The sequence below is a fragment of the Desulfonatronum sp. SC1 genome, assembly GCF_003046795.1.
GTDB lineage: Bacteria > Desulfobacterota > Desulfovibrionia > Desulfovibrionales > Desulfonatronaceae > Desulfonatronum.
In genome coordinates, this window is the sequence record NZ_PZKN01000007.1 from 1 (window position 1) to 115343 (window position 115343).

Below are 115343 nucleotides of genomic sequence, written 5' to 3' on the forward strand. Positions count from 1 at the left end.
TTTTAAGCGTGAACATCTTTGAACGAAATCCATTATTACAGATAGTTGGAAATTACAGCTACGAAAACGAAGTTCGGTCAAACACTAACCAGTTGAGTTTCTTTGATTAAACGTTGGGACACTAGTGAAAAGTTGTAGGAAAAAATAATCTGTCTTTCTGAGGGTAATGCGCTAAATTGTGAGGCCAAGTATGCGTATTGTAAAAGTTTTATGCACCGGCAATCTCATCCATCATTTATCGGCAAGGCCGGTGGTTTGCAATATGTTAACCGCTCAAAACGGTTGAAAAGATGGAACCGCCTATAGACGGCGTTAACAATGTAGAGATCGTAATGTGCCCAATTGTGTGATTGATCTACAGAAGGTGTGTTCACAAAAGAATCCGGGATAGGTCGAATACGATGAAAATCCCTGTACTGAAAAACGAGCAAATCCGTACCCCCTCAACCAATCCCGACTGAATCACTCAACTTCCCCCCCAAAAAACATCCATCATCCCTCTCCAACCCCGCACCCTTCTCAAACCGCTCCAATCTCTCCCGCAGCGAATCAAGTATGGCTTTTATCTCCGGAGAGGCCTGGGGCAGGGTTTGGGCCTGGGTGATGGTTTGGCGGCAGTGGTGCAGCAGGGAAGTAAGTTCGGTGTTGGAGTCGCGGATGATGTCCTCGCGCAGCTTGGGCACGGTGACGTCGTGGATGAAACCTTCGTAGCCCTGGACCTGTCCGTCTTCCGAGCGGAGAAAGGTGGTCATTTCCTCCACCCAGACCATCCTGCCGGACTTGGTTCGGACCCGATAGGGCGACAATTTTGTTGATCTTAAGTTTGGATCAAGGCTGTACACGTCCACTTCGTTTTTCACGAAGCTCTTGTCTTTCGGATGGATCAATTCGGCATAGGTCAGGTTGCCGGACAGGAAGTCAACCTTATTCCACCCGAGCAGGGTTTCGACGTTCTCTGAGACGTATTCCACGCTCCATTGGGCGTCGTTCCTCCAGACAAAGGCCACCACCGGGCTATGGGCCACGACTTCCTGGAGGCAGCTCATTTCGCGTTCTCTCGATTTGTCGGCCGTGATGTCCGTGATGGTGGCCAGGGAACCGAAGTATTCGTCTTGATTATACAGGGGGCAGGCGGAAACCCGGACCCAGATCGTCCGCCCTGTGCGGTGGGTCTGGCGGATCTCGTAGCGGCTGCACAACCCTTGCCGACGTTGCTCCAGGTGTTCCAGCACGGCGGGAATGTCCTCGGGATGGATGAAGTCGATCAGGGGGCGGCCTTCCAGGTCTTCTTTCTTGTAGCCGAGCATGGCTGCGGCCTTGGGGTTGACGTAGGTGATCACACCTTGGTCGTCCACGATGCGGATGCCTTCGTTGGCCAGCTCGACAATAGTTCGGTACTGGGCTTCGGTGAACTCCAGGCGGCTTTTGAGGAAGTGCTGTTCCGTGACGTCGTGCAAGGTGATGATCAGGCCGGAAATGCCTGATTCGTCCCGGTATGGGATGCAGTTTGCCAGGAGCTGCCGCTGGCCTGCTCCGGGGACATCCTTCCAGCACAGCGTGCTGACGTATTCCCCGGCCAAGGCTCTTTCCATGCACGGATGAACGTCGCGAGCAAAGATGTCCTGCGCATGAATGTCCACGGTGGAGCGGCCCAGGAGCTGGTCTTCTCGGGTGCCGTGCAGCTTCAGGTAGGCCTCGTTGGCGATGCGGTAGACGTAGTCGTTGTCCACAAAAGCCTGGGCGTCGCTGGAGGCGGATATGGTCCGCTGGAAGCGGTGCAACTCGCGCTCCAGCCTGATCCTGTTCGAGCTTTCAACCTGGGCCTGCTGCCTGGTTCGCGCCAGCTCATCTGATTTTTGGCTGAGACGGAGTTCCAGTTCTTCGTGCATTCGGATCAGGCATTGTTCCAGGAGCAGCATGTCCGTGACATCCAGCATGGTCAGCTCGAGCTGTTCCTGGCCATCCGCGAAAGCGGCCAGAGGCTCCGCGTGAAGCAGCGCCCAGCGGATATCCACGGCTTGTGACCAGGCCGCGTCCAGTGGCATGTTTCGCCTAGTGCTGCGCATGAATGGAAAAAGGATATCCCTGGGAGGTGGGCCACGAAGGGCCGAATTCAAAAACCGCAGCAGCTCCGGACGCTGGTCCGGCTGAACATGGCTGAGCAGGCGCTTGGTGGTGGGAGCAACGGGGGTGGTATACCCGAGTAGGCGAAAGATGGACGTGGACCAGCGATGGGCCTGGGTGAGGCTTGTGATCTTCAGGTTGCCGATGAACTGGAGCGTGATCGGAAGGGTTTGGAGGCGAGCTTCGTCTTGCGGTGGCTGAAATGACGGTTTTGCGGCTGGGGCTGCCAGAGACCGGGGAAAGAAGAACAGGTGAAAGGGCTCCGTGTGCAGGGCATGGGAAATTTTTTCGATGCTTTGAAATGAGGGAGAGACCTGACCCAGCTCAATGCGGCTGAGGTACTGCTCGCAGATTTCCGCGGCCTGAGCCAGCTCCCTTTGTTTGAGCAGGTTGATCCTGCGCAGATATTTGATCCGCTCTCCGAAGAGCTGGGCGAGCATCCGGCACTCCTTATGTATCTGATGAGCCATACATACAGGATTGCCGGAATAAGGGAACAACCTCAGAGGTTGAATTTATGACGTTTTCGTTTAACCTGCTGGCATGTTGTGTAATACTTCGTTCGGTGTGCCGATTGTGGATCAGAATATGCCTTGGAGCGCATAAAATACCACTACGGCGGACCGGCCCGTGGTTGCCTGGGCTATCACGCAAGAACGATCTGGCGATCAGCAGGAGAAGATCAGCGTCCGATCGGAGGTGTCCTGAATGCGGAAGTCGGCGGCTTCGATTTCTTGGCGCAGGGCGTCGGCTGTGGCGAAGTCCTTGTCGCGTCGGGCGGTTTCGCGTCGGGCGCAGAGGTCTCGGACGTGGTCCGGTAGGTCGGATGGGCGGAGGGGAACTTCGGTCCAATCCACTAGGCCCAGGACTGCGTCCAGGTACCGGAAGAGATCGACGCAGGCCGCGGCTTCCTGGGTGGAGAGGCGGTTCTGGTTGATCGTGGCGTTGATTTCCCTGGTGCATTGGAACAGGGCAGGCCAAAAGGCGGGCAGGTTGAGGTCGTTTTCCAGGCAGTCCGTGAGAGCCTGTTTGACGTTGAACAGGGACTGACCAATGTTTTGGCCGATATTCTGGCCGATGTTCGTCGCGGGCTTCTTCGGTTCGGTATCCGGGGCGAGAGTGTGCAGCCTTGCCAGGGTCTGCTGAATGCGTCTCCAGTTTTTGAGCCACATTTCCAGGCTTTCGGCGGAGCATTGCAACGCGCCATGGTAGGAGCCGGAGAGCAGCCAGAAGCGCAGGGCGAGCGGGGGGATGTCCGTGACCGGCAGGGACGACAGGGAACAAGAGGTCTCCGCATCGGCGCATGTGGCGGACTGGGCCGTGATCCAGGCCTGGGGCTGGGTGTTGCCCACAGCGCGCCAGATGGAGCAAAGGTTTTCCAGGTGTGGAAAGCGATGGTCGTCGTCTCCGAGGACCAGGGTCAGTTCCTGGGACTGGCCCTGGGACTGGCCGTGCATCACCACACCGGCCATTTGCAGGTACCAACTGGGACGGACGTTGCCCCACTCGGTCTGGAGGAAGAAGCCGTCCTTGAGATCCGCCAGGGAGGTGCGCTTGAGCAGGGTGAAGTCCCGGGGATTGTCCTTGACGTAGCCGTCCAGGTCCACGGTGGAGCCGGAGCGCAGTTTTTCCGGGTCTACCCCGAGTAGATCCCCGTAGTGCTTGTCCCGGCGCACGTCGAAGTACACCGAGCGCAGCTTCTCGTACCCGAGACCCTTGCTGAGCAGCTTGCGGCAGGCCTGGAGCAGTTCCGGGGCGCACTGGCCCGCGGAGACGAAACGGACCTGGGAGGACACGCCCAGCCGTGCGGCAAGCTCCCGAATCGTGGAAAGGGCTTGCTTTCCGGACACTTCCAGGCTCATGCCTCCGGCACGGGCCGCGGCCACGGCCCGGTCGTCCAGATCGGCCACGCCCACCAGCACTTCGGCCCGGGTACGGTTCCGGGGGTCTTTCTGATTGAGAAACCTGGCCGCCACGTCCAAGAGAACGATGCGACGCCATGCTCCGAATCCGGTGATGTCGTCCAGGCTGGGGCCGGGGGTGAACAGGCGCATGGCGGACTTGCCGGGCCGTAACGCCGTCAACTTGCGTCGGCGCAAATCCCGGACCTGAACGCCCTGCTCCTGGGGCGGGGCGAAAAGCGGGGTGCTCAGGTAGCGGATGCCGCCGTCCGGAAAGATGACCACCACCAGGGGGGGCGGGTCCGACGGATGCTTCACGATCTGCTGGTCCAGTTCGCGGGCCAGTTGGAGCGCTCCGCTGAGCGCGGCCCCGGAACTCATGCCCGCGAAAATTCCTTCCTGATTGGCCAGCTTGCGGCACAGGTCAAAGGCGGTCTCGTCTTCCACGTTCAGAATCCGGTCCGGAGCGTGCTTGTCGTAGATGCCCGGCGGATAGGATTCCTGCATGTTTTTCAGGCCCTGGATCTTGTGTCCGGCAAAGGGCTCCACGGCAACGACCGTGATATCCGGGTTGAGTTCCTTCAGCCGTTTCGTCAATCCCATCACGGTCCCAGACGTTCCCAGGGTGGCCACCACGTGGGTCGCCCGACCTTCTGTCTGGTCCCAGATTTCCTGGGCCGTGGTCCGGTAGTGGGCCGCGATGCTTGCCGGATTGTTGAACTGGTCCATGAGCACGTAGCGTTCCGGCTCCTCGCGGTGCAGCCGATAGGCTTCCTCGATGGCCCCGTCCGTGCTCAGATGGCCCGGTGTGAGGTGGATGGTCGCCCCGTAGGCCAGCATGATCCGTCTGCGCTCCTCCGAGGCGGACTCGGGCATGAGCAGCATCAGCTTGTATCCCTTGACCGCGCAGACCATGGCCAGGCCAATGCCGGTATTCCCGGAGGTGGCTTCGATGATCACCTTGTCCGGGGTCAGAAGCCCGGATGCTTCGGCCTGTTCGATCATGGCCAGGGCCACCCGGTCCTTGATGGAACCGCCGGGATTGAACTCTTCGATCTTGGCGGCGATCCGGACTCCGGGAAAGGGGTTCAGCTTGCGCAAGGCCACCAGCGGGGTCTTGCCGATGAGCGAGAGAACATGGTCGTGAATCATGGTGATCCGATGAGGCGATGGAGAGCGGTTCGGCGAATAGTGCGATTATCAGAGGTAGTCCTGGTCAATGGCGGCTTTGCCGTCCGCGTTGACCAGTTTCAGAAAGCGGGTCATCCGCTCGTCCACGGGAACGATGGGAAATTGATTCTTGCATACGTCGCATTGCGCCAGGGAGGCCTGGGTGGGGGAGGACAGGGGTAGTTCGCGTCCGCAAAACGGGCACGGATAGAGATAAATGATTTCCATGCGCGCTGGCTTGACCGGCAACAGGGCTTTTTGTCTGGCATTCATGGCTTGTCCGAGGGCGGTTCGGGGTTCGGGTCGTCGAGCAGGGAACGGGCCCGGGACCAGAGGCCGTCCAGGTTGTAGAATTCCCGACTTTCTTCCTGGAAGATATGCACCAGAACGTCGTTGCCGTCCACGAGAATCCATCGTCCTTCGGTGTAGCCTTCCATGCCCAGATAGCCGATGCCTTGCTCGGCATAGCGTTCCAGGAGCCAGTCAGCCAGGGCTTGGGCGTGTCGGGCGCTTTGCGCTGAACAGATGACCATCACGTCGGCCACGGCGGAAAACGGGGTGACGTCCAGGACGGAGATGTCCCGGGCCTTTTTTTCTTCCAGCCACCCGGCCACGGCCAGGGCTTGGCCTTGGGTTGCTTCGGTCAGGTCGCCGGGTATTTCGCGGGGTGTCGCGGCCAGGGTTTGTTCTTTTGTCGCGGGACGTGTTTTCATGGGTGCGGCTTTGGGGAATTTTTCGGTTTCGCGTGGTGTTGGGGAGGCGAGTCGGTTATCGAGGATTCGCGAAAAAAAACGGGCAATCCCCCGACTTCTGAGGAGGATTGCCCGGGAGTTTTGATTTCAGGGTGATCGGTCGGAGTCAATGGTAACTCTTGGGAGGAATTCTTAGGATTCTTTCGCGGTTTCCTTGGATTCCGTCGTCTCCTTTTGCTTCGCCGAGACCTCGATTTCCTCTGGCTCGGTGGTCGCCTTCTTGAAATTCTTGATGGCCCGGCCCATGCCGGAGCCGATTTCCGGGAGCTTATTGGCTCCAAAGATGATCAAGATGATCACCAGCACCACAATGAGTTCTGTCATGCCTATTCCAAACATGCGATTTCCTCCTTGAGAAACATGGATGATCCCTACTCCGCCTTGGCCGCGAGGTCAATGATTCCGACCGGGAAAATCATGCTTGGCCATCCGAGCGCGTTGTGGTAATTTGAACTCTTTCCTTGCAAAAATGCCAGCTCGCGCCCGACATGAGTCTGGCTTGGGCTTGGGCTTGGCTTGGCCTTTTGGCTTGTATTTGGTCCGTCATGTTGCCCGCATCCCCCAAGATTCTTCACTTTCCGGCTCGGTCGTGCCGCTTCTCCGTCCGGGACCGCTGCCTCAAGGCCTGGGCATGGCATCCCCTGGGTTCCGACCGTATGCAATGCCGGGTGGTTTCCATCTGGGAAGACGCCCATGACCGGGTCGTGGAGCAGGCCGACCATTTGGCCTTGTCCATGGCGGACGCTGACGGGTTGCTCGCGGAAGTCGTCGCCTGTCGGCTCCAACCGGGCCTGCTTTGTCACACGCACCGGCCGGCGGGGACGAACGCGGATTTGGATTGCATCTTTTTGCATGGACATTTATGTATGCGGGAGATGCCGCTTTGCACCGGTTCGTGTCCGAGTTACGCAACGCGTCCCGCCAGATCGTCCGAACAACCGGAGTCCGTTTGAACATGCCCCACATCCAAGAGGGTTCGCCCGAGCCTCTTGATCACGCCCCCGGCGTCGCCGCGCCGTCGACTCAATCCGATCAGCCTCACGAAACCAGTCAGCCGTTGATGCTCGCCGTTCCGTGGCTCCACCCTGAGATGGAGCCGGCTACGCTCCCGGCCGAGGCGCGTTTTTTCGACCCCGGCGTCGGCCCAGCGAGTCTCCCGGTGGGTACTCCGGGCGGCTGGCGCCCGGCCGGCGCACCGCTTTCCGAGGCCATGGCTTCGGCGTTTCTGCGCGAGTCCGCCGCGTTTGCCCGGGAGCATGGTGGAAGCCGGGGCGCACTGAACGTCAATGCCCTGGCCAGCAATGATTTTTATTCCGGATCGGCCCTTTCCATTCAATCCGAATTGACCGGAGGGGCGCGACGTCGAGACGACCCGGCGGTGCGGTGTCAGCAGCTTTTGCTGCTGGCTTGGCAGGTGGAAGAACAGACACTGGAGCTTCGGAGTTTGGGTCGGCATATTCAGGCCGGGTTACGGGATTTGGACGCGGTGTTGGGTGTGGACGACACGGACGAGATCAAGGTTCTTTCCGGAGAGCGCTTCTCGTTGGTTCCCGAGGACCGGGAGTCGATCCTGCCCTGGCGGTTGGTGCTGGAGGCCATGCTCTTTTTTGTTCCGCAAGGGACGCTGCTGACGACGTCGCACCAGGAGATCATCGAAACTCTGGCCAACGAGCCGGATTGCTCCCTCGCCGATTTTCCCGGAAACGAGTCGGGCGATCTCGAAGGTTTGCTCTCCAGCGTTCAGGCCGAGGTGGCCAGGACCGTTCACGCACCCGGCTGGAGGCTGGTCGGTGCGACGCGCTGTCCGACGGATAAACCATGGCTGGAGCGGGAACACTTTTTGATCTGTCTTGGCCCTGATGTTTCCGGAACCCAAGAACGTTCAGGGGCAAGCCCAAGAGTAAACCCAGGAGCAAATCCGAAATGAGGATCGGTCCAAGCCAAGTTGTCGACCCTCGGCTCAAGGGCATCGTCCTGGATTGCGACGGCGTGATCCTGGATTCCTTCCAGGCCAATACGGTGTTCTACAACTCGTTGCGGCGCGGGGTGGGGCTTCCGGCCATGAATCTCGAGGAAGCGACGTTCGTGCATAGCCATTCGGTTCACGAGTCCCTGCGTCGGATCATTCCCGCCGACCGCTGGAACGAACTGGAAGCCGTCAAAAAGAAGATCCGGTACACGGACCTGATGCCCTATCTCCAGTTGGAGCCGGGTCTGGAGCGGTTCCTGCGGACGGCCCGCTCCAAGGGGTTGCGCTTGGCCATCTGCACCAACCGGACCGACACCATGGGGGCGATTTTGGATCATTATCACCTGGCCGGCTTCTTTCATCCCGTGGAGACGGCGGCAACGGTGACGTTCCCCAAGCCGCACCCGGAGGGATTGAACAAGATTCTCGGCAAGTGGGGGCTGCGTCGCTCGGAAATCGCCTTCATCGGCGACTCCGCGGTGGACGAACAGACCGCGGCTTCGGCCAGTGTCCGCTTTTGGGCCTACAAGAACGAACGGTTGCGTGGCGACATCCTGATTCCGAACTTCGACATGCTCAGCCGGTGGCTCCACAAACGCGGCTGAGCCAACCGAAACAAGCCAGAACCTCAAGGAGGTCGAATGGGTCTCACGGCCAACTTTATTTTCGCGGTGGCGTTCGTCCTGAACTCGGTCCTGACCGTCTATTTCTGGATCGTGATCATTTCCGCCCTGATGTCCTGGATCAACCCCGATCCATACAATCCAATCGTCCGCGCTCTGCGCTCGCTCACCGAGCCGGTCTTTCAAAAGATCAGGAGCGTGATACCGTTCGTCATGGTCGGCGGTCTGGACCTCTCACCCATCGCTGTGCTGTTGGGGATCAAGTTCTTGCAAATTTTCCTGGTACAGTCCCTGTATCAGTTCGCCGCTGGATTCTAGCCGTCGTGACCAAGGCCGTGGAAAGGATTCTTCGCGGCGACGGACAGGGGTGGTTACTGCCCGTATGGGTTCAGCCCGGAGCCAAACGGGATCAGGTGTCCGGGATCGTCGACGGGCGGCTGAAGCTGCGGATCGCCGCTCCGGCGGTGGACAACAAGGCTAATACGGCCCTGACCGCGTATGTTGCCGGACAGTTGGGGCTGCGTCGGAATCAGGTGGCGTTGGTCGCCGGGACCATCGGCAGGAAAAAAACGTTGCGCATTGTCGCGGAACAGGAACCCGACTGGGAGCGCTTGGCTCCCGCGGGCATGTAGCAACATGTACGAACAACCAAGGAGTAATGCCCATGGAACAGCATGAAATGGAACTCATTACCCGACTGGTGCCGGAAAACCCGGAGCTCGCCGAACTGTGGAACGATCACCAAGAATATGAGAAGCAGCTGGCCAGGTTTGAGGGCAAGCCCTACCTTTCACCGTCGGAGGATGCCGAACTGAAGCTTTTAAAGAAGACGAAATTGGCCGGCAAGACAAAAATCCAGGTCATCCTGGACAAGCATCGAAAATCGGAGGCGTAATCATGGAACGGACGGGGGCGCAAATCCTTCTGGAGTGTCTGCTCCAGGAGGGTGTGGAGTCGATCTTCGGGTTTCCAGGTGGCGCGGTCATCGATATCTACCACCACCTACCGGACTACCCAGCGTTGCGGCATTTTTTGGTCCGCCACGAACAGGGGGCCATTCATGCCGCGGACGGGTACGCCAGGGCCACGGGTCGGGTCGGGGTCTGCCTGGTCACCAGTGGTCCGGGCGCGACCAACACGGTCACCGGCATCGCCACCGCCTACATGGACTCCATCCCCGTCGTGATCATCACCGGCCAGGTCCCCACGCCCTTGATCGGCAACGACGCCTTTCAGGAGGTGGACATCGTCGGCATCTCAAGACCGTGCGTGAAGCACAACTATCTGGTCAAGGATGTGAAGGACCTGGCCTGGATCATCAAGCAGGCTTTCTATTTGGCCCGCACCGGGAGGCCCGGACCGGTGCTGGTGGATCTGCCCAAGGACGTGCTCCAGGCCAAGACCGTTTTCGAATATCCTGAATCCATATCCATGCGCAGCTATAATCCCAACCTCGCGCCCAACCGCCGTCAGGTGCGCAAGGTCACGGAACTGCTGCGGCGAAGCAGACGGCCTCTGGTTTATTCCGGGGGGGGGGTGATTTCCTCGGACGCCGCTGAGGAATTGACGTGGCTGTGCCGGACCCTGCGCATCCCGGTGACCTCCACGTTGATGGGCTTGGGCGCGTTTCCCGGTGACGATCCGCTCTGGCTGGGCATGCTGGGTATGCACGGGACCTACGCCGCGAACATGGCCGTGGGGCACACGGACTTGCTTCTGGCCGTGGGGGCGCGCTTCGACGACCGGGTGACCGGAAAAATCAGTTCCTTCGCCCCGTCGGCCCAAGTGGTGCATATCGACGTGGACCCTACCTCGATTCGTAAGAACGTCAACGTGGACGTGCCCATCGTGGCCGACTGTCGTCAAGCCCTGCGTGGGATTCGCGAGGAACTGGAAATCTGCTCGGATCTGCCCGACTGGAGCGAGGCGCACCAGTCCTGGCTGGAGCAGGTCAGCGAATGGCAACGTGACCACCCCCTACGGTATACGTTCAGCGAAGAACCGATCAAGCCGCAATTCGTGGTGGAAAAGATATACGAACTGACCAAGGGCGAGGCGATCATCACCACGGAAGTGGGACAGAACCAGATGTGGGCGGCCCAATTTTCCAAGTTCCACCGTCCTCGAACCTTTCTGACCTCCGGCGGATTGGGGACCATGGGCTACGGCTTTCCCGCGGCCATCGGTGCTCAGGTGGCCTTTCCGGACAAGCTGGTGATCGACATCGCTGGCGACGGGTCCATTCAGATGAACATCCAGGAAATGGCCACCGCGGTGAGCTACAACATCCCGGTGAAGATCGTGATTTTGAACAACGGCTACCTGGGGATGGTCCGGCAGTGGCAGGAGCTGTTCTACGCCAAGAACTACTGCGCCACCTGCATGCATCTCAATCCGGACTTCGTGAAACTGGCCGAGGCCTACGGCGCGGCCGGGTTCCGAGTGACCAAGGCCGCGGATGTGGAACGGGTGCTCAAAGAAGCCTTCGCGGTCCCCGGACCGGCCATCGTGGACGTGGTCGTGGAACCCGAGGAAAACGTTTATCCCATGGTTCCGGCCGGCGCCGCGCTGACCGACATGCTGCTGGTGTAAAGGAGGTCCTCCATGCGTCATGTGCTGTCCGTACTTGTGGAAAATGAACCCGGAGTGCTGTCACGGGTGGTCGGTCTGTTCAGCGGCCGCGGCTTCAATATCGAAACGCTGAATGTCGGTCCGACGTTGGAGGACGGTCTTTCCCTGATGACCATCACCACCTCCGGCGAAGAACAGATCATTGAGCAGATCACCAAGCAGCTGCGCAAGCTGGTGACCGTGGTCAAGGTCGTGGATTTGACCCACTTGCAGTCCGTGGAACGGGAAATGGTGCTGATTAAGGTCAACGCCGAGGACGAACGCCGGGCCGAGGTGTTGCGGATCGCGGACATCTTCCGCTGCAAGGTTGTTGACGTCAGCGGCAATGACCTGACCCTGGAAATCACCGGTGATCAGGGCAAAATCAGAGCCATCGTCAGTCTGTTGCAGCGATTCGGCATCAAGGAGTTTGCCCGCACCGGCACCGTGGCCATGCGCCGCAGCATGCAGGTGGACTGATTTTCTTTAATAATTGTTTCTACTCAGTAGAATCGGATAAGAAGACCTGAATATCGGCTTTCGTCGGCATGACTGACTTTGAAACAGCATGGCACGGTTAGTCATTCCGGCGAAAGTCGGAATCCAGTGCATTTGTATGACCACACGCCGTATGTGCTGAGTTGCTATAAATATTTTTCGGCAAGATACCATTGAGAATCGGCTCAGATCATTCGCGAATTCGAGACCGTCGCTTCGGGGATCGTCTTGTTGTCGCGGGACACAGGTACGAATTATGAACAGGAAAGGAGAAGGAATGCGCGTATATTACGAACAGGACGCCCCATTGGAACCGTTGGTCGACAAAACCGTGGCCATTATCGGATATGGCAGCCAGGGCCATGCCCATGCCCAGAATTTGCGGGATTCCGGCTGCAAAGTGGTCATTGGGCAGCGGTCCGGCGGAGAGAACTGGAGCTTGGCCAAGGAGCACGGCTTCGAGCCCATGAGCGCCGCGGACGCGGCCAAGACCGCCGACGTGATTCAGATTCTGGTCCAGGACCAGTATCAGCCCAAGGTCTACCAGGAGGAAGTTCTGCCGAACCTCACGGCCGGCAAGACCCTGGTTTTCGCCCACGGGTTCAATATCCACTTCAACCAGATCCTGCCTCCTAAGGATGTGGACGTGGTCATGGTCGCTCCCAAGGGGCCGGGACACTTGGTGCGCCGGGAGTATGAGCGTGGCGGCGGCGTGCCGGCCCTGGTGGCCGTGCATCAGGACGCCACCGGCCAGGCCCTGGCCACGGCTTTGGCTTACGCCCGGGGCATCGGATCGACTCGTTCCGGGGTCTTGCAGACCACCTTCCAGGAAGAAACCGAGACCGACCTTTTCGGGGAACAGGCCGTGCTTTGTGGCGGGGTGAGCGCCCTGATCCGGGCTGGCTACGAAACATTGACTGAGGCTGGGTATCAGCCCGAAGTGGCCTATTTTGAATGCATGCACGAGCTGAAGCTGATCGTGGACTTGTTGTACGAGGGCGGATTCAAGAAGATGCACCATTCCATCAGCGACACCGCTGAATACGGCGACCTGACCCGCGGTCCGCGTTTGGTGGACGGACGGGTCAAGCAGGAAATGAAGCGGGTTTTGGAGGAGATTCAGCAAGGCCAATTCGCCAGGGAATGGATACTGGAAAACCAAGCCGGTCGTCCCGCCTTCTACGCGCTGCGTCGCCAGGTGGAGGAGCATCCCATCGAGGAAGTCGGCGAGCGATTGCGGGGCATGATGGCCTGGCTGCAAAAATAGCCCGTTGCGCACAGCGTAAACGGCTTCCGCCGTTATCCATCCATCCGTCCCGCCTTCGCCCTGGTTCGAAGGCGGGACTTTTTTTTCACGCCCTGCCGGTATCAGCCCATGCCCCACGCCTCTCTCTATTCCCAAACGTTCCCCTCCAAGCCTGTTGTCCTGGTCATCGACGATGAACCCGGCCACCGACTGATGATCCGCGCTGTACTGGAGGACGTTGGCTGGATCGTGCTGGAGGCCGCCGACGGCCAGGAAGGCCTGGAGGCCTGTCGCGGGAAGGCACTCTTGGACGCGGTTCTTCTGGACATCCGCCTGCCGGACCGGGACGGCATCACGATCCTTCAGGAGATCAAGTCCCTCCATCCGCGATTGCCCGTGATCATGCTTACGGCCTTCGGCAGCGTCGGTTCCGCAGTGGAGGCCATGAAGCTGGGAGCCTTCGACTACCTGACCAAGCCCGCGGACAACGAAGAACTGAAGGCCGTTCTGCTGAAAGCCCGTGATTATTTGGGGCTGGTCCGGGAGAATCAGGACTTGCGCCGGGCTTTGGGGGAGGAGGATGGGAGCCCCAGGCTGGTGGGCCAGAGCCCGGGCATTCGGCGGGTCGTGGAGCTGATCCATCAGGTCGGGCCCACCGAGGCCACGGTCCTGGTTCTGGGTGAATCCGGCACCGGCAAGGAGCTGGTGGTCAAGGCGATCCATTCGTCCAGCCTGCGCCATGCCGGCCCCTTGGTGGAAATCAATTGCGCGGCCTTGCCCGGCGAACTCCTGGAGAGCGAACTGTTCGGCTACGTCAAGGGCGCTTTCACCGGGGCGGTGAGCAACAAACCGGGTCGGTTTCAACTGGCCGAAAAGGGGACGCTGTTCCTGGACGAAGTGGGAGACATGCCCCTGCTCCTTCAGGCAAAATTGCTGCGAGCGCTCCAAGAGCGCACCGTGGAGCCGTTGGGCGGGACCCAGACCGTCCAGGTTGACGTGCGCATCATTGCCGCGACGCACCAGGATCTGCCCAAACTGGTGTCCTCCGGTGCGTTCCGCGAGGATTTATACTTCCGGTTGAACGTCCTGGAGATCAAGCTGCCCCCGCTTCGAGAACGGCTTGATGACCTGCCTCTGCTGACGCGCCATCTGTTGCATAAATTGTCTCTGAAAAACCACAAACCATTTCGGGGTGTTGGCTCCGGATTTCTGGAGACCCTCACGGCCTACCGCTGGCCCGGAAACGTCCGCGAACTGGAAAACGTTCTGGAACGGGCCCTGATCCTGGCCCGCTCCGACATGTTGACGCCGGATTTGCTGCCGGATCATTTCCGGGAGATTGGCTCTGAGCAGAATCGGTCGGAGAAAGTCGCCGACGAGCCCTCCTTCGACACCGCTGAGCGTCAGGTTTTGGTGGGCGCCCTGGAAGCGCACGGCGGCCACCGGGGCAAGACGGCCCAAGCTCTGGGCGTCAGCCGCAGAACGTTGCAATACAAGCTGCACAAACATGGACTGACGTCACGGTGACCGAAATGGACAGCCCCTCCTCCCCCGCGACCTCGCGACCGACTCCGGCCTGCGATGCTCAGGCATTGTTCAACTCGGTTGTGGAACGGATCTACTTGGCGGACCGCTTTCATGATCTACTGCCGGACATCGAAGGCTCTCTGCTCCAACTCCTGCGTGCTGAACGTTTGACTGTCTATCAGCGTCTGCGCGCCGAGCAGGTGATCGTCTCCAAGTTCAAGAGCGGAGATGAGATCAAGGAGATTCGCGTCCCGCTCTCCCCAACTTCCATTGCCGGATACGTGGCGTTGAACCAAGTTCCTTTGCTGATACGGGACGTTTATGATGCCGATGAGCTGCAACGGATTCATCCCGCCTTGCGCTTCAACATGGCCTTTGATCAGCGGACCGGTTTCCGGAGCCGGACCATGGTGGTGGTTCCCATCACCCATAAATGCGTCGGACTGGGTGTGGTGCAGCTGTTGAATTGCACGGCCGGAACGTCGTTCAGCGAAGTCGATCTGCGTAACGCCTCGAAGCTGGCGACAATTTTGGGGCAAAAATTTTCCTCGGAGTTTCAGGGGACCAACGGCCCCTTCGAGTATCTTGTCCTGAATGGCCGTATATCCAAGGAACGGCTTGACCAGTTGCTACTCCGCGCCGAAGAAGAAGGCGCAGACCTCTGCGCTATGCTGGTCGGCGAGGCCGGACTGCGGCCTGACGAAGTGGGGCACTCCCTGGAACGGTTTTACCAGGTCCCCTTCCATGCCCATGATCCGAACCTGACCCCGGCCCTGGATCTGGTGCGACACGTTCCCGTGGACTATCTGCGCAATCAGAACTGGATCCCCCTGTCCGGGGACGCGGACGAGGTCTTGATTCTGATCGACAACCCGTCGGACATGCAACGGATTACGGAAATCCAAAAGATTGTCCGGTCCGAGAGGTATGTCTTCCGGATTGGGCTGCCCGGAGACATTCACCGCTATCTTGGACATGAGCTCCAGGATAAGGACGAGGCGGACATTTCGGATCTCGTCGTTCGACTGGAGGAGGAGGGGGGAGCCTGTGAACTGGCCGAACTGGCAGACGACGGCCTGAGCGAAAATACGGCCACGGTGATTCAGTTGGTCAACAAACTGATTCTGGAGGCCTATCGCCAGAACGCCTCGGACATCCATGTCGAGCCGGAAAAGGACGCCGCTCCGGCCATGGTCCGTTTTCGGGTGGACGGTTTGTGCCGCCCCGCTCTCCGGATACCGGCCAGCCATATCCGGGCGGTCATCGCCCGGATCAAGGTCATGTCCGGGCTGGACATCTCCGAACGTCGCAAGCCTCAGGACGGAAAATGTATGGTCCGCCTGGCCCGGACACCACTGGAGCTGCGTGTGGTGACCATGCCTACGGTGAACGGGGAAAGCGCCGTATTGCGGCTCTTGGCCGCGAGCCAGGCCTTGCCCCTGGGGAGACTGGCCTTGTCTCCATGGAACATGGATCGGACCTTCGAGCTGATTTCACGGCCTCACGGCATCTTTCTGGTTGTTGGCCCGACCGGCTCGGGGAAGACTACGACCCTGCACGCGGTTCTTGGGCATATCAACAAACCCGACCGGAAGATTTGGACCGCCGAAGATCCGGTGGAGATCACCCAGCCAGGGCTGCAACAACTTCAGGTCCAGCCCAAGATCGGCGTGACCTTTGCTTCGGCGCTGCGCTCATTTCTGCGAGCCGACCCAGACGTCATCATGATCGGCGAAATGCGGGACGCGGAAACGGCCCAGGCCGGCGTGGAGGCGTCGCTCACTGGCCACTTGGTCTTCTCGACCCTGCACACCAATTCGGCCCCCGAAACCCTGGTCCGACTGCTGGATTTGGACATCGATCCCATCAGTTTTTCCGACGCTCTGTTGGGGGTTCTCGCTCAACGATTGCTGCGCACGCTCTGCGAAAAATGCAAGATCCCCTACACACCGTCTTCCGAGGAGGTGGAGGCGATGGTGCATCACTACGGCGAGGAGTATGCCGAAGAGTTGGGCTTTACCGACGACCCGCCAACCTTGCACCAGGCGGCGGGCTGCTCCGTGTGCGGAAATTCCGGTTACAAAGGACGCATAGGAATCCATGAGCTTCTAGTGGGCACTCCGGAAATCCGCGCTTTGCTGGCAGGCAAAGCCGGAGCGGCGGAGCTGCGCCGACTGGCCATGGCTCAGGGCATGCGCTCCCTGATGCAGGACGGGATTCAAAAGGTTTTGCGGGGCTGGAGCGACTTTGATCAGGTTAGGCGGATCGCGGTGTAATCAAAGCTCGCCAGGTTCGAGGCCAGCGATGGAAGACGTCGAAAAAAACGAAAGCGGATCAAATGATCCGCTTTCGTCGTTTCCGGCTTGCGCCGGGTTGGTTCGTATTGACTGAACAGGCTATGCAGCCAAATTGCGAGTTTTCATTCGGGCCAGAGCGCGTTGGAGGGCGGCCTGGGTTCTGGCGAAGTCGATCTGCGCTTTTTGTTCAAGAAGCCGCTTTTCGGACCGCTCCCTTGCCTTTCTGGCCCGCTCCAGGTCGATCTCTTCGGCCCGTTCGGCCACTTCCGCCAGGACGCTCATCTTGTTTGAGGAAACCTCGGCAAAGCCGCCGGAGAGAAAAATCCAGTGCTTTCGCCCGTCTTTGTTGTAGTGCAGACTGCCGACGCCCAGGGCCGCCAGAAAGGGAGCGTGGTCCGGCAGGACGCCGAACTCGCCGTTGTACCCCGGAGCACCGACAAACTCGACATCTTCACTAAGGAGCTTCCGGTCGGGAGTGACAATTTCCAAGTGTATGGTCTTGGCCATAATCTGCCACCTTCCAGCTTAGAGATTCTTCGCGTTTTCCAACGCTTCCTCAATGGTACCGACCATGTAGAAGGCCTGTTCAGAAATATCATCGTGCTTGCCTTCGATGATTTCCTTGAAACCACGAATGGTGTCCTCAAGCTTCACATAGCGTCCTTCCTTGCCGGTGAACTGTGCGGCGACGAAGAAGGGCTGGGACAGAAAGCGCTGGATTTTCCGGGCGCGGGAGACGGTGACCTTGTCTTCGTCAGACAGTTCGTCCATACCCAGAATGGCAATGATGTCCTGCAGATCCTTGTACTTCTGGAGGATCATCTGCAACTGCCGAGCGGTGTCGTAGTGCTCGTTGCCCAGAACCAGCGGGTCCAGAATGCTGGACGTGGAGTCCAGCGGGTCCACCGCCGGATAAATGCCCAACTCCGCGATCTGTCGAGAAAGCACGATGGTTCCGTTCAAGTGGGCGAAGGTGGTGGCCGGCGCAGGGTCGGTCAAGTCATCGGCGGGGACGTATACGGCCTGTACCGATGTAATGGAACCCTTAGTGGTTGAGGTGATCCGTTCCTGGAGTTCTCCAAGGTCAGTGCCCAGAGTCGGTTGATATCCCACAGCGGAGGGCATCCGGCCCAGAAGCGCGGAGACCTCGGAACCGGCCTGGGTGAATCGGAAGATGTTGTCCACGAAAAGCAACACGTCCTGACCTTCCTCGTCACGGAAGTATTCCGCGGAAGCCAGAGCGGTCAGCGCGACGCGGGCCCGGGCTCCTGGAGGCTCGTTCATCTGGCCGTAGATCAACACGGCTTTCTCGATAACCCCGGCGTCCTTCATTTCGTGGTACAGGTCGTTCCCTTCACGAGTCCGTTCGCCAACACCGGCGAACACGGAAATGCCGCCGTGTTGCTTGGCGATGTTGTTGATCATCTCCATCAAGATAACGGTTTTGCCCACGCCGGCGCCGCCGAACATGCCGATCTTGCCGCCCTTGGGAAAGGGGATCAGCAAGTCGATGACCTTTACACCGGTTTCCAGCAGTTCAACCTTGGTGCTTTGCTCGGTGAAGCTAGGCGCTGCACGGTGGATGGGCATCATCTTCGTGGAGTCGATGGGACCGAGTTCATCCACGGGACGTCCAACCACGTTCATGATCCGACCAAGAGCAGGCTTACCGACGGGAATCATGATCGGCTTGCCGGTGGCCTTGGCCACGTTGCCCCGAACCAGACCGTCCGTCGCGTCCATGGCGATGCAGCGGACCAGGTTGTTTCCAAGGTGCTGCGCCACCTCGACCACCAGGTCGGGAGCGTCTTCATTGTTGGTGTTGTTGATTTCCAACGCACTTAAAATGTTGGGCAACTTTCCTTCCGGAAAGGCCACGTCCACGACTGGCCCAATGACTTGCGCCACCTTTCCTTCCATAAGTTCACTCATCTACTACGCCCCCTCTTTAGGCTGATTTCAGAGCTTCAGCGCCGCCGACGATATCCATCAGCTCCGTGGTAATGGCGCTTTGCCTGGCCTTGTTATAGACCAACGTCAAAGATTTCGACAATTCGTCACAATTTTTCGTCGCGTTGTCCATGGCCCGCATCCGAGCGGCATGTTCGCTGGCGTTCGTATCCAGAAGCCCCCTGTATATCTGCACGTTCACGAACCGAGGCAGCAATTCGGCGAGTATGCCTTCCACCGAGGGTTCGTAAATGTACTCGCTGGCGGGGCCCTGGACTTCTTCCACTTCGGCTGCTTCCGAAGCGATGGGCAAAACACGCAGGGAGACGACCTCCTGCTTGGCGAAACTGATGAATTTTCCGAAGACGATGATTACTTCATCGAACTCGTGGTTCAGATACCCGTTCATCAGGTTTGTGCCCAGTTCCACGCCCAGGGTGAAGTCGAATGTGTTCATCACGTTGACGTGATCGGCACGAATGGGCCACGACTGCTTGCGCATGACGTCCCGTCCCTTTTTGCCGACGCAGACGATCTCCACTTCCTTGCCGGCGGCTTCTTTCTCCGCCGCAAGCTTGCGGGTCTTGGAAGTCAGGTTGACGTTAAAGCTGCCGCACAATCCGCGGTCCGCAGTGACCAGTACGATCACGACCTTTTTGATTTCCTCGCGCACCTCAAGCAATGGGTGCGCCGAGGCGTCCGTGCGGCCACTCAAATCCGTGAGCATCTCGTAGAACTTGTCCGCATATGGCCTGAATTGCTCAATGCGTTGCTGAGCTTTGCGCAATTTCGCCGAGGCCACCATATTCATGGCCTTGGTGATCTGCTTGGTTTTCTTGACCCCGCCGATCTTGCGCTGAATGTCCTTCAAAGAAGCCATTGTACTCTCCTCAACGGTTTATTCAGCCTGAAAGGTCTTCTTCATCGTCTCGATGGCTTCACGCAGCTTGGCTTCAAGATCCGCGTCCAGGGCCTGCTTGGTCTTGATGTCGTCCAGAATATCGGGGCGCTGGTTGCGCATATACTCATGCAGTTCCGTCTCGAACTTGGCCACGGCGGACACCGGAAGGTCGTCCATCAGTCCGCGGGTTCCAGCGTACAGGGAAATGACCTGCTCAGCCACGGACATGGGATGATACTGAGGCTGCTTCAGAAGTTCCACGAGCCGCATGCCCCGATTGAGGCGTTGCTGTGTGGACTTGTCCAGGTCGGAACCGAACTGGGCGAAGGCGGCCAGTTCGCGGTACTGGGCCAAATCCAGGCGCAAGGTTCCGGCGACCTGTTTCATGGCCTTGATCTGCGCGGCGCCGCCTACGCGAGAGACGGACAACCCGACGTTGATGGCCGGACGAACGCCCGCGTAGAATAGGCTGGGCTCCAGGTAGACCTGACCATCGGTGATGGAGATGACGTTGGTCGGGATGTAGGCGGAAACGTCGCCGGCCTGGGTTTCAATGATCGGCAGGGCGGTGAGGGATCCAGCGCCCATGGCGTCGTTGACCTTGGCGGAGCGCTCCAGCAGGCGGGAGTGGTTGTAAAAGATGTCGCCGGGGAAGGCTTCACGTCCCGGAGGGCGACGCAGCAGCAGGGACATCTGGCGGTAGGCCACGGCCTGTTTGGAAAGGTCGTCATAAATAATCAGGGAGTGCTTGCCGCTGTCCCGGTAGTATTCGGCCATGGTGCAGCCGGAGTATGCCGCGATGTACTGCAGAGATGCCGGTTCGGAAGCCGTGGCGGAGATGACCGTGGTGTATTCCATGGCACCGTATTTGCGCAGTGTGTCCACGACCAGGGCGACGGTAGACTTCTTCTGGCCGATGGCCACGTAAAAGCAGTGGATGTCGCTTTCCTTCTGGGCCAGAATGGCATCCAGGCAGAGGGCCGTTTTCCCGATCTGGCGGTCACCGATGACCAATTCGCGCTGTCCGCGGCCGATGGGGGTCATGGCGTCGACAGCCTTCAGCCCGGTATACATGGGCTCGTGAACGGACTTCCGGGCCACGATGCCGGGAGCCTTGATTTCAACTTTCCGGATTTCTTTGGCTTCGATGGGTCCCAGACCGTCCAGGGGATTTCCCAAGGGGTCGATGACCCGGCCGACCACCGCGTCGCCCACGGGCACGGAAAATATCCGCCCGGTACGTTTGACCGTGTCGCCTTCCTTGATGTGCATGACATCGCCCAACAGCGCGACGCCGACGTTGTCCTCTTCCAGGTTCAACACCATGCCGTATACGCCGCCGGTGAATTCCAACAGCTCCATGGCCATGGCGTTTTCCACGCCGTAGACACGAGCGATGCCGTCACCTACGGAGAGGACGACGCCGGTTTCGCTCATTTCCACGCGTTGTTCGTAGTTTTGAATCTGGCTCTCAATAATTTTGCTGATTTCATCTGCTTTGATCTGCATGGCCGTTACTCACCCCTCTTGATGGTTTCTTTCATCGCGACCAGTTGGGCCCGAAGGCTGGCATCCAGTACCCTGTCCCCAATCTTCAACACGAGTCCCCCCAAAATTTGCGGGTCCACGGTATAATCGAGAATCAACTGGCGGCTGGTCTTTTCCTCCAGCGATTTCTTGAGCTTTTTCTGAATTTCCGGCTCCAGGTTGATGGCCGTGGTCATCCGGCCTCGGGCCACACCCTGGTGCTCATCCAGCAACTCGGCGTAGTAGGCCTGGATGTCCGCCAGAAACCCTAGTCTGTTGTTATCCGCCAGCAGGTAACAGAAGTTGACGATCATCTGCTTGGCCTTGATCTTTGAAAGAATCGCGTTGACCACAGCCTTCTTTTCTTCCACCTTGAAGACGGGATTGCGAAATATGCGGTCCAACTGCGGCGACTCGTTCAATGCCTTCGCCAACCCGGAGAGGTCCTTGCCGTAAGCGACAAGTTCAGCGTCCCCTTGGGCCACGCCCAAGGAGAAGAGAGCCCGGGCGTATCTGCGCGCCACGATGTTTCCAATCAATGCAGCACCACCCTTGTTAAGGATTGTTGGATCAATTTTTCATGGCCTTCCTTGGTCAACTGGCTCTGGATCATTTTCGCGGCGGTTTCCACGACCATGTCGGCCAGTTCCTCGCGGAGTCGTTCCGTTGCCAGTTTGTATTCCTGGGTTGCGGCCGTTTCAGCCTGGGCCTTGATCTGCGCCGCTTTTTCATGCGCTTGGGCGATGATGGTCCGCTTTAGCGCCTCTCCCTGGCTCTGGAAGTCGGCAAGTACCCGTTCGCGCTCGGCGTCCAGGTCCTTGATCTGGACTTCGACTTCTTTTAATTTTTTATCGGCATCGGTGCGGCGTTGATCCAGGTCGATGAGGTCGTCCCGAATTTTTTCCCGCCGGGAGGTGAGCATCTGGCCGATGCGCTTTCCGGCGGCCCAATAAAGGATTCCGACGAAGATGATGAAGTTGATCACCCGCCACATGAAATCCTTCCACTTGGCCATGTCGCCCGCTTCGCCGGCCGCCCAGGCCGCTCCGACGCTCACGAGCACCATTGCAAACGTGATCCAACAGATCATAATGCGTTTCAAGTCCAAGCCCTCCTTACGATTGATTGCGGTTACACGGCCCAGCCGACGACTTTTTCCGTGACCTGCCGGGCGTACCCGTCGACTCGAGAGGTCAGGGTCTTTTTGCCGGTACGTACTTGCGACGCGGCGTCCTCACGAGCCGCCTTCAATTCTTGAGCCGCCGTCGTGTTGGCCCCTTCCAGCAACGTGACCTCTTCCAGGTATCCTTCGGCCTTGAACTTGGAGCGGATTTCTACGCCCTGTTGCTGGGCAACGGTCAGTGCACCGGTATAGGCCGCCATTTTTTCCTGAGCTTGAGCCGTGAAGTTCTCCACGTCACTCAGCTGCGCCGACATGCGTTGGGCGCGCTTCTTGATGACCGCCCGGATCGGTCGATAGAGGATCGCGTTGAGCACAGCCAGAACAATGAAGAAGTTGATCAGCTGAATGAGCATGGAAATGTTGACATCAATCATAGTCTGCCCTCCGGGTGGTGAGTATGTGAATTTTAGTGCAAGCCAAACGGCCTCTAACGAATTTTACGTTCTCTGTCAAAAGGTTTTCATTATTTTCACGTACTATGAGGAGCTCAAAAAGATGATTCGGAATCTTCCCGAGGCTTTGGGAGTTCGGCGACGTTCTCGGTCGCGGTTGCGGACATCACAACGTCGCCGTCCAGAACCGCTCCTTCCTCGATGATCAAGGACGGAGCGCGCACCGAACCCTGCAGGCGGGCCGTCTTGTGCAGGACGATTTTGTCCTCCGCCGTGACGCGCCCCTTCAGCAGGCCGCTGAGGACCAGGCTGCCCACGGCGACTTCGCCGTCGATCTTGGCGTCCTGTCCGACAATCAGGGTGCCTTGGGAATCGATTCTTCCGAGAAAGGCGCCGTCAATGCGTACCGCCCCTTGAAAGTGAAGTTTTCCTTCGTACGACGTTCCAGAGCCCAGGAAGGCGTTGATCTCGTCTTTGGCCATGGCTGGAATTCCTTTATTGGAGTTTTTTGAAAAGAGCGCACACATAGTTTGATGCTCTCCGGGTTGATTATTTTTTGAAAAAAAAGCGGCGCATGGAAATGTTGAGCACGAGACCGATCAAACAGAAGCTGGTCATGGTCGACGTGCCTCCGTAGCTGATCAGCGGAAGGGGGATGCCCACCACGGGCATCAATCCCAGCACCATGCCTATGTTGATGAGTATTTGCCAGAAAAAGTAGAAGAAAATACCCACGGCCAGATAGCAGCCGAAACCGTCCTTGGCTTCGGCCGCGGTTCGGATGATGCTCAATAGGAATAGGGAAATCAGAATCAAGAGGACCAGACAGCCGATAAAACCCCATTCCTCCCCAAACACGGCTAATGCGAAGTCAGTATGCTTTTCCGGCAAAAATCGCAATTGACTCTGGGTTCCCTCCAGAAAGCCCCGGCCCCAGAGCTGCCCGGAGCCCACCGCGATCTGCGATTGGATAATATGGTATCCGGCGCCCAGTGGATCATTGCCTGGGTCGAGAAAGCCGAGAATGCGCTGGCGCTGGTAGTCGTGCAGGAAGTGCCAGCCCAGGGGAAGGGCCGCCGGAACGAGTAGGACCACCATTTTGAGTACCGAGCCGCGGATCCCGCGGAACATGGCCATGCCGCCCAGGATCAGCAGCAGGGTAACGGACGAGCCGAGGTCCGGTTGTTTGACCACCAGGAGCGCCGGAACAAGGCCGATGGCGCCGAGAATCAGAAGCTGGCTCCAGCCAAGCTTGCCCTGGTCACGGGAAAGCAGCTTGGCGGCGAGGATCAGGAGAGAAATTTTGGCGAATTCACTGGATTGGAAGTTGAACAGGCCCAGATCCAGCCAGCGCCGAGCCCCCATGATGGTTTTGCCCCAGAGCAGGGTAGCGACCAGGGCGAGTACGGTGGCCACGAACAACGGCCAGGCCAGCATCCGCAAGTGGCGATAATCAAAGACCAGGAAGGCGATCATTCCGCCCAGGCCGATCATGCCCCAGTAGAGTTGCTTTCGATAAAAGGAGGTCAAGGTGAGGCCCTCCTCCATCCGGAACCCACTGGCGGAGTAGAGGTTGACGACTCCCATGGCGAACAGGGCTATGGCGAAGCCAGCCAAGGCCCAGTCGAAGTGGGTGATCAAGCGGCGATCAATCAGAGTCACGGGCTTCGTCCGTTTCTTGGGGGGCTGGGGGGTCAGGGAACAGGTAGTCGTAAATGGACTTGATGATCGGTCCGGCGGTGGAACCGCCGCCTCCGCCGTGTTCGACCATGGCCGCGATGACGTAACTGCGTCCGTCCCTTTGGCCGAAGGAATTCATCCAGGCGTGGTCGCGAAAGTGGTACGGAATGTCCTTGAGATCGGCTCGTTCGAATTCGCTCATCAACCGAACCACCTGGGCCGTTCCGGTCTTGGCCCCGAGGCGCACGCCGGGCTTGGCGATCCGTCGCGCCGTGCCTCGCGACCCCTCGACGGTGTTGACCATGGTCTGCACAAGGAATTCCCGATGCCCGGCCTGCAAGGGCAGCTCTCCCAGGATTTCCGGAGGCACGTCGGCAAGGAGCTGAGGCTTGAGCAGTCTGCCGCCGTTGATCAGGGCCGCGGTGTATCTGGCCACCTGCAGCGGCGTGGTCAACATGTAGCCTTGCCCGATGGACATATTCAGGTTTTCTCCCCCGTGCCAAGGTTCGTTGAAACGGCGGCGCTTCCAATCGCGGCTGGGAACCAAGCCCATGGACTCGTGGGGCAGGTCGATGCCGGTGCGCACGCCGAATCCGCTTTCCACGGCATGGGGGTGCATCCGGTCCACGCCGAGTTTGTCCCCGAGGGTGTAGAAGTAAACGTCGCAGGATTGGACCAAGCCCTGAGTCATGTCCATCCAGCCGTGTCCGCGTCGTTCCCAGCAGCGGAACAAGCGGTTGCCCAGCCGGAGCCCGCCAGAGCAGAAGACGCGGTCCGTGGTCGCGGCGATGCGGTGTGTCAGCGCGGCCCCGGCGATAACCAGCTTGAAGACCGAACCCGGGGGGTACGCGCTCTGGATGGCCCGGTTCTGCAAAGGATGGGCGGGGTTGTCCCGGAGCAGTGCCCAGTCCGCGTGGCTCAGGCCGGAGACGAACAGGTTGTTGTCAAAGGCCGGTTTGCTGACCAGGGCCAGTACCTGGCCGGTATCGGCTTCCATGACGATCACGGAGCCGACATGCTCGGCCAAGGCTTGGTCGACGAATTCCTGCAATTCCAGGTCGATGCTCAGCCGAACATCGCCTCCGGCTTCAGGAGGGACCAGCATCGTGGTCCCCAACTGACGTCCGGCGGCGTCCACGTCCACTTGGCGAGCCCCCTTGCGTCCGCGCATGGCCGATTCCATGGTGAATTCGATCCCCTTCTTACCGACGCTGTCGCCCAGGGTCAGGCCTGGATCGGCGTTCATTTCCTGCTCGTTGGCCTCGGCTACGTATCCGATGACGTGGGCCAGCAATGGGCCCTGGGGATAAAACCGTCTCGGCTTGGTGACGATCTTCAGTTCCGGCCAGGTCATGGTGTTGGCTTCGATGATGGCCAGTTGCTCGAAGGTCAGAGAATGTACGAGGATTTGCGGCTCAAACCGTCGGATTCTCGGGCGTCCCTTTTCGAAGGTTTCCTGGAGAAGGTCGTGGTCCATATTCAGCCAGTCGCTGATCCGTTGGAGGGCGGCGGGGATGTCCCGGGAGTCTTCGCGAACGATGGCCAGGGCGTAAGCCGGTTCGTTAACGGCCAACAACACACCGTTGCGATCCCTGATCAGGCCCCGGGGAGCGTAAACCTGCTGCTGACGGATGCGGTTGTTTTCGGCCCGGTCCGAGAACTCCTGGCCTCGATGCAGTTGCAGATACCAGAAACGCAGGGTGAAGACGATGAATATTCCCAGCACCAGCAGCTGGAGAAACAGCAGGCCGTTCTTCGGAGACTGCTGAGATTCGGCGTCACGATTGAGATGCATGGCGGGAGATGAAGCGGTAAACGGCGTCTAGAAGCCACCAACCAAGTATGATCGTCGCGAACATGGTCAAACTTTCCAAGAACAGGCGCTGTCCTTGGATGTTCAGGGACTGAAGGCCAGCCATGGTATGCAGGATAATCACTTGCGCGAGGGCGAAGGTGGCGGCCAACAGCAGGATGAAGACCGGACTGCGGGCTTCGAACAGACCGCGTCCGACCAGGAACATCCCGACGAGGCCTCCGTAGCGCAAGACCCCTGCTCCGAACACCAGGGCCCCGGAGCCTTCCTGGATTAGAAGCGCCGGAAGGATCAGCGCGAGGACATGGCCGAATCGTTCACGCTGCAGGCAGAGAATGATGCCGGGCACGAAGAAGTCCGTTCCGGGGAAAAATAGTTGGAGCCAAACCGCCAAAACGAAGAAGACGACCCAAAAAACGCGTATCGGGGTCACGCCGATGACGGAAAGCACGTCTATTCTTCGATGACCGGGGTAAGGTTCAGCACCAGGAATACTTCCTCCAGGTTGCGCAAGTCGACGAGGGGCGCGGCCTCCACTACTTGGAACAGCGAGGTGCTGGGCCGTTCGATGCGCTGGACCCGGGCCACGGGCAGTCCTTTGGGAAAAATGCCGTCCATGCCGGAGGTGACGAGGATTTCGCCCTCCCGCAGCAGGTCGTTCAACGGGACGTATTGCATTTGCAGTTCTCGTTGCGGCCCATTGCCCACCAGGATGCCTTGCGTGCGGTGGTCACGGCCCATGATCGCCACCTTGCTGTTGGGATCGGTGATCAAGAGCACGTTGGAAAAGGTAGGGGAGCCGCGCAGCACCCGCCCCACGACTCCCAGGGGGGTGATCACGGGAGTGTTTTCGGCGACACCGACCCGGGTTCCCTTGTCCACCAGCAAGGATTCCACCACTGCGTGCGGTCCGAATCGTGCGGCCACTACCCGTCCGCCTTCCAGAGTCCAGTCCTCGGGCGGCTGGAAATCGTGCAGGTTTCGCAGGCGGTTGACCTCGGCGGCCTCCTCATGCAACCGGGACAATTGCAGATAAAGATCGGTGACCTTGGCCCACAGCCGTTCATTCTCCTGGCGCACCTCTCCCAGGTTGACGTAGGAATCCCAAGTGGAACGAACCTGTTCCCTGGTCCATCGCAGAGGAAACGAAACCCAGGCCACGATTTCCAGGCCGGTATTTCCCGTGATCCCGTCCAGGACGCCGGTACGCCAGTTCCAGGTGTAAATGCTCAGAAGCAGAAAGGTGAGCAGGAGCAAAAAAGCTATGAATCGCTTGGAGCGGACGGGGAAAAGGCTAATCGATGGTTACCTCTCGTAAAATGTCCAGGCTGTCCAGTGCCTTGCCGGAGCCCAGAACCACTGCGGAAAGCGGATCGTCGACGACGGTGATGGGCAGAGAAGTCTCCTCGCGCAGCAGGTTGTCCAACCCGCGGAGCAGGGCGCCGCCTCCAGTCAAAACAATGCCGCGGTCGACGATGTCCGCGGCAAGCTCGGGAGGGGTCTGCTCCAGGGCGATGCGCACCGCCTGGACGATGACGTCCACCTGGTCGGCCAAGGCCTTGCGGACCTCCTCGGACGTGATCAGAATATTCTGGGGAATGCCCGTGACCAGATCCCGTCCCTTGACCTCCATCTCTTCTTCCTTTTCAAGTGGAAAGGCCGAACCGAGCTGCATCTTGATCTTCTCCGCGGAACTCTCTCCGATGAGCATGTTATATTTGCGTTTCAGGTGCTGCATGATGGACTCGTCCATCTTGTCCCCGCCCATACGCACGGACTTGCTGTAAACAACGCCGGAGAGAGAAATGACGGCCACTTCGGTGGTGCCGCCGCCGATGTCCACGACCATATTGGAAGTCGGCTCGGTGACGGGCAGGTTGGCGCCGATGGCCGCCGCCATTGGCTCCTCGATCAGGTAGACTTCCCGCGCCCCGGCGCTTTGCGCGGACTCGCGCACGGCTCGCTTCTCCACCTGGGTGATGCCCGTGGGCACGCAGATAATGATCCGCGGCCGCACCAAATGACGACGGTTGTGGACCTTGGAAATGAAGTGTCGGAGCATGGCCTCCGTGATCTCGAAGTCCGCGATGACACCGTCCTTCATGGGCCGGATGGCTTCGATGTTGCCGGGAGTTCTGCCAAGCATCCGCTTGGCCTCGGCGCCCACGGCCAAGACCTTGTTCTGGCCGCGGTTGTCCTTCTTCACGGCGACCACGGAAGGTTCACGCAGCACGATGCCCTTGCCCTTGACGTAGACGCAGGTATTGGCGGTGCCCAAATCAATCGCCAAATCGCTGGAAAACGGGCCCAGCAGGATATCCAGAATTCTCGACATAGACCCTCGCTTGGGGATAAGATAGGATGATATAGCGACGAGCGCGCAAAGTCCGAGAATCTAGCAAATATGGTGGGTGCAAGCAAGGCGGCGAGTCGCCTTCGCGCTTTCCCCGCGAAGTCTTCCCAAATCGATCCTAACGTGTCGCCCTTCCGTTTTAACTCCCTTTCCGTTTATTTACGGTCAAAATACGGCGTCCGAGTGCGGAAAATTCCCCTGGACGCCGGTTCCACCTGCCCGAATCGAGATGGGCTTCTTTCCCGAAGCGGCTGTGTGTTCTGCAACCCGTCTGGGTCGGGCACCGGCCTGTTTGATAGCGGACTGTCCCTGAGCGAGCAATGGATTTTCTTGACCCGGCGCTTAGGGCGAAAATATAAGACGGACGCTTTTTGGGCTTATCTGCAATCCTTTTCCAACACCTACGGTCCATTGAGCCGGGTCCGGCGGTTGATGGGCGAGTTGGCCGGCCTGCCCGGAGTTCGTCTGATCGGCCTGGGAACTCGTCCGGATTGTCTGGACGAGGAAAAACTGCGGTGCATCGCGGACTGTGGCTTTGCCGAAGTCTGGCTGGATATCGGGCTGCAATCCGCCAATGATCGAACCTTGCAGCGCATCAATCGTGGTCACGACTTCGCCTGTTTCGCCCGGTGCGTGGACCGGGCCCATGCCCGGGGGCTTTTTGTCTGCGCCCACATCATGCATGGGCTGCCCGGCGAAAGCGACGCCGACTTTCTGGAAACCATCAACCAGGTGAATCGACTGCCCGTCACGGGGATCAAGTTCCACAATCTCTTCGTGGCCAAAGGCAGTCCCCTGGAACCGATCTGGCGAAGCGGCGGCTACGTCCCGCCGACCAAGGATGCTTATGTCCGAGCCGTGATCGCGGGGCTGGAGCTGCTCAGATCGGACATTATCGTGCATCGCCTGAACGCGGACCCTTTGCCCGACGAACTGCTGGCGCCGCGGTGGGCCCGGGACAAGCGGGACGTGCTGGATACGCTGCGGCGACGCATGGAAGCTGAGGACGCGCGGCAAGGTCGGAACTTCCCGTATTCATGACGGGCGAGACTTTTTACGGCAAGGAGAAGCCATCATGCCAACATGCGACCTCATCCGGGTCGATCCGCTTTTTCTCAGTCTGACGTGGCGGGGAGACCGCCTGGCATCCATATCCCTGGAATGGTCGGAAAGGTCGGCGGCCGGGCGGCAATCCGCCTTGATCACCCCCTGGGCCGAGCCGTTCCGAGACAGTCTGGCGCGCTACCTGTCCAAGGAGGAGCCGGCTTGGCCGGAGGTTGCACTGGCCGGAGACGGTTTGAGCGATTTCGCCTGGAAGATTTTGCGGCGCTTGCGCGCCGTGCCGACCGGAGCCTGGCTCAGTTACGGACGATTGGCGGCGGAGTGCGGACATCCCAAGGCCGCCAGGGCCGTAGGGCGGGTCATGGCCCGCAACCCGTGGCCCTTGGTGTTTCCCTGCCACAGGGTGCTGGGGCGCTCCGGTCAATTGACTGGCTTTGGTCCCGGCCTGGATATGAAACGATACCTGCTGGCCCACGAAGGCATTCCCCATGTCCCGGCGAAGCCGGACGTCGCGTAATCAGAAATCAACAGATACTGGAGGATTCATGCGCTTTTTTATTCTGGGCGGGACCGGTTTCGTCGGCAAGCATTTGATTGACTGGTTGGTGCAACAAGGCCATGACGTGGAAGTCCTGGGACGAAGTGCGAAAAGTTTGGAGCGAATTCCTTCCGGATGCCGGACCGTCATCGGCGATCCCATGCGCCCTGGAGAGTGGCAGGACCGGGCGGGCCGGGCCGACGTGGTGATCAACCTGGTCGGCCGGTCGATTATGACCCGCTGGAACGAGGTGACCAAAAAGGAGATCCTGGAATCCAGGGTTCAGTCCACGCGCATGGCCGTGCAGACCCTGGCCGGAGATCAGGGCAAGGGCAAGGTCCTGATCAACGCCAACGCCGTGGGATACTACCCGCTGGATCGCAATGCCGTATTTGCCGAGGACGGCCCTCGGGGCGCGGGCTTTCTGGCCGAAGTGACCCAGGCATGGCAAGAGGAAGCGGAAAAGGCCCGCGGGTTTGGGGTCCGGGTGGTCATTGCCCGATTCGGGACCGTGCTGGGACCGGACGGCGGGGCCATGGCCCAGCTGCTTCCGATCTTTCGCAAGGGCCTGGGCGGACGCCTGGGCAGCGGAGAGCAGTGGTTTCCGTGGATTCACGTGCTTGATCTGTGCCGGGCCTTGGAGTTCATGTCCCTGCACGCGGAGCTGGACGGCCCGGTGAACTGCTGCGCGCCTCAGGCCGCCACGAATACGTATTTCACCCGGGCCCTGGGAGGGCTGCTGCGTCGGCCGACGATTTTTCCGGTCCCGACGTTTGCCGTCAAATTGGCCCTGGGAGAGGTCGCCCAGGTCGTGCTGCAAGGGTCGAAAATCGTGCCCAAGGCCCTGACTGACGCCGGATTTACTTTTCGATTCGGGATGCTGGAAGGAGCTTTGCAGGACATTCTCGCCCAGAAGCAAACTCAGGCAGAGGCCAAATGAGCCGGTCGGTTTGGACGGAATCCTTCAGGGTACGGACCAGCGAGGCGGACATGTTCGGCCTGGCCCGCCTGGATGCCCTGTTCGGTTGTTTTCAGGAGGCCGCCGGGCATCACGCCCGGGATCTCGGCGTGGGCCGGGAACATTTGGACGCGCAAGGATGTTTCTGGGTGCTTTCTCGCTGCTGGATGCGCGTCCGGCGGTATCCGGCCTGGGGCCGGGAGTTCGTGGTCCGCACCTGGCCCCAGGGGGTGCGTCGGCTTTTCGCGCTGCGCCATTTTCGCCTGCTGGACCCGGGCGGCGAGGAATTCGGTTCCGGCATCTCGGCCTGGGTGATCCTGGACGCGGCGAAGCATCGACCGGTCCGTCCCGGTCCGTTTCTGGAGCACATGGTCTTGCCCGACGAGCTGGACGTGGAGGGCGACATTCTCGAAAAGCAAGATGTCGCCCAAGAAACGCGGAAACTGCGTCCCGTCACCGTGCCGTACAGCGACCTGGACGTGAACCGGCACGTCAACAACGCGGCCTACGTGCGCTGGATACTGGACAGTTTTGGTCAAGAGCACCACGAACGCCGCCAAGTCCGCTCCATCCGCATCGACTATCTGGCCGAGACCCTGCTTGGCGACGCCGTTTCCATCCATGGACGCACGGAAAAATCGAATGCGGATCGAATGGTCGTCCTCGGACGGCGCGGGGCGGAAGAGCAACAGGTCTTTCAGGCCGAGCTGACCTGGGGGGAGCGGGATGAGGCGGATTGACGCTTTGTCGTGGATCGTTCGTGAGGAAAGGTCGGGAGGGGGCTATCGACTAAAGAGCCCGGCGGCCAGACCGACGAAAAAGTGCTTGGCGTTGGTTCCCAGGGAGCGGATGCGGTAGCCGCCCTCCTGGACCACCAGGGTCGGCAGGCGCAGTTCGCCGATCATCCGTCCGTTGCGCTCGAAGTCCCTGGCGGTCAGCCCCCAGGTGCCGGTGGGATCGCCCTTGGCCGGGTCCAGTCCCAAAGCCACCACCAGGGTCCGGGGCGCGAACTTGGTGATCCGGCGAAGAGCCTTGGTCAACGCCTGCCGGTACCCCTCGCCGTCGAGGGTTTCCGGCAGGGCGATGTTCAGGTTGAACCCCTCGCCTGGCCCCTCTCCTTTTTCTTCCTCATATCCGCTGAAATACGGATACGCGAAGCGGGGATGGCCGTGCAGGGAGAGGGTGAGCACGTCCGGGCGACGAGCGAAGATGTCCTGGGTGCCGTTGCCGTGATGAAAGTCGATGTCCAGTACCGCCACCCGGCCGTGTCGGCTCAGGCTCTGAGCGGCCGCGGCGGCGGAATTGAAATAGCAGAACCCTCCGAAAACACGACGCTCCGCGTGATGTCCCGGAGGTCGCACCAGGGCATAGGCGGCGCGGTAGCCTTCGCGCAGGGCCTGGGCCGCCGTGAGGGCGCAGTCCACGGCCCGCTTGGCTGCCAGAAAAGCGTTGTGGTTGATAGGCGTGAAGGTGTCGATGCAGAAGTATCCGGCCCGGACCGGCAATTCCTTGGGCGGCTTGGTGCTGTTGCGGATCGGGAAAACATAGGGATAGACCGATTCGCCGGGCTTCAACAGCGCGGAGGCCCGCCTGATGTACTCCACAAGCTGCCGGTCATGCACGGCCAGGATATGCTCCTCGCCGAAATGGCGCACCTTGATGCGCTGAAACAGGCCCAGCGGCTCGATGGCCTTGAGAATGGAGCGGATCCGCACCGGTGCCTCCACATATCCCCGTTCATGGACGTGATGGATGTCATGCCGGTCATTGACCACCAGGGCGATGCTTTTGTCCTGGTGCAGTACGGTCCCTCCCGGCCACGTCGGTGCGGCCGACCGGTCCGCGTCCGGCGCCACGTATCGCGGATCGCGAATGCGCACCGGATCGTCCTCAAAAGAGGCCACGACCATCTCCACATAGCCCGGAGGACAGCTTCCGGCGTATTTACGTTCCAGGACGGCCCTGGCGACCTTTTGGGCGTCCCGGCGGCGCAACGGTTTATTCCGGCCCAATAGGTCGGCCACAAGATACGGCGGACAAGTGTCCTCCGGCTTGAGCGGCGTTTCATAGGCCGTGCCGACGATGGGTCTGGCCCCGAAGCGCTCGTAAAAACGCAGTCGGGCCTTGTTTTGGCGCAAGGTGGAGGGGGCGGCGCACAAGTCCGGATCATCGGGCAGGCACTCGAAGAACACTCCCGTCAGCTCCAAGGCCTTGGCCTCTTCCCGGACCCTGGCGTACAGCGCCCCGCCCACGCCCCCTCCGGTTTGCATGGTGGCCGCGGACATGAAGTCCAGGTATCCAAAGCGCAGATCCGGGGCGTGCATGAACAAGGCAAAGCCCTTCAGCCGATTGCCCGAACCCTCGGCGGCGAAGAGGATGGTTCGGAAGCGATACTTTAGCGGATTGAGCAATTGCTCCGGCAACTTGGCCACGTCCTCGGGCGCAAGCAACGGAAACTGCTCGCGCAGAATTTCCTGGACCTGAACGATGACCCGGGCGTCACCGGGCCATGTGGCATCCTGAACACGACGAATGCGGAACATGTGCTCAGCTTCCGTCGTCGAAAACGTAGCTGGAATAAAGGCGGGGGTAGACGTAGGGCTGGTCCGGGGCTGGGATGATTTCCAGGCGGTCGGCCAGGATCAACGGAATGTCCTCTTCCATGAACCGCATCGCGGAAATCCGTCCTTGGATCCGCACCCAGGAGTCGTTGGGCGGAAGCGGCGGGTCGGTCCGGACCAGCAGGCCGTAGACCGTGGCGTCGGCCAGGCAGCAGGTGACGGCGATTCGAGCTACGGCCAGTTCGTTTTCGGCCATGGTGCCATCATGGAAAGCGAACCCGGAAAACTCCACTCGACGCCCCTGGAATCGATCTAGGTACGCGGAAATGATCAGCATGGAGTCGAGAAAGACCTCCCCGGTGATGCGCAGCGCGTCCCTGCCCAGCAGCTCTTCGGACAGATCCTGGTATATCTCGCGGTCGTACCAGATGCCCAGTTCCTCCCGCAGTTTGGCCTGTTCTTCTTCCAGATCCGAGCCCGTCGAATCGAAATCCATGGCCTGTCCGCTGTCCCAGGGTGTTTCCTCCTGGAAGAACAGGTGGTTTTCCGGAGGCAGGCCGGGAATCCGCTCCGGACCAAAGACACTCGGAGCCGGTGAACGGCTTAGCGCAATACCTTTCTTTTCCGCCACCCGGCTGTCCAGAGCCTGATGCGGCAGAAAAAAGCCGGTGATCAAAACCAGCCCGAACAAGGCCGCCATGGCGACCTTGCCGGCCTGAGACGGTTCGTGTTCGTGGCTGCACCCGCACCGGGCCGCAGCCTCAGCAGTCGGGATCAGCAACGTCCACAAGCCGTGCAGGGCCATCACCAGAAACGCCGCAGTGGAAAAAATCACGAACGGCTGCATTTTGGGGGCCTGGTAAAGATGGATGGCCTCGCTCAGGAGCAGGACGGTTTGCAGGGCGGCCAATCCCAGCAGCAGCACGACCTGAACGGCCCCAAAGAAAAGCCAAGGGCGTCCAGGCTTCTCCATGGAAGGGCAGGGTTCGGGCGCGGTGTCGCGGGATCGGTGCTTCTCGCTGGTCATGCGGGGCAATATCTCACTGGACGCCCAGGAAATGCAAGCCCATGACCAGCAGGAAAACGGTCAGGGTTCCGCTGAGGATGAACACGGCCACGAACCGGGCCGGAAAATAGCCCACGAGCATGGCCGTGTTCTTCAGGTCCAGCATGGGGCCGAAGACCAGAAAGGCCAGCAGCGAGGGCAGGGTGAAAGCCGCGCCGAAGGAAGCCGCCACGAAGGCGTCCGCCGCTGAGCACAAGGACAAGAGATAGGCCAGGATCATCATCACCACGGTGGAGGACCAGGGCGCGGAACCGATGTCCAGAAGCACTGCCTGATGCAGGAAAGTCTGGAACAGGGAGGCGATCAGCGCGCCGAGGATGAAGTAGCAGCCCACGGTGAAGAATTCGGACGTGGTGTGCCGGGCGATCTCGTGCCATGTTGCGGCCCGCCGGAGACTTTTGGGCGCATGGCCGTGGTCCATGGGCAGTTCCCGGGGGAAATCCCCTTCCAGCCGTTTGCGCAGCAGGCAGACCACGGAACCGACGATTAAAGCCGCTACGGCCGACAGGGCCAGGCGCAGAATAAGCACGTCCGGATTCAGTCCAAAAGCGAACAGAGTGGACGCCGCGACCACCGGATTGAGGACCGGCGCGGCCACCAGAAAAACCGCCCCGGCGGCCAAAGGCATGCCCTTGCGCACCAGACTGCGGATAACCGGAATGATGGCGCACTCGCAGATGGGGAACAGGGCGCTGAGCAGCACCGCCGGGAGCAGGGATAACCAGGGATTCTCCGGCAGCCAACGGCGGAAAAAATGTTCCGGAATGAGCACCAGCACCAGGGAGGAAAACAACGCCCCAAGGAGAATGAAGGGAAAGGATTCAAAGACGATGCTTAAAAAGATCATCTTGGCGTGCAACAGGGCGTCGACCATAATTGGAGGTGGGGTGGAGATGGAGAGGTTGAATGTTGAGTTTGAAAAAAGCCTGGAAATTTTAAAACTTGAGTTTCAAAATTTCCAGGCTTGGTGACTCACGACAAGCTGTGGCGGTTGTATCCGTTCAGTCTCACACGTTGATCTTCGGACACGAAGCTAAAGCTTTTTCCAGATCGCACTCGGGGAACTCGTCGTCCTTGAGCTTGCCCTGGTTGAAGGCGTCGTAAGCTCCGAGGTCAAGCAGACCGTGGCCGGAGTAGAGGAAGACGATCACTGTGCCTGGGTCGCTTTCCTTGGCCACGTCCATTGCCGCCTTGATGGCGTGGGAGGTTTCGGGAGCGGGGAGGAATCCTTCGGTCTGCAGGAACAGCTTTGCCGCCTCGAAGACGTCGTTCTGGTAGTAGGCGCGAGGCTCCACCATGCCCTGGTCCACCAAGTGAGAGACGATGGGCGCGTCGCCGTGGTAGCGTAGGCCTCCGGCATGGATGGGCGGCGGAAAGTAGCCCGATCCCAGAGTGTGCATCTTGAGTAGCGGGGTCATCTTGGCCATGTCGCCGTAGTCGTAGCGGAACTCGCCCTTGGTCAGGGTCGGGCAGGCCTTGGGCTCCACGGCCACGAAGCGCGGGCCCTTGCCATGCATCTTCTCCGGCACGAAGGGCAGAACCAACCCTCCGAAATTGCTGCCTCCTCCCACGCAGCCCACGAGCACGTCGGGCTTTTCTCCGGCCAAGGCCAGTTGCTTCTGGACCTCTAAGCCGGTGATGGTCTGGTGTAGCAGGACGTGGTTGAGCACGCTGCCCAGGGAGTACTTGGCGTCGTCATGGGTGGCCGCATCCTCCACGGCCTCGGAAATGGCCAGCCCCAGGCTGCCGCCGGAGTCAGGGTTTTCGGCCAAAACGGCCCGACCGGCATTGGTCTTGTCCGAAGGCGAGGGAAAGACTTCGGCCCCATAGGAGCGGATCAGTACGCCCCGGTACGGCTTTTGTTCGTAGCTGCAGCGGACCATGTACACGGTGCATTCCAGGCCGAACATCTTGCAGGCAAAGGACAACGCCGTGCCCCACTGACCGGCCCCGGTTTCGGTGGTCAGACGGCGCACGCCTTCCAGTTTGTTGTAGTAGGCCTGGGCAATGGCCGTGTTCGGCTTGTGAGAGCCGGCCGGGGAAAGGGACTCGTTTTTGTAGTAGATTTTAGCCTTGGTTCCCAAGGCCTTTTCCAGGCGATGCGCTCGGACCAGGGGCGTGGGCCGGAACAGACGGTAGATGTCCCAGACCGGTTCCGGGATGTCGATCCAGCGCTGAGAGGACATCTCCTGCTCGATGACGGACATGGGGAAAATTGCGGCCAATTTCTCCGGCCCCAGGGGTTTTTGGGTAGCGGGGTCAAGCGGTGGAGCCAGGGGCGGGGAAAGGTCGGGCAGGACATTGTACCACTGGCGGGGCATGTCCTTTTCAGGCAGGTTGATGCGATAATCCATGGAAGGGTCTCCTGATGGGTCGACGTTTATAAATCGGCGATGCGCCGTGCGACAGCGTAAGACGAAGAGGTCTTTTTTGGCCGGAAGGTGGGAAACTGTCAACACGCGTTGTTGCCAACCGGGGGAGAACGTCCCAGGTTGATCAGTCGAGCGCGGCGAGGCGGAGAATACGTTCCACGATGGCCGTGGTGGAAAAGCCCGGCAACAGGTCAAGGCTGAAAACCTCGCCGCCCCAGGAAGCGACCTCGGCCGCACCGACAATGCGATCCTTGGTCCAATCGCCGCCCTTGATGAGCACGTCGGGTTGAATGGCCTTGATCAACTCCAGCGGAGTGTCCTCCTCAAAAGCGATCACGGCGTCCACGCACTCCAGTCCGGCCAGGACGTAGGCGCGCTGCTCAAGCGGTGTGACGGGTCGCGAAGAACCTTTCAGTCTGGTGATGGACGCGTCGCTGTTCAGGCCGATGACCAACATGTCGCCGTGGGCGCGGGCACGGCGTAGCAGGTGGACATGGCCGGCGTGCAGGATGTCGAAACAGCCGTTGGTGAAGACGAGGGGGCGTGGATGGACGCGGGCGCGTTTACAAAACGCTTCCAGGGACTGAATTTTGGGGTGAATGAGTTCCAGTGGTTTCATCAAGTTTTGGAAAAAGCCTCGAACCGTTGGACGGCGCTGGTGTTCAGCTTGAAGGTCAGGGCGTAGAGGTGGTGGAAAAAGTCGACGTATTCCACGAAGACATGGTCCGGCACATGAATGCGGGCCGCTGAAAAGTTTAGAATACAGTGGATGTTCGATTCCACGAGGTAGTTGGCGGCGCGCTGGGCGCGATCCGTGGGAGTGGTGATGATGCCAATCTCGATGCGCATGTCCTTGACATTTTCTTTCATGCGTCGCGGACACATCACTTCCAAATCGGCGATGGTTTCCCCTATCTTGAACGGATCGCAGTCAAAGGCGGCTACTATTTGGAATCCACGCTTCGGAAAGCCTTTGTAGCGAAGTAGGGAACGCCCAAGGTTGCCGACGCCGATCAGGGCGGTACGCCATATACGGTCAGTGCCCAGAGAGACCTTGATGGACTGGATCAGCTTGGCGACATAATAGCCAACTCCGCGAACGCCGAATTCTCCGAAGTAGGCCAGGTCTTTGCGGATTTGAGACGGGTTGACGTCGCAGGCGCGAGCAAGCGCCTCGGAGGAGACGACTTCGATCTCCTCGTCGTTCAGCGCTTCGAGTACCTGGAGATACACGGCCAGGCGCTGGATCGTGGCCCTGGGGATGTGTTTGCTTTTCACAGGTGTGTGTGACGAGTTGTGAAAATATGAACATGTTTGCGGCCAAAAAAGACCGCTCTCTTGCCGAGAGCGGTCTTTTTTGATCTTCGAATGAAGAAATGTGCCGTGTTAGCCGATGAAGGGGTTGGCGAACAGCAGGATCAGGTTCACGACCAGGGCGTAAATTGCCAGGGACTCGATGAAGGCCATGCCCAAGAGCAGGGTCACGGTGATCTTGCCGCTGGCTTCGGGGTTGCGGGCGGTACCTTCGCAGGCCGCCTTCAGGCCCATACCCTGAGCGATACCGCAGCCGAAGGCGGCAATGGCCATACCCAGGGCGGTGGCAATGGCGATCATGGAGATGGTGCCGGGATCGACATCGGCGGCAAAGGCGACGGAAGCCATACCCATCAGGGCCACGGTGGTCAGGGCGATCAAAAACAGTTTGCGCATTGGACTACGTCCTCCTTAAAAGAAGAGTGTTATAGTGGTTGGTCAAATGACCATTTCCCCCGAAAGGTGCTTAGTGGGCTTCCTCAAAGGCTCCCTTGAGGTACATCAGGGAGAGCATGAAGAAGATGAAGGCCTGCATGGTCTTCATCAACACGAAGAGCATGAAGATGGGCAGGGAGCCGAGGATCGGCGCCAGGAAGAACATCAGGGCGATGACGATTTCTTCGCCGCGGATGTTTCCGAAAAGTCGCAGCGTGAGTGAAAGTGGGCGGGCCAGGTGGCTGATGATTTCAATGGGCAGCATCATGGGCGCCAGCCACCAGAAAGGACCGGTGAAGTGCTTGATGTAGTGCAGGCCGTGGAGTTTGAAACCCCAATAGTTGTAGTACAGGAAGACGAAGATGGCCATGCCCACGTTGGTGTTGATGTTGGCCGTGGGTGCGTCCGCGCCGGGAACCAGGCCGGAGAGGTTCATGAAGAGGATGTAGATGAACAGGGTGAAGAGCACTGGAAACACCTTGCGGCCGGCCTCGCCCATGTTCTGGACGACGAAATCCTCCATGCCGCCAATCAGCGCCTCCCAGACGTTTTGACTTTTTCCCGGGACGAGGGTGAGCCTCCTGGTGGCAAGCCAGCCCAGAAAAATCAGCAGGACGATGATCGCCCAGGAGTACACGATATGAATGTACTCGTGAGGAAAGTGGACGCCGATGGCTTCCAGCCCCTCTTCCAGAATGAGAACGTATTGAATGTCTCCAGCCATTTGGTCAAGCCTCCTTCACTTTTTGCCGGTAAAACCGGAAAACGCCCCAGAACAAAATATTCACGACCACCGTGCTCAACCCTGCCACCAGGGCCGGCACGGGGAGCCCTCCCCAGGCGATCAGGCCGAACAGGGCCAATCCGGTGAGGAGTAATCGTCCATAAAACTGAGCCAGGGAAACGACAACCGCGCCCTCTTGTCGATGCACGACGGATTGCAGACTCTTGGCCAAAAACCAAAAGTTCATGGTGACCAATGCGCAACCGGCTGCAAAGGCCATGGCCCATGAACTCAACCCGGTAACGAGAGCGAGGATGCATCCGAGAACCAGCAGGTAGATCTGGTTGCGGACCAGGGTGCGCACGTCATGCAGCAAAAAACCCCGTCGCGCGAGAAAGGTCTCAATCCTGTGGTTTATCCTGCCGAGCGGCCGCATCCTGTTTGTCCAATTCCCTCTGAATCTTCTTGGTTTCCATGTACATATTCTTGAAGCCGGCGATGATTCCAAAAACCAAGAAAAGCAAAAAAAGCGTGGGCTTTGTATCCAACCATTTGTCCAGGTACCATCCGATGAGCGCACCCACGAACGTCGACGCGACGAGGTGGATGCCCAAAAGGCCGGCCTGGGAGAACGGCTGCATCAGGTCTTTGTACTTGGACTTGGATCGAAAAAACATATCTTAATGTTTGGCTCTCTGGGTGTAAATGCCGTGTGTTCTGGGCGTAGTCGGGGCGTATCGATATGATACTGCCTCGGAAGGGAACTCATTTCGTTCGTTCTGTCTTCTGTCCCTTCGTGCAAACATTCACATGCCCACGGCGTCTATCACAGCGCTCCGGAGCAAGTCAACGAGGTCGACGAAAAAAACAACGTGGCGGACGTCGTGATGGCATTTCTTCGTGTCGTTAGATTTTCAAAAGATTGCACTTGCGGGCGTCGTGGCGGGATGACAAGTTTCCTGGAAGCGAATAGGAATCCTCCTTGCCCGACACGGCGCAGTGGCCGAGGCGGTGAACGGTCGAATGCCGCCCCGTCCGCCACCGCTCGCCGAGGAGTGCGGGTGTTCCCTGAAAATAACAGAAGTCATTGGAATCGTTTGGAGGAAACCGAAATTCGTCATGGCCATACCTAAAGCATTACCTTCCCAAAGCCTGCGCGCGCGGCTCGACCCCGAGCACATCGGCTACGTCGACAGCACCGAGATCCCCTGCGCGGATCCGGCTCCGCCCATGCAGCCCAGAGCCTTGCACGCCCTGGAGTTGGGGCTGAGCATCCCTAAAAAAGAATACAATATTTTCGTGGTCGGTGAGCCGCAACTCGGACGGACGTACCTTGTGCAAGACTACCTTAATCCGCGCGCCGCCCAAAGGCCGACCCCGCCGGATTGGGTCTACGTCTTCAATTTTGAGGATCCGGATCGTCCTCTGGCTGTCTCCCTGGCCTCCGGCGCGGCCAAGGCGTTCAAGGCCGAGCTGGCCGCCGTGGTGCATCGCATACGCGACGAGGTACCAAACCGTTTCAGCCAGGACCAGTATTTACGGCAAAAGGAAAAACTGGTCCGCCAGTTTCAGAACTCCAAGGAGGAATTGATTCTCCAGATGGAGGAGCAAGCCGACGGGCACGGGTTCAACCTCTCCTTCGACGAGCAGGGCAACGTTAACCTGTTTCCCATCGTGGACGGGAAGGTTTTGAACAGCGGCGACGTGGAGAAGCTGGAACCGGGGGTGAGGTTGAAGCTGCGCAACGAAGGCGATCAAACCTTGGACGCGATGCTCGGCCTGCTACGCCAGATCAACGCCCGTGAACAGGATTTGCGTGACGCAGAACGCAATTTGGAGCGAGACGTGCTGGAGCAGGTACTGCTGGAAGCGCTGGAACCGTTCATCGCCCAGCATGTCGAGCACGAACGCCTCCATGCCTTTTTGACAGCATTGCGCGGGGATCTGCTGGACAACCTGGATCAGTTCAAGCCGAAGGACCAGGTGGCCCAAGTCGGAGGTCCGGAGGCCATGGCTTCCAACGAGGGCTTTTTCGATCGGTACATGGTCAACCTGTTCGTGGACAACAGCCGGTTGAATGGAGCGCCGATCATCGTCGAGGACAACCCCACGTTCTTCAATCTCTTGGGCTGCATTGAGCGCGAGGCGGAATGGGGGGCCCTGTTCACCGACTTTTCCCTGCTCAAGCCCGGGGCTTTGCATCGAGCCAACGGCGGTTTCCTAGTCCTGCACATTGAAGACGTTCTCCAACATCCCCAAGCCTGGGAAGGTCTTTTGCGGGCACTGCGCTCCATGCAGATCCGCATCGAAGACCCCGGTGATCATCACGAAACGATCCGCACCAAGACTATCACTCCGGAACCCATCTCCTTGGACGTGAAGGTAATCCTCGTGGGCACGGACGAGGCTTACGACCTGCTTCTGGCTTACGACGATCGGTTTCCCAAGCTGTTCAAGATCAAGGGGCAGATCCAGGATACGGTGACCCGCGACGCGGATTCCATCCACAAGTATGTTCAGACCATGGGCCGGATGATTCGCGAGGACGAACTGCTGCCTTTCGACCGAGACGCCCTGGCCTGGCTGGTGGACTTCGCTTCCAGGCTGGCCGAGGACCAAAAAAAGCTGTCCCTGCGTTTGCCCATCGTCCGCGAGCTGATGATCGAGGCCTCGGCCATGGGATCAATGCGTCAGGCCGCCATGGTCGACAGGCGGACCCTGGAGGAGGCCTGGGAGGCCCGTAACTACCGGGCCAACCTGTACGAAGAGGAGTTTTTGTCCGAGTACGACCGGCAGCTGATCAAGGTGGCCACCACCGGCAGCGCCGTGGGCCAAGCCAACGGCCTGTCCGTCTCGTTCCTGGGGGACTACGAGATGGGGCTGCCGCATCAGATTTCGTGCAGCGTCGGCGTCGGACACGGCGGGATCATCGACCTGGAGCGGGAAGCTGAACTCGGCGGGCCGATCCACACCAAGGGTATGATGATTCTCAAAAGCTACCTGCTCAAGCTCTTTGCCCAGAACAAGCCCGTGGTTCTGACCGCCAGCCTCTGTTTTGAACAGAGTTACGCCCAGGTGGACGGCGACTCCGCCTCGGGCGCGGAACTGGCCGCTCTGATCTCGGCCCTCTCCGGTTGTCCGAACAACTTGGCACTGGCTTTCACCGGCGCGGTCAGTCAATCCGGGGCGATCATGGCCGTGGGCGGAGTGACGCGCAAGGTGGAGGGCTTTTTCGAGGTCTGCCGCCGTCGCGGTCTGACCGGAAGCCAGGGAGTGATCCTGCCCGAAGACAACGTGGTCCACCTGATGCTTAAACAGGACGTAATCCAGGCCGTGGAGGAAGGACGATTCCATATCTACCCGGTCTGCTGCATCGAAGAGGCTTTGGAGATTCTGACAGGACTGCCGGCTGGGCGTCGGCTGAAAAACGGTTCCTTCTCCGTTGGCAGCCTGTATCGCCTCGCGGACGACCGGCTCAAAAAACTGGAAGAGTTGGCCACCCGGGATTCCTCGTCGCGAAAGCCGGATCGGGCGTCGCCCAGGACGAAGAAGGCCGCAACGACGACGTCCCCCGCCGAAGTCTAGGGACGACCTCGGGGATAATTCCGTGAACGTTCGACTGTCCGTGATCATCCCCGTCTTTCGAGAGGAACGGGGCATCACCTCCTTGGTGGATTATTTGACCACCCGCGCCCTGAATGAATCGGCGGAAATCCTGGTCGTAGACGGCGATTCGGAACGGCGAACCCTGATCGCTCTGCAAGGCCGGAACGTGATCCGGATCGGTTCGGATGCAGGGCGGGCCCGCCAGATGAACGCCGGAGCCGCCCAGGCGCGCGGCGACGTGCTGCTTTTCCTGCACGCGGACACCCGCCTGCCGACCGGAGCGGATACGCTCATTTTTCAGGCACTCCGAGATTCCCGGCTTGTGGGCGGGGCCTTCAAGCTGGCCATCGACTCACCCCGGGCGGCCCTGGGCTTGATTTCCGCAGTGGCGAATCTGCGCACTCGGATGACCAGGATTCCATATGGGGATCAGGCCATTTTCCTGCGCCGCGCGCACTTCGAGGAACTGGGGGGATACGCGGACATCCCTTTGATGGAGGATCTGGAACTGATGTTTCGGGTTCGATGCAAGGGGTGGCCCGTGGCTTTGCTTCGTGAAGCCGCGTTCACTTCGGCCCGGCGCTGGGAACAGGAAGGAGTCTGGCGCTGCACCCTACGCAACTGGGGAGTTCGGCTATTTTATCATTGCGGTCTGTCTCCAGCGAGGTTGCGGCGATTTTATCCCACCGCTGAGTCGGTCAATTCAGGCGCACACCCTTCCCCGACCGGCGGTGATCGGTCGGATTCCATGGTCTCATGATCCTTTCAGCAACCGCCCTCTCGGATTGCTTGGTCGTGATGATCAAGTATCCGCGACCCGGGCGGGTGAAGACCCGTTTGGTCGCGACATTGGGAGAAGAGAATGCCGCTGCTTTGTACCGGTGTTTTGTCCAGGACGTCTTATGCACCGTAGACGCCCTGAACGAGCATGCTCTGCTGAGCATCGATCCTTGGATCTATCGGACGGATTTTGCGGAGTGGCTGGGAAGTGAGCGCTGGTTCCAGCCTCAGGTCGGTCCTGACCTCGGCGCGAGAATGGACGATGCCTTTTCCCGGGCCTTCGAGGCGGGACACGACCGGGTGGTGCTCATCGGAAGCGACCTGCCGGATTTGCCCGGCAGCCTGCTGGTCGAGGCGTTCCGGGCTTTAGACCGCCATGATGTTGTCCTCGGCCCGGCCCGTGACGGCGGCTTCTATTTGCTCGGGTGGACGCGGCGGACTTTTCGCCCCGGACTTTTTGTCGCCATTCCCTGGAGTACGTCGAAGGTTCTTGCCGCATGCCGGGCGGCCTTGCTCCGAAGCGGCCTGGAGCCACGCCTTTTGGCGCCCTGGTCCGATGTGGACGATGAAGCGGGACTTCGACAACTCATTCAGCGAAATCTCCTGCCCGGTGATGCGGCTACTCGTGTATTCTTGAAATCGTCTCGTTTCCCTTCTTGATTTCAGAAGCTGGCCCGGTTGTATCAGGAAGCCAGCCCCTTGCGGCGAGACTCTCTTCAAGAACGGATTGACTCCTTGAACGAGCAGCTCTCTGTGAAAGGGCAGAATCTGATCGACACTTGAGCAAATTAACAAAAAGGCGGCTCAGGACAATACGGAATAGACCGCGCTCACGAAGATCAGGCTGATGACCCGCAGACTCTGGTTCCAGAAGATCAGTTTCGCGGCCAGGGCCGGTTTGAAGATTCCGGCGTAGTACGGGAATTGGTGTCTTACGGCTCGCATGGGCGAGGAGAGGATGTTGCCCACCAGGAGGGCGAGCACGACCTCTTTCTGACTCAGACTTCCTGCTGAGAGCAACGCTCCGGCGGCGGCGGCTCCGGCGGAAAACTCGGCGGCCATCTGGAAAATCACGACGCTCACGGCCTGTGGTGAAAGCCAGGACAGCCATCCCAGGTTTTGAGCCATAAATTCTTCCACCGCTCTGAACGCGCCCCAGCGATTGAGCAGGAAAAAGCAAACGTAAATCGGTACGGTGATGGATAGAACGCGCAGGATGCGCTTTTTGAACCGCTGGACCGTGCGCTTGACGGCATCCTTGAAGGAAACCGGGCCTTTTTCATCCAGTCTGCAGGAAACGCATCGCTCCACGGGCGTGGGCAGGAAGAATCGGGAAAATAGCAGAATGAACACGGTCCGCAACATGGCCGACCCGATGGTCAACCCCAGATAGACCCCGGCCGCGGCACCGATCAACGGGACCAGGATGAAAAAGACGCTGGGCAGGTGGAGAAAGTACGTGGGCAGGCTGTTGAACAGATTGCTCATGATCAACTCGCGCCGACTGATTCGGCCCTGCTCGTAAGCGTCCGCAAGCATAGAGTTTGCCGAAACCCCCGAAAAAAAGGCCAGGGAGAAACTGGCTCCGGCAATGTCCGAAAGTCGTCCCAGGCGCAACAAGGGCGAGACGCCGGCGGCAACCACCCTGGTCCAGTTCAAGGCCTCGATGAGTTGACCTGCGAGCAAGCCCATGCTGATGAACATGGTCAGCTTGAGCAGAGGCCAGATCAAGGCCTGCCATATTTCCGGGAAGTCCATGGACAGTTTTGATTCCAGTGATGTTGATTTTCAAGGTATTTTGGTGGAGATTGCAAGCGTCGCCCCGATTTTTCGAGAGGCGTCAACTTTTTAATTGCCCGAAATGTCATGTCAAGGCTTGCCATGAAAGGGGGTTGCGATTAGGCACTTCTTTGTCTTGCAACAGTTCTTCCAATTTTTCTGTTTGCTCAGGCGAAGCATTCTTCATGACATTCCCGACGTCGACGACATGCGGTCGCCTCCTTCTCGTGGGGCGCGGCCATGAATGTTTTGCCAATACTTCTGAAATGAAGTCGACATGGCGTTCTTTCCCTCAGGCCCACGACCAAGCCGGTCGCGGGTGAACGTTTTCATGCCGGAGGCATTTATGAAACGCAACACCTACATACCTCGATCGCGTCCGTCTTCACCACAAGGAATTCGGTGGAGGCGGGTTTTTTTCGCGATCGCCTTGCTTTTGGCCTTGCCCAAGCTGGCCATGCTGACCTTTTCCCATATGACGGAAGGGCAGACCCCCATTCTTTCATCCTCTCTTGACGGGTCGGAAAATATCAGGCTGGTCGCCTTGGAGCGAAAGAAAAACGTCGGGCCGGGACAGTTCGCTTCTAACGACGAAGCAAGCTTTGCCTCCTCTGGAGAAGTCGTCGCGGAGGAGGAGCCCGCCGTCGAAGAAACTGACAGCGTCCTGGAGAAAATCGTCCGGGTGGCCCGTGGCGACACGCTGATGGGGATTCTTCTGGACGCCGGTCTGGCTCGATCCGAGGCCCACGCCGCGGTTTCCGCGCTGCAGGAGGTCTATAATCCCCGCTCGCTCAGGCCCGGCCATGAAGTGGTCCTGACCTTTGTTCCCGGAGCCGAGGACGAAGTGGACGGTTTTTTCGCCGGGCTTCGGATGCAGGTGGACGTGGACCGCAACGTGATGGTCCTGCGCGAGAGCGACGAAGAATTTCTGGCCAAGGAAGAGCAGTGGGAATTGCAGGTCGCTCCCTTCGCGGCTCAGGGGGAGATCACCTCCAGCCTGTACAACGCCGCCGTGGGGGCGGGCATGCCCAGCCCCGTGATGATTCAAATGATCCGAGCCCTTTCGTTCGACGTGGACTTTCAGCGCGATATCCAACCCGGCGACCGTTTTGAAGCTCTGTTCGAGCGCGAATTGGACGAAAGCGGTCAAGCTGTGCGCGAAGGTCCGCTGCTTTACGCCACGCTGGAAACCGGCGGGCGGGCCTTACGGATTTTTCGGTATACGGCCCAGGACGGGGAGACGGACTATTTCAATGAGCGCGGGCAAAGCGTCCGCAAGACCCTTATGCTGACTCCCATCGACGGCGCACGGCTCAGCTCCGGATACGGCATGCGTCAGCATCCGATTCTCGGTTACAGCCGGATGCATCGCGGTCTGGACTTCGCCGCGCCCACCGGCACCCCAATCATGGCCGCCGGGGATGGCGTGGTCACCCATGCCGGACGCAAGGGCAACTACGGAATCACCGTGGAACTGCGACATCCCAATGAATACACGACGTTGTACGCACACATGAGCCGGTTGGGCCGCGGGATCAGTCGCGGAACTCGGGTGAAACAGGGCCAGGTGATCGGCTACGTCGGCACCACGGGCATGTCCACCGGGCCGCACCTGCATTACGAAGTTCACCTTCGCGGCCAGCATGTGAATCCGGCTTCGGTGGATTCGCCTCCTGGACGGACCTTGGACGGCCGGGATCTGGAGCTGTTCAGGGCCACGACCGAACAGGTGCAGGCTCAGTACGCGGCCTTGGCCGGTAGAATCGTTGCCGACGCGGTCCAACTCGACGCGGCGTCGCGGGTGGAGTGAAGGGAGCGAAAGAGCGCTTGGGGACTCCGGTACGGTTCTGAGAGATTCCAAAAAAACAAAAGGCCCGCGAAAAGCGGGCCTTTTGTTTTTTGCAACTACTCAGCACATATGGAGCATGACCATTCTCCAGCACTGGATACCGGCTTTCGCCGGAATGACGTCTCGTTCCATGTAGTATCCTTGTCAGTCATACCGGCGAAAGCCGGTATCCACTCCGAGTTGTCGCGGATAAGCTGAATAGCTACTTGTTTTTGATTTACAGCGTTTGGCGGTAGGTAATGGATTGACGCAAGGTTTCCTTGTCGATGAATTTCAAGTCCGTGCCCAGAGGTATCCCTTGGGCCAGACGGGTCACCTGAACGCCGGGAAAGTCTCGTTCAACGAGGTTTTTGACGTAGGAACCCGTGGATTCGGACTCCAGGGTCGTGCCCAGAGCCAGGATCAGTTCCCGAACCTGATTCTCGGACAATCGTTCGCGAAGGCGACCCATTTCCAGGCTTTCCGGCTTCACGCCGTCCAAGGGCGACAAGAGCCCTCCGAGAACGAGGTACTTGCCCCGATACCCGCCGGACTGCTCCATGAGCAGCATGGAATCCCATTCCGCCACCAGACAGAGCTGCTCGGAGGATCGACCGGAATCGGTACAGATCGCGCAGGGATCCTGATCCGAAATGCCGGCACAGGAGCCGCACAAGCAGAGCTTGTCCCGCAGCTCCAAAATGCTCCGGCCCAACTCGGATGTTCGCTCTTTGGGCCATTTCAACAGGACCAGAGCCACACGGAGGGCTGATTTCGGACCGAGGCCCGGTAAGGTGGCCAACTGGTCCACCACGTTCAGCAAGGTTTGGGGCAACTCCCGCACTTCCGACTTCCCCTAGAACATTCCGGGGATCTTGATCCCGCCGGTCACCTGGGCCATCTCGTCCTTCATCATGTCGCCGGCCTTTTTCATGGCCTCGTTTACCGCGGCCAGAACCAAATCCTGTAACATGTCCACGTCCTCGGGGTTGACCACGGCCGGGTCGATCTTGATGGCCAGGACTTCCTGGGCCCCGTTGACCGTGACCGTGACCATCCCGCCGCCGGCGGCGGCTTCGACGGTCCTGCGGCCAACTTCCTCTTGCAGCTTGGTGATTTTATTCTGCATCACCTGCGCCTGGCGGACCAGGTCGCCCATTCCTTTCATCATAATATGCTCCTTCAGGGTTTTTTTCCGAGGTTCGACGCTGATTTGAAAAGGACGCACTCCGGCATGGCTTTCACGTGACCTCGGAAGAGTGGTTAATGGGGCTGTCGTGGTTCCACGGAGACCACTTTCGCCTTGAATTGTTCAACGAATTCGGCCACCAGTGGATGCTTGTCCGGAGTAATGGCGGCCCCGGACGACGGGCCCGGGATTTGACCGCCATTTCGTGGTGGAACAAGCTCCATTCGCATGGGGCGCTCGAAATAGTCTTCGGCCGCATCCTCCAGGACCCGGAGCTTATGGGGGTCGCTGAGCAAGTCGTACTGCACCTGGTGCCGACAATGCAGGACCAGACCCTGATCCGTCATGGCGCATTCAATCTGGCGCAGCTTCGGATAACGGGCCTTGTCGGCGCGGCACAGTCGGTCATAGTGGTTTAAAAAGCCTTCAAGTGTTTTGACAGGAAACGCCGAATCCGCCGTCCTCGCCGAGGACTGTAGCGGACTCTCTTCCCCTGCAATGAAGTTAGGATCAGGTTGAGGTCGAGGTTCCTGGACGTTTCGGGCGGAGGCGGGAGCGGGCGGGGGGTATCCGCCGTCGAGTCCGAGTTGCTGCTCCGAGCCTTCCACGGTGCTCGGGCGTGTCCCGGTTGTCGGCTCCTCAACCGCCTCGTCTTTTGTCGGTGGTCTCAGTGAAGGACCAACCGGGGAGGTCGGAGGCGAAGGCGGTGGCGGAGCGGACTTTGGAGCTTGAACAGGCTGATCGGCTTCGGACGGCCCCTGAATGGTTTCGGACAGCGACCTGGGGAACTGCTGGGAGCGCTCCCGCCAGGTCTGCCTGGGGGGGGGGCTTCGATCTGTCGGGATCGGTTCAGGACCGACGCCGATTTTTTGCTTGGTTGATTTGTCGGATGGCTTTGGGGAAAAGCTCACGGGCCGAACCGAGCCAGCTTGCTGCGGTTTGTCTGAAAACGCGCCGTCCAAGGGCACCAGCGCAGGCAGGTAGGTCAGGTTAAGAAGCAGCATTTCCAGAGATTGGGCCGGTTCCAGGCTGGTCAGCACCTTGCGCTGGGCCTCCAGGGTGATCTGCCATGCCGCGTGGATATAGGTGGGGGAAAGGTCGGCGGCCACGGCCAACCACGCCCGCCCTTCTTCTTCAGGCAGTTCCAGCAGGGGCAAGGCCTTGTTCCCGACTTGGCGCAGCAGAAAAAGATTGCGCCACAGCCCGGCCAGCTCACGCAGAAAAAAGCCCAGATCCAACCCTTCGCGCAGCAGGTCCCCGAGCACGTCGTGCACGGCGAGGCAATCCTGCTCGCGCATGGCCTGGATCAACCGCTGAAACAGCTCCCCGCCGGCCAGCCCCAGGGTTCGCCGGACGTCCTCCAGGCGTAAGGCCTGGTCGCTGATGGTCAGCACCTGTTCCAGAAGGGACATACCGTCCCGGACGCTGCCCGCTGCCCGTCGGGCTAGCAAGGCCGTCGCCGCCGGTTCGTACACCCGGCCTTCCAGGTCTAGAATGCGCTCCAGGTGAGCTTGCAGTCCGGCTTGAGGGAGCATCTTGAAAACGTAATGCTGGCTGCGACTGATGATCGTGGCTGGAAATTTGTGCGGCTCGGTGGTGGCCATGATGAAGGTCACCCGGGGCGGAGGCTCCTCCATGGTTTTGAGCAGGGCGTTGAAGGCCTCCTTGGTCAGCATATGGGCTTCGTCAATGATGATCACCTTGTAGCGGCACTCCAGGGGAGCATAGCCCACGTCCTCCTTGAGCCGCCGAGCCTGCTCGATGCCCCGGTTGGAAGCTCCGTCAATCTCGGCCACGTCCGGGGCGGACCCGATGGTGATCTGGCGGCAGTGGTGGCACTTGTTGCAAGGCTCGGCCGCTGGGGCGGTCACGCAGTTTAACGCTTTGGCGAAAATCCGGGCCAGGGTGGTTTTGCCCACGCCCCGTGTGCCACTGAACAAATAAGCCGCGGCCACCCGGTCCTGGGCCGCGGTCCGGGACAAAATAGCCCGGATTTCTTCCTGCCCGGCAACCTGGGCAAAGGTTTGAGGGCGATGCTTGGCGGTGAGTTGGATGTGGGACATGTGGATGAACGTTGTTCAGGCGGATTGCGAAAAAGCGATCCAGCGGTGGATTCGGGAAGAAAGGTGGCAGTCGAAGAAGGCGAACAGAGTTTCTAATCAATTCCCGATTCACTGACAATTACATCGGATTTCAAAACCGCCAGGACAGCAAGTAATAGGTCAGCAGCCCCGCTCCCAGCGGGACGTAGATGTACAGTCAGGGCAGGCAGCGCGAGCCTTTTTTGCGCAGCAGCAGGCCGAATACGGCGGCTGCGACCAGGATCGGGACAATCACGTTGATCAGCGACATGGAGCATCCTGCTTGCTGGGTGTGGCCGAGGGCATGCGTCCCTAGTCGATTTCGCGACGGGGGCTACTTGCGATTCTGCTCATGGCTGGAGCGGAAATAGAGCTGCAACGGAGTAAGGTTCAGGTTAAACCGCTTGCGGATTTGGTTTTCCAGGTATCGGGAGTAGGCTGGCTTGACCAGCTCGGGGTCGTTGACGAAGAAAACGAACGTCGGCGGGGAGACGTCGGATTGGGTGACGTAGAAGAATTTGGCCCGGCGTCGATTGACCACGGCGGGTTGGTGTTTCTGGGTGGCGTCGCCGAGGATGCGATTCAGTTGGCCCGTGGAAATTCGGGTTTGGCACTGGTCCCAGGTTCGTTCCGCCAGAGGCAGCAGGCCGCCGAGTCCGGCCCGGGTCATGGTGGACGTGAAGACCAGAGGGACGTGCCCGGCAAAAGACAGTTCTTCTTTAAAGTCCTTCTTTAGGGCATTCAGCTCATTGCGGGGAATCAGGTCGATTTTGTTGATCACCGCGATCAGCGGGGTCTTTTCACGGTCCAAAAATGAAAACAGCTTCTTGTCCTGCCCGGTCAGGCCCTCCACGGCGTCCAGAACCAACAGGGTGATCTGGGCTTTTTTGCTGCTGCGCAGGGACTTGAGGACGCTGAAACGCTCCAGGCTGTCTTGAATGCGCGTGCGTTTGCGCACTCCGGCCGTATCCACCAGGGTGTACGTCTTGTCCCCCGCCTGCCAGGTCACGTCCACGCTGTCCCGGGTCGTTCCGGCTTCCCTGGAGACGATCACCCGGTGGTAGCCGATCAGGGCGTTGATCAGGGAGGACTTGCCTACGTTGGGCCGCCCGAGCAGCGCCAGACGCAACCCGCCGACCTTGGATGCGTCCTCATCCTCTTTCGGCTCACCTTCTTTCAGCCCGTTCTGGTCGCCTGGCCCTTCTTGTTCCTCAGGTGCATCTTTTGGCGCGTCTCTTGGCTCACTCTCGGCGGCAGTCGGGGTCGGCAGCCGGTCCACAATGGTATCCCGGAGGTGATTCAGGCCGTGCCCATGGGCCGCGGACACGGCGAAAAGGGGGAAGCCGAACTGGTGAAAGTCCGCGGTAAGCAGGTCTTCCCTCTCCGCGGCGTCCACCTTGTTGACGATCAACAACACCGGCTTGTTGGCCACGCGCAACAGCTCAGCCACCTGTTCGTCCAGGGCGTTAGGCCCTTCCCGGCCATCCACGATCATCAGCACCAGGGTCGCTTCCAGCAGGGCCTCTCGGGCTTGGAAAAGCACGGCTTGCTTGATGTCTTCGTTGGATTCCGGCTCCAAGCCGCCGGTATCCACAAGGGCGTAGGGCTTGGCGCCGCGTCGCACCTCCCCGTATATCCTGTCTCGGGTCACACCGGGGACATCGTGGGTCAGGGCCTTGGAAGACCGCAGCAGTCGGTTGAAAATGGAAGATTTGCCGACATTGGGCCGACCGATCAGGGCCACGACGGGCAGTTCTTGATTCATGAGGTTTGGGAATCCTTAGGTTGAGGCGTATTGTTGCAAATCCGACGGTTTGATCACGCCTTTTTCCGTGATCAAACCGGTGATCAGCTCGGCCGGGGTGATGTCGAAGGCGAAATTGAGCACCTGGACGCCTTCCGGAGTGATTTGACGATCCTGGATATGGGTCACTTCCCGTGGAGTGCGCTCCTCGATGGGGATCTCCGCACCCGAGGGCGTGGCAAAGTCGATGGTTGAAAACGGAACCGCTACATAAAAAGGCACTCTGTGCCGTTGGGCCAGAACCGCCACGGTATACGTTCCGATCTTGTTGGCCGCGTCTCCATTGGCCGCGACCCGGTCCGCGCCCACCACCACGGCCTGGACCATGCCCTTGGCCATCAGCAGGCCCACGGCGTTGTCGCAGCACACGGTCACCGGGATGTCGTCCTGGGCCAGCTCGTAGGCGGTCAGCCGCGCACCCTGTAAAAAGGGCCGGGTCTCGTTGGCCAGCACGGAGATGTTTTTGCCGGATTCCACGGCGGCCCGGATCACGCCCAGGGCCGTGCCGTAGGCTCCTGTGGCCAGGGCCCCCGCGTTGCAGTGGGTCATCACCGTATCGCCGTCCCGGAGCAGGTCCGCGCCGTTCCGGCCCATCTCCCGGTTCACGGCTTCGTCGCGTTGATGCAGTTCCACGGCCTGGGTGAGCCAAGCCGTGCGCAGCGCCTCCAGCCCGATGTCCGGATGGTCTTGCCAGGTTTGGCGCATCAGGGCCACGGCCCAGGTCAGGTTCACCGCCGTGGGTCTGGCCCGGGCCAGGTCTCCCAGCTGGGCGTCCAGGTCCGCGCTCCATGACGGGGAGTCCGGGTCGATGTTGCCGGCCGCGATGCAGCAGCCGTAAGCCGCGGTCACGCCGATGGCCGGAGCGCCGCGGATGACCATTTCCTTGAGAGCGGTAATGATGTCGATCATGTTCCGGCAGACGAACCACTCCTCGGTCAGCGGCAGGAGTCGCTGATCCAACAGGTGCAGTTCATTGGCCTCGGGCTTGAATTGGATGTGGGGGTGCATTGTGTTCTCGTGTGAATTACGGTGTATTCATCGGATGAGCGTTATTGCAGCTTCTCAAGAATCAGCTTGTTCACCAGGTCCGGATTGGCCTGGCCCTTGGTCTGGCGCATGACCTGGCCGACGAAGAAGCCCATCAGTTTGGTCTTGCCGTTCTTGAAGGCCTCGACCTCCTTGGGGTTGGAGGACAGGATGGAATCCACCACGGTCTCCAGGGCGCCGGTATCCGAAATCTGGGCCAGCCCCTTGCGCTCCACGATCTTCTGTGGGGACTCCTTGGAGACGAAGACGTCCGGAAATATCTGTTTGGCGATGCGCGTGCTGATTTGGCCGGAGTCGATCATGCCCAGCAGTTCGGCCAGGTGTGCCGGGGTCAGCGGCGAGTCGGCCGCGGCGGTCTTGGCCTGGTTCAGTTCCCGCAACAGATCGGAAAGTATCCAGTTGCTGATCTTTTGCGGCTCCGGATACAGCCGGGCCGCGGCTTCGAAGTAGTCCGCCAGATCCTTCTCCGCGGTCAGGGTCTGGGCCGCGGCTTCGGGCAGGCCGTAGTCGGCGATGAACCGGGCTTCCCGGGCTTGGGGCAGTTCCGGGATGGAGCGCTTCAGGTCGGCCAGCAGTTCCGGGGAGATCAGCAACGGAACCAGGTCGGGGTCCGGGAAATACCGGTAGTCGTGGGCCTCTTCCTTGCCGCGCATGGACACGGTGATCCCTTTGTCCACGTCGTAGAGCCGGGTTTCCTGAACCACCTGCTCGCCGTCCTCCAGCAGGACGGCCTGGCGGGAAATCTCGTATTCAATGGCCTTGTGCACGTGGCGAAAGGAATTGAGGTTCTTCAGTTCGGCCCGGGTGCCCAGTTCCGCGGCCCCCTTGGGCCGGATGGACACGTTGGCGTCGCAGCGGAAACTGCCCTCTTCCATGTTTCCGTCGCAGATCTCCAGGTAGACCAGGATCGAGCGCAGGGCCTTGAGGTAGGCCACGGCCTCGTCCGCGCTCCGCAGATCCGGTTCGCTGACGATCTCGATGAGCGGCACTCCGGTGCGGTTCAGGTCCACGAAACTCTTGTTCTCCGTGGCGGAGTGGATGGACTTTCCGGCGTCCTCCTCCATGTGGATCCGGGTGATGCCGATGGTCTTTTCCGTCCCGTTGGCGGTGATCCGCAACCGACCGTGTTCGGCCAGGGGCAGTTCGTACTGGGATATCTGGTAGGCCTTGGGCAGGTCCGGATAAAAGTAGTTCTTGCGGGCGAACACCGATCGCGGGTTGACCGCGCACTCCACGGCCATCCCCATCTTGGCCGCGTACTCCACGGCAGTTCGATTGAGCACCGGCAGCACTCCGGGCATCCCCGTGCAGACCGGGCAGACATTGGAATTGGGTTCCCGACCGAACTGGGTCGAACAGGAGCAGAATATCTTGGTCCTGGTGCGCAACTGGGCATGCACTTCCAGGCCGATCACGGCTTCATACGCGGACACGACGCGTCTCCTTTGTCGTTCAATGGTTCTTTTCGTTTATACACAGGGAGGCTCTTCCCCGGTCAGATAGCGATGCATGGCCCGGGCGGCCTGCTTGCCTTGGCCCATGGCGCTGATCACCGTGGCCGCGCCGGAGACGATGTCTCCTCCGGCGAAGACGCCGGGCTTGGAGGTGGCCATGGTCTCCGGGTCCGCCACGATGGTCCCGCGCCTGCCCACTTTGATGCCGGACGACGTTCTTGGGACCAAGGGATTGGGCTGGTTGCCCACGGCCACGATGATCGTGTCCGCGGCCACCACGAACTCGCTGCCCTCCACGGCCACGGGCCGGCGTCGACCCGAGGCGTCCGGTTCGCCCAGTTCCATGCGCAGACATTCCAGCCCCGTGACCCGATTGCGAGCGTCCGTGAGGATACGTTTGGGCGCGGTGAGCAAGTGGAACTCCACGCCTTCCTCCTGGGCGTGATGCACCTCTTCGGCCCGGGCAGGCATTTCCTCCTGGCTCCGGCGATAGACGATCACCGATTCCCCGCCCAGACGCAGGGCCGTGCGGGCCGAATCCATGGCCACGTTGCCCCCGCCCACGGTGACGGCCCGCTTGGGTCGGATCGGGGCCGTGCCGTACTTGGGGAAATCATAGGCCTTCATCAGGTTGATCCGGGTCAGAAATTCGTTGGCCGAGAACACGCCGATGGCGTTCTCGCCGGGGATGTTCAGAAACATGGGCAGCCCGGCCCCCGTACCCACGAACACGGCGTCGAACCCGCTTTCCAGAAGCTGGTCAACGGTCTGGGTCATGCCGATGGCCATGTCCGTGCGGATTTCCACGCCGTTCTTCTTCAGGGTGTTGATCTCGTACTGGACGATTTCCTTGGGCAGACGGAATTGAGGAATGCCGTACATCAACACCCCTCCGGCCAGGTGCAGGGCCTCGAACATCACCACCTCGTGCCCCCAGCGGATCAAGTCTCCGGCCACGGTGATCCCCGCCGGGCCGGCTCCGACCACGGCCACCCGCTTGCCGGTGGACGTCGCGGCGCAGACCGGCGGCTCATGGCCGTGATTCCGGGCGTAGTCCGCGGCAAAGCGTTCCAGTCGACCAATAGCCACGGGATCGTCTTTCTTGCCCAGGATGCATCCGGCCTCGCACTGGTTCTCCTGGGGGCAGACCCGGCCGCAGACCGCGGGCAGGGCGTTCTGCTCCTTGAGCTTGTCCGCGGCTTCGGCAAAATGCCCCTTGGCGATCAGATCAATGAAGGCCGGAATGTTGATGTTCACCGGACACCCAGTGATGCAGCCCGCCTTCTTGCACTGCAAGCACCGGGAGGCCTCCAGCCTGGCGGTCTCCTCGGAATAGCCCCGGGGCACCTCCTCGAAATTGAACCGCCGCCGCCGCGGGTCCTGCTCGGGCATGGGTTGGCGGGGGATTATGGGGCGCTTGGCCCGCTTCGGACCGGTGTTGTCCCTGGAGGGCTCACTATCGTGTTTAGCGTGCATCAGCTCACTCACAGCAAATCAAAGAGAGGATAAATCCAAATGGGGCGGCATGATTCTACCGCCCGCAAGCACAACCTTGCTTCGCGGTTTCCGGAAACATCAGGGCGTTCAGGTCCACGGTCTGGGGCAGGGCTTCGACTTCTTCCCGGGCGTAGGCGCCGCGACGGCAGGCCAGTTCGTCCCAGTCCACCCCGTGGGCGTCGAAGAACGGGCCGTCGATGCAGGCGAACTTGGTTTCGTCGTGGATGGAAACCCGGCAGGCCCCGCACATACCCGTGCCGTCGACCATGATCGGGTTCAGGGCCACGAAGGTGGGCACGGCCCAGGGCTTGGTCAGCTCGGAGACCATGCGCATCATGAAGGTGCAGCCCACGGCGACGATCATGTCGATGGACGTGTTTCGGGTATTTTCTTGTTCTCGAATCTCCTGGAAGACCTCCTGCACGCCTCCATATGTCCCTCGTGTGCCGTCCTTGGTGGCGATGCGCAGTTCGTCGCTCACGGCGCGCACCTCGTTCTCCCAGTAGAGCAAATAGGCGCTGGAGCCTTCGATAACGCTGATTACCCGGTTTCCGACGTCCTTCAGGGCTCGGGCCAGGGGCAGGATGGCCCCGATGCCGTAGCACCCGCCGCCCAGAACCACCGTACCCTTGCGTTCGATGGGAAAGGCCTGACCCAATGGACCGCTGACATGGGCCAGCCGCGCGCCTTGGGACAACGAGATCAGTTCCCGGCTGGACCGGCCCACTTCCTCAATGATCAGGGTAATCTCGCCGGTGTCCGCGTCCCAGTCCGCCAAGGTGAAGGGCGTGCGCTCCGAGGTTTCCTTGGCCATCAGAATCACGAACTGGCCGGGCTTGGCGTGGGCGGCCACCTGGGGGGCGTGGATCCGGAGCAGGTGCATGTTCGGGACCAGTTCTCGGATTTCCAGCAGTTCGTAGCCTTCCGTCGGTTGGTCGTCCCGCGACGGACTGAGCGTGGTCGGCAAGCCGAAGGCGGTCAGGGCAGGGACGACGTCCGCCAGGAGATGGCCGCGGTACGTGGCTGGCAAGGTGAAGACGTCCTGGCGGGGATTGCCCGGAAACGGTGCGGGCGGTGTATCGTCCTTGATGGCCGCGGCGACGTCTTGCACCGCGTCGAAGCGCAACTCCGGAATGTCCAGCCTTTGCCCGAGATCCCGGGCGATCTCCCATTCCGGTCTGGCCTGGCCCGGAGCCCGACTGACCCGTGCCAGAGGCTTGATCTCTCCGGCCGCAGTGCGCAGGGTTCCGGCGCTTTCCGCGAGCAGGGCCGCGGGCAGCACGACGTTGGCCTTGTACTGGATCCGGACCGGCAGGCCGTCGACGATCACCAGAAAATCCAGACCGTCCGCCTGTTCCGGGGCCAGGAAGTCCCCGCCCAAGACCAGGGCCGTAATCTTGCCGCTCTGGATCTCCGCCAGCCACTCCGGCAGGGCCGCCTCCTGACCGGCGGGCAGGGTTGGGATGACGGCGAGACGGCCGTTGAGTCCGGCGGCGAGCCGGGAGTAAAGATGTTGTTCTTCCCGCGACGTAGCCGCGCTGATCAGGACGCCGACTCGACCGGCATGCCGTTTCAAGCCGCTGGCCGCGGTATCCAGGGCGGTGTCCCAGTCCACGGTGAAGGCGTCCCCGTTTTCCCGGATGGCCGGCCGCAGCAGGCGGGTCGAAGCGTTCATTATCTGGGCGTAGCCGAACCGGCCCAGGGCGCACAGGCTGGCCTTGGGCTGGAACGCGGTCATGGTCGCTGTCACCAGCTTTCCGGAATGGGTCTGGGCGATGAGGGAACAGCCTTCGGGGCAGAGCAGGCAAGCGGAGGGCGTCTTGGCGTCCGGTTTGCCGTACCAGCGGGCAAAGCGGTCCGTGAGGGTCCCCGTGGGACAGATGTCGATGCAGGAGCCGCAGAAGGTGCAGCCGGAATGGACGTGGCTTTTGTGAAAGGCCGTGCCCACCCGGGCGTCCTTGCCCCGGTTGATGATGCTGATGGCCGGCTTGCCGTGGATCTTTTCGCAAATCCGCCAGCACCGGGCGCAGAGGATGCACAGGTTGTAGTCCCGGTCCATGAACGGGTCGCCGCGTTCCAGGTTGTGCGCGGCGTAGAGGGTGGGCAGGTTCAGGTCGCGGCTCCCGGCTTCCAGGGCCATGGTCCGGATGTCGCATTCCTCCTTGTTGCTGCAAAATCCGCAGCGCGTGCTTCTCCCGGCCTTGGTGGCCCTGGGCCGCATGGACTCGCAGGCCTCCCGGTGCGGACAGACCAGGCAGCTGTTGGGGTGCCCGGAGAGCATCAGCTCCAGGGTTCGTTTGCGCAGGGTTACCAACTCCGGGGACGATGTTCGCACCTGCATGCCCTCGGCCGTCGGCGTGGTACAGGACGTCGGGAAGCCGCGCACGCCCTCGATTTCCACGATGCACATCCGGCAGGCGCCGTAAGGGCTCAGGTCCTTATGGTCGCAAATTGTTGGAACGGCCACGCCCGCTTGCCGCGCCGCCTCCAGCACGGTGGCTCCCGTTTTCACGGCCACTGGCTTGCCGTCGATGGTCAGGTTGATCAGGGACATATGTTACTCCACCCGCACCGCGCCGAACTTGCAAGCTTGGCGGCAGGCGCCGCAACGGATGCAGGTTTGCGGGTCAATGGCATGGGGCTGCTTTTTTGTTCCGGTGATCGCCTCCACGGGACAGACCTTGGCGCAGGCCATGCAGCCGGTGCAGGCTTCGGGGTCGATGGAAAAGCTGATCAGATCCTTGCAGACCCCGGCGGGACATTTGTGGTCCCGGATATGGGCCAGGTATTCGTCCATGAAGGCGTCCAGGGTGGTCAGAGCCGGATTGGGGGCGGTCTGGCCCAGGCCGCAGAGGGAGGCCTTTTTCATGGTGTCCCCGATCTTGCGGATGGTCTCCAGGTCGTCCTCCGAGCCTTGGCCTCCGGTGATCCCGGTGAGCAGGCGCAGCAGATGCTGGGTACCCATCCGGCAGGGCACGCATTTGCCGCAGGATTCATTTTCGGTGAAGCCTAGAAAATACTTGGCCACGTCCACCATGCACGATTCCTCGTCAATGACGATCATTCCGCCGGAACCCATGATCGATCCTACCTGGGCCAGATGTTCGTAGTCCACGGGCAGGTCGTAGTGTTCCGCGGATACGCATCCTCCGGAAGGGCCCCCGGTCTGTACGGCCTTGAAGCCCTTGCCGTCCAGGACCCCGCCGCCGATGTCCTCGATAATGGTGCGCAAACTGATGCCCATGGGCACCTCGATCAGTCCGGTGCGGGAGATCTTCCCGGCCAGGGAGAAGGTCTTGGTGCCTTTGCTTTTTTCCGTGCCGATCCCGGCGTACCACGCGCCGCCCTTTTCCAAGATCGCCGAAACCGCGGCCAGGGTTTCCACGTTGTTGATGTTCGTGGGTTTGCCGAACAGTCCTGCGTTGGCCGGGAAGGGCGGCCGGGAGCGGGGCATGCCCCGGCGTCCCTCGATGCTCTGCATCAGGGACGTCTCTTCGCCGCAGACAAAGGCCCCGGCGCCCATCTTGATGGTCACGTCAAAGGCGAAGCCGAAGCCGAGGATGTTTTCGCCCAGAAAGCCCTTGTTCCGCATCTGGTCGATGGCCGCGCGCAGCCGTTCCAGGGCCAGGGGGTATTCTGCCCGGCAGTAGACGTAGCCATGGTTCGCGCCGACGGCGTATCCGGCGATAAGCAGCCCTTCCAGCACGGCGTGCGGGTCGCCCTCCAGCACGGAGCGGTCCATGAATGCCCCGGGATCGCCCTCGTCCGCGTTACAGATCACGTACTTCACGTCCCCCTGAGCCTTGCGGGCGAAGCCCCATTTCAGACCCGTGGGAAAGCCGGCCCCGCCCCTGCCGCGCAGCCCGGAAAGCTTGACGTCCTCAATGACCGCATCCGGACCCATCTCCATGGCCCGGGCAATACCGGAATACCCGCCCCGGGCGATATAATGGTCGATATCCGAGGGATCGATGAATCCACAGTTGCGGACGACCACCCGGAGTTGGTGGTGGATCATGGGCAGGTCGGTGAACAATGGGATTTCGTCCCGAATCTCGCCTTGTTGTCCGTCCGGCATCCGGCAAAGGGCGTTTCTCGAAATCGGACGGCCCTGGCGCAGATGTTCCTGAACCAGGTCAGGAACCATGGCCGGAGTGACGCTTTCGTAGAGCACCCGGTCCCCTTTCGGTCCGCGGATCTCCACCAGGGGTTCGGCGAAGCACATGCCCAGACAGCCCACTTCTTGAATCTCTACAGGCAACAGGGTCGGATCCGCTGCCTGGGCCTCGCGAAAGGCTCGAATCACCTCCATGGCTCCGGCGGCCCGGCCGCAGGTGGCCGCGCCAACAAGAATCCGTGGCGTTTCGCCGCTTTGAAAGCGTTCCCAGTTGCGGCTGGCCTGTTGCTGAATGTCGGCAAAGTTCATTCCAGGTCCTCGATCAGTTTTTCCGATTTTCGGGGAGTCATCCGGCCATAGACCGTGTCGTCCACCACCATCACCGGCGGCAGGGCGCAGGAGCCGAAACAGGCCACTCGCTCCAGGCTGATGTTGCCGTCCGGAGTGGTCTCGCCGGGGACGATGCCGATCTTTCTGGATATGGCGTCCAGGACCATGCCGCCGCCGCGCACGTGGCAGGCCGTGCCCTGGCAGATCTTGATCCTGTGACGTCCCGGCGGATGGAACCGGAACTGGGCGTAGAACGTGGCCACGCCGTAGACGTCGTTTTCCGAGAGGTCGAGGTGTTCGGCCACCAGGGAGACGGCCTCCGGGGCCAGATAGTCGAGGTGCTCCTGGATGTCCTGGAGCAGGGGAATCAGGTTGTCCCGACTGGTGTCGTATTTTTCCAGAATGGTTCGCAAAGAGGTGGTCAGGTCCTCGGTCGTCGTCATGTCGTCTCCGCCGTCCTTAGGGACTCGCAAGCATTGCGCGATGGCGCATGAAAAAGATGAGCGATCAAAAAGAAGTTCGGAAAAGCGACGGTTTCGTTTCGCAGCCGTCCTTCGTCGATGGTCAACTGCAATGCTTTACCCGTCGGTCAGTATTTTCTCAACCATCCATTTTTGGTGATTTCGAGGCTTTTCCCGAGCTTTTCGGAACTCCGGCCACAGGCCAGACCAGAAAATCCGGGTTGGTTTTGAAGCCGACGCCCAAGGCGCCCTTACGGAGATAGAGCACCCAGGCCCAGTCCGTTTCGAAAAAACTGGTCGTGGAGGACCAGTACCCCTCGCCAGCATGGCTGAAGGGGTGGTCGTCAGGCAGGGCCGGATCGTGCGCAGAGCAGTCCACCAGGGACTCCAACTCGTTGATGTTGGGCAGCCGCCAGTCGTCCCGCCCGCCGAAGCGTTGTTCCCGAAGGCGTTCAGCGGCCTCCAGGGCCTGGCTCCAGGTGACGGGCCGTTCGGTCAGGTCGGCGCGTGGAAGCCAGTACAGCCCGGTTAATTCGTCCCGGACCGTTTCCCCGCGGACCGAAAAGCGAGGGCTCGGCCAGGCCGTGCCGAATCGGAGCGCTCCGTCCTGCAACCTGCCCGCGCAGTCCGCTTCCCGGCCGTGTCGGTCATGACAACGGCTTTGTCCGGTGCGGAAAAAACGGGTGGAATCGCCCGCCCGCACCGGCCAGGCGAGGTAATATTGGTCCTTGCGGCCGTAGAACATCCGAGCGCCCTCCATGTGCACGTACCAGGCGTAGGCCGGGTTGACGGCAGCGGAGGTGGAGGTCCAGTACCAGCCCAGCACGACGTTGACGAAGGGATGCCCCTGGGGCAGCGCCGGGCGTTTGGCCTGGTAGCTCACCAGGCTGCGCAGTTCGCGGCGGTTGGGCAGTCGCCAGTCGGAGAAGCCCAGGGCTTGTTCGTGGTTCATTCTTGCCACGAAATCCATGGCTTCGGGCCAGGTCATGGGAAACTCGGCGAGGTTGGCGTCGGGCGGCCAGACCAGTCCGGTCAACCTGTCCAGAATCACTTGATCGTCCACCTCAAATCGCGGCTCCGGCCAGGTCAGCCCATGCCGGAACCAGCCATCTTGCAGGGTTTGACCGCAATTCAACTCCTTGCCTTGTTCATCGTAACACCTATCTTGACCAGTTTGAAGAATCATGTTCGGCTCTACTGCCTTGTGTTGTTGCCTTCGGGGGCAAGCGGCGGAAAATCAAGCTTGCACCCCGTGCTCGAATGTGATCAAAATAAAGGCAAGGAGCAAAAGAGTTCAAGGGCGATGCAATTCTTTCATACATGAGAGCTTGAACGTTTTGCAGCGATGCCGCGGTTGGGAGGTTTACAACGGACCGACAAGGTGCGGGCGGCTTGGCGCAAAGAGTTCCACACCCCGACAACCAGAAGGAGGAGACTATGAGAAAACGCTGGATCGTTGTCGCCGACAGCAGCAAGGCCCGATTTTTCAATGCTCCGGTAAGCGGAAAGCTGGAAGAGGTGGAAACCTTGACGCACCCGGAAAGCCGTCTCCCTGGGCAGGACATGTGCCGGGACCGCCCGGGCCTGGCTCTGGACGGAGGAGGACATGGGCGTCACGGGCTGGAGCCGTCGTCTGATCCCAAAAAACAGGAAGCCCTGATATTCTCCCGGATCGTAAGCGACATGCTGGACAAGGCGCATGGCGATCGCCGATTCGAACAGCTCGGCGTCTTCGCCGCACCGGCGTTTTTGGGAATGCTGCGCGACCAGATGTCCAAGGCCGTGGCCGGTGCCGTCTTCCTCGAAGTGCCCAAAAACATTTCCGCCCAGACGACTCCGGAGATCCAGAAGCATCTGGCCGCAGAGTTGGATAAATAGAATTCAGATCCATGCGTAAAACGACGTTTTGCGCATGGATCTCTTCATGCCGAGAACCCTCTGCTTCAGTCCGCGTCCGGCCAGGGCGAACTGGTTCGGGCCGGGGCGTAGCCTTCGAGAAAGGCCTGTTCCAGGGAGGACAAAGCTACACGGTTTTGGGGGCTGATTCGCGCGGCGTAGTGACTCTCCGGGTGGTGGAAGCGCTTGCTGCGGCGGTTGCCCACCCAACCTGCCGGCGGCTGTGGCAGGGAAAGGATGCGCGGCCAGAAGCCTTTGCGGGCCATGATGGCCCGTTTCTGGGCTTCGAGCATGCGCCGTTGGAACTCTCGGTCTTGGTGGGAGTGCGGGTAGAAAAAGGCCAGCCCCTCCTCCACGAGCACCTCGTTGGCCATCCTTCCATCCGGTAGAAAGACATAAGCCAGGATGCGGCCATATCGGTCCGGACCCTGGCTATCGGTCTCCAGGCGAACCGGTCGTCCATCGATCAGGCGGCGCAGATAGTCCCGAGACTCACGGGCGTAATACTGATCAGGTCCGCCGTCCCGTCCCAGCTCCGGGGCGTCGATGCCCAAAAGGCGTACTCGACGACCGTCCTCCATGTGAATGGTGTCGCCGTCCGGAATCCATTGAGCACGGGACTCCGAGGCGGAAACGGACGTGGCCCAAAACAGACAGAGCAGGGCGACGAGCACGGCCCCGGCGGCGTGGAAGATCGAGGACGACGAGGCCATGACGGGGCTGCTGGAGGCGAATTGCCGCTGATCAGCCATCGTAAAAGGAGCGCAGCACGTTGCTGCGGCCGGGGTGGCGGAGCTTTCGCAAGGCCTTGGCCTCGATCTGCCGGATGCGCTCCCGGGTGACGTTGAACAGCTTGCCCACTTCTTCCAGGGTGTGGTCCGAAGGCTCGCCGATCCCGAAACGCTTGCGCAGCACCTGTTCTTCACGGGGGGTCAGCTCGGAGAGGATTTCCGCGATCTGCTCCGAGAGCTTGGCGTTGACCACCTCCTCGGCCGGGGCCAAGGCCTTCTTGTCTTCGATGAAGTCGCCCAGACTGCTGTCTTCTTCCTCGCCGATGGGTGTTTCCAGGGAAATGGGCTCCTTGGCGATCTTGAGCACTTTCTTGACCTTGTCCAGGGGGTAGTCCATGCGCTCGGCGATTTCCTCGGGCGAGGGGTCGCGGCCCAGTTCCTGGACCAGGTAGCGGGAGGTGCGGATGAGCTTGTTGATGGTCTCGATCATATGCACCGGGATGCGGATGGTCCGGGCCTGGTCCGCGATGGCCCGGGTGATGGCCTGGCGAATCCACCAAGTGGCGTAGGTGGAGAACTTGTATCCGCGCTGATACTCGAACTTGTCCACGGCCTTCATCAGCCCGATGTTGCCCTCCTGGATCAAATCCAGGAACTGGAGACCGCGGTTGGTGTATTTTTTGGCGATGCTGACCACTAGGCGCAGGTTGGAGCGGATCAGCTCCTGCTTGGCTGCCAGGGCCGCGATGTTTCCGCGTTTGGCCCGCCAGAGCACTTCTTCCAAGTCCTGGACGGTGTGCTGACACTGTTCCCGCAGCCGTTCCAGGATTTCCATCTTCCCCGCCAACATCTCCTTGAAGGAAAACAGCTCGTCCATGGTCATGTTCAGAGAGTCGGCCGCGGCCACGGGACTGATTTCGCGCTTGTCCAGTCGGTCGAAGATCTCTTTGATTTCGCTTTGGTTTTTGCCCACGGACAGGATGTAGGCGGAGATGTCCCGCTGACAGTTGTGCATCTGCCGGACAAAGTCCTCCACGGTCTCGATCAACCGGTCGATGAGCGTCTTCTCCAGTTTGATGTCCCGCAAGGAGGCGACGATTTCCTCCTTGAAGGCGACGATTTCCATCTGCATCCCGTACACTCGACGATCCAGGCGGGCGCATTGGTCCATCTTCTGGTAAACCTTGCGCTTCTTCTTGAACATGGTCCGGATTTCATCCAGCAGGAAGAGCACTCGTTGGCGCTGGTTCATCTGGTCCTCGGACGGGTCGTCCTCCTCGATGGTCTTGACCACGTCCTTGAGCTTGATCCGGCTCTGCTTGAGGTCTTCGCCGATCTTGACCAACTCCTCGATGACCACCGGGACTTCCACCAATGCGTAGAGCACTTCCAATTCCCCGACCTCGATCTTTTTGGCGATATGCACCTCGCCTTCCCGGTCAAGCAGCGGAACCGCACCCATCTCCCGCAGATACATGCGCACGGGATCCGAGCCGCGCGGGGCGTATTCGGCGTCCTCGCCTTCCGCGAATTGGACCCCGGTTGCTTCCGTGGCCGGTGCATCTTCGATTTCTTCCGTCAGGATGCCCTTGGTCACCTTGCCGGCGTCGATGATCGTGATGTCCAACTGATCAAAAATATTAATGACTTCTTCAATCTGTTCCGGGTTGCTGATCTCCGAGGGCAGGGCCTTGTTCAACTCTTCGAAGGTCAAAAACCCTTTCTTGGTTCCTTCGGCGATCAGCGTCTTGATCTGTTGGATTTCCTTGATATTGCTCATTATGCCTCCATGGCGAGATCTTGATAAGCTTGAAGAAGCGCGGACACGCGTTGTTGGTCGCCTTGGGCTTGGGCGGCACGCAGGGCTTGCAGCATCTCTTGTTGGCGTTTCTTGAATTGATTTTTCGTCAAAAATTCTCGGACTTCGGCCCAAAACGCGGCTCTATCGGCCTGGTCCCTTTGGGGAGCTTCGGCCAGGAGCTGGTAGCAAAGACGTCGCTCGGGTTCTTCCAGGACGGAGTAGTCGTATCCGGATGCGTCCTCGCGGGCATCGTGGGCAACGACGGAAGCGTCCAAGATTCGCAACTTGTCCCAGATCGCCTTGGCCCAGCTGTCCTCCAGCACGGCGTCCAGCCCGGAAGCCGCCAGCTCATGGCGGTACTCCGGACAGCTTACGGCAAAGGCGAGCAGTTGGCGATCCCGGGCTGTCAACCGGGGTCCGCCGGGCTGGTTCGTCGGAGCCCTTGCGGTCTGAGGCGCTGCGTGCGCCAAGGCCGCGGTTTGCTTTGGAGCCGTGGGACGCCATTTCCGCAACTCGGTTTCAGACATGCCAAGCCCGGCAGCCAGCCGGGGGAGGTAGAACCCGCGCAGATCGTCCGCCGCGACGTTGTCCAGAAAGCGGCGTACCCAGCCCATGATTTCCCTGGGGGCGTAGGTTTCGGAGACGGTGCGGACGCAGAAATCCAGCCCGTCGCGCCCCGTGTCCAGCACGGCCCGTAGGGTCTCGGGGCCTTGGGCGTGCAACAGACTGTCCACGTCCTCGCCCTGGGGCATGGTGACCACGTGGCAGGCCAGCCCCTGGGCGAGGAACATCTCCGCGGCACGCAGCGCGGCCTTTTGTCCGGCTTGGTCGCCGTCAAAAAGCAGATCTATCCGAGAACAAAACCCGCCCAGGCGTTTGACCTGCTCCGGAGTCAGGGCCGTGCCCAACACGCCCACGGCTCCGCTGAAGCCGAACTGGTGCAGGGCGATGACGTCCAGGTAGCCTTCGGTCAGCAAGGCCCTCTTGTCCCGGACAATGGCCTTGCGGGCTTGGTGCAGTCCGTACAGGTGCTGGCCCTTGGTGTAGATCGACGACTCACTGCTATTGATATATTTCGGTTCCTCGCTGTCAATGGCTCGTCCGCCGAAGGCGATGACCCGTCCGGTCAGGTCGTGGATTGGAAACATGATCCGGCCTCGAAAGCGGTCATAGACCTTGCCTCTGTCGTTGCGCACCAGCAGTCCGCAATCCACGGCCTGGTCCCGGGTGAAGCCCTGGGATTGGAGAAATTCCTCCAGCCCGTGCCAGTCCGCCCGGCTCCAGCCGACCTGAAACGCTTCCAGCATTTCCGGGCTGACGCCGCGCCGCAGCAGGTAGTCCCGAGCCAGTGCGCCCGCCGGAGAAATCAGGTTGTGCCGGAAGTGTTCCGTAGCCAAGGCGGCCATCCGCAGGGCCGCATCCCGCTGTTCCAACTCCTGGCGCTCCTGGGGATTCACTGGGCCGAAGTCCAGCTCTACCCCGGTTTCCCTGGCCAGCTGGACCAGGGCCTGCTTGAAGTCCAGGCCGTTGATCCGGGCGTAAAAATCGATCACGTCTCCCGAGGCTTGGCAACCGAAACAATAGTAGAATCCCTGCCCCGGATTGACGTGAAACGAGGGTTTGGTCTCCTGATGAAACGGACAGGGGCCGCTCCAGCGTTCTCCATTCGGGCGCAGCTCCAGATAGCGCTGGGCCAGCTCCACGAAATCGAGCCGGGACTTGATCCGTTGCACCGCGGTTCTGTCCATGCCCTCTCCTTTTTTCCGGCACGCCTTCCCACCAAATTTTCGTTACCGGAAATCGTCCGTCTTAACGCAAGGTGACCACGGTCACCCCATCGCCGCCTTGATCCTCGTTGGCCACGGCATAGGCGGAGACCACCTGGTGGGTCTTGAGAAACTGGTGAACCTCCCGGCGCAGGGCCCCGGTGCCGCGGCCGTGAATGATCTCCACCTGCTCCGAGCCGCGCAGCAAGGCCCGGTCCAGAAAGGCGGCCAGTTCGCTGAGGGCCTCGTCGACCCGCTGGCCGCGCAAATCCAGACGCAGGGAAGCCGGAGCGGCTTGGGCGGAGCGCACGGTCGTCCCGCCGGGGCCGGGTAAAGAGCCTTCTTGGCGGCCGATCGACGCGACGTCCCGATAGGGCAGCCAGAGGGACACTCCGCCCAGTTCCACCTTCAGGGTCTGCTTGCGCTCGTCCTTTTCCTGGACCGCCCCGGTTTTGTTCCAGGCCGGGTACGCGACCCGGTCGCCGACCTGGTAGTCTTCCCAGGTGGAGGATTGGTCCTCGGGCGCGTCGGGCCGAGAATCAGTTTCCAGTTGTTTGCGGGTTTCAGCCAGTTCGCGCAGGGCTTGGCGCCGTGAGATTTTTTCCTCGCGCAGTTTGGCCAGCACGTCCTGGGATTGTTTTTTGATGTCCTGGAGCAGGGCCGACTTGTCCCGGTCGAATTCGGTCCGCAGCTTGGCCCTGCGCGCACGAAGGTCCGTGCGCTGCTCGGCGAGTTCGGCCAATTCCTTCTCCCGTTCCACGGCCAGGGCGTTGAGACGCTCGATCAGTCGGGTGGTGTCCGCTCCGTCCAGCAGCAGATACTGTTCGGCCTTGGCCAGGATCGAAGCGGGCAGGCCGTATTCTCTGGCCACTTCCATGGCTTGGCTGGCGCCCACTTGGTCGTAGGCCAGGGTGTACAGGGGCTTGTTGGTTTTGGGATCAAAGAGCACCGAGGCCGAACGCACGCCGTCCCGGGTCAGGGAGTAGGCCTTGAGGGATGGAAAATGAGTGGCCACCGCAGCCCAGGCGCCTCGATCCAGCAGCCCATCCACCACGGCCTGGGCCAGAGCCGCACCTTGGCTGGGGTCGGTCCCGGCGCCGAATTCGTCCAGAAGAACGAGGCTGCGAGTGTCGATGCGCTCCCAAACCGCGGCCACGTGGTTGATCTGGGCGGAGAACGTGCTTAGCTGCCCCTCCAGACTCTGTTCGTCGCCCATGAACACATGGATGTCTCGCCACAGCGGCAGGGTTCCGCCTTCGGCCGCGGGCACGGCCAGTCCGGAAAAGGCCATCGCGGCCAGCAGACCGGCGGTTTTCAGAGCCACGGTCTTGCCGCCGGCGTTGCCTCCGCTGATGATCAGGACCCGTTGGTCGCCTTTGAGCTGCAGATCCACGGGGGTGGCCCCGTGGCCAGCGAGGAGCAGCAGGGGGTGCCGGGCCTGCTTCAGATCCAGCTCGCCGTCCAAAACGACGTCCACGGGCCGGGCCTCCATTTTTTGGGCCAACGCGACTGCGGCCAGGAGCAGATCCATGTCCGTCAGCCATTGGAAGAGAGGCCGCAACCGCTCCAATTCCTGGCGGACCAAACCGGTGAGCTGAGCCAGGATGCGGTTCTCGGCCTCCCGCTCCTCCTGCTTTAGGTCCTGGAGCTTATTGTTGACCTCCACAAGAAACATCGGTTCGATGTAGCAGGTCTCCCCGGTCTGGGAATAATCATGGATGATCCCGGCCACCTTGCCCTTGAAGTTGCTTTTCAGCGGCAGGACGTAGCGGTCCGAGGAGATGGTCATGAAATCGTCCTGGAGATAGTGGCCGATGCCCTGATCCGTGACGAAGTCCTTGACTCTTTTGGTGCAGTGTTGATGAATTTGGCGGATTTCCTGGCGCACTGACCAGAGTTCCGGTGAGCTCTCGTCCTTGAGCCGCCCGTCGTCGCCGACGCAGCGTTTCAAGGCAGCGGCAGTGAGGTCCGGCCAGGAGAGGAACTCGGCCTCCAAGCGCAGATCCGGCCAGCGGGACGCATCCGTGGAGAACAGAGCGCCGCGGAGTTCCTTGGCCGCAGCAAGGAAACGGCCCAGGGCCCAAAGGGCGTCCAAGTCCAGAACGCGGGAGGCTTGGCTTTGGGGTTGGACGTAGGTCCATACGCCGTCGACGTCGGGAAAGCTCGGGCAGTCGACCCGCGTTTCACCGGCCCAGGCCAGGGCTTGACGCAGGCGGGACTGGCGGCGGGAGACGTCCTCAAGGGTCGAAGCCGGGGTTACCGCGTTCGCGGCCCGTGCCCCGGATTCAGAACGGCAACAGGCGGCCAGCGCCTCGAGAATTTTGGGAAAATCGAGAAGAAGAAGTGTTCTGGATTCCATCGCAAAATGGAACCGGGCGTGTTTTTAGGAAGAAAGGCGGTTCCGCACCAGTTCGCTGACGGCCTTGCCGTCCACCCGCCCTTTGTGGGTGTTCATGATCGCCTGAATGACCCGCCCCATGTCCTTGATGGACGTGGCTCCCTGTTCGGAGACCACGGTCTCGATCAGCGCCGTCAGTTCGTCGGCGGAGAGTGGTTGGGGCTGGTAGGCGCGTAACAGTTCCAGTTCCGCGGCCTCCTTGGCGGCCAGTTCGTCCCGGCCGGCCTTGGAGTACATGTCAATGGATTCCTGGCGCTGCTTGATCTGCTTGAGCACGAGGTCGAGGACTTCGTCGTCGGACAGGAGGCGCTGGAGGTCCACCTGACGATTCTTGGTGGCCGTCTTGAGCATACGTAAGACGGCCACCAAGACGGTGTCCTTGTTTTTGTAAGCGGCGATGAAATCGCGTTCGATCCGCTCTTGAAGGCTCATCGTGTAGAGTTTATTTTTCGGGATTTCTTGACGGCGCGTTTGCGGGCGGCGGCTTCCTTTTTCTTCTTCTGAACGCTGGGCTTTTCGTAGTGCTGCCGCTTTTTCAGCTCGGAAAGGATGCCGGCCTTTTCCACCTGTTTCTTGAATTTACGCAAGGCAAAATCAAAGTGATCGTTTTCACTCAAAATAATTCCTGGCAAGTTGTCTTCACCTCCCGGCCTCACGACGGGTGGGATCTCCGTTTTTGTGAGGGAAACTTTCAAAAAGAGAGTGAACATATCCAAAAGCAGATGGGCTGGCAAGCAAAATATTTCAATTACAGCACAAACCGGAGTTTTTAGTTTTCTTCGCGACTGGCGAGAAGGCGGCCGAACATTTCATCTCATTATAGCTGTTTACAGGGTGATGTCGTTGAGATATGTTTCCCATTCTTCATCCTGTCCGTCCCGTTCGCTTGTGTGAGATATAAATGAGCAATGGATTGAAAGAGAAGGGGCTTGTTTTTTTTAGCAAACGAAGGATCGACTCGGCTAAAGAATCTTTTTTTTTTGCCGATTTAATGTAGTTCAGTATCTGTTCTTCAAACTTTGTAACTTTCCGGGAGGCGTGATCGGATGCGTGTTCCAATCTTCGGCAAACTGATCGGAATTATCGTCTTGGCGGTCCTTCTGACTAGCGGCGTTTTGTTTTTTACCACCAACCACTATGTCACCAAAGGGTTCGATGAAAAAGCACTTGAGGAAGTGGGCGGGTTCAAGGGGGCCGTGGAGGCGGAAATCGAGGATTGGGAGGTGTTGCTCGGAACCGTGGGCATGCTCCTGGCCGTCAACTTCGAGGTGCAGCACGCCATCGAGGAGCGTAACTCCGGCTTCCTGCGCGCTCTCGCCAGGGACGTGATCCAACAAACCGGGGTAGACTTTTTGACGTTTTCCGACGCCCACGGCGTGGTGGTGGCCAGGGGACACTCCGAGCGGGTCGGGGACAGCGTTGCCGGGCAGGTAAACGTCCAAAAGGCCTTGCGGGGGCAGTCCAGTGTTGGCATTGAGCGCGGCACGGAAATCAAGTTTTCGCTTCGCGCCGGGTATCCGGTGAAGATGGGTGACCGGATCATCGGCGTGGTCACGCCGGGATTCGACTTTGGAAATTTTCAGTTCGTCGATGAACTCAAAACGCGTTTCGGCGTGGAAGCCACGGTTTTCGAAGCGGACACCCGTCTGGCCACGACCATCATGCGCGACGGACAGCGGGTCGTGGGTACGAAGATGGACAATCCTCGCGTAATTTCCACGGTGTTGCGCGAGCAACGGACATTCTTCGACCGCAATCTCATCCTTGGTCAAAACTACGATACGGCCTACTGGCCACTAATCGACGCCACTGGTCAGGTTGGGGGCATGTTTTTCATCGGAGTCGAGCGCAGCGTCATCGAGCAAACCCAAAACAGCATCCTAATGTCCATTTTGCTGGTCAGCGTGATTATCGGCGCGGTGATGATCGCCGTGGGCGCGCTTTTCGCCCGGACCTTGTCTGGCCCCATCGGCCGCGCCACTAACTTCGCCACCTTGGTGGCCCAGGGCCGACTGGATGAACAGCTGAACATCAAGAGCAAGGACGAAATCGGCACACTGGCCCAGGCCTTGAAAACCATGGTGGCCAACTTGAAGGCCAAGATCCAAGAGGCCGACGACAAAGCCGAGGAAGCCGACCGCAAGGCCCATGAATGCAACCTGGCCACCCAGGAGGCCGAGGAAGCCAAGCGTCAGGCCGAACAGGCCAAACGGGACGGCATGCTGCAAGCCGCCGGACAGCTTGAGGGCGTGGTGGAACAGGTGACATCGGCGTCCGAGCAGTTGGCCGCCCAGGTGGAGCAGGCCAGCCGCGGTTCCGAGGAGCAGCGCGCTCGGACCGGGGAAACGGCCACGGCCATGGAGGAGATGAATGCCACGGTTTTGGAAGTGGCCAAGAACGCCTCCCAGGCAGCCGAGGCTTCAGACCAAGCCAGGGCCAAAGCCGTGGACGGCGCGAATGTGGTCAGTTCCGCAGTCAACGCCATCAACAAGGTCCAGCGGCAGGCTGGAGAAATGAAGGAAAACCTGAACAACCTGGGGCGGCAGGCCGAGCAGATCGGGCGGATCATGAATGTGATCGAGGACATAGCGGACCAGACAAACTTGCTGGCCCTGAACGCGGCCATCGAGGCGGCCCGGGCCGGGGACGCGGGACGCGGGTTCGCCGTGGTGGCCGACGAGGTGCGCAAGCTGGCGGAAAAGACCATGAACGCCACCAAGGAGGTGGGCGAGGCTATCTCCGCTATTCAGCAGGGCACCCGAGCCAACATTCAAGGCATGGACCAGTCCGTGGCCGCCATTGAGGACGCCACGCAACTGGCCAACAAATCGGGCGATGCTTTGAAGGAAATTTTGGGCTTTGCCGAGCAGGCCGCGGATCAGGTTCGGTCCATCGCCACGGCCGCGGAGGAACAGTCCGCCACCAGCGAGGAAATCAACCGCGGGGTGGAGGACATCAACCGCATCGCCTCAGAGACCAGCGAGGTCATGAACCAGTCGGCCCAGGCCATCTCCGAACTGGCCAGGCAGGCCCAGGACTTGCAAAACCTTGTCCAGGAACTGAAGAACGTTTAGTGTTGCCGGACCGCATTTCAGGTGATAAGAAGTTCCGAACAGTCACTGAGCCGTTCACCGCTTAGGGAGAAATCGCATGCAAGAACATTATGCCCGGCAGGAAAAGGACAGCGCCCTGCTCCAACTGGTCACCTTTCACATCGGAGATGAAGAGTTCGGGGTGGAGATCCTCAAGGTGCAGGAGATCATCCGGATGATGGGCATCACCCGGGTGCCCAAGGCCCCGGATTTCGTGGAGGGCGTGATCAATCTGCGCGGCAAGGTCATCCCGATCATCGACCTGCGCAAGCGCTTCGGCATGGCCGCCCAGGAGCACGACAAGCATACCCGGATCATCGTTATCGAGATCAACACCGTCATCATCGGCTTTGTGGTGGATTCGGTCTCCGAGGTGCTTCGCATCCCGGCGAACACCGTGGAACCTCCACCGCCGATCATCTCCGGCATCGAGTCCGAATACATCAGCGGGGTGGGCAAGCTGGCCGACCGCCTGCTGATTCTGCTGGACCTGGACCGGCTGCTGAGCAAAGGCGAGCAGAACATGCTCTCCGGGATTTAGGGAGCCATCCTTTTCTCATTTTTGTCTTTCCTCCCCTCCTTGGCCCCGGGACGGATTTCCGTCTCGGGGCTTTTTTGACCCACTCCCCATGAGCGCCCCGCCCACAACCATGAAATCCATAGCTCGTCATCGTCTAGTGGTCACCGGCCAAGTCCAGGGCGTGGGCTTCCGGCCCACGGTGTACAAGCTGGCCCTGGAGGTCGGACTGACCGGATTCGTGCGCAACGCCCCCGAGGGAGTGATTATCGAGGTCCAGGGGCCGGACGGCGCGGCCTCCTTCTTCGGCGATCGGCTTCGGCAGGCGCTGCCGCCGTTGGCCCGGATCACCGCCCTGGAATCCGAAAGAATCGCGTCCCGACCGGACGAGGCGGACTTCCGGATTCTGCAAAGCACGGCCGGAGAAGGCCACCAGGTGCTCATCAGTCCGGACACTGCTACCTGCGCGGACTGCCTGCGAGAGCTGTTCGACCCGCGAGATCGTCGCTACCGTTATCCCTTCATCAATTGCACCAACTGCGGGCCGCGCCTGACCATCACCCGGAGCATCCCCTACGATCGGCCCATGACCTCCATGGCCTGCTTCCCGCAGTGCCCGGACTGCCTGCGGGAGTACGAAGACCCGCTGGATCGCCGGTTTCACGCCCAGCCTAATTGCTGTCCGGTCTGCGGGCCGCGGGTCTGGCTGGGTTTGCCATCCGGGGAACGCCTGGCTGAGGGGGGTGACGCAATGATTTTGGCGGCTGGGGCTTTGGCCGAGGGAAATATATTGGCCGTGAAGGGACTGGGCGGATTTCACCTGATCTGCGACGCGGGGGACGACGCGACCGTGGCCGAGCTGCGACGGCGGAAACAGCGTTGGGAGAAGCCGCTGGCCGTGATGGCTCCAGATCTGGAAACCGCCCTCCGGGTCGTGGAGGCGGACTCCATGGAGCGGGATCATCTGCTGTCCGCCCAGCGGCCCATCGTTCTCCTGTCGCGTCTGAACCCCAAAGTCGGTCCGGTGCTCTCAAAGCATCTAGCCCCGGACACGGACCGCCTGGGACTGATGCTGCCCTATACCCCCTTGCACCATATCCTGCTGGACGCGTTCCGGGAAGCGGCGGGGTCAGAGCGGCTCCCGATCCTGGTGGCGACCTCCGGCAACCTGAGCAATGAACCCATCGCCCTGGGCAACCGGGAAGCCTTGGAGCGCCTTGCGCCTCTGGCCGACCTGTTCCTGCTCCACGACCGGGATATCCTGATCCGCTGCGACGATTCGGTGTTGCGCTTGAACCGGAAAATAAGGCGGCCCGAGATGTTCCGCAGGGCCAGAGGGTACACGCCGTCGCCGATTTTTTTGAATCGGGGTGGCCCGTGCGTGCTGGGGCTGGGGCCGGAACTCAAGGCAACGATCTGCCTGACCAAGGGAGACCAGGCCTTTGTCAGCCAGCACGTCGGAGATTTGACCAATCTGGAGACGTTCTCGTTTTACCAGGACACCATCCGCTACATGCGGACTATTTTGCAGGTTCAGCCCGAGATGCTGGTCGCGGATTTGCACCCGGACTACATGAGCACCGGACATGGTAAGGAGCTGAGCGAGTGCCAGAGGATTCCCCTGGCCCGGGTGCAGCACCACGTGGCCCATATCCTCGCGGTCCTGGCTGAAAACCGGCATGTGGAACCAAGCCTGGGGCTGGCCCTGGATGGGGCCGGACTGGGCACGGATCGGAACATCTGGGGCGGCGAGGCCATGCTGGTGGATCCTCGAAGTGGGGAATTCAGCCGTGCGGGCCATTTCGTTCCCGTGGCCCAGCCCGGCGGCGAGGCCGCGGCCCGGGAGCCCTGGCGCATGGCCAGGAGTTACTTATGGAGTATCGGGATCACGGCCCCTGGAAGTCGCCTCTGGCCCTGGCTGGAGGAATACCCTCAGGCCGACGCCTTCGTGGAGGCCATGCTCCAAAAAGGGATCAACTGCCCGGCGACCACCAGTTGCGGTCGCCTGTTCGACGCCGTAGCCGGTCTGTTCGGCTTGAAGCACGTCATGGCTTATGAAGGGCAGGCCGCGATCATCCTGGAACGGATTCAAAACCTGGACGACCAGGCCGCGCCTTACGTCTGCCAGGTCCTGGCCGAGCGTGATCCGGTCCAATTGGATACTCTGTTGCTGTTCCGCCAGGTCCATGCCGACTGGGAGGCTGGGGCGTCGACCGGGGCGATCAGCCGGCGCTTTCATCTGGGCCTGATTCAGGGCCTGGCCGAGCTAGCGGCCCTGCTGGCCCAGCGATCCGGTACGCGCACTGTGGGCCTGAGCGGAGGGGTGATGCAGAACGCCACCCTGAGCACGTTGCTGCCCCAGGCCCTGTCCCAACGCGGCCTGGCCCCCCTGGTCCACGCCTACCTCCCTCCCAACGACGCCTGCATCTCCCTGGGTCAGGCCATGTATGGACGAATCCGACTTCAGCGCGGGTGAACGCGCCGTATCTCCTTGCTTTGAATCGCTATAAATCCACCTTGTCTTTCCAGGAGGTCTTGGCTAACATTTCCTCTTTTTCGCCTTTTTCAAGTTGGTACACATCATGACCCAGCGCGGACCCCATCTTTCCGTCCCTCACATCCGTCTTCTGCCCCGAGTCTTCAATCTGACCCAGGACCAAGTCGAGTCCTGGCCGGAAACCGTGCGCACCCTGGCCGTGGACCTGGCCGCAGAGCTGTTTTTGCTGCGCTACAACCCTTTCATTCCCCAGGAAATGGTCCGCAGCAGCGTGGACAATCAGTTGGCGGCCATTGTTCCGTCCCTGGCCCCGGAGTACGCCACGGCCTTGCAAGGGGCCGTGGAGCACTTTTGGAGGGACTACGAAGCCGAGCTGCTGTTCAAGCAGAACCTGATCAAGCGTCTGCGGCAGTGTCTGCCGGAGGAGTGCGTCAACAACCAGCCCAACGCCCTGGTGGAATGTTCCACCGACGCCACGGACCTTCGCCTGGAACTGCCTCTGCTCGTTCTGGCCCCGGAAAACACAGAGCAGGTGCAGTGCATCATCCGTTTGGCCAATGAGCTGGAGTTCAGTCTTGTGCCACGAGGGGGGGGATCCGGCCTGACCGGAGGGGCTATCCCGTCCGGTCGACGGACGGTGATTCTGAGCCTGAGCCGGATGAAGGCCGTTTTGAACATTGATGTTCAGGAAAAGGTTCTGTGCGCCCAGAGCGGAATGATCACCCTGAACGCGATCCAGGCCGCGGCGGCCCAGGGCTTGCTGTTCACCGTGGACCCGGCCTCCAAGGCTGCCTCGTCCCTGGGCGGCAATATTTCCGAGAATGCCGGCGGGCCGTTTGCCTTCGAATATGGGACCACCTTGGACAACCTTCTCAGCTACGTGATGGTCCTGCCCAGTGGAGAGCGCATCGAGGTGCGTCGCAAGAATCATCCCCGGCACAAAATTTTGCCCCACGAAGACGCGGTCTTTGAAATCCTGGACGATCACGGTCGGGTCACTGAAATCATTGCCTTGCACGGCGGCGAAATCCGGGGCGCGGACCTGGGCAAGGACGTGTCCAACAAATTCCTGGGCGGACTGCCGGGCATTCAGAAGGAGGGCGTGGACGGGGTGATCACCGAAGCCTGTTTCACCCTGTATCCCCAGCCGACCTTCTCCCGGACCCTGTGCCTGGAATTCTACGGACGCAGCATGCACCCGGCCATGCTGGTGATCAACGATTTGGTGGGCATGCGCGACACCATCCGGGAGCAGGGCGACCTGGTCAAGATGTCCGCTTTGGAGGAGTTCGGGCCGAAGTACGTCCAGGCCATCGAGTACCAGAAAAAATCCTCCCGCTACGAAGGCGACCCCATCTCCGTGTTGCTGGTCCAGATGGATTCCGACGACGAGGTGGCCCTGGACGAGGCCGTGGGCATGGTGGTGGACATTGTCGGACCGTACGAGAACGTGGAGGTGTTCACGGCCACGGACGCCCGGCAGGCCGAAGTATTCTGGGAGGATCGACACCGTCTGAGCGCCATCACCCGCCGGACCAGCGGATTCAAGATCAACGAGGACATCGTCATCCCCTTGAAGGTGATTCCGGAGTTTTCCGACTTTCTGGAACAGCTGAATCTGCGCTACCTAGCCAAGGCGTATCGCAAGGCGCTCCAGGAAGTGGGCGGTCTCGACGGCCTGCCGGACAGTGACGAGTTCGTGGAGATGGAACTGGACTACTGCGCCCGAATCCTGCGAGGAGAGATCACGGCCAAGGAACTCTCCGACCAGGAGTTCGAGATCCAGACCCAGTTCTTTTTTCAGGATCTGCGCAATCGCTATCCCCGCCGACAGCCCGAGCTGGACTCCATCCTTTCTCGGATGCGCGGAACCCGGGTCATCGTGGCCAACCATATGCACGCCGGGGACGGCAACTGCCACGTGAACATTCCGGTGAACTCCAATGACCCGCACATGCTGCATCAGGCCGAGGAAGCCGCCGGAGAGGTCTTCAAGAAGGTTTTGGAACTCAAGGGCGCAGTGTCCGGGGAGCACGGCATCGGGATTACCAAGATCGCCTTTTTGCCCGAGGAAAAGATCAAGGCCCTTAAGGCCTACAAGGCCAAGGTCGATCCCAGGAACATCATCAATCCCGGCAAGCTGACCAGCCGGGAGCAATTGGTCCAGCCGTTCACCTTTTCCTTCAACCGTCTGATCCAGGATCTGCGCCAGAGCGGCCTGCCGGAGCGGGCGCGGCTGATCAAGCTGCTGACTACCATCCAGACCTGCTCCCGGTGCGGTAAGTGCAAGCAGGTCTGCCCCATGTACCTCCCGGAAAAGGGGCTGTTGTTCCATCCCCGGAACAAGAACATCAGCATGGGGGCGATGATCGAGGCGGTGTTCTACACCCAGCTCCAGTCCGGACAGCCGGACCAGCGCCTGCTGAAGGAACTGGGGCGGCTGATGGAGCACTGCACGGGCTGCGGCAAATGTATGTCCGCCTGTCCGGTGAAGATCAACACCCCGGACGTGATTCTGGATCTGCGCGGTTACCTCAAGGGCAAGGGCGCGGACGGGCACCCCTTCAAGAACCGCATCCTGGATTATCTGGTCAAGGATCCGGCGTGTCGCCTGCCCCGAGCGGCCAAGTTTTTGGCCGTGGGTCAGGCCATTCAGAACACGGCCGTGGGGTTGATCCCCTCCAGATGGCGTCGGCGGGCCGAGAGCCCTCTGCTCCAGGGCAAGGGGCCGAACATGGAGATGAAGAACCTGTCCGAGAGCCTTAACCTGGGCAAGGGTGGCGTCTTTCTCCCGGCCGGCAACGGCGGCTCGATCCCGAACAGGGAAACCGTGCTCTATTTTCCAGGATGCGGGGCCGGGCTCTTTTTCCGCTCCATCGGTCTGGCCACCATCTCCTTGTTGCTGGACGCGGACTGCCAGGTCATTCTCCCCGAATTCCACCTGTGTTGCGGGTATCCGCTGCTGGCCAGCGGCGGCGAGCAGGCTTTCGGGGCTAATCGGGAGCGGAATATAGCCGCGTTGAACCGCCTGCTGAATAAGACTAGGGCCCAGGGCTTCACGGTTTCCCACGTGATCACGGCCTGCGGCTCCTGCCGGGCGGGGTTGCGCGATTACAATCTGGCATCCTCCTCCGGTCCGGCCCTGGAACACCAGGATGCGCTGCAATTTCTGCTGCAACGTATCAGCCCAAAACAAGGACAGAAGCAGGGCCAAAAAGGGGGTAAGCCGCTGATTCAGTCACTCCAGACCGCAGCGCCCCGGGAACTGCTCTATCACGCCGCGTGTCACGGCGAATGGTCCGGGGTGGAGGGCGTCAAGGCGGCCAGAATCTATGCCGAATCCCTGGGCAAGCTCCTGGACGCCAAAGTCCGCGTCAGCCCGCACTGCTGCGGAGAGAGTGGCTTGGGAGCCATGACCTCCCCGGCCATCTACAACAAGCTGCGCCGACGCAAGATCGACCAACTGCGCACGGACATCAGCCAGGTGGAATCCCCTGCTCCGATCCTTGTCGGATGCCCGTCCTGCCGTATCGGGCTGACCAGGTGCCTGAACGAGCTGGGACGCCCCCGGGAGGTCCAACACACCGTCGAATACCTCGCCTCCCTGCTGGGCGGGAAAGACTGGGAAAAGAACACCGTCAAACGCATTGTCCAGGCTCGGTTTGTTCCGGAGCGGTGAGACGTTATCATATAACCATTTAGCAAGAGGAGCCCTACCCACCATGAGCACCCATTTTTCCGCAAGTTACAGTTTCACCATGGATATCCGGCTGGAGAAGAAGCAGGAGAATCGCGTTTTGCTGCTAGAAACCCTGGGCCGTGAAGGCGCACGCCTGGTCCAGTTTTTTCGTGTGGGCGAAGACATGGAGGCTGAGGAAATTTCGCTGGAATTTTACGCTACCTCCGTTGAGCACGGGGAAAAGGTGGTCGCCGCGGTGCAGGCCCTGCCCTGCGTCCTGGATTCCTGGGCCACGGACACGACCATGGCCATTCACGACGGAGGCAAGCTGGAGATCGCCCCCACGTCGTCGGTGGACAACGCGGACGAACTGGCCATGGCCTACACGCCCGGCGTGGCCCGGGTCTGCCAGGCGATCCACAAGGATCCGGAGCGCTCCTTCGATCTGACCATCCGCCAGAACTGCGTGGCCGTGGTTTCCGACGGCACGGCGGTTTTGGGACTGGGGAACATTGGGCCTCTGGCGGCCATGCCCGTGATGGAAGGCAAGGCCGTGCTGTTCAAGGCCTTTGGCCGGGTGGACGCCTTCCCGCTGTGCGTGAAGACCACGACCCCGGAAGAACTAATCGACTTCGTGGAAAAGGTCGCCCCGACCTTCGGCGGGATCAACCTGGAAGACGTGGCCGCCCCGAATTGCTTCATCGTGGAGCAGGAATTGAAAAAGCGGCTGGACATCCCGGTATTCCACGACGACCAGCACGGTACCGCGGTGGTGGCCTTGGCGGCGCTGCTCAACGCCTTGAAGCTGACCGGCAAGAAGATCGAGGATTTGCGTATGGTGGTCAATGGGTTCGGGGCCGCCGGAGTGGCCTGCGCCAAGATGTTCGCCGAGGCCGGGGTGCGGAACATCATCCCCTGCGACCGTACGGGCGTGGTCTACCGCGGCCGGACCAAAGGTATGAACCCGATCAAGGAAGAGTGCGCCCAAATTTTCAACCCGGACAATGAGCAAGGCACTCTGGCCGATGTGATCAAGGGCGCGGACATTTTCGTGGGCGTGTCCGGACCGGGAACCCTGAAGCGGGAAGACGTGCTGAAGATGGCCCCGAAGCCGATCATTTTCGCCATGGCCAATCCCATTCCGGAAATCCTGCCCGAGGAAATCGCGGACCTGGATTGTCTGATCGCCACCGGCCGCTCCGATTACCCGAACCAGATCAACAACGTGCTCTGCTTCCCCGGCATCTTCCGGGGTGCCCTGGACTGCCGGGCCTCGGACATCAACGAGGCCATGAAGCTGGCCGCTGCACAGGCCATCGCGGATTGCGTGGACGAGGAGCAACTGGCCCAGGGGGTGATCATCCCCAGCGCGTTCCATCCGGGAGTGGCCGACGCCGTGGCCGAGCGGGTGGAGCAGGCCGCTCGGGATTCCGGAGTCGCCAGAATCTGATGGGCTGTTGAAAAATCCCCGCTGGCTGCGTTGCGGCAAAATGTTCAAACCCTCACGTATGCTGAATACGCTTCGGCCTTGAACTTTTTTTGCTCCTTGCCATCGGGTTTTTTGAACAGCCCATGTAATCGGACATTGTCATCACTGTGAGTCGCAATGGATTTCCAATGCGCGTTCTGGGCATCGACTATGGAATAAAAAGGGTGGGCTTGGCCCTGAGCGACGGCCTGGGGCTTCTGGCCTACCCGTACGCGACCCTGGAGCGGACCACCAGGGAGCGGCTTTTCTCCGGCCTGCTGGCCATCGTGGCCAGGGAAGGAATCCAGACCATCGTCCTCGGTCTGCCCCGAGCCCTGAACGGCCAGGAGACGGAAACCACCCGTCAGGTCCGGAACTTCGCCCAGAGCCTGCGCCGCCGGACGGACGTCCCGGTGGTGTTTCAGGACGAAGCCTTCAGCTCGCTGGAGGCCGAGCGCAACCTGCGCGAGGGGAGCCGTCGCGGCCGAAAGATCAAGGCCGTGCTCGACCAGCAGGCCGCCGTCGTCATCCTCAACGACTACCTGGAATGCTCCAGACAGTCTCAACTCCCTTGAACCTGATCGGAAAAGACAAGGAGGCGTCATGGAAACCATTCTGTCCTCGTTATTCATCATCCTGGTCGTGGTCGTCTTCGCGTTTATCATGCGCAAAGGCGGCGGCTTCTCCGGCTGAGGTCCGGCCAGGGGCTGCGGTACGCAGCCGAAGAAGCCGGAGCCGGAGCAGCGAAAAGCAAAAGAGCGGCGGAAAAAGTAAGGGGGAAAGCGTAACGACGGGTACATGGCGGCGTCTCGACATATGACGAAGAAAGGATGAAAAAAGCACTTGCCAAGTTCCGAACAATTCTTTAGGTATTCCTTTTTTCAAGCAGGAGAGGTGTCCGAGCTGGCCGAAGGAGCACGATTGGAAATCGTGTGTACGCTAACCCCGTACCGAGAGTTCGAATCTCTCCCTCTCCGCCATTCCCGCATATGTTAGCCCCCGGAAACGGGGGCTTTTTTTGTCTTTGCCCTTGTCGTCCGCGAAGCGTCCGGCACTTGGGTAGGCATTGGAATTTGAAAAAAACATGCAAAAACGCTTGACACATTCCAGCGGTTTTCATTATTGACCTTCTCCATGCATTCCTCCACCACCTTCCTCACCACGAACTTTTATTTTGGTTTTTTTTATTTTTGGCGTGGTTTGGCCTGTGGTCAGAGGGAAGCGGTGTATCCGAAATAGCAGGAAACTCTATCAAAACCGCTCTCAAAGGGCCGCAGGCAAACCGCCGGCGGCCCTTTTTTTATGGCTGAATCGGCGGAAGCGACCCCCAGGGACAACACCAGGCGACATTGCCGGGGGAGGGGAACGATCATGCAGAACATGCACTTGGGCAAAGCCGTCCGTCTGGAACGGATTTTTAACCGCAACACGGGCCGGACCATCGTCGTACCCATGGATCATGGGGTCAGCGTGGGGCCCATCGACGGGCTGGTGGACATGCGCGACGCCATCAACGGGGTGGCCGAGGGCGGAGCCAACGCCATCATCCTGCACAAGGGGCTGGTGCGCTGCTCCCACCGGGGCAAGGGGGCGGACATCGGGTTGATCGTCCACCTCTCGGCCAGCACATCCCTGTCGCCCTTTCCCAACGCCAAGACCCTTGTGGGCACGGTGGAGGATGCCATCAAGCTGGGCGCGGACGCGGTCAGCCTGCACGTCAATCTGGGCGATGAAACCGAGCGCGACATGCTGGAGCAGATGGGCCAGGTGACCACCAAGGCCATGGATTGGGGCATGCCGGTGCTTGCCATGGTCTACGCCCGGGGGCCGAAAGTCGGCAACGAATACGACCCGGATGTGGTGGCCCAGTGCGCCAGGGTGGGCGTGGAATTGGGCGCGGACGTGGTCAAGGTGCCGTACACCGGCAGCGTGGAGTCCTTCCGCAAGGTGGTGGACGGCTGCTGCGTGCCGGTGGTGATCGCCGGCGGGCCGAAGCTGGACAGCAGCGAGGACCTGGTGCGCATGGTCTACGACAGTTTGCAAGCCGGCGGCGCGGGCTTGTCCATCGGCCGGAATATCTTTCAGGCCGCCCAGCCGGCCCGGCTGGTCCAGGCCCTGCACGGCATCGTCCATGACGATTGGGAAGTGGCCCAGGCCATGGAACTGTTACAGTAGGAGAGCATCATGATCCAAGTTTGGTTCAAGGCCGTACCCTTTGACAAGACCGCCGTGACTCTGGCCCTGGAATCCGGCGTGGACGCTCTGATCGCCCCGGCGGACAAGGTTGATGAGGTCAAGGCCCTGGGGCGGGTGGTGGTTTTCGCCGAGGACGAGGTGGACGCGATCCGGCTGGAGAGCAAGGCCGACGAGGAAGCCGCGACGCGTTGCCTGCGCTCCCAGGGCAAGGTGCTGCTGCGTCTGGGCTGGGAGATCATTCCCGTGGAGAACATCCTGGCCCAGGGCGAAGGCCTGGGCGTGGAGGTGGCCTCCCTGGATCAGGCTCGACTGGCCGCCGGCATTCTGGAGCGGGGAGTGGATTTCGTGGTGGTCGTGCCCGAGGCCATACATGACCTGAAGGCCATCGTGGCCGCCCTGAAGCTCTCCGAGGGCCGCCTGGAGCTGAGCACGGCCCGGATTGACGCCATCACCCCCGTGGGGCTGGGGCATCGGGTCTGCGTGGACACCTGTTCCCTGCTGCGCACCGGCCAGGGCATGCTGGTGGGCAATTCCAGCGCCTTTACCTTTCTGGTGCATGCCGAGACCGAGGAAAATGCGTATGTCGCGGCCCGGCCCTTCCGGATCAACGCCGGCGCCGTGCATGCCTACACCCTTCTGCCGCGGAACCGGACCGCCTATCTGGGTGAAGTCGCCTCCGGACGGGAAGTGCTGATCGTCGACGCCGAGGGCCGGACATCATTGGCCGTGGTGGGCCGCTCCAAGGTGGAAATCCGGCCCTTGATCCTGATTTCCGCGACCTGCGGGGACAAAGCCGGCACAATCTTTCTGCAGAACGCGGAGACCATCCGCCTGGTCCGTCCCGATGGGACCCCGGTGAGCGTGGTGGCCCTGGTTCCGGGCGATGAAGTGCTTTGCCGGCTGGACACCGCCGGGCGCCATTTCGGCATGGCCATCAGCGAGGAGATCAGCGAAGCATGAGCCCGAACCATTCCGACCCGTCCGAACTGTCGCCCGAGGCCCAGGCCCGCATGGCCGAGCTGCGTCACGGCATCGACGCCATTGACCAGGAACTGCTGACCACCCTCAACCGCCGGGCCGCACTGAGCCTGGAAGTGGGGCGGATCAAGCGCGATTCACGGGACATCATTTTCAAACCGTTCCGGGAAAAGGAACTGCTGACCAGCCTGGCCGCGGCCAACCCCGGCCCGCTCCCGGAAGAGCATCTGCGCAACATCTACCGGGAAATTCTCTCTTCTTCCCGGCGGCTGCAGCGGCCTCAGACCATCGTCTATCTCGGCCCGGAAGGCACCTTTTCCTACTTCGCCGGGGTGGAATACCTGGGTCACAGCGCGGAATTCCAGCCCAAACCGACCCTGCACGAGGTTTTTCAGGCCGTGGTGGCCCGTGAGGCCGAGCTGGGGGTGATTCCCCTGGAAAATTCCCTGCAAGGCACCGTGGGCCAGAGCCTGGACCTGTTCCTGCAATTCGAGGTCCACGTCCAGGCGGAAATCTATTGCAAGATCAGCCACGCCCTGCTCTCCACGGCCAGCCAACTGGCCGACGTGAACACGGTTTACTCCCATCCCCAGGCCCTGGAGCAGTGCTCGACCTGGCTGCGTTCCCACCTGCCCACGGCCCGGATCGTGCCCGCAGAAAGCACGGCCGCCGCCGGTCGCCGGGTGTTGGAGGAGCCGAACAGCGCGGCCATCGGCCACGTCCGCATGGGCCGGATGCTCGGCCTGACCGCCTTGGCCCGGCGGATCGAGGACCAGCCTGACAACTGGACCCGTTTTTTGGTCATCGGCTCCCTTCCCGCCGGCGCCGGAAACCAAGACAAGACGTCCATCCTGTTCACCCTGCCGGACAAACCCGGCGCCCTGGCCGCGGTCCTGAACCTGCTGGCCCGGGAAGGCATCAACATGAAAAAGCTTGAATCCCGGCCCTTTCGCGGCGAAAAATGGAAGTACGTCTTTTTCGTGGATCTGGAATGCGACGTCAGTCGCCAGGAATATCAACAGGTCCTGGCCGACCTGCGCGACAACTGCCACACCCTGCGCATCCTCGGCAGCTACCCGTCCGGGCCGTATCTGGACGTCAGTGAAGGGTGAGCTTTTCACTTCTCAATCTTTTTCAGGAACAATCTATGCCGACCCCCGTCATCCTCCAGGCCCCGGCCTCCAAGTCCCTCTCCCACCGTGCCCTGATCGCCGCGGCTTTGGCCCCTGGTCAGTCCCATTTGAGCAATGTTCTGGAAAGCGAGGATCTGGAGCGGACCCGGGATATTTTGGCCCGGGCCTCGGCCCTGATTGAGCGCGGCGACCCCGGCAAGTACGCGGTTTCGGGCATGCCGCGCGGCCCGCTGGGCCGACAGCGCCAGGACGACCAGGAGCCGCTGGTCATGGACGTGGGCGAGTCCGGGACCACCTGTCGGTTGCTGACCGCGGTACTGGCCGCCGGGCATGGGTCATTTCGGATCCAGGGCCGGGGAAAGATGCACAGTCGGCCCATAGCCAGCCTGGTCACGGCTTTGATTTCCCAGGGGATCGAGGTGGAATATCAGGAGCAGCCGGGCTGCCCACCTTTGCTCCTGCATGCCACCGGACTGCCCGGAGGCGAGGTGACCATCGACCTGGACGAATCCAGCCAGTACCTTTCCGGTCTGCTCCTGGCGGCGCCCTTGGCCCGTGCGGTCATGACCATTTTGGTGGGCGGGAGCAAGGTGGTTTCCTGGCCGTATGTCGGTTTGACCCTGGACATCATGGAACGATTCGGCGTTCGCTTCCAGGTGCAGACCCTGCACCATGAACGCTGGATGGACGTGGACTGGCGCGAGCCCGGCGAGATTGCTCCGGGCCGGTTGCGCATCCGGGTGCAGCCCGGCGCGTACCAGGCCAGGGACATGGCCGTGGAGGGGGACTGGAGCAACGCCTCCTATTTCCTGGCCGCCGGGGCCCTGAGCGCCGTTCCGGTGGGGCTGCGCGGCCTGAATCCCGAGTCTCTTCAGGGCGACCGGGCCATCGTGGACATCCTGGCCCGGATGGGGGCCGTGGTGTCTTGGGATCAAGATCAAGTGACCGTGGTCGGCGGCGAGCTGCGCGGCGTGGACCTGGACATGGGCGCCTGCCCGGACCTGGTGCCCACGGTGGGCGCGGTGGCGGCCCAGGCCAAGGGGGCGACCACGATTCGCAACGTGGCCCATTTGCGGATCAAGGAAAGCGACCGCCTGGACGCGGTGGTCACGGAGCTGGCCCGAATCGGAGCCGGGACCACCGCCTTGGAGGACGGGCTGCGGATCGAACCGGCTCCGCTTCCCGTTGGCAAACGCCTTGCCTTCAAGACCTACGCGGACCATCGCCTGGCCATGAGTCTGTCCCTGCTGGAACTGGGCGGCGTCGGCGTGGACCTGGATCAACCCGGCTGCGTGGCCAAGTCCTTTCCGGAGTTCTGGACGCGGTGGGATGAGCTGAAAGCCGGCCTTGCCGGCGCGGGACGGGCAGCGGCGTGAGCACGACGGGCACGCAAAATCAGGCCGGGACGATTTCCCGGTGCTGCGTGATCGGTTCTCGTGGACGGATGGGCGGTCTGTTCGTCTCCCGCCTGGGCGCCGCCGGGATCGCGGTGATCGGGCTGGATCAGCCCTTGGAGCAAGCCCGGTTGGCCGAGGTGCTGCCCGACCAGGACCTGCTGCTCCTGGCGGTTCCGGCCCCGGCCATGGAGGAAGTTCTGAGTACGTGTTGTTCGTACTGCTCTCCGGAGACCATCGTGATGGACGTCTGCTCCGTGAAGGTCCAGCCTTTGGCCCTGATGCTCCGCCATCATCCAGGCCCAGTGGTGGGCACGCATCCCTTGTTCGGCCAGGAGCCCGGCGACGATCCTCGGGTAGCCGTGACCCCCGGCCGGGACGAGTCCGCGGCCAGGGCCGTGTCCGTACTCATGGAGCAACTGGGCTTCATCCCTTTCCTGACCACCGCGGAAATCCACGACCGGGCCATGGCCTCGGTCCAGGGGCTGAACTTCGTGACCACCTGCGCCTATCTGGCCGCTCTGGCCGGGGACGAGGAAATCCGCGACTTCCTGACCCCGTCCTTCCGCCGCCGCCTGGAAGCGGCCCGCAAGATGCTCACCGAGGACGCAGCCCTGTTCGCGGATTTGTTCGAGGCCAACCCCTACAGCCAGGACGCGGTCCGGCTGTTCCGCTCCCACCTCAACCTCGCCGCTGGCGGGGACGTGGACGTCCTGGCCCAGCGGGCAGGCTGGTGGTGGCGAAGCTCGAAGCAAGGGGGGGAGACCGGCCCGTGAGTCCAGGTGCATCCAGAGTGTGCCGAAGATAAGAAAGCCGCTTCTCCCCCAGGGAGGGCGGTTTTTTTGTTGGGGGTTCAGCGGTTCACGGTTCAGCGGTTCAACGGTTGGGGAGGAATTGCTAAACCGTGAACCACTGAACACTGAACAGTGAACAGTGAACAATGAGCAATGAACAGTGAACAGTGAACAGTGAACAGTGAACAGTGAACCAAAAACAACCAAAGGAGCCATCATGTCAATCGACTTGTCCCAGACCGGCCAGTGGCTGGCAGCGGACGTGCAGACGCCCATCAGCCTGTTTCTTGGGCTGGTGGGGAAGCGGCAGGGGATTTTGCTGGAGAGCGCGGAGGTGGACGGGCGGCTGGGCCGCTATAGTCTGATCGCCTGGGACTTCCGGCTGCGGCTGAGTTGCCGGGACGGGCGGATGGACGTCCAGGCCCAGGATGCCCGCCTGAAAAGTCTGGAAAAGCTCGACGGAGAGGAGTTCATTCCGGCGTTGCGTGAAATCCTGTCCACCGTGCGGATCACGCCCCAGGACGAGTTCGCCGGGTTGCCGGCCCTGGCCCGAGGGCTTTACGGCTACTTCGGCTACGCAATGGCCGGGCTGTTCGAGCCCAAGTTGGCTGAGCAGCTTCCTCCGAGCCAGGCCGATGCCTGTCTGGTTCTACCCGGGCGGGTGGCTCTGTTCGACCATCTGCATCATCGCTGCTGCGTGCTCAGCCTGGACCCGGACCGGTCCGGAGTGGACGAGCTGCAGCAGAGCGCTCCGGACGAGCCGCCGGTGATGGGCCAAGTGCGGCACATCCCCGAGGCCGAGGAGTTCATGGAGCGGGTCCGGCGGACCAAGGAGCTGATCCGCACCGGCGAGGTGATCCAGACCGTGATGTCCACCCGGTTTGAGGCCCCCTTTTCCGGCGAGCCATTTGTCCTTTACCGTCGCTTGCGCCAGATCAACCCCTCGCCGTACATGTTCTTCATGCGCCTGCCCCGGCTGACCCTGCTGGGTTCCTCCCCGGAGTTGCTGGTCCGCTGCCAGGGCGGTCTGCTTCAGTCCCGACCCATCGCCGGAACCCGGTTACGGGGCGAGACCGAAACCCAGGACCGGGAGCTGGCCGAGGAGTTGTTGGCCGATCCCAAGGAACGGGCCGAACATGTGATGCTCGTGGATCTGGGCCGCAACGATTTAGGCCGGATCGCCGCGCCGGGCAGCGTCACGGTGGAAAAGTACATGCAGGTGGAGCGCTTCTCCCACGTGATGCACATGACCTCCTATGTCCAGGCCCAACTGGCTCAGGGCAAGGACGCCCTGGACGTGCTTCAGGCCACCTTCCCTGCCGGGACGGTCAGCGGCGCGCCCAAGATCCGGGCCATGGAGATCATCGCCGAAGAGGAGGGGCTGCCGCGCGGGCCCTATGCCGGGGCCGTGGGCTGGCTGGGCCTGAACCCGGCGGAGGGTCCGGACCGGGATGCGGTCAATCTGGATACGGGGATCACCATCCGCAGCCTCTGGGTGCGAGACGGCCAGGTCCATTTCCAGGCCGGGGCCGGGATCGTTCACGACTCTGATCCACACAAGGAATGGCAGGAATGTCACAACAAGGCCCGAGTGCTTTTTGAAGCCTTCAGCCGCCAGGGAGGAAGTGATGTTTTTACTTATCGATAACTACGACTCGTTCACCTTCAATCTGGTCCAGGCCTTTCAGGTTCTGGGCCGTTTCCCCCATGTGGTCCGCAACGACCAGCCGGAGTTGCTGGGCTTGGCGAGCAGTCCGGAGTTGGAGGCCGTGGTCATTTCTCCGGGGCCGAGCCGACCCGAACAGGCGGGGCTTTGCCTGGAATTCCTGGAGCTGCTGCCCACTACCGTGCCAGTGTTGGGCATTTGTCTGGGACATCAGATTTTGGGACATCATGCAGGGGCCTCGGTGGTGGTGGGTGAGCGGATCATGCACGGCAAGACCTCTCCGGTTCGGCATACTGGCGAAGGCTTGTTCGCCGGGCTGCCCCAGCCCATGGAGTGCGGGCGCTACCATTCCCTGCTGGTCCGGGTGGAGGAAGCGCCGAAGCTGCTGGAGCGCACGGCCTGGACGGAAGATGGTAAGGGCGATGGCGATGGCGAAGACGAGGTCATGGGGCTGCGCTACACGGACCGGCCCTGGGCCGGGGTGCAGTTTCATCCGGAGTCCATTCTGACCCCGGAGGGCCCAAAGCTTTTGGAGAATTTTCTGAAGATGCACGCCTTAACCGCTGAACCCGGAGGTAAGAGCCAATGACCACGCGTATCAGCGACATCCTTGAACAACTGGCCCGCAGGCAGCCGCTGACCGACGTGCAGGCGGACCAGATGTTCAACGCCCTGCTTCTGGGCGAGTTGAGCCAGGCCCAGGCCGGGGCCTTTCTGATGGGCTTGCGGGCCAAGGGCGAGGACTCCACGGATTTGGCCGCCGGGGTGCGGGCCGGGCTGGCCCATGCCCGTCAGATTCCCGGACTTTCCGGGCCGCGGATCGACACCTGCGGCACCGGGGGTGACAATGCCCACAGCTTCAACTGCTCCACGGCCGTGGCTCTGTTTCTGGCCGAACTGGGCTATCAGGTGGTCAAGCACGGCAATCGAGCCGTGTCCTCCTCCTGCGGCAGCGCGGACGTGCTGGAAGCCCTGGGCGTGCCCCTGGAGACGAACCCCGAGGACGTGGCCGGACGGCTGGCCGTCGGCAAGTTCGTCTTCCTCTTCGCTCCGGCCTACCACCCGGCCTTCAGGCACATCATGCCCGTGCGCCGGGATCTGGGCATCCGAACCTTGTTCAATCTGATGGGACCGCTGCTCAACCCGGCCCGGCCCACCCATCAGCTCATCGGCGTGGGCGATCCGGAGGCCCTGTTCACCATGGGCGAGGCCCTGCTGCTCACCGGGGTGGAGCGAGCCCTGGTGGTCCACGGGGCCGGAGGGTTCGACGAGCTGACCACCTTTGGCCCGGCCCGCTGCTATCTGGTCAAGGACGGGATCATGGAAAAGACGGCCATCAATCCGGAACGGCTGGGCTTTGACCGTCATGCGCCGGAGGACGTGGCGGTCCGGGACAAGGACCATGCCGTGGGCGTGCTGCGGGAAATTCTTGGCGGCGACGGCCCAAAGGCCATGGTCCAGATGGCGGCCCTGAATCTGGCGGCCTGCCTTTTTCTGCTGGAAGAGGGCAAGACCCTGGTGGAATGCGCGGATTTGGCCCGGGCCGCGATGAAGCGGGGCGTGAGCGGCCGGGTACTCCATGGGGGACTCCATGGGTAGCTCCATGCTTGAGCGCTTTCGCCAGGCCAAGCAGGTTGAAATCCGGGAGCTGATCTCCCTGGAATCCGCGGGCCGCCTGCCCGAGCCGTCTATCACTCCTCGTCCGTCCCTGGCCAAAGCCTTGCTGGAGCGGGGACCGGGCGCGGTGATCGCGGAGTACAAACGAGCCTCGCCCAGTCGGGGAGTGATCAACGCGAACTGGCCTCCGGACCGGGCCGCCGCCGGGTATGCCCGGGCCGGGGCAGCGGTCTTGTCCGTGCTCACCGAGGAGACCTATTTCCAGGGTAGCCTGGAGTATCTCCCGGTCATGGCCGTTTCCGGCCTGCCCCTGCTGCGCAAGGATTTCCTGCTCCACCCCTTGCAGGTTCGCCAAACCGCCGCCACCCCGGCCTCGGCCCTGCTGCTCATCGCCCGGATGCTCAGCCAGTCGGAGTTGGAAACCATGTTGACAGAATGTCGGACGTTCGGCCTGGAAGCCGTGGTGGAGGTTTTTGACGAGGCGGACTTGGACAAGGCCAAAGCGGCGAACTCGACGCTGATCCAGGTCAACAACCGGGACCTGGATCGACTGACCACGGACCTGCGCATTTCCGAGGATCTGATCCGGCACAAAGCCGAGGGCGAGGTCTGGATCAGCGCCAGCGGGATGAACTCGGCCCAGGACATGGCCCGGATGCGCGACGCCGGATTTCACGGCCTGCTCATCGGCTCCCGGCTGATGCAAGAGCCTGATCCGGGGCAGGCCCTGGCGGACCTGTTGCGAACCATGCGAGAGGTACAATCGTATGCATGAGGAAGTCCGCCAAAGTGACCGGAGGGACGCCGACCCCCTGGTCAAGGTCTGCGGCCTGCGCCGACCCGAGGACGTGAGGCTGTGCGAGGTACTGGGTGTGGACTGGACCGGCTTCATCTTCTATCCGCCAAGCCCCAGAAACGTGAGTCCGGAGCATGTCGCGGCCCTTCCCCGAGGCCGGGCCGCGCGGGTCGGGGTCTTCGTGCTTCAGTCCGCGGAAGAGGTTCGGGAGATCATGGACCGGGCCGAGCTGGACTTGGCCCAGCTTCACGGCGGCCAGGACCGGCGTTTCTGCGAACACGTCGGGCCGGAGCGGGTGGTCAAGGTATTCTGGCCACTTCGGTACGCTGATCTCGCGGATCTGGAGCGGGATATGGCCACGTTCGCGACCTCGTGCCGGGCCGTGCTCCTGGACGCCGGAACCGCGGTGGGAGGCCACGGCGTCAGTCTGAATTTCGCGGCCATGGCCGGTCTGACTTTCCCCCGTCCGTGGCTCCTGGCCGGGGGCCTGGGCCCGGACAATATCCAGGAGGCCGTGCTTCGGTGCCGTCCGTGGGGCGTGGATCTGAATTCCGGGGTGGAAGAGGCTCCGGGAAGGAAGAGTCCCGTGCTGCTGCGGACTGTGCTGGAAAAAATCAAAATGGATGGCGGTTCGCTAACTGTCCACCATGAACCCCAATAAGAGGAACATCACATGAAAAAAGGATATTTCGGCGATTTCGGCGGGCGCTTTGCCCCGGAACTGCTCATGCCCCCGCTGTTGGAACTTGAGGAGGCCATGGAGCGGATCATGGCCGGAGAGGCGTTTCAGCGCGAGTTGACCGAGCTGCTAACCCATTTCGTGGGCCGACCCACGGCCTTGTACCACTGCGCGAACCTCTCGCGGGAGGTCGGTTTCGGCGTCTGGCTGAAACGCGAGGACCTGGCGCATACCGGGGCGCACAAGATCAACAACACCGTGGGCCAGGCCCTGCTGGCCAAGCATATGGGCAAGACCAAGCTGGTGGCCGAAACCGGGGCCGGGCAGCACGGCGTGGCCACGGCCACGGCCGCGGCCCTGCTGGGCCTGGAGTGCATCGTGTACATGGGCGCGGAGGACGTGGTCCGTCAGGCGCACAACGTCCAACGCATGGAACTGCTGGGCGCGACGGTCCGGCCCGTGGAGTCCGGCAGCCGGACCCTCAAGGACGCCATCAACGCGGCCATGCGCCACTGGATCGCCGAGCAGGCCGCCACCCACTACTGCCTGGGCTCGGCCGTGGGACCGCATCCTTTTCCTCTGCTGGTGCGCGAACTGCAGGCCGTGATCGGCCGGGAAGCCTTGGCCCAGTTCCAGGAGCGCACCGGAAAGCTGCCGGACCGGGTCGTGGCCTGTGTGGGCGGCGGGTCCAACGCCATCGGCATGTTCCATGCCTTCGTGCCCCATGAGCAAGTGGCTCTGATCGGCGTGGAAGCCGCCGGGGACGGTTCTCCGGGCTGCTGTCATTCCGCCACGCTAAGCACCGGGACTCCCGGAGTTCTGCACGGAACCATGACCAAGCTCTTGCAGACCATCGAGGGCCAGATCCTGCCTTCCCACTCCCTGGCCCCGGGTTTGGACTACCCCGGCGTGGGCCCGGAACACGCCCATCTCCAGGCCCTGGGCCGGGCCGAATACGTCTGCGTCACCGACGATCAGGCCCTGGCCGGATTCATGCGCCTGGCCCGGGCCGAAGGCATCCTCCCGGCCCTGGAAAGCTCCCATGCCCTGGCCTATGTCCTTGGCCTGTCCGGAACCCTGCCGGTCACCGTCGACGTGATCGTCTGTCTTTCGGGTCGGGGGGATAAGGACTTGGAGATCGTGCGGCAGGCGTTGGTGAAAAGAGAGGGCTGAGGGCTGAGACCTGATGGTTGAAGGTTGAAGCCGGGGTGAATGTCCATGTCAACAGTATACTTCGACCTCTGACTTCTGAATTCTCACTTTTACTAAACTATTCGGAGAACCCTAATGTCCACAAGTCATTTGACCGATAAGATTAATCAAGCCATGGCCCAGGGGCGCAAGGCCGTTATGCCCTACCTGCCCGCAGGATATCCGACCAAGGATGCTTTTTGGAAGCACATCGAGGATCTGGACGCCGCGGGCGCGGACATCATCGAGGTCGGCGTGCCTTTTTCCGATCCCGTGGCCGACGGACCGGTGGTGGAGCAGGCGGCGTTGTGTTGTTTGGAACAAGGCGTAACCTTGGGATGGATTCTGGAAGAGCTGACCCAGAGGCGCTCGGCCATCCAGGCTGGGATCGTGTTGATGGGCTATATGAACCCTTTTCTGCAGTACGGTATTCCCAAGCTGGCCCTGGACGCGGCCCAGGCCGGAGTGAACGGGCTGATCATCGCCGATCTGCCCCTGGAAGAGAGCGACGAGATTCGAAATGTCCTTCAGGAGCAGGGCATCGCCCTGATCCCGCTGGTCGGCCTGAACAGCTCCATGGAGCGGCTCCGGATGCATGCAGATAAAGCCGCGGGCTTCGTCTATTTTGTCTCGGTCATGGGTACCACGGGAGTCCGGGATGCGTTGCCGGAAGAACTCCGGAACGCCCTGATCCAGGCCAGGCAATCTTTTTCCATCCCCCTGGCCCTGGGCTTTGGTCTGCATTCCCCGGCCCAACTCCAAGGCGTGGAAACCGTGGTGGACGGGGTGGTCATGGGCAGTGCTTTGATCCGACACCTGGATGCGACCGGAAAGGTTGGTGATTTTCTGGTCCCTTGGATGATAGCTCGGTAATTTCTATATACGTTGCTTTTTTCACAAGCCTTGACTAGAAAGCGGAGCAAGAAAGTCTTGTATATTCTAATGCTTTTCATTTTTGTGATACTTTTTTGTATGTTGGACCTAAACTGGAGGCGATGATGAAAAAGGTAACGTTCGGGACCATCTTGATCCTATGGTTCGCCCTGGTGTTTCTTCTGCCGCTGGTGATTGGCGCGCAGGGGCCGACGGGCGCAAACTTCGTAGGATCCAAGGAGTGCTCGTACTGTCATCCGGATGAGTATGAACGGTTTACGGCACACGCCAACAAAGCCAAATCCGACCACAGTGTCCGGCTGATGGCGCCCAAGCTGACACCGGAGGAGCTTCGTGAATGTTACGAGTGTCATACTACCGGGTATGGCCAGCCGGGAGGATTTCGAAGCTTCGAGGAAACCCCGGAGATGGCCCATGTGGGGTGTGAAAGCTGTCACGGTCCGGGCTCCGTGCATGCCAGGACAGGCCATCGGGACGACATCGTCGGCAATCTGACTCTCGACGTCTGCCGTCCGTGCCATGAAGACGAGCGGGTCCAGGTAATCAACTACAAGCCGCTGATTTACAGCGGGGCGCATTGACCGCAAGGGAGACGATCATGAATATATTGCGTAACTCCCTGGGAGCAAAGATTCTCATTCTGGTCACCATCTTGACGGCATCGGTTTTCGTGGTGTTGTTGCTTGTCAATTCGTACTGGCAACGCACCGACACCATGTATCAGATCGATGCCATGGGCTCACGGGTGTCGGATCTGCTACAAATGGCCATCGAGGAGCCGATGATCATCGGCGACGACGAGGGAACTCGGGACCAGTTCACCAAGGTCGAGAACCTGTACGCTGATATTGATGTCTTCTTGACTGATTTCCGAGGCAACATCACCTACGCGACACAACCCGCCGCCGTTCGCAAGGACATGACGTCCGTTCATGGTCAGGAGGTCATTCGAGAAGTCCTGCGCGAGGGGCTGAGCAAGGTGACGGATCGGGCCGTACTTTTGGATACCGCGGAGGGGCCGTATTATGTTCGCCTCCGTTCAATCCCTAATGAACCTGGCTGTTATCATTGCCATGGCCGATCCCAACCCATTTTGGGCGCCATGCTGGTTTTTCAGGACGTGGGCGTGGAAATGGCGACGCTCAGAGACCATCAAGTCAAAGGAGCGGCGCTTTCCCTTGGCGGGTTCGCCATTTTGTTGGCCAGTTTGCTGATTTTCATGCGCAGAGCCGTTGTCGGAAAAATCGCGACGCTGAGCGACGCTAGCCAGAAGATCAGTCAGGGCGACTACTCCGTCACCTTTGACATCACCGGTTCCGATGAACTGGGCCGCCTGGCCCGCAACCTGGGGACAATGGTCAAAAGTATCCAGGACCAACTGGAATACAACAAAGAGGTTCTGGAGGGCATTGCCGTCCCCCTCTACGTGACGGACCATGATGAACAGGTCACTTTTATCAACGACCAGGCTGTTGAGTTGCTCGGCAAATCCAGAGAAAGCATCCTCGGGCGCGCGACATGTGAGATGATGGGGGTGGCCCCGGGCTCCTGCGCCGCCTCCCAGGTCATTCGCGAAGGCACGATTGTCAAAGGAAAACGGGAATACGCCCACCCTGATGGACACAATGTGCCGATATACCGTGAGGTTTCACCGCTCAAAAACGCACAGGGTCAGGTGATAGGTGCCATTGGGGTGATTATCGATCTGACTCAGGAGGAAGAAGCCAAGGCCCGGATTCAGAAGCAGCAGGATAATCTGCTTGTCGTTGCCCGCGATGTAACCGAGGTGTCAAACTCTCTGCGGAGCATGGCCCAAAGGCTCTCGGACCAGATGATCACGGTCAGCGACCGCATCGGGATGACCGAGTCACAGACCACCCAGGCGGCCACGGCCATGAATCAGATGACGGCCACGGTCATTGAGGTCGCCCGCAGTTCGGCCCAAACCGCCGAAGCCGCGGCCCAGGCAACGCAGAGCGCCAAGGAGGGTGGTCAGGGCGTCCGGGAGACGGTGGACGACGTAAAACGCGTGGCTCAGGATACGGACGCCTTGGCCCGCTCCCTGAACGATCTGGCGCAGCGGGCCGAGGATATCGGACAGGTCTTGAATGTGATCAATGATATCGCCGATCAGACCAATCTCTTGGCCCTGAACGCGGCCATCGAGGCGGCCCGGGCCGGAGACGCCGGACGCGGTTTCGCCGTTGTCGCCGACGAGGTTCGTAAGCTCGCAGAGCGTACGGTACAAGCCACCAAGCAGGTGGAAGAAGTGATCACCACGATCCAGACCAGCACCCGAAGTGCCGTGGAGAAAATGGAGCAAACCCGGTCCGTGGTCGAAAACACGGCCGACAAGGCCCTGGTCGCCGGGGAAGCTCTGCAAACAATCGTTGAGCGCTCCGAATCCATGGCGGACATGATCCGGACCATCGCAACAGCCGCTGAGCAGCAATCCGTGACCAGCGACGAAATCAATGAAAGCATCGGCCAAGTCAGTCAATTGTCCATGGCCAACAGTCAGGATATTCAGGAAGCGGACCGTGGTATTCAGGAAATCTCGCAAATGTCGGAGCGTCTGACCGAACTGGTCAAGAAGTTCCAGACTAATTGATCGGGCACGGGTATCTCAACGTAGTTTCGACGCGAATGAAAACAGGGGGGCGGTCCGGGCATTGCCGGGGCCGCCCCCTGTGTTTTTTTCACGGGGCTCCGTTTGGTCCGCTTGAATTCTTTTCGATTACGACAACGAGCACCACTTCGCTGAGCACGAGAGGTTCAGTTCCCTGTTTTCTCGAGGGGCTTGACAAGCGGCCCGAGAGTTAATAGGAATAGTTCTCGTTCACGCAACAGAAGGACGCTGATCATGCCGAAACCCAATCTTCGTTTAACGCCACAGCGAAAAATCATCCTTGAAGAGCTGCGAGGGACCCGGACGCACCCCACTGCCGACGAGGTTTACGACTTGGTGCGCAAGCGGCTTTCCCACGTCAGCCTTGGGACCATCTACCGCAACTTGGAGTTTTTGCATTCCCAGGGACTCATCCGCAAGCTGGACAAGATCGGTCCACAAATGCGGTTCGATGCGTTCGTGGACCCGCATCTGCATGTCTGCTGCGTTGAGTGCGGAAAGGTTGGGGATTTACCTCCGGACGCCGCTTCGGTGGTCATGCGCCGGGACCCCGCCCTTGAAGCCGAGAGTGAATTTCGGATCACCGGGCACTGGCTCGAACTGTACGGCATCTGCGCGGATTGCGTGACGGCGCGTGAAGAAGGTTGACGAAGCGTTCTCTCGATGCGCGACATGTTTTGAAAACCACGAAACCCTACGAAACCTATGGAGGACACCATCATGAGCGGACTGAAAGGAACCCAAACCGAAAAGAACCTGCTGATCGCCTTTGCCGGGGAGTCCCAGGCACGCAACAAGTACACCTACTTCTCCAAGCAGGCCAAGAAGGAAGGGTACGAGCAGATTTCCTTTATTTTCGAGGAAACGGCCAACCAGGAAAAGGAACATGCCAAGCGTCTGTTCAAGTTCATGGAAGGCGGCGAGGTGGAAATCACGGCCTCCTTTCCGGCCGGGGTGATCGGCAACACATATGAGAACCTGATCGCCGCGGCCGAAGGCGAACACCACGAGCAGACTGAAATGTATCCGAGCTTTGCCAAGGTCGCCAAGGAAGAAGGTTTTCCGGAAATCGCCGCGGCCATGGAGGCCATCGCCATCGCCGAGCGGCAGCACGAAAAGCAGTACCGCGAGTTGGCCGCGAACATTCAGTCCGGCAAGGTCTTCCTGAAAGACGTTTCCGTGACCTGGCGATGTCGCAACTGCGGCTATGTCGGCAACGGGTCAAAGGCCCCTCAGAATTGCCCGGCCTGCGACCATCCCCAGGCGCATTTCGAAGTCCTCAAAGAGAACTGGTAGAGTTAACCGTACCCGGCCGGAAGTGCTTTTCGAGATTTATTTCGGCTGGGCGAAAGCATTCAGAAAGGGTTTGACGGACGGCCGTTATCCGAATAGGCTTCCCCTTATCCTTATACCTCATGAACCAAACAAGGAGCGTAGGAATGGCCCAACAACATGAAGTGTACAAATGTGACCTGTGCGGCAATATCATTGACGTGCTGCATGGCGGTGGCGGAGAATTGGTCTGTTGCGGCGAATCCATGAAGTTGATGACCGAGAACACCGTGGACGCCGCCAAGGAAAAACATGTGCCCGTGGTGGAGAAAACGGCCAACGGCTATAAGGTGACCGTAGGGAGCACTCTCCACCCCATGGAAGCCAAGCACTACATCGAATGGATCGAGATTATCGCGGACGGCAAGTCGTACAAGCAGTTCCTGCAACCCGGCCAAGAGCCCGTTGCTGAATTCTGTATCCAGGCCGAACAGGTCACGGCTCGAGAATACTGCAACCTGCACGGCCTTTGGAAGGCTTAGCCGAGCGGCTTGTTTTTCGAACCGGCATCTCGTTTGACGACTAACCCGCCCTACGGCGGGGAATACAGGGAGAAAGCATGGCCAGCCCGGAAGAAATGTATCAATGCCAAGTCACGAATTGCGGATGCATCTACAACCCCGACCGGGGCGACAAGCGTGGCAAGATTCCCGCTGGAACGGAATTTCAAGACCTTCCTGAAACCTGGAAATGTCCGGTCTGCGGAGCTGGCCCAAAATCGTTTCGGCCGCTGGCCGGACCCGGTTCGGCTGCGGAAGAAGCTCCATAATAAAGGACGGCAGTAACCTCTAGCTCAACAAGGAGTCGCTTATGCGATATGTATGCAGTATCTGCGGTTACGTTTACGATCCTGCGGACGGCGACCCAGACAGCGGCGTCGCGGCGGGAACCAGCTTCGACGATGTTCCGGCTGACTGGGCCTGTCCGGTCTGTGGAGCGTCCAAGGATAATTTCGAGCCGGAAGGGTAAGCCGGACCATCACCTCATCAAGCCCTCTCCCGGAGTCCTGGAGAGGGCTTTTTCATTGGAGAATACGAATGCTGCCAGTCGAAATCAAAAAGGATATTTTCTGGGTCGGTTCCGTGGACTGGAACCTCAGGGACTTTCACGGCTACTCCCTTGCCCGGCGGGGCACCACCTATAACGCCTACCTGGTCAAGGACGAAAAAATCGCTCTTTTCGACCTGGTTCCCGCGAATCATGTGGGCGAGTTGCTCCGTTGCCTCAAGGCCACCATTGATCCGGAACAAATCGACTACTTGATCGTCAACCATGTGGAGCCGGACCACTCCGGGGCACTGCCCAAGATCATGGACATCGTCAAACCGGAAAAAGTGTTCTGCTCGCCCATTGCCAAGCAGGCCCTGATCAGCCACTACCACCGCGAGGACTGGCCTTACGAGGTCGTAGCCACTGGGGACAGCATCAGCCTGGGCAAGCGAACGGTTACCTTCCTGGAAACCAAGATGTTGCACTGGCCGGACAGCATGTTTTCCTTCATTCCAGAGGACAAGCTGCTTATCTCCAGCGACGCCTTCGGCCAGAACCTCGCTTCCAGCGAACGGTTCGACGACCAGGTGGATAAAAGTCTATTGTTCGATTTGGCCGCCAGTTACTACGCGAACATCATCCTGCCCTTCTCCCCGCTGGTGCAAAAGCTGTTGGCCAAGATCGGGGAGATGGGCTGGGACATCGACATGATCGCCCCGGATCACGGATTGATCTGGCGAACCCACATCCCGGGAATCCTGGCCAAATACGGAGAGTGGAGCGCCCAAAAACCTCAGCGAAAGGCCGTGGTGTTCTACGACACCATGTGGAAGAGCACCGACCGCATGGCCCGGGCCATTGCCGACGGGATGATGGCCGAGGGCGTAAGCGTGCGTCTGTTCTCGTTAAAGTCGGCCCACCATAGCGATGTCATGCCGTACATTATGGACGCCCAAGCCGTCGTTGCTGGTTCTCCAACCCACAACAACGGCATGCTTCCATTGCTCGCGGACATGCTGACCTACATGAAGGGGCTCAAACCACAGGGCAAAATCGGCGCTGCCTTCGGCTCCTACGGTTGGAGCGGCGAGGCGGCCAAGCAGATTTCCGAGTTCCTGCAATCCGCCAAGGTAGAGATTGTCGCCGAGCCGCTGCGGGTCAAAAACGTCCCCACTGACCAGGATCTGGCCGTCTGCCAGGATTTCGGCAGTAAGATCGGACGAGAAGTGATCTCTCGCGTTCCTGAGTAGTTTTTTTACGGATTATACGACCACCCTCGCCGCCCCGTTCGTTCCGGGCGGAGCCGGGACCGAATGAAAGCAAAGGGCGCTCATATGAGCGTCCTTTCTCATTGCTACCTTCCGAGAGCATGACGGTTGTCTTTTTCACGGAGATGAATCTCGGCTGACCCGAGTACCATTCCTTGGCAATCAGTTGTCTTTTTGTAAGATAAAACAAAAAAGTGTGCTCCCAGCCCCTTTTGGTTGACATGCTTCTGTCGCGGGGCTAGGTAATTCACCATACTTTGGAAAAGCATTGTGTTGAAATGTTCTTTTTTTCACAGGTTCTGGAGTAGGAAGAAGGCTATTCCGCCTAGCCCTGAGAAGCGACATTTTTTCAATGTCTGAAAACCTTTACCTTTAATGCTTTTCACCAAAGGCGATTTCTTCCTGTTTAACCGTTTAAACGGAGGTGGGTTATGAGACTCAGTGTTGGTCTGGCAAAGGAAGGGGCCGAGAAACGGCTCGAATGCCGTGGCGTGAATCGCCGCGACTTCATGAAATTCTGTGCGACCGTCGCCGCTGTCATGGGCATGGAAGCCTCGTTCGCCAAGCAGGTCGCGGCCGCATTGACCGATCCGCGCAGACCCTCGGTGGTCTACTTTCACTTCGCGGAATGCACCGGTTGCTCCATGGCCGTTGTCCGTACGGTCAGCCCGTACATCGACGAATTGCTTCTGGACACCATTTCCCTGGATTATCACGAAACCCTGATGGCCGCCGCCGGGGACGCCGCTGAAGACGCCCTGGAGCAGGCCGTGTCCTCTCCCCATGGGTTCATCGCCGTTGTCGAAGGCGCCATTCCCACCAAGGACAACGGCATTCACGGCATGGTCGGCGGACATACCATGCTGGAAATGGCCCAGAAGTATTTGCCCAAGGCCCAGGCCGTGATCGCCATCGGTGCCTGCGCAACCTTCGGCGGCGTCCAGGCCGCTGATCCGAACCCCACCGACGCCATGGGCGTGAACGAACTGATGGAGCACCTCGGTCTGCCGACACGGGCCATCAATGTCGCCGGCTGTCCGCCTAGCCCATACAACTTCGTGGGCACCGTGGTCCACCTGCTGACCAAGGGCATGCCCGAACTTGACCGCCTGAATCGCCCGAAGATGTTCTACGGCGAGTCGGTTCACGAATTGTGCGAACGGTTGGACCATTTCTTCAATTACGAATTCGCCCCGTCTTTCGATTCTGAAGAGGCCAGAAAGGGTTGGTGTTTGTATGAAGTCGGCTGCAAGGGCCCGGACACCTACAATAACTGCCCCAAGGTCAAGTTCAACGAGACAAACTGGCCTGTGGAAGCCGGCCATCCCTGCATCGGTTGCAGCGAGCCGAAATTCTGGGACCAGCTCAGCCCGTTCTACAAGCCGGTCTAGGCTGCCTTGATTTGTAAACCGTGATTCATGAAACCTATCGTAAGGAGGACATACCATGTCAGGCTGTAAGCCCCAAGCCGCACCGGTCATTCCGGTGACACCACAAAGCGCCTACTCCGGACCGATCGTCGTTGATCCGTTGACCCGGATCGAAGGCCATCTGCGTCTGGAAGTGGAAGTGGACAACGGCAAAGTCGTCAACGCCCGTTCCAGCTCCCAGTTGTACCGTGGTCTGGAGACCATTCTGAAGGGTCGCGACCCAAGAGACGCGCAGCACTTCACCGCTCGCGCGTGCGGGGTCTGAAACTACACACATGCCCTGGCATCCACCCGATGCCTGGACGACGCCGTGGGCGTCGAAATTCCTGATAATGCCCGGATCATCCGCAACTTGGTCATGGCTTCGCAAATTGTGGCCGACCATTTTATTCACTTCTACGTTCTGCACGCCCTGGACTGGGTCGACGTCACCAGCGCCTTGCAGGCCGATCCGGTCAAGGCCGCCAAGATCGCCAACAACATCTCCCCGCGCCCGACCAAGGCTGAGGATTTGAAGGCCGTACAAGAGCGCTTGACCACCTTCGTCAACCAGGGTCAGCTAGGCATTTTTACCAACGCCGACTTCCTGGGCGGACATCCGGCCTACTACCTGCCGCCGGAAGTGAACCTGATCGCCACGGCCCACTACCTGGAGGCCCTGCGCCTGCAGATCAAGGCCACCCGGGCCATCGCCATCTTCGGCGGCAAGGTTCCGCATACCCAGTTCACCATCAGCGGCGGGGTGACCTGCTACGAATCCCTGCGGCCCGAGCGACTGGAAGAGTACCGATCCCTGTTGCGAGAAACCCGTGAATTCATCGAGCAGATGTACATTCCAGACTTGCTGGCAGTGGCCTCCTACTACAAGGATTGGGCCGGCATCGGCGGATGTACCAACTATCTGGCCTTCGGCGAGTTCCCGAAGAACGAAAGAGACCTGAAGAGCCGCTGGCTGCCGCCCGGCGTGATCATGAACCGCGACCTGTCCAACGTCCAGGACGTTGATCCCAAGGCCATCTACGAGCACGTGGCCGCGAGCTGGTACGAAGGCTCCGAGGCCCGCCATCCCTACGAGGGCGTGACCGAGCCCAAGTACACCAAGCTGGGCGATACCGAGCGTTACTCCTGGATGAAGGCTCCGCGGTATCAGGACGAGCCCATGGAAGTCGGCCCGCTGGCCGCCGTGCTGGTGGCCTACGGCAAGGGCCAGCCCGAGACCGTCGCCGCCGTGGATCTTGTTCTGAACCACCTCGGCGTGGGCCCCGAAGCCCTGCACTCCACCCTGGGCCGGACCGCGGCCCGCGGCATCCATACTCTGACCATTGCCCAAAAGATGGAAGACTGGCTGGACGAACTGGTGGACAACCTGAAGAGCGGAAACAACAAGATCGCCGAGAACCATGAAATGCCCGACGAGGCCGAGGGTGTCGGATTCGCCGACGTGCCCCGCGGCGCGCTGAGCCATTGGATCAAGATCAAGGGCGGCAAGATCGAGAACTTCCAGTTGGTGGTTCCCTCCACCTGGAACCTCGGACCGCGCTGCGCCAAGGGCAAGCTGGGACCGGTGGAAGAAGCGCTGATCAACACGCCCATCGCCGATCCGAAGCGCCCCGTGGAACTGTTGCGCACCGTGCACTCCTTCGACCCCTGCATCGCCTGCGGCGTGCACGTCATCGACTCCAAGACCAACCAGGTTCACGAGTTCAAGGTCCTGTAAGCACATAACCTGAGCGTCCGGCGTCGCCTTTCGCGACGCCGGACGGTATGCATGCACGGAGAGCGAAGGGACCCCGTGGGTTGGGGAATCTTCGCTCTCCGTATTTGGAAAATCCGATGAACGATCATAATTCCCGGAAAATTCTAGTCCTCGGAGTGGGCAATATTTTGCTCAAGGACGAGGGCGTCGGCGTGAAGACCGTTGAAAAGCTGCGCGACGGGTACTCCTTTTCCTCCAACGTCGAACTCATGGACGGCGGCACCCTGGGCATGGCCTTGATGGAGCCGATCATGGAGTTTGATCGGCTGATCGTCGTGGACGCCGTGGTCAACGGGGGTGAGCCTGGAACGCTGTACCGGCTGACCGGCGTGGAGATGGGCAAGAGCGTGGCCTTCAAGAACTCCATGCACCAGACCGACCTCCTGGAGACCCTGGCCACCTGCAAGGTTCTGGGCAACTGCCCGGAAACCGTGGTCATCGGCATGGAGCCCAAGGAATACGATCCGTGGGGCACGGAATTGACCCCGCCCTGCCAGGCCCGTCTGGAAGACCTCTGCCGGGCCGTGCTTCGGGAAATTGCGGAGCAGGGCGGCGAGTATCGCCCGAACGCGGCTTGATGCCCCGTTCGATGTTCTGTTGAAAGACGAGCCACTTTTAGTGGGTGTGTTGGACTTGGTGGGTGCCAAGTCCAACCCCGCAAAATTCCGTAAAGTGCGTCTATTGCACTTGGCTATTCAGCGGAATCGGACAGGAAGTCCGGTGTCCGACCCTTCCCCTATCGACTCTTCCCTTTCGGGTTTCCTCATCCGGTTCCGTTGAACGGATACAAGCAATCCCTGACGTCGTCCTGGTGCTGGGTGTGCCTAATTGCCCGTGTCAGGTATTGTCAGGTTTCGCTGAAGGGCTGGGTTGCTCAGCAAAAAAGGAGCCAATGCTTTTTTCCAATCTGTCAAGATTAAACGGCTTGACAATACAGTCGTGGGCGCCCAGTTGCATAGCCAATGCCCTCACCTGCTCCTCTATCATGGCTGTAATGACAATAACCTCTGTTTCGGGGTTGGCGTGCTTAATCTGTTTCAGCACGTCAAATCCGCCTTTTCCGGGCATAATAAGATCCAGCAAGACAACTCGGGGCTGGAACGAGCGATTTTTTTCAAGAGCCTCTTCGCCGTCCACGGCTGCCTCGACGGTATAGCCCTTTAAGCCAAGATACATTTGCAGCAGCCTGACCAATTCGGCCTCATCGTCAACAATCAGAATTTTGCGCAAAGTTCCCCCTTGCCGTCACCGAACCAGGTTGACCTTCCATTGCCGGACGATCCGAAAAAATATCCTTTACCCATCTCAACAAGCCATTGTCGCAATGATGCGGAAGGCTTCAGGCGTGTAACGATGTCATGGAGCAGACAGAAGTTTTTGCATTTTGGCTTCCAGGTTTTGAATATTCACCGGTTTGGGAATAATGATTCTGTTGCCGACGAGGGCTCCGGAATGGACCTCCTTTCTGGTCACGATGGCCGTAACAAAGATGATGGGAATGGACCGGGTCTCGGGGTTGTTCAGGAGATTTTCGGACAATTCGGATCCGCTCGCCCCGGGCATGACAATGTCGAGGAGAATGATGTCCGGTTTCTCGACTATCGCCGCTTTTTTCCCAGTCCTCGCATCGTGTGCCGTAATCACCTGATACTTCCCCGACATTTCCAGGGCTTTCTTTATTGCGCGACAAAAATCCTCTTCATCGTCAATGACCAGCACCTTCTTCTTGGACATGGCAGCCCTCCTGGCACGGGGGCAATCGCCCCGCGGTTACTTTAATATGACCTTGTGCTCATTTAGCCTCAACAAACGTGACAAGGTAGCTGCTCAACAAACGGTATTGCTCACATAGATAGAGTTGTTGAACACCATGGAAAACAAATGGATTCCGGTCTTCGCCGGAATGGCGGATGAAGAATATTGCTACATGTTGAAGTCATGCCGACGAAGGTCGGCGCGGAACGCTATTCAGGTCTTTTTTCTAGCTTTGCTGAGTAGTTACGTGACAAGTTGGGTTAAGATCGTCGCGGAGTCGTGGAGGCTGTCCCTCCTTGTCGGCTTCATTCACCGGCAAGTCGATGAAAAATGTCGCTCCGCCCTGCCTGTTGTTTTCCGCCCAAATTTTTCCTCCATGCTGTTGAACGATCCCGTGCGATATTGACAGCCCCATTCCAGTGCCTTTGCCTTGATCCTTCGTGGTATAGAACGGATCAAATACTCGTAACAAGTCCTTTTTTATGATGCCCGTGCCGGTGTCGGCGACTTCAATCCTCAAGTAATCCTTGCCAGCGGAGCGGACCATCCGCGTGCAAATATCCAACCGCTTTATTTCCATTCCTTCCATTGCCGCCAGGGCATTGGTCAAGAGATTTATCAGCACTTGGTCAATCTTGTTCACGTCCACGGGGATGGACGGGGCCTGGGCGTCGTACTGGGTTGAAACTTCAACTTCTTCGATCCTCATCTGGGTTGCGTACATTTGCAACAATTCGTTAATAATCGAGCTGATATCGCTTAAAACCAGTGTTTCCCTGGATGTGCGTGAAAACTGTTTAAGATTGTCGGCAATGGCAACGATCCGCTCAATCTGCTTGATGCACACGTCAACCTCTTCCTGCATGCCTGGAGGCAGACTGTCCATGCTTTTGAATATCTGCATTTCCAGGGAGATAATGTTCAACGGGTTAAGAATCTCGTGCGCCACGCCAGCCGAAATACGGCTCAGCGCGTTCATCTTTTCCGCCTGCTGGAGACGCAACTCCAGGCTTTTCCGGGTTTCCCGAAGTTCCTCAATGTCGTATTTCTGCTGAATTTCCTTGTTTTTTCGTTCGGTTATGTCCTCAAATATCGCGTACACCTGGAACGGAGTCTTTTCGCCAGAGAAAAAAATCGGCACTGCAGTGATGGACAGCCAGTAGTTGAGCTGGTTTTCCGAGTGGATGATTTCCCTCACCACAGGCCCGACCATTTGACCAGTCTGGAGCGCCGATGCCGTGGGAAGCTGGGCTTCGGACAGTCTTTTGCCGTCCTCGTCAAGCACTTTCCAGTGGGGGATCATCTGCTTTGTCCCGATCATCTGAGATTCGGAAGCTCCGAACATCCTCTCCGCGGCGGGATTTGCCGAAATCACCTTGCCGTCCCCATCATAGTAGATGACGGCCAAAGACATCGTCTCGAACTGACCCCGATGTTTCGCTTCGCTTTGGCGTAACTCTTGTTCAGCACGTTTGCGGTCGGTGATGTCGGTCATGAATCCGTGATACTGGATGATGTCCCCGGTTTCATCCCGCACAGCCCGCGCATTGATGGACGCCCAGAATTCGCTGCCGTCCCTGCGTCGCAGAACACATTCATAGTTGGCGACCTCTTCTTGATTCTCAAGGATGCGGCTCAATTTGGTCCTGTCATCAGCAGAGGCATAAACCTGTCTGGCGATATCCGTAATAGACCCGATCAATTCCTCAGGTGTGGAATATCCGTACATTTTGGCCAGAGCCGGGTTGACTTTGAGATAGCTGCTTCTTGGGGTGATAGCGGAATGACTGAATTCCGGAGTCGAGATGAAAAAGCCGATGGGCGCGTTCCTCAGGAGATCAAAACAGTCGTGGAATCCTGTCTGGCCATGGTCATTCGTGAGGGGCGACTTCGTGGCCATGCTAATCTCCTGGGCAGCATGATTAATTAGAAAGTTGGATGCAAGACCGAAACCGGACGGGGAACGAGGATGAAAAGTAATCTGGTGAGATCCAGAACTTATTTCCCACATACATAAACCAAAAACCAGCGCCGCGACAAGTATGGTGCCTGAGAGTGTCGGTTTTTCCAACGCAAAAGGCCGCCCAGATGGGCGGCCTTTTGCGTTTCCGGCTGGGAGGGGCGGAAAGTTATTTGATGAACAGCATCTCCTGGTAGCTGGGCAGGGCCCACAGGTCGTCGGCCACCACCGTCTCCAGGGAGTCGGCCCATTCTCGGACCGTGTTGATCGCCGGAAGGACCTTTTCGCAGAAGTACTTGGCTTCCTTGAGGGTGTCCCCGTGAGGGACCTTTTCCAGCAAGCCTTCCAGCTCGCCCACGGCTTTCTGCAGAGTGCGCAGTTTGGCGGTCACGTCCTCCAGGGTGATCATCTTCACGTCGTGGCCGATGGCCTTGAGGTTGGCGCAGGTGGTAGCCAATTCGCCCTGGTAGCGCATGGCGGCGGGGAAGATCACGGTCTTGGCCAGGCGGATGGCCAGGTTCGCCTCAGTGTTGATGGTCTTGCTGTACTGCTCCAGGTAAATTTCCTGACGAGAATGCAGTTCCGCCTCAGAGAGCACCCCGTAGGTTTTGAACAGCTCGATCACCGGCTTGCTGGTAATCTCGGGCAAAGCTTCGGGGGTCGTCTTCAGGTTGGGCAGACCCCGTTTTTCGGCTTCCTTATGCCATTCCTCTGAATAGCCGTCTCCGTTGAAGACGATGGCTTCGTGCTCGGTGATGACTTTTTTGAGCAGAGCCTGGACGGCGTTGTTCAGCTTCCCGGGATCGCCCTTGGTGGCCTTTTCCAGTTCCGTGGCCATGTAGTCCAGGGACTCGGACATCATCGTGTTCAGGGCCACCTGCGGCCCGGCGATGGACTGGGCAGAGCCCACGGCGCGGAATTCGAAGCGGTTGCCGGTAAAGGCGAAGGGGCTGGTCCGGTTGCGGTCGCCAGGGTCCATGGGCAGCGGCGGCAGGGTGTCCACGCCCACTGTGAGGGCATCTTTCTTCTTGCTCCCTCGTACGGCCCCGGCCTTGATCTGGTCAAACACGTCGGTCAGTTGCGCGCCCAGGTAGACGGACATGATCGCCGGAGGAGCCTCGTTGGCGCCGAGGCGATGGTCGTTGGAAGCCGTGGCTACGGTGGCCCGCAACAACGCACCGAACTTGTGCACGGCTCGGATGGCCGCGGCGCAGAAGATCAGGAACTGGGCGTTTTCATGGGGCGTTTCGCCCGGATCGAACAGACTGCCCAGTTCGGCGTTGCCGATGGAGTAGTTCAAGTGCTTTCCGGAGCCGTTGATCCCGGCGAACGGCTTTTCGTGCAGCAGGCATTCCATGCCGTAGCGCTTGGCGACGTTGCGCAGCACGGTCATCACCAATTGGTTGTGGTCCGTGGCCAGGTTGCCGGCCTCGAAAATCGGTGCGATTTCATACTGTCCGGGAGCGACTTCGTTGTGCCGGGTCTTTACGGGCACGCCCAGCTTGTACAGTTCTCGGTCCACTTCCATCATGAAAGATAGGACGCGGCGCGGAATGGCTCCGAAGTACTGATCTTCGAACTCCTGGCCCTTGGCCGGTTTGGCACCGAACAGGCTGCGACCGGCGATGAGCAGGTCGGGGCGGGTGAAGACGAAGTTGCGGTCGATCAGGAAGTATTCCTGTTCCGGCCCAGCATAGGAGGTCACCGGGAGCTTGGTCTCCACGCCGAACAGGCCGAGCACTCGCTTGGCCTGCTTGTTCAGGGCCTGCAAGGAACGTAGAAGCGGCGTCTTTTTGTCCAGGGCCTCGCCTGTCCAGGAGACGAAGGCCGTGGGAATGCAGAGGAAGGTTCCGTTGGGGTTTTCCAGGATGTAGGCCGGACTGGTCACGTCCCAAGCCGTGTAGCCGCGGGCTTCGAAGGTGGTCCGCAAACCGCCGGAGGGAAAGCTGGAAGCGTCCGGCTCGCCCTGAATCAGCAGCTTGCCGCTGAACTGGGCCAGTGCCCCGCCGTTGCCGTCCGGGACCAGGAAGGCGTCGTGCTTTTCCGCGGTCAGACCGGTCAACGGGTAGAATACGTGAGTGAAATGGGTGGCCCCTTTCTCAATGGCCCAATCCTTCATGGCGTTGGCCACGATGTCCGCTAGGGCCGGGTCCAGCTTTTCGCCATACTCAATGGTTTTCTTCAGGGACTTGTAGGCATCAGAAGGCAGACGTTCCTTCATCACCTTGTCGTTGAAGACGTTGCAGCCGAAAAGATCCGTGGGCTTGGTTTCCGCAAAGTTCAACGGTGCCTCGGAGGGCGCGTAATTGGTGACCGCTGAAATGGCGTTCAGACGTGACTGGATTCCGCTCATGAAAATTCTCCTTTGTAGCTCTTCTCGTGTTGACAAATATCCGGCCTCAAGAAATGAAGACCTTGCAACCTGACGTTCTGTTCGGAATCGCCCCCTCTTGTTTCGCCAAGGGCTTTCCAATTTGCTTGGTTTATAGCAAAAGGTGTTCCAAAAATTTTTTTTAGATATTCCAGGGTATTGAATCTCTAGTACGCAATGAGGTCTTTCATTTTTGTATTCTTTTGGCTTTGTTATTTGTCATTTTAGGTCAATTTATTACATTTTTGTTTAAAATATTTTTGTGGGCAGCGCCGACTTTTCCGAAGGGAGGAACCATCATGACCCAGACCATATCCGCCTTGACCAAAAACAAACCCGGAGTTTTGGCCGACATGGCCCAGGCCATCCGTAAACACAACGTGAACATCCGCAGCATCTCCGCCGGAGAGACCGAGGATCCGGACATCTCCCGGCTGACCATCGGCCTGGACGGCACCGACGAGGACGTTCAGCGGATCACCGAGGACATGGCAGCGATGGACGTGATCATCGGCATGGACGATCTGCGGCGCAAGGAATTCGTGGACCGGGAGCTGGTTCTGGTCAAAGTGGCCATGGACCCGGCCAACACCACCCAGATCATGCAGATTTTCGAGGTGTTCCGGGCCAACGTGGTGGGCATGGGCAGGCAAACCATCACCGTGGAGATGAGCGGGGACCGGGAGCGGGTGGAAGGGTTGATCAACATGCTCAAGCCTCATGGCATCAAGAGCCTGTGCCGCTCCGGGATGATCGCCCTCAAGCGAGGGGACGAATGAGACCTCTTGCCGCCGCTTCGCTGACGATCCTCCGCGACAGCCGATACCTTCGACGCCCATGACCATCACTTCCCTCGACGATTTGATCCGCTCGGCGGCCACGGCTGACCAAAGCCCGAAGTTGGCCATTGCCCGTTCCGGAGACGCCTTTGTCCTGGAGGCCGCGATGCAGGCCTATGCCGCCGGGGTGGTGGAGCCCGTGCTCATCGGCGACATGGACGCCACCCGGCGCATTGCCGAGGATCTGGGCGCGGACATCTCGGACTTGCGCGGCGTTCACCTTCCGGACGACGAGGCCGCGGTGCGGGAGGCCGTCCGGATGTTCCGAGAGGGCGAGGCCGCGCTGATCATGAAGGGCGCGGTTTCCACGAGTACGCTGCTCAAGGCCGTGCTGGACAAGACCAACGGCGTTCCGCCCCAAGGTATTCTCAGCCATGTCACGGTGTTTGAGAACCCTCATTCCGGCAAGCTGATGCTGCTCAGCGATGCCGCGGTGAACATCCGCCCCAACTTGCAGCGCAAGGTGGAAATTCTGCGTAACGCCCTGATCGTGGCCCGGACCCTGGGGATTGCGGCCCCGAGGGCGGCGGTTCTCGCGGCCACGGAAAAAGTCAACTACCCGGCCATGCCCTCTACGCTGGACGCGGACCTCATCGCCCGCATGGGCCGGGAAGGCACCTTTGGGGACGCCCACGTGGCCGGTCCCATGGCCCTGGACTTGGCTCTGTCCGCCAAGGCCGCGGCCAGCAAACGCTTTCACAACGCAGTCGCCGGTCAGGCCGATATCCTGATCACCCCGGACATCGAAAGCGGCAACGTGCTCTATAAATGCCTGAACACCCTGCTCGGTCTGGACGTGGCCGGAGTCGTGGTGGGCAGTTCCGTGCCCATCGTCGTTCCCTCCCGCGGCGACTCCCCCCGGTCCAAGCTGCTTTCCATGGCCTTGGCGGTCTACCTGGCAACGCGGGAGTGAATTGCCGTGTCAGGCTTGAAGGCGGCTATTCCCTACTTTCCGGATAAGCCCTTAATATTGCATGGATGGAGGCACACCGGGCCATTCGATAATAAAACGCGCACCTCCCATTGGGCTTTGCGCAACCCATGCCCGCCCTCCATGCTGCTCGGCCACTCGCCGGACAATGGCCAATCCAAGCCCGAAACCGCCCAAATCACGACTGCGGCTTTCATCCAGGCGCACAAAGGGCTCAAAAATGCGCTCATGTTCTTTTTCGGGAATGCCGGGACCGTTGTCATCAATACACAGCCGAATCAAAGCGCCGTCGCGTTGGACCGTTAACTCGACCTGATCGCGGGCGTACCGCACGGCATTGCGGAGCAGGTTGGTCACCGCGCGCCCCATGTGCAACGGTTCAAAACGTACAATGACTGTCTCAACGTCATCCAAGACACGAAACGAAAAGTGTACGCTTTCCATCTCGGTCCCGACATAGTCAATTATTTCCCTCAACCATTGGACTAGAGGAAGAGCCTCTTGATGAAGTTGCTCCGTTTGCCCGTCAAAACGAAAAAAAGTCAACAGTTCCGCTATCATCGCCTCCAAATCGCCAAGATCACTCCGGATGCCCTCCATGTGCCGTTGCTGTTCTTCGAACGTATCAGCAGCGGCATGCATTTCCAGGCAGAAACGGATACGCGCCAGCGGCGTTCGCAACTCATGAGACACGGCGCGGGTCAGTTCGCGATGGGAGTCGATAAGCTGCTCAATACGTTCGGCCATGCGGTTAAAAGCTTCTTCCACCGGCATGAGAACACTGTGCCGCTTAACTTGAACACGGGTGGAAAAAATGCCTTCACCGAAAGCAATGGCCGCGGTTCGGACCTGTTTGAGGTTACGCCAGAAAGGATAGGCCCAGATCAGCGCCAGCAGGCTTGAAAACACCAATACGGCGATCCAGACATACAATACGAGCGTACCTTCCAGTTTTTTTTCAAGGTCAGAAAAAGGCCCCAATTGCAGCGCATAGCTGCTTTCACCGACGCGCTTGCTGATCCGGTCGCCAGCCTCCTGTACGATGATCATGCCTTGGAGCAGTTGCGCTTTTTCCTCCGGACTGAAGCGCGTTGATTCAATGGGTTGCAAGGAGAGGGGAAAACCGTAATATGGCTGCAGCCTCGCGATGTGATCATCCCAAAGATGGGATTCAATGGTAACGAAGTCAGCGAGGAGCGTGTGAAAGACGCCGCGTGTCAATTCACGATAATGTAATTCAAGATCATTTTTAAGGTAGGCCGACAACAAGCGTTCCGTTATTGGTCCAAAAACGAACTGTATTGCCAACATGGTCATGAGCAGGAAGAGAAAGTAGCTGAGAAAGATGCGTTTCATTGGCTCGAGTGCGCTCCGTCCTGGTTCGGAAAATCCATGGGATTGATGGAAGTGGCGGATGGACCTGTCACCAGGCATCCCGGACGAAAAGATACCCCTGGCCCCAGATGGTCTTGATGCGGCGCGGCTGACCGGCATCGTCGCCCAGTTTGCGGCGCAGGCGCGAGATGGCGACGTCCACGGAACGGTCCAGGCCATCGTAACTAATGCCGCGGACAGCTTCCACAAGCCTGTTGCGGCCCAGCACATGGCCGGCATTGACGGCCAAAAGCCACAGCAGCTCAAACTCGTTGGTGGTCAGTTTAACGATACTGCCGTTGAGGTTGACTTCATGGGCCGACCGTAAAATTTTCAGGCCTCCGAAGCATAACTCATCGGATAGCGCAACGACCTGTTCGTTGCGATCAAACCTGCGGAGAAGCGCTCGAATGCGCGCCAGCAGCACCCTCGGCAAGACCGGCTTTTTAACATAATCATCCGCACCTATCTCCAACCCAGCCACCTGGTCCATATCGTCGTCGCGAGCCGTCAAAATCAGGATCGGACCTGAATAGACCGGGCGCACCTCCTGACAGATTGTCATGCCATCCTTTCCGGGCAGCATCAGATCAAGCAGCAGAAGGTCCGGTTGCTCATCAAGAATGCGTGCCACGGCCCGATCTCCTCGATCCTCCACGATCACCGCGAAGCCCTGCTGTTTGAGGTAGTCGCGGATCAAGGTCGAAAGACGCCGATCATCTTCAATAAGCAAAATACGCTGCTGGACAGGCATGATCTCCCCCACTTGAATTGGACATAATTGTTTTAATATCCTGAGTTGTAATGTTTAGCCGGAACCTGGATCAAGGGTCAATAAACGATGAAAATGGAGCTGCGAAAGGGATTCTGGATCATGAAGGCGTCATGGCGCTATTCATCAGTCATTGAGAGGTCAACACGGGGCGCGGAGGGTTCGCCAGGTTCCACAGATAGCGCTTGATGTCATCGCCAATGAGATAAAGCGTCGGCACCAGCACCAGGGTGACAACCGTGGTGAAGAGCAGGCCGAAACCAAGCGAGACGGCCATGGGAACAAGAAACTGCGCCTGCGGGCTGCGCTCCAGGAGCATGGGGAGCAGGCCGCAGATCGTGGTCAGGCTGGTGAGCATGACGGCTCGAAGGCGTGCTGCTCCGGCGTCCCGCGCGGCTTGGCGCGCCGACTGGCCGACTCGCCGACGTTCATTGATGAATGCCACCAGAATGAGGCTGTCGTTGACCGCCACTCCGGACAACGCCACAAGTCCGCACAGCGACAGCACGCTGACCGGCAAACCCAACGCCCAATGGCCGGCCACGGCGCCCACCAGTCCGAAAGGGATGGCCGCCATGATGATCAATGGCTGGAGATACGAACCTAAAGGCACGGCCATCAGAGCGTAAATGAGAAATATTGCCAGCAGCCCACCCCGGACCAGCACTCCGAGCGATTCAGCCTGATCACGCATTTCGCCGTCAATTTCATAGGACAGCCCTGGATAACGCTGAAGCAAATCCTCCATGACGTCAGCGCGGAACGACTCGATCAGTCGGCCGGGGTCATGGCGTTCCTTGTCCACGTCGGCCATGACATGTACGACCCGTCGGCCATTGTGCCGCTCGATTCTGGCCACCCCTGGCTTCAACCGCGCATCGGCCACGACGGAGAAGGGGATTGCGTCACCCTCCGGAGTGCGGATGCGCATTGCGTGGATGCTCGCCAGGGCGTGGCGTTCAGAAGCGGGATACCGCACGACAACCTTTACTTCTTCCTGGCCGCGTTGCAGCGTCTGCGCCTGCTCGCCATGGAAAGCCCAGCGCACTTGATGGGCCAGGTCTTCGGTATTCAGGCCAAAATGGTGCGCGGCAGGTTTGAGCGAAAGGTGCAATTCAGGTTTTCCAGGCACGAGCGAATCGTGCACGTTATAAACCCCGTCAGTACGGGCCAAATGCGCTTTGAGTGCGTTTGCCGCCAGGCGCAGCGGTTCTTCATCCCGGCTATAGAGCTC

104 protein-coding genes and 1 tRNA gene (1 of these 105 running past the window's edge) are annotated in these 115343 nt (G+C 60.1%); 52 read left to right on the forward strand and 53 right to left on the reverse strand.

Annotated features, from left to right (window positions below; all coding sequences use genetic code 11):
• Positions 1-443 precede the first annotated feature (443 nt).
• The 5 genes from C6366_RS05190 to C6366_RS05210 form a co-directional block, all read right to left on the reverse strand.
• Complete coding sequence (locus C6366_RS05190; protein ID WP_158269659.1) at positions 444-2564, reverse strand: PAS domain S-box protein; 2121 nt, start codon at positions 2562-2564, stop codon at positions 444-446.
• Between the two features lie 228 nt (positions 2565-2792).
• On the reverse strand, positions 2793-5177 hold the full coding sequence (locus C6366_RS05195) for a cysteine synthase (RefSeq protein WP_107736291.1): 2385 nt from the start codon (positions 5175-5177) through the stop codon (positions 2793-2795).
• Positions 5178-5225: 48 nt separating this feature from the next.
• Positions 5226-5468: a hypothetical protein gene (locus tag C6366_RS05200; protein WP_028572754.1), complete on the reverse strand. Its 243-nt coding sequence runs from the start codon at positions 5466-5468 to the stop codon at positions 5226-5228.
• Entirely contained in the window at positions 5465-5908 is a 444-nt protein-coding gene (gene rsfS, locus C6366_RS05205) for a ribosome silencing factor (RefSeq protein WP_107736292.1), read from the reverse strand. Before rsfS ends, C6366_RS05200 begins: the two co-directional genes overlap by 4 nt.
• Before the next feature lie 171 nt (positions 5909-6079).
• Positions 6080-6286, reverse strand: a complete 207-nt coding sequence (locus tag C6366_RS05210) for a twin-arginine translocase TatA/TatE family subunit (protein WP_028572756.1) — start codon at positions 6284-6286, stop codon at positions 6080-6082.
• A 206-nt stretch (positions 6287-6492) separates the two neighbouring features.
• Here C6366_RS05210 and C6366_RS05215 point away from each other — a divergent pair, with 206 nt between their 5' ends.
• The 11 genes from C6366_RS05215 (at position 6493) to C6366_RS05265 (ending at position 16696) form a co-directional block, all read left to right on the forward strand.
• A complete protein-coding gene (locus tag C6366_RS05215; protein WP_146164781.1) occupies positions 6493-6900 on the forward strand; it encodes a hypothetical protein in 408 nt (135 codons plus the stop codon).
• 2 nt (positions 6901-6902) lie between these two features.
• The gene (locus tag C6366_RS05220) at positions 6903-7874 is read left to right on the forward strand and encodes a hypothetical protein (RefSeq protein WP_107736294.1); all 972 of its coding nucleotides are present in this window, start codon (positions 6903-6905) and stop codon (positions 7872-7874) included.
• On the forward strand, positions 7871-8521 hold the full coding sequence (locus C6366_RS05225) for an HAD family hydrolase (RefSeq protein ID WP_107736295.1): 651 nt from the start codon (positions 7871-7873) through the stop codon (positions 8519-8521). The genes C6366_RS05220 and C6366_RS05225 overlap by 4 nt, the downstream gene beginning before the upstream one ends.
• Before the next feature lie 36 nt (positions 8522-8557).
• On the forward strand, positions 8558-8857 hold the full coding sequence (locus C6366_RS05230) for a YggT family protein (protein ID WP_107736296.1): 300 nt from the start codon (positions 8558-8560) through the stop codon (positions 8855-8857).
• 5 nt (positions 8858-8862) lie between these two features.
• Positions 8863-9171 carry a DUF167 domain-containing protein gene (locus C6366_RS05235; protein WP_107736297.1) on the forward strand — a complete coding sequence of 103 codons (309 nt, stop codon included), beginning with the start codon at positions 8863-8865 and terminating at the stop codon, positions 9169-9171.
• 32 nt (positions 9172-9203) lie between these two features.
• Positions 9204-9434: a DUF465 domain-containing protein gene (locus C6366_RS05240; protein WP_028572763.1), complete on the forward strand. Its 231-nt coding sequence runs from the start codon at positions 9204-9206 to the stop codon at positions 9432-9434.
• Between the two features lie 2 nt (positions 9435-9436).
• A complete protein-coding gene (ilvB, locus tag C6366_RS05245) occupies positions 9437-11131 on the forward strand; it encodes a biosynthetic-type acetolactate synthase large subunit (protein WP_107736298.1) in 1695 nt (564 codons plus the stop codon).
• A 12-nt stretch (positions 11132-11143) separates the two neighbouring features.
• Positions 11144-11629: an acetolactate synthase small subunit gene (ilvN, locus tag C6366_RS05250; RefSeq protein ID WP_028572765.1), complete on the forward strand. Its 486-nt coding sequence runs from the start codon at positions 11144-11146 to the stop codon at positions 11627-11629.
• Between the two features lie 295 nt (positions 11630-11924).
• On the forward strand, positions 11925-12914 hold the full coding sequence (gene ilvC, locus C6366_RS05255) for a ketol-acid reductoisomerase (protein ID WP_107736299.1): 990 nt from the start codon (positions 11925-11927) through the stop codon (positions 12912-12914).
• A 108-nt stretch (positions 12915-13022) separates the two neighbouring features.
• Positions 13023-14420: a sigma-54 dependent transcriptional regulator gene (locus C6366_RS05260; RefSeq protein ID WP_107736300.1), complete on the forward strand. Its 1398-nt coding sequence runs from the start codon at positions 13023-13025 to the stop codon at positions 14418-14420.
• A 5-nt stretch (positions 14421-14425) separates the two neighbouring features.
• The gene (locus C6366_RS05265) at positions 14426-16696 is read left to right on the forward strand and encodes a GspE/PulE family protein (RefSeq protein ID WP_107736399.1); all 2271 of its coding nucleotides are present in this window, start codon (positions 14426-14428) and stop codon (positions 16694-16696) included.
• A 120-nt stretch (positions 16697-16816) separates the two neighbouring features.
• Here C6366_RS05265 and C6366_RS05270 read toward each other — a convergent pair whose 3' ends face one another.
• The 13 genes from C6366_RS05270 to C6366_RS05330 all read right to left on the reverse strand — a co-directional run bounded on the left by C6366_RS05270 (position 16817) and on the right by C6366_RS05330 (position 28498).
• Positions 16817-17224 carry a F0F1 ATP synthase subunit epsilon gene (locus C6366_RS05270; protein ID WP_107736301.1) on the reverse strand — a complete coding sequence of 136 codons (408 nt, stop codon included), beginning with the start codon at positions 17222-17224 and terminating at the stop codon, positions 16817-16819.
• Positions 17225-17242: 18 nt separating this feature from the next.
• The gene (gene atpD / locus C6366_RS05275; RefSeq protein ID WP_107736302.1) at positions 17243-18649 is read right to left on the reverse strand and encodes a F0F1 ATP synthase subunit beta; all 1407 of its coding nucleotides are present in this window, start codon (positions 18647-18649) and stop codon (positions 17243-17245) included.
• A 16-nt stretch (positions 18650-18665) separates the two neighbouring features.
• Complete coding sequence (locus C6366_RS05280; RefSeq protein WP_107736303.1) at positions 18666-19547, reverse strand: F0F1 ATP synthase subunit gamma; 882 nt, start codon at positions 19545-19547, stop codon at positions 18666-18668.
• A gap of 18 nt (positions 19548-19565) precedes the next feature.
• Positions 19566-21077, reverse strand: a complete 1512-nt coding sequence (gene atpA / locus C6366_RS05285) for a F0F1 ATP synthase subunit alpha (RefSeq protein WP_107736304.1) — start codon at positions 21075-21077, stop codon at positions 19566-19568.
• Between the two features lie 5 nt (positions 21078-21082).
• A complete protein-coding gene (gene atpH, locus C6366_RS05290; protein WP_107736305.1) occupies positions 21083-21634 on the reverse strand; it encodes an ATP synthase F1 subunit delta in 552 nt (183 codons plus the stop codon).
• Positions 21631-22197, reverse strand: coding sequence for a F0F1 ATP synthase subunit B (gene atpF / locus C6366_RS05295; RefSeq protein ID WP_146164782.1), 567 nt, complete (start codon positions 22195-22197; stop codon positions 21631-21633). The genes atpH and atpF overlap by 4 nt, the downstream gene beginning before the upstream one ends.
• A 29-nt stretch (positions 22198-22226) precedes the next feature.
• Positions 22227-22652 carry an ATP synthase F0 subunit B gene (locus tag C6366_RS05300; protein ID WP_107736307.1) on the reverse strand — a complete coding sequence of 142 codons (426 nt, stop codon included), beginning with the start codon at positions 22650-22652 and terminating at the stop codon, positions 22227-22229.
• Between the two features lie 113 nt (positions 22653-22765).
• Positions 22766-23152 (reverse strand): polymer-forming cytoskeletal protein, encoded by a 387-nt coding sequence (locus C6366_RS05305; protein ID WP_107736308.1) that lies wholly within the window; start codon positions 23150-23152, stop codon positions 22766-22768.
• A gap of 67 nt (positions 23153-23219) precedes the next feature.
• Positions 23220-24332, reverse strand: coding sequence for a rod shape-determining protein RodA (gene rodA, locus C6366_RS05310; RefSeq protein WP_107736309.1), 1113 nt, complete (start codon positions 24330-24332; stop codon positions 23220-23222).
• The gene (gene mrdA, locus C6366_RS05315; protein WP_107736310.1) at positions 24319-26145 is read right to left on the reverse strand and encodes a penicillin-binding protein 2; all 1827 of its coding nucleotides are present in this window, start codon (positions 26143-26145) and stop codon (positions 24319-24321) included. Before mrdA ends, rodA begins: the two co-directional genes overlap by 14 nt.
• Positions 26129-26614 (reverse strand): hypothetical protein, encoded by a 486-nt coding sequence (locus C6366_RS05320; protein WP_107736311.1) that lies wholly within the window; start codon positions 26612-26614, stop codon positions 26129-26131. Before C6366_RS05320 ends, mrdA begins: the two co-directional genes overlap by 17 nt.
• Positions 26615-26616: 2 nt before the next feature.
• Positions 26617-27420, reverse strand: a complete 804-nt coding sequence (gene mreC / locus C6366_RS05325) for a rod shape-determining protein MreC (protein ID WP_158269660.1) — start codon at positions 27418-27420, stop codon at positions 26617-26619.
• A 37-nt stretch (positions 27421-27457) separates the two neighbouring features.
• Positions 27458-28498, reverse strand: a complete 1041-nt coding sequence (locus C6366_RS05330) for a rod shape-determining protein (protein WP_107736313.1) — start codon at positions 28496-28498, stop codon at positions 27458-27460.
• 141 nt (positions 28499-28639) lie between these two features.
• Between C6366_RS05330 and C6366_RS05335 the strand changes: the two genes are divergently transcribed.
• From C6366_RS05335 to C6366_RS05350, 4 genes are read left to right on the forward strand one after another with little or no spacing between them, the layout of a single operon-like run.
• Positions 28640-29557, forward strand: coding sequence for a TIGR01212 family radical SAM protein (locus C6366_RS05335; RefSeq protein WP_255412084.1), 918 nt, complete (start codon positions 28640-28642; stop codon positions 29555-29557).
• A gap of 34 nt (positions 29558-29591) precedes the next feature.
• Positions 29592-30095, forward strand: coding sequence for a methylated-DNA--[protein]-cysteine S-methyltransferase (locus tag C6366_RS05340; RefSeq protein ID WP_107736315.1), 504 nt, complete (start codon positions 29592-29594; stop codon positions 30093-30095).
• A gap of 28 nt (positions 30096-30123) precedes the next feature.
• Entirely contained in the window at positions 30124-31056 is a 933-nt protein-coding gene (locus C6366_RS05345) for a TIGR01777 family oxidoreductase (protein ID WP_158269661.1), read from the forward strand.
• The gene (locus C6366_RS05350; RefSeq protein WP_107736317.1) at positions 31053-31814 is read left to right on the forward strand and encodes an acyl-[acyl-carrier-protein] thioesterase; all 762 of its coding nucleotides are present in this window, start codon (positions 31053-31055) and stop codon (positions 31812-31814) included. The genes C6366_RS05345 and C6366_RS05350 overlap by 4 nt, the downstream gene beginning before the upstream one ends.
• A 42-nt stretch (positions 31815-31856) precedes the next feature.
• On the opposite strand, the gene C6366_RS05355 is transcribed toward C6366_RS05350, so the two are convergent.
• The 10 genes from C6366_RS05355 to C6366_RS05400 form a co-directional block, all read right to left on the reverse strand.
• Positions 31857-33617 (reverse strand): histone deacetylase family protein, encoded by a 1761-nt coding sequence (locus tag C6366_RS05355; protein ID WP_107736318.1) that lies wholly within the window; start codon positions 33615-33617, stop codon positions 31857-31859.
• Between the two features lie 4 nt (positions 33618-33621).
• Positions 33622-34662 carry a TIGR03943 family protein gene (locus C6366_RS05360; protein WP_107736319.1) on the reverse strand — a complete coding sequence of 347 codons (1041 nt, stop codon included), beginning with the start codon at positions 34660-34662 and terminating at the stop codon, positions 33622-33624.
• A 13-nt stretch (positions 34663-34675) separates the two neighbouring features.
• Positions 34676-35575, reverse strand: a complete 900-nt coding sequence (locus C6366_RS05365; protein ID WP_107736320.1) for a permease — start codon at positions 35573-35575, stop codon at positions 34676-34678.
• Between the two features lie 133 nt (positions 35576-35708).
• A complete protein-coding gene (locus tag C6366_RS05370; protein WP_107736321.1) occupies positions 35709-37055 on the reverse strand; it encodes a TrpB-like pyridoxal phosphate-dependent enzyme in 1347 nt (448 codons plus the stop codon).
• 142 nt (positions 37056-37197) lie between these two features.
• Entirely contained in the window at positions 37198-37692 is a 495-nt protein-coding gene (gene rfaE2, locus C6366_RS05375; protein WP_107736322.1) for a D-glycero-beta-D-manno-heptose 1-phosphate adenylyltransferase, read from the reverse strand.
• Positions 37692-38351, reverse strand: coding sequence for a redox-sensing transcriptional repressor Rex (locus C6366_RS05380; RefSeq protein ID WP_107736323.1), 660 nt, complete (start codon positions 38349-38351; stop codon positions 37692-37694). The genes rfaE2 and C6366_RS05380 overlap by 1 nt, the downstream gene beginning before the upstream one ends.
• A 108-nt stretch (positions 38352-38459) precedes the next feature.
• The gene (atpE, locus tag C6366_RS05385) at positions 38460-38783 is read right to left on the reverse strand and encodes an ATP synthase F0 subunit C (RefSeq protein ID WP_107736324.1); all 324 of its coding nucleotides are present in this window, start codon (positions 38781-38783) and stop codon (positions 38460-38462) included.
• 70 nt (positions 38784-38853) lie between these two features.
• The gene (gene atpB, locus C6366_RS05390; RefSeq protein WP_107736325.1) at positions 38854-39546 is read right to left on the reverse strand and encodes a F0F1 ATP synthase subunit A; all 693 of its coding nucleotides are present in this window, start codon (positions 39544-39546) and stop codon (positions 38854-38856) included.
• Positions 39547-39550: 4 nt separating this feature from the next.
• A complete protein-coding gene (locus tag C6366_RS05395; protein ID WP_233248399.1) occupies positions 39551-39922 on the reverse strand; it encodes an ATP synthase subunit I in 372 nt (123 codons plus the stop codon).
• Positions 39923-39947: 25 nt separating this feature from the next.
• Positions 39948-40223: an AtpZ/AtpI family protein gene (locus tag C6366_RS05400; RefSeq protein WP_233248400.1), complete on the reverse strand. Its 276-nt coding sequence runs from the start codon at positions 40221-40223 to the stop codon at positions 39948-39950.
• 442 nt (positions 40224-40665) lie between these two features.
• Between C6366_RS05400 and C6366_RS05405 the strand changes: the two genes are divergently transcribed.
• From C6366_RS05405 to C6366_RS05415, 3 genes are read left to right on the forward strand one after another with little or no spacing between them, the layout of a single operon-like run.
• Positions 40666-43131: a Lon protease family protein gene (locus C6366_RS05405; RefSeq protein ID WP_107736327.1), complete on the forward strand. Its 2466-nt coding sequence runs from the start codon at positions 40666-40668 to the stop codon at positions 43129-43131.
• Between the two features lie 22 nt (positions 43132-43153).
• Positions 43154-43912 (forward strand): TIGR04283 family arsenosugar biosynthesis glycosyltransferase, encoded by a 759-nt coding sequence (locus tag C6366_RS05410; RefSeq protein WP_199221435.1) that lies wholly within the window; start codon positions 43154-43156, stop codon positions 43910-43912.
• Positions 43909-44592: a TIGR04282 family arsenosugar biosynthesis glycosyltransferase gene (locus C6366_RS05415; RefSeq protein WP_107736328.1), complete on the forward strand. Its 684-nt coding sequence runs from the start codon at positions 43909-43911 to the stop codon at positions 44590-44592. The genes C6366_RS05410 and C6366_RS05415 overlap by 4 nt, the downstream gene beginning before the upstream one ends.
• A gap of 144 nt (positions 44593-44736) precedes the next feature.
• Here the strand turns inward: C6366_RS05415 and C6366_RS05420 are convergent, their stop codons facing one another.
• Positions 44737-45690, reverse strand: coding sequence for a hypothetical protein (locus C6366_RS05420; protein ID WP_107736329.1), 954 nt, complete (start codon positions 45688-45690; stop codon positions 44737-44739).
• Between the two features lie 367 nt (positions 45691-46057).
• Between C6366_RS05420 and C6366_RS05425 the strand changes: the two genes are divergently transcribed.
• Positions 46058-47521, forward strand: coding sequence for a M23 family metallopeptidase (locus C6366_RS05425; protein ID WP_158269662.1), 1464 nt, complete (start codon positions 46058-46060; stop codon positions 47519-47521).
• Positions 47522-47777: 256 nt separating this feature from the next.
• On the opposite strand, the gene recR is transcribed toward C6366_RS05425, so the two are convergent.
• The 11 genes from recR to C6366_RS05480 all read right to left on the reverse strand — a co-directional run bounded on the left by recR (position 47778) and on the right by C6366_RS05480 (position 62705).
• A complete protein-coding gene (gene recR, locus C6366_RS05430) occupies positions 47778-48383 on the reverse strand; it encodes a recombination mediator RecR (RefSeq protein WP_107736331.1) in 606 nt (201 codons plus the stop codon).
• Between the two features lie 12 nt (positions 48384-48395).
• A complete protein-coding gene (locus C6366_RS05435; RefSeq protein ID WP_233248406.1) occupies positions 48396-48707 on the reverse strand; it encodes a YbaB/EbfC family nucleoid-associated protein in 312 nt (103 codons plus the stop codon).
• 95 nt (positions 48708-48802) lie between these two features.
• Entirely contained in the window at positions 48803-50791 is a 1989-nt protein-coding gene (gene dnaX / locus C6366_RS05440) for a DNA polymerase III subunit gamma/tau (protein WP_107736333.1), read from the reverse strand.
• A gap of 352 nt (positions 50792-51143) precedes the next feature.
• Positions 51144-52574 (reverse strand): ribosome biogenesis GTPase Der, encoded by a 1431-nt coding sequence (der, locus tag C6366_RS05445; protein ID WP_199221436.1) that lies wholly within the window; start codon positions 52572-52574, stop codon positions 51144-51146.
• Between the two features lie 15 nt (positions 52575-52589).
• Entirely contained in the window at positions 52590-53621 is a 1032-nt protein-coding gene (gene mtnA, locus C6366_RS05450; RefSeq protein ID WP_107736334.1) for an S-methyl-5-thioribose-1-phosphate isomerase, read from the reverse strand.
• A gap of 41 nt (positions 53622-53662) precedes the next feature.
• On the reverse strand, positions 53663-55093 hold the full coding sequence (gatB, locus tag C6366_RS05455) for an Asp-tRNA(Asn)/Glu-tRNA(Gln) amidotransferase subunit GatB (RefSeq protein WP_107736335.1): 1431 nt from the start codon (positions 55091-55093) through the stop codon (positions 53663-53665).
• A gap of 36 nt (positions 55094-55129) precedes the next feature.
• A complete protein-coding gene (gene gltA, locus C6366_RS05460; RefSeq protein ID WP_107736336.1) occupies positions 55130-56590 on the reverse strand; it encodes an NADPH-dependent glutamate synthase in 1461 nt (486 codons plus the stop codon).
• A gap of 55 nt (positions 56591-56645) precedes the next feature.
• Entirely contained in the window at positions 56646-59165 is a 2520-nt protein-coding gene (locus C6366_RS05465; RefSeq protein WP_107736337.1) for a sulfide/dihydroorotate dehydrogenase-like FAD/NAD-binding protein, read from the reverse strand.
• 3 nt (positions 59166-59168) lie between these two features.
• Positions 59169-61037: an NADH-quinone oxidoreductase subunit NuoF gene (gene nuoF, locus C6366_RS05470; RefSeq protein WP_107736338.1), complete on the reverse strand. Its 1869-nt coding sequence runs from the start codon at positions 61035-61037 to the stop codon at positions 59169-59171.
• Positions 61034-61501 carry an NADH-quinone oxidoreductase subunit NuoE gene (nuoE, locus tag C6366_RS05475; protein ID WP_107736339.1) on the reverse strand — a complete coding sequence of 156 codons (468 nt, stop codon included), beginning with the start codon at positions 61499-61501 and terminating at the stop codon, positions 61034-61036. Before nuoE ends, nuoF begins: the two co-directional genes overlap by 4 nt.
• A gap of 157 nt (positions 61502-61658) precedes the next feature.
• Positions 61659-62705, reverse strand: coding sequence for a DUF1566 domain-containing protein (locus tag C6366_RS05480; RefSeq protein ID WP_107736340.1), 1047 nt, complete (start codon positions 62703-62705; stop codon positions 61659-61661).
• Between the two features lie 251 nt (positions 62706-62956).
• Here C6366_RS05480 and C6366_RS05485 point away from each other — a divergent pair, with 251 nt between their 5' ends.
• On the forward strand, positions 62957-63397 hold the full coding sequence (locus C6366_RS05485; protein WP_107736341.1) for a host attachment protein: 441 nt from the start codon (positions 62957-62959) through the stop codon (positions 63395-63397).
• A 65-nt stretch (positions 63398-63462) separates the two neighbouring features.
• Here the strand turns inward: C6366_RS05485 and C6366_RS05490 are convergent, their stop codons facing one another.
• The 6 genes from C6366_RS05490 to rpsU form a co-directional block, all read right to left on the reverse strand.
• A complete protein-coding gene (locus tag C6366_RS05490; protein ID WP_158269663.1) occupies positions 63463-64128 on the reverse strand; it encodes a thermonuclease family protein in 666 nt (221 codons plus the stop codon).
• A 31-nt stretch (positions 64129-64159) separates the two neighbouring features.
• Entirely contained in the window at positions 64160-65926 is a 1767-nt protein-coding gene (rpoD, locus tag C6366_RS05495; protein WP_107736343.1) for an RNA polymerase sigma factor RpoD, read from the reverse strand.
• Positions 65926-67695 carry a DNA primase gene (gene dnaG, locus C6366_RS05500; RefSeq protein ID WP_107736344.1) on the reverse strand — a complete coding sequence of 590 codons (1770 nt, stop codon included), beginning with the start codon at positions 67693-67695 and terminating at the stop codon, positions 65926-65928. The genes rpoD and dnaG overlap by 1 nt, the downstream gene beginning before the upstream one ends.
• A 61-nt stretch (positions 67696-67756) precedes the next feature.
• Positions 67757-70072 carry an endonuclease MutS2 gene (locus tag C6366_RS05505; protein WP_107736345.1) on the reverse strand — a complete coding sequence of 772 codons (2316 nt, stop codon included), beginning with the start codon at positions 70070-70072 and terminating at the stop codon, positions 67757-67759.
• 24 nt (positions 70073-70096) lie between these two features.
• Positions 70097-70543 (reverse strand): GatB/YqeY domain-containing protein, encoded by a 447-nt coding sequence (locus C6366_RS05510; protein ID WP_107736346.1) that lies wholly within the window; start codon positions 70541-70543, stop codon positions 70097-70099.
• Complete coding sequence (gene rpsU, locus C6366_RS05515; RefSeq protein ID WP_107736403.1) at positions 70540-70743, reverse strand: 30S ribosomal protein S21; 204 nt, start codon at positions 70741-70743, stop codon at positions 70540-70542. The genes C6366_RS05510 and rpsU overlap by 4 nt, the downstream gene beginning before the upstream one ends.
• A gap of 414 nt (positions 70744-71157) precedes the next feature.
• Here rpsU and C6366_RS05520 point away from each other — a divergent pair, with 414 nt between their 5' ends.
• The 30 genes from C6366_RS05520 to C6366_RS05665 all read left to right on the forward strand — a co-directional run bounded on the left by C6366_RS05520 (position 71158) and on the right by C6366_RS05665 (position 104685).
• Complete coding sequence (locus C6366_RS05520) at positions 71158-73185, forward strand: methyl-accepting chemotaxis protein (protein ID WP_107736347.1); 2028 nt, start codon at positions 71158-71160, stop codon at positions 73183-73185.
• Positions 73186-73261: 76 nt separating this feature from the next.
• Positions 73262-73744: a chemotaxis protein CheW gene (locus tag C6366_RS05525; protein WP_107736348.1), complete on the forward strand. Its 483-nt coding sequence runs from the start codon at positions 73262-73264 to the stop codon at positions 73742-73744.
• Positions 73745-73832: 88 nt separating this feature from the next.
• Complete coding sequence (gene hypF, locus C6366_RS05530) at positions 73833-76196, forward strand: carbamoyltransferase HypF (RefSeq protein WP_233248401.1); 2364 nt, start codon at positions 73833-73835, stop codon at positions 76194-76196.
• 106 nt (positions 76197-76302) lie between these two features.
• Positions 76303-79896 (forward strand): FAD-binding and (Fe-S)-binding domain-containing protein, encoded by a 3594-nt coding sequence (locus C6366_RS05535; RefSeq protein WP_107736350.1) that lies wholly within the window; start codon positions 76303-76305, stop codon positions 79894-79896.
• Between the two features lie 43 nt (positions 79897-79939).
• A complete protein-coding gene (locus C6366_RS05540; RefSeq protein WP_107736351.1) occupies positions 79940-81346 on the forward strand; it encodes an NADP-dependent malic enzyme in 1407 nt (468 codons plus the stop codon).
• 167 nt (positions 81347-81513) lie between these two features.
• On the forward strand, positions 81514-81939 hold the full coding sequence (gene ruvX, locus C6366_RS05545; RefSeq protein WP_107736352.1) for a Holliday junction resolvase RuvX: 426 nt from the start codon (positions 81514-81516) through the stop codon (positions 81937-81939).
• Between the two features lie 313 nt (positions 81940-82252).
• A tRNA-Ser gene (locus C6366_RS05550) sits at positions 82253-82344 on the forward strand.
• 400 nt (positions 82345-82744) lie between these two features.
• The gene (locus C6366_RS05555; protein ID WP_107736404.1) at positions 82745-83539 is read left to right on the forward strand and encodes a 2-amino-3,7-dideoxy-D-threo-hept-6-ulosonate synthase; all 795 of its coding nucleotides are present in this window, start codon (positions 82745-82747) and stop codon (positions 83537-83539) included.
• Positions 83540-83548: 9 nt separating this feature from the next.
• A complete protein-coding gene (locus tag C6366_RS05560) occupies positions 83549-84520 on the forward strand; it encodes a 3-dehydroquinate synthase II family protein (RefSeq protein ID WP_107736353.1) in 972 nt (323 codons plus the stop codon).
• Complete coding sequence (gene pheA / locus C6366_RS05565; RefSeq protein ID WP_107736354.1) at positions 84517-85650, forward strand: prephenate dehydratase; 1134 nt, start codon at positions 84517-84519, stop codon at positions 85648-85650. The genes C6366_RS05560 and pheA overlap by 4 nt, the downstream gene beginning before the upstream one ends.
• A gap of 35 nt (positions 85651-85685) precedes the next feature.
• On the forward strand, positions 85686-87047 hold the full coding sequence (gene aroA / locus C6366_RS05570) for a 3-phosphoshikimate 1-carboxyvinyltransferase (protein ID WP_107736355.1): 1362 nt from the start codon (positions 85686-85688) through the stop codon (positions 87045-87047).
• Complete coding sequence (locus tag C6366_RS05575) at positions 87044-87841, forward strand: prephenate dehydrogenase/arogenate dehydrogenase family protein (RefSeq protein WP_306460422.1); 798 nt, start codon at positions 87044-87046, stop codon at positions 87839-87841. Before aroA ends, C6366_RS05575 begins: the two co-directional genes overlap by 4 nt.
• 235 nt (positions 87842-88076) lie before the next feature.
• A complete protein-coding gene (locus C6366_RS05580) occupies positions 88077-89507 on the forward strand; it encodes an anthranilate synthase component I family protein (protein ID WP_233248402.1) in 1431 nt (476 codons plus the stop codon).
• On the forward strand, positions 89488-90114 hold the full coding sequence (locus tag C6366_RS05585; RefSeq protein ID WP_107736357.1) for an aminodeoxychorismate/anthranilate synthase component II: 627 nt from the start codon (positions 89488-89490) through the stop codon (positions 90112-90114). The genes C6366_RS05580 and C6366_RS05585 overlap by 20 nt, the downstream gene beginning before the upstream one ends.
• Entirely contained in the window at positions 90111-91124 is a 1014-nt protein-coding gene (gene trpD, locus C6366_RS05590) for an anthranilate phosphoribosyltransferase (protein WP_107736358.1), read from the forward strand. The genes C6366_RS05585 and trpD overlap by 4 nt, the downstream gene beginning before the upstream one ends.
• The gene (locus tag C6366_RS05595; RefSeq protein ID WP_306460423.1) at positions 91117-91917 is read left to right on the forward strand and encodes an indole-3-glycerol-phosphate synthase; all 801 of its coding nucleotides are present in this window, start codon (positions 91117-91119) and stop codon (positions 91915-91917) included. The genes trpD and C6366_RS05595 overlap by 8 nt, the downstream gene beginning before the upstream one ends.
• A complete protein-coding gene (locus tag C6366_RS05600; protein WP_199221437.1) occupies positions 91910-92599 on the forward strand; it encodes a phosphoribosylanthranilate isomerase in 690 nt (229 codons plus the stop codon). The genes C6366_RS05595 and C6366_RS05600 overlap by 8 nt, the downstream gene beginning before the upstream one ends.
• Positions 92600-92611: 12 nt before the next feature.
• Positions 92612-93790 (forward strand): tryptophan synthase subunit beta, encoded by a 1179-nt coding sequence (gene trpB / locus C6366_RS05605; RefSeq protein WP_107736359.1) that lies wholly within the window; start codon positions 92612-92614, stop codon positions 93788-93790.
• Positions 93791-93904: 114 nt separating this feature from the next.
• The gene (trpA, locus tag C6366_RS05610) at positions 93905-94681 is read left to right on the forward strand and encodes a tryptophan synthase subunit alpha (protein ID WP_031386417.1); all 777 of its coding nucleotides are present in this window, start codon (positions 93905-93907) and stop codon (positions 94679-94681) included.
• A gap of 125 nt (positions 94682-94806) precedes the next feature.
• Positions 94807-95283, forward strand: a complete 477-nt coding sequence (locus C6366_RS05615) for a cytochrome c family protein (protein WP_107736360.1) — start codon at positions 94807-94809, stop codon at positions 95281-95283.
• Between the two features lie 17 nt (positions 95284-95300).
• A complete protein-coding gene (locus C6366_RS05620) occupies positions 95301-97313 on the forward strand; it encodes a methyl-accepting chemotaxis protein (RefSeq protein ID WP_031386419.1) in 2013 nt (670 codons plus the stop codon).
• Between the two features lie 252 nt (positions 97314-97565).
• On the forward strand, positions 97566-97979 hold the full coding sequence (locus C6366_RS05625; RefSeq protein WP_031386420.1) for a Fur family transcriptional regulator: 414 nt from the start codon (positions 97566-97568) through the stop codon (positions 97977-97979).
• A gap of 72 nt (positions 97980-98051) precedes the next feature.
• Positions 98052-98627, forward strand: coding sequence for a rubrerythrin (rbr, locus tag C6366_RS05630; protein WP_107736408.1), 576 nt, complete (start codon positions 98052-98054; stop codon positions 98625-98627).
• Between the two features lie 143 nt (positions 98628-98770).
• Positions 98771-99145 (forward strand): desulfoferrodoxin, encoded by a 375-nt coding sequence (locus C6366_RS05635; protein WP_107736361.1) that lies wholly within the window; start codon positions 98771-98773, stop codon positions 99143-99145.
• Positions 99146-99222: 77 nt separating this feature from the next.
• Positions 99223-99432, forward strand: coding sequence for a rubredoxin (locus C6366_RS05640; protein ID WP_107736362.1), 210 nt, complete (start codon positions 99223-99225; stop codon positions 99430-99432).
• 41 nt (positions 99433-99473) lie between these two features.
• Complete coding sequence (gene rd / locus C6366_RS05645; RefSeq protein WP_107736363.1) at positions 99474-99632, forward strand: rubredoxin; 159 nt, start codon at positions 99474-99476, stop codon at positions 99630-99632.
• A gap of 68 nt (positions 99633-99700) precedes the next feature.
• Positions 99701-100903, forward strand: a complete 1203-nt coding sequence (locus C6366_RS05650; protein WP_107736364.1) for an FprA family A-type flavoprotein — start codon at positions 99701-99703, stop codon at positions 100901-100903.
• 449 nt (positions 100904-101352) lie between these two features.
• On the forward strand, positions 101353-102312 hold the full coding sequence (locus tag C6366_RS05655; protein WP_107736365.1) for a hydrogenase small subunit: 960 nt from the start codon (positions 101353-101355) through the stop codon (positions 102310-102312).
• A 55-nt stretch (positions 102313-102367) separates the two neighbouring features.
• Positions 102368-104068: a nickel-dependent hydrogenase large subunit gene (locus tag C6366_RS05660; protein WP_107736366.1), complete on the forward strand. Its 1701-nt coding sequence runs from the start codon at positions 102368-102370 to the stop codon at positions 104066-104068.
• Positions 104069-104184: 116 nt separating this feature from the next.
• Entirely contained in the window at positions 104185-104685 is a 501-nt protein-coding gene (locus C6366_RS05665; RefSeq protein WP_107736367.1) for a HyaD/HybD family hydrogenase maturation endopeptidase, read from the forward strand.
• A 259-nt stretch (positions 104686-104944) separates the two neighbouring features.
• Here C6366_RS05665 and C6366_RS05670 read toward each other — a convergent pair whose 3' ends face one another.
• The 4 genes from C6366_RS05670 to C6366_RS05685 all read right to left on the reverse strand — a co-directional run bounded on the left by C6366_RS05670 (position 104945) and on the right by C6366_RS05685 (position 110175).
• Positions 104945-105337, reverse strand: a complete 393-nt coding sequence (locus C6366_RS05670) for a response regulator transcription factor (RefSeq protein ID WP_107736368.1) — start codon at positions 105335-105337, stop codon at positions 104945-104947.
• 126 nt (positions 105338-105463) lie between these two features.
• On the reverse strand, positions 105464-105841 hold the full coding sequence (locus C6366_RS05675; protein WP_107736369.1) for a response regulator: 378 nt from the start codon (positions 105839-105841) through the stop codon (positions 105464-105466).
• 247 nt (positions 105842-106088) lie between these two features.
• Complete coding sequence (locus tag C6366_RS05680; RefSeq protein ID WP_158269664.1) at positions 106089-107762, reverse strand: PAS domain S-box protein; 1674 nt, start codon at positions 107760-107762, stop codon at positions 106089-106091.
• 229 nt (positions 107763-107991) lie between these two features.
• Positions 107992-110175 (reverse strand): glutamine synthetase III, encoded by a 2184-nt coding sequence (locus tag C6366_RS05685; RefSeq protein WP_107736371.1) that lies wholly within the window; start codon positions 110173-110175, stop codon positions 107992-107994.
• 317 nt (positions 110176-110492) lie between these two features.
• Between C6366_RS05685 and ilvN (C6366_RS05690) the strand changes: the two genes are divergently transcribed.
• Together ilvN (C6366_RS05690) and C6366_RS05695 are read left to right on the forward strand one after the other, a co-directional pair.
• Positions 110493-110972 carry an acetolactate synthase small subunit gene (gene ilvN / locus C6366_RS05690; protein WP_107736372.1) on the forward strand — a complete coding sequence of 160 codons (480 nt, stop codon included), beginning with the start codon at positions 110493-110495 and terminating at the stop codon, positions 110970-110972.
• A 58-nt stretch (positions 110973-111030) separates the two neighbouring features.
• Positions 111031-111945, forward strand: a complete 915-nt coding sequence (locus C6366_RS05695; RefSeq protein WP_107736373.1) for a phosphate acyltransferase — start codon at positions 111031-111033, stop codon at positions 111943-111945.
• A 51-nt stretch (positions 111946-111996) separates the two neighbouring features.
• Here the strand turns inward: C6366_RS05695 and C6366_RS05700 are convergent, their stop codons facing one another.
• The 3 genes from C6366_RS05700 to C6366_RS05710 all read right to left on the reverse strand — a co-directional run.
• Positions 111997-113319 carry an ATP-binding protein gene (locus C6366_RS05700; protein WP_158269665.1) on the reverse strand — a complete coding sequence of 441 codons (1323 nt, stop codon included), beginning with the start codon at positions 113317-113319 and terminating at the stop codon, positions 111997-111999.
• Positions 113320-113386: 67 nt separating this feature from the next.
• Positions 113387-114091: a winged helix-turn-helix domain-containing protein gene (locus tag C6366_RS05705; RefSeq protein WP_107736409.1), complete on the reverse strand. Its 705-nt coding sequence runs from the start codon at positions 114089-114091 to the stop codon at positions 113387-113389.
• Positions 114092-114239: 148 nt separating this feature from the next.
• Positions 114240-115343: the 3' end of an efflux RND transporter permease subunit gene (locus C6366_RS05710; RefSeq protein ID WP_107736375.1), read on the reverse strand. It continues 2028 nt past the right edge of the window; only the last 1104 of its 3132 coding nucleotides appear in the window; its start codon lies beyond the right edge, outside the window; the stop codon is at positions 114240-114242.

What these genes read in the sequence shown, in the direction of transcription:
- C6366_RS05190 (WP_158269659.1), bottom strand. Translation starts at nt 2,564, where the DNA reads ATGCTCGCCCAGCTCTTCGGAGAGCGGATCAAATATCTGCGCAGGATC.
- C6366_RS05195 (WP_107736291.1), bottom strand. Translation starts at nt 5,177, where the DNA reads ATGATTCACGACCATGTTCTCTCGCTCATCGGCAAGACCCCGCTGGTG.
- C6366_RS05200 (WP_028572754.1), bottom strand. Translation starts at nt 5,468, where the DNA reads ATGAATGCCAGACAAAAAGCCCTGTTGCCGGTCAAGCCAGCGCGCATG.
- rsfS (WP_107736292.1), bottom strand. Translation starts at nt 5,908, where the DNA reads ATGAAAACACGTCCCGCGACAAAAGAACAAACCCTGGCCGCGACACCC.
- C6366_RS05210 (WP_028572756.1), bottom strand. Translation starts at nt 6,286, where the DNA reads ATGTTTGGAATAGGCATGACAGAACTCATTGTGGTGCTGGTGATCATC.
- C6366_RS05215 (WP_146164781.1), top strand. Translation starts at nt 6,493, where the DNA reads ATGTTGCCCGCATCCCCCAAGATTCTTCACTTTCCGGCTCGGTCGTGC.
- C6366_RS05220 (WP_107736294.1), top strand. Translation starts at nt 6,903, where the DNA reads ATGCCCCACATCCAAGAGGGTTCGCCCGAGCCTCTTGATCACGCCCCC.
- C6366_RS05225 (WP_107736295.1), top strand. Translation starts at nt 7,871, where the DNA reads ATGAGGATCGGTCCAAGCCAAGTTGTCGACCCTCGGCTCAAGGGCATC.
- C6366_RS05230 (WP_107736296.1), top strand. Translation starts at nt 8,558, where the DNA reads ATGGGTCTCACGGCCAACTTTATTTTCGCGGTGGCGTTCGTCCTGAAC.
- C6366_RS05240 (WP_028572763.1), top strand. Translation starts at nt 9,204, where the DNA reads ATGGAACAGCATGAAATGGAACTCATTACCCGACTGGTGCCGGAAAAC.
- ilvB (WP_107736298.1), top strand. Translation starts at nt 9,437, where the DNA reads ATGGAACGGACGGGGGCGCAAATCCTTCTGGAGTGTCTGCTCCAGGAG.
- ilvN (WP_028572765.1), top strand. Translation starts at nt 11,144, where the DNA reads ATGCGTCATGTGCTGTCCGTACTTGTGGAAAATGAACCCGGAGTGCTG.
- ilvC (WP_107736299.1), top strand. Translation starts at nt 11,925, where the DNA reads ATGCGCGTATATTACGAACAGGACGCCCCATTGGAACCGTTGGTCGAC.
- C6366_RS05260 (WP_107736300.1), top strand. Translation starts at nt 13,023, where the DNA reads ATGCCCCACGCCTCTCTCTATTCCCAAACGTTCCCCTCCAAGCCTGTT.
- C6366_RS05265 (WP_107736399.1), top strand. Translation starts at nt 14,426, where the DNA reads ATGGACAGCCCCTCCTCCCCCGCGACCTCGCGACCGACTCCGGCCTGC.
- C6366_RS05270 (WP_107736301.1), bottom strand. Translation starts at nt 17,224, where the DNA reads ATGGCCAAGACCATACACTTGGAAATTGTCACTCCCGACCGGAAGCTC.
- atpD (WP_107736302.1), bottom strand. Translation starts at nt 18,649, where the DNA reads ATGAGTGAACTTATGGAAGGAAAGGTGGCGCAAGTCATTGGGCCAGTC.
- C6366_RS05280 (WP_107736303.1), bottom strand. Translation starts at nt 19,547, where the DNA reads ATGGCTTCTTTGAAGGACATTCAGCGCAAGATCGGCGGGGTCAAGAAA.
- atpA (WP_107736304.1), bottom strand. Translation starts at nt 21,077, where the DNA reads ATGCAGATCAAAGCAGATGAAATCAGCAAAATTATTGAGAGCCAGATT.
- C6366_RS05300 (WP_107736307.1), bottom strand. Translation starts at nt 22,652, where the DNA reads ATGATTGATGTCAACATTTCCATGCTCATTCAGCTGATCAACTTCTTC.
- C6366_RS05305 (WP_107736308.1), bottom strand. Translation starts at nt 23,152, where the DNA reads ATGGCCAAAGACGAGATCAACGCCTTCCTGGGCTCTGGAACGTCGTAC.
- mrdA (WP_107736310.1), bottom strand. Translation starts at nt 26,145, where the DNA reads ATGCATCTCAATCGTGACGCCGAATCTCAGCAGTCTCCGAAGAACGGC.
- C6366_RS05330 (WP_107736313.1), bottom strand. Translation starts at nt 28,498, where the DNA reads ATGTCGAGAATTCTGGATATCCTGCTGGGCCCGTTTTCCAGCGATTTG.
- C6366_RS05340 (WP_107736315.1), top strand. Translation starts at nt 29,592, where the DNA reads ATGCCAACATGCGACCTCATCCGGGTCGATCCGCTTTTTCTCAGTCTG.
- C6366_RS05345 (WP_158269661.1), top strand. Translation starts at nt 30,124, where the DNA reads ATGCGCTTTTTTATTCTGGGCGGGACCGGTTTCGTCGGCAAGCATTTG.
- C6366_RS05350 (WP_107736317.1), top strand. Translation starts at nt 31,053, where the DNA reads ATGAGCCGGTCGGTTTGGACGGAATCCTTCAGGGTACGGACCAGCGAG.
- C6366_RS05355 (WP_107736318.1), bottom strand. Translation starts at nt 33,617, where the DNA reads ATGTTCCGCATTCGTCGTGTTCAGGATGCCACATGGCCCGGTGACGCC.
- C6366_RS05360 (WP_107736319.1), bottom strand. Translation starts at nt 34,662, where the DNA reads ATGACCAGCGAGAAGCACCGATCCCGCGACACCGCGCCCGAACCCTGC.
- C6366_RS05365 (WP_107736320.1), bottom strand. Translation starts at nt 35,575, where the DNA reads ATGGTCGACGCCCTGTTGCACGCCAAGATGATCTTTTTAAGCATCGTC.
- C6366_RS05370 (WP_107736321.1), bottom strand. Translation starts at nt 37,055, where the DNA reads ATGGATTATCGCATCAACCTGCCTGAAAAGGACATGCCCCGCCAGTGG.
- rfaE2 (WP_107736322.1), bottom strand. Translation starts at nt 37,692, where the DNA reads ATGAAACCACTGGAACTCATTCACCCCAAAATTCAGTCCCTGGAAGCG.
- atpE (WP_107736324.1), bottom strand. Translation starts at nt 38,783, where the DNA reads ATGCGCAAACTGTTTTTGATCGCCCTGACCACCGTGGCCCTGATGGGT.
- atpB (WP_107736325.1), bottom strand. Translation starts at nt 39,546, where the DNA reads ATGGCTGGAGACATTCAATACGTTCTCATTCTGGAAGAGGGGCTGGAA.
- C6366_RS05400 (WP_233248400.1), bottom strand. Translation starts at nt 40,223, where the DNA reads ATGTTTTTTCGATCCAAGTCCAAGTACAAAGACCTGATGCAGCCGTTC.
- C6366_RS05405 (WP_107736327.1), top strand. Translation starts at nt 40,666, where the DNA reads ATGGCCATACCTAAAGCATTACCTTCCCAAAGCCTGCGCGCGCGGCTC.
- C6366_RS05415 (WP_107736328.1), top strand. Translation starts at nt 43,909, where the DNA reads ATGATCCTTTCAGCAACCGCCCTCTCGGATTGCTTGGTCGTGATGATC.
- C6366_RS05420 (WP_107736329.1), bottom strand. Translation starts at nt 45,690, where the DNA reads ATGGACTTCCCGGAAATATGGCAGGCCTTGATCTGGCCTCTGCTCAAG.
- C6366_RS05425 (WP_158269662.1), top strand. Translation starts at nt 46,058, where the DNA reads ATGAAACGCAACACCTACATACCTCGATCGCGTCCGTCTTCACCACAA.
- C6366_RS05435 (WP_233248406.1), bottom strand. Translation starts at nt 48,707, where the DNA reads ATGAAAGGAATGGGCGACCTGGTCCGCCAGGCGCAGGTGATGCAGAAT.
- dnaX (WP_107736333.1), bottom strand. Translation starts at nt 50,791, where the DNA reads ATGTCCCACATCCAACTCACCGCCAAGCATCGCCCTCAAACCTTTGCC.
- der (WP_199221436.1), bottom strand. Translation starts at nt 52,574, where the DNA reads ATGAATCAAGAACTGCCCGTCGTGGCCCTGATCGGTCGGCCCAATGTC.
- mtnA (WP_107736334.1), bottom strand. Translation starts at nt 53,621, where the DNA reads ATGCACCCCCACATCCAATTCAAGCCCGAGGCCAATGAACTGCACCTG.
- gltA (WP_107736336.1), bottom strand. Translation starts at nt 56,590, where the DNA reads ATGCACGCTAAACACGATAGTGAGCCCTCCAGGGACAACACCGGTCCG.
- C6366_RS05465 (WP_107736337.1), bottom strand. Translation starts at nt 59,165, where the DNA reads ATGTCCCTGATCAACCTGACCATCGACGGCAAGCCAGTGGCCGTGAAA.
- nuoF (WP_107736338.1), bottom strand. Translation starts at nt 61,037, where the DNA reads ATGAACTTTGCCGACATTCAGCAACAGGCCAGCCGCAACTGGGAACGC.
- nuoE (WP_107736339.1), bottom strand. Translation starts at nt 61,501, where the DNA reads ATGACGACGACCGAGGACCTGACCACCTCTTTGCGAACCATTCTGGAA.
- C6366_RS05480 (WP_107736340.1), bottom strand. Translation starts at nt 62,705, where the DNA reads ATGATTCTTCAAACTGGTCAAGATAGGTGTTACGATGAACAAGGCAAG.
- C6366_RS05485 (WP_107736341.1), top strand. Translation starts at nt 62,957, where the DNA reads ATGAGAAAACGCTGGATCGTTGTCGCCGACAGCAGCAAGGCCCGATTT.
- C6366_RS05490 (WP_158269663.1), bottom strand. Translation starts at nt 64,128, where the DNA reads ATGGCCTCGTCGTCCTCGATCTTCCACGCCGCCGGGGCCGTGCTCGTC.
- rpoD (WP_107736343.1), bottom strand. Translation starts at nt 65,926, where the DNA reads ATGAGCAATATCAAGGAAATCCAACAGATCAAGACGCTGATCGCCGAA.
- dnaG (WP_107736344.1), bottom strand. Translation starts at nt 67,695, where the DNA reads ATGGACAGAACCGCGGTGCAACGGATCAAGTCCCGGCTCGATTTCGTG.
- C6366_RS05505 (WP_107736345.1), bottom strand. Translation starts at nt 70,072, where the DNA reads ATGGAATCCAGAACACTTCTTCTTCTCGATTTTCCCAAAATTCTCGAG.
- C6366_RS05510 (WP_107736346.1), bottom strand. Translation starts at nt 70,543, where the DNA reads ATGAGCCTTCAAGAGCGGATCGAACGCGATTTCATCGCCGCTTACAAA.
- C6366_RS05520 (WP_107736347.1), top strand. Translation starts at nt 71,158, where the DNA reads ATGCGTGTTCCAATCTTCGGCAAACTGATCGGAATTATCGTCTTGGCG.
- C6366_RS05525 (WP_107736348.1), top strand. Translation starts at nt 73,262, where the DNA reads ATGCAAGAACATTATGCCCGGCAGGAAAAGGACAGCGCCCTGCTCCAA.
- hypF (WP_233248401.1), top strand. Translation starts at nt 73,833, where the DNA reads ATGAGCGCCCCGCCCACAACCATGAAATCCATAGCTCGTCATCGTCTA.
- C6366_RS05535 (WP_107736350.1), top strand. Translation starts at nt 76,303, where the DNA reads ATGACCCAGCGCGGACCCCATCTTTCCGTCCCTCACATCCGTCTTCTG.
- C6366_RS05540 (WP_107736351.1), top strand. Translation starts at nt 79,940, where the DNA reads ATGAGCACCCATTTTTCCGCAAGTTACAGTTTCACCATGGATATCCGG.
- ruvX (WP_107736352.1), top strand. Translation starts at nt 81,514, where the DNA reads ATGCGCGTTCTGGGCATCGACTATGGAATAAAAAGGGTGGGCTTGGCC.
- C6366_RS05555 (WP_107736404.1), top strand. Translation starts at nt 82,745, where the DNA reads ATGCACTTGGGCAAAGCCGTCCGTCTGGAACGGATTTTTAACCGCAAC.
- C6366_RS05560 (WP_107736353.1), top strand. Translation starts at nt 83,549, where the DNA reads ATGATCCAAGTTTGGTTCAAGGCCGTACCCTTTGACAAGACCGCCGTG.
- pheA (WP_107736354.1), top strand. Translation starts at nt 84,517, where the DNA reads ATGAGCCCGAACCATTCCGACCCGTCCGAACTGTCGCCCGAGGCCCAG.
- aroA (WP_107736355.1), top strand. Translation starts at nt 85,686, where the DNA reads ATGCCGACCCCCGTCATCCTCCAGGCCCCGGCCTCCAAGTCCCTCTCC.
- C6366_RS05580 (WP_233248402.1), top strand. Translation starts at nt 88,077, where the DNA reads ATGTCAATCGACTTGTCCCAGACCGGCCAGTGGCTGGCAGCGGACGTG.
- C6366_RS05585 (WP_107736357.1), top strand. Translation starts at nt 89,488, where the DNA reads ATGTTTTTACTTATCGATAACTACGACTCGTTCACCTTCAATCTGGTC.
- trpD (WP_107736358.1), top strand. Translation starts at nt 90,111, where the DNA reads ATGACCACGCGTATCAGCGACATCCTTGAACAACTGGCCCGCAGGCAG.
- C6366_RS05595 (WP_306460423.1), top strand. Translation starts at nt 91,117, where the DNA reads ATGGGTAGCTCCATGCTTGAGCGCTTTCGCCAGGCCAAGCAGGTTGAA.
- C6366_RS05600 (WP_199221437.1), top strand. Translation starts at nt 91,910, where the DNA reads ATGCATGAGGAAGTCCGCCAAAGTGACCGGAGGGACGCCGACCCCCTG.
- trpB (WP_107736359.1), top strand. Translation starts at nt 92,612, where the DNA reads ATGAAAAAAGGATATTTCGGCGATTTCGGCGGGCGCTTTGCCCCGGAA.
- trpA (WP_031386417.1), top strand. Translation starts at nt 93,905, where the DNA reads ATGTCCACAAGTCATTTGACCGATAAGATTAATCAAGCCATGGCCCAG.
- C6366_RS05615 (WP_107736360.1), top strand. Translation starts at nt 94,807, where the DNA reads ATGAAAAAGGTAACGTTCGGGACCATCTTGATCCTATGGTTCGCCCTG.
- C6366_RS05620 (WP_031386419.1), top strand. Translation starts at nt 95,301, where the DNA reads ATGAATATATTGCGTAACTCCCTGGGAGCAAAGATTCTCATTCTGGTC.
- C6366_RS05625 (WP_031386420.1), top strand. Translation starts at nt 97,566, where the DNA reads ATGCCGAAACCCAATCTTCGTTTAACGCCACAGCGAAAAATCATCCTT.
- rbr (WP_107736408.1), top strand. Translation starts at nt 98,052, where the DNA reads ATGAGCGGACTGAAAGGAACCCAAACCGAAAAGAACCTGCTGATCGCC.
- C6366_RS05635 (WP_107736361.1), top strand. Translation starts at nt 98,771, where the DNA reads ATGGCCCAACAACATGAAGTGTACAAATGTGACCTGTGCGGCAATATC.
- C6366_RS05640 (WP_107736362.1), top strand. Translation starts at nt 99,223, where the DNA reads ATGGCCAGCCCGGAAGAAATGTATCAATGCCAAGTCACGAATTGCGGA.
- rd (WP_107736363.1), top strand. Translation starts at nt 99,474, where the DNA reads ATGCGATATGTATGCAGTATCTGCGGTTACGTTTACGATCCTGCGGAC.
- C6366_RS05650 (WP_107736364.1), top strand. Translation starts at nt 99,701, where the DNA reads ATGCTGCCAGTCGAAATCAAAAAGGATATTTTCTGGGTCGGTTCCGTG.
- C6366_RS05655 (WP_107736365.1), top strand. Translation starts at nt 101,353, where the DNA reads ATGAGACTCAGTGTTGGTCTGGCAAAGGAAGGGGCCGAGAAACGGCTC.
- C6366_RS05665 (WP_107736367.1), top strand. Translation starts at nt 104,185, where the DNA reads ATGAACGATCATAATTCCCGGAAAATTCTAGTCCTCGGAGTGGGCAAT.
- C6366_RS05675 (WP_107736369.1), bottom strand. Translation starts at nt 105,841, where the DNA reads ATGTCCAAGAAGAAGGTGCTGGTCATTGACGATGAAGAGGATTTTTGT.
- C6366_RS05680 (WP_158269664.1), bottom strand. Translation starts at nt 107,762, where the DNA reads ATGGCCACGAAGTCGCCCCTCACGAATGACCATGGCCAGACAGGATTC.
- C6366_RS05685 (WP_107736371.1), bottom strand. Translation starts at nt 110,175, where the DNA reads ATGAGCGGAATCCAGTCACGTCTGAACGCCATTTCAGCGGTCACCAAT.
- ilvN (WP_107736372.1), top strand. Translation starts at nt 110,493, where the DNA reads ATGACCCAGACCATATCCGCCTTGACCAAAAACAAACCCGGAGTTTTG.
- C6366_RS05695 (WP_107736373.1), top strand. Translation starts at nt 111,031, where the DNA reads ATGACCATCACTTCCCTCGACGATTTGATCCGCTCGGCGGCCACGGCT.
- C6366_RS05700 (WP_158269665.1), bottom strand. Translation starts at nt 113,319, where the DNA reads ATGAAACGCATCTTTCTCAGCTACTTTCTCTTCCTGCTCATGACCATG.
- C6366_RS05705 (WP_107736409.1), bottom strand. Translation starts at nt 114,091, where the DNA reads ATGCCTGTCCAGCAGCGTATTTTGCTTATTGAAGATGATCGGCGTCTT.